This window comes from Kiloniellales bacterium, from assembly GCA_030066685.1.
GTDB lineage: Bacteria > Pseudomonadota > Alphaproteobacteria > Kiloniellales > JAKSBE01 > JAKSBE01.
Genome location: JASJBF010000019.1, coordinates 1 through 108,593 on the forward strand (window position 1 = coordinate 1; position 108,593 = coordinate 108,593).

Annotated in this window: 116 protein-coding genes, 1 tRNA gene and 1 riboswitch (1 of these 118 running past the window's edge); of the genes, 47 read left to right on the forward strand and 70 right to left on the reverse strand. The window is 68.8% G+C overall.

The genetic code is table 11. The features are described from left to right. Positions 1-254, forward strand: a 254-nt coding sequence (locus QNJ30_12140) for an ATP-grasp fold amidoligase family protein (GenBank protein ID MDJ0944212.1), incomplete at its 5' end; no start/stop codon positions are given. An 80-nt stretch (positions 255-334) separates the two neighbouring features. Here QNJ30_12140 and QNJ30_12145 read toward each other — a convergent pair. The 6 genes from QNJ30_12145 to QNJ30_12170 all read right to left on the reverse strand — a co-directional run bounded on the left by QNJ30_12145 (position 335) and on the right by QNJ30_12170 (position 2,835). Then, positions 335-544, reverse strand: coding sequence for a hypothetical protein (locus QNJ30_12145; protein MDJ0944213.1), 210 nt, complete (start codon positions 542-544; stop codon positions 335-337). Then, the gene (locus QNJ30_12150; protein MDJ0944214.1) at positions 544-918 is read right to left on the reverse strand and encodes a hypothetical protein; all 375 of its coding nucleotides are present in this window, start codon (positions 916-918) and stop codon (positions 544-546) included. Before QNJ30_12150 ends, QNJ30_12145 begins: the two co-directional genes overlap by 1 nt. Further along, complete coding sequence (locus QNJ30_12155; GenBank protein ID MDJ0944215.1) at positions 915-1,121, reverse strand: hypothetical protein; 207 nt, start codon at positions 1,119-1,121, stop codon at positions 915-917. The genes QNJ30_12150 and QNJ30_12155 overlap by 4 nt, the downstream gene beginning before the upstream one ends. A 133-nt stretch (positions 1,122-1,254) precedes the next feature. Next, a complete protein-coding gene (locus QNJ30_12160) occupies positions 1,255-1,434 on the reverse strand; it encodes a hypothetical protein (GenBank protein ID MDJ0944216.1) in 180 nt (59 codons plus the stop codon). A 31-nt stretch (positions 1,435-1,465) separates the two neighbouring features. Beyond that, complete coding sequence (locus QNJ30_12165) at positions 1,466-1,864, reverse strand: hypothetical protein (GenBank protein ID MDJ0944217.1); 399 nt, start codon at positions 1,862-1,864, stop codon at positions 1,466-1,468. 275 nt (positions 1,865-2,139) lie between these two features. After that, positions 2,140-2,835: a sulfotransferase gene (locus QNJ30_12170; GenBank protein ID MDJ0944218.1), complete on the reverse strand. Its 696-nt coding sequence runs from the start codon at positions 2,833-2,835 to the stop codon at positions 2,140-2,142. A gap of 202 nt (positions 2,836-3,037) precedes the next feature. Here QNJ30_12170 and QNJ30_12175 point away from each other — a divergent pair, with 202 nt between their 5' ends. Then, on the forward strand, positions 3,038-4,009 hold the full coding sequence (locus tag QNJ30_12175; GenBank protein ID MDJ0944219.1) for a glycosyltransferase family 2 protein: 972 nt from the start codon (positions 3,038-3,040) through the stop codon (positions 4,007-4,009). 139 nt (positions 4,010-4,148) lie between these two features. Here QNJ30_12175 and QNJ30_12180 read toward each other — a convergent pair whose 3' ends face one another. Next, positions 4,149-4,589: a DCC1-like thiol-disulfide oxidoreductase family protein gene (locus tag QNJ30_12180; GenBank protein MDJ0944220.1), complete on the reverse strand. Its 441-nt coding sequence runs from the start codon at positions 4,587-4,589 to the stop codon at positions 4,149-4,151. Between the two features lie 484 nt (positions 4,590-5,073). On the opposite strand from QNJ30_12180, the gene QNJ30_12185 reads away from it, so the two are divergent. From QNJ30_12185 to QNJ30_12205, 5 genes are all read left to right on the forward strand, one after another. Further along, positions 5,074-6,222: a glycosyltransferase gene (locus QNJ30_12185; protein ID MDJ0944221.1), complete on the forward strand. Its 1,149-nt coding sequence runs from the start codon at positions 5,074-5,076 to the stop codon at positions 6,220-6,222. Positions 6,223-6,458: 236 nt separating this feature from the next. Next, a complete protein-coding gene (locus QNJ30_12190; protein ID MDJ0944222.1) occupies positions 6,459-7,898 on the forward strand; it encodes an exopolysaccharide biosynthesis polyprenyl glycosylphosphotransferase in 1,440 nt (479 codons plus the stop codon). A gap of 158 nt (positions 7,899-8,056) precedes the next feature. Then, positions 8,057-9,253, forward strand: a complete 1,197-nt coding sequence (locus tag QNJ30_12195) for a glycosyltransferase (GenBank protein ID MDJ0944223.1) — start codon at positions 8,057-8,059, stop codon at positions 9,251-9,253. A 339-nt stretch (positions 9,254-9,592) separates the two neighbouring features. Further along, positions 9,593-10,429, forward strand: coding sequence for a hypothetical protein (locus QNJ30_12200; GenBank protein ID MDJ0944224.1), 837 nt, complete (start codon positions 9,593-9,595; stop codon positions 10,427-10,429). A gap of 139 nt (positions 10,430-10,568) precedes the next feature. Then, the gene (locus QNJ30_12205; GenBank protein ID MDJ0944225.1) at positions 10,569-11,531 is read left to right on the forward strand and encodes a sulfotransferase; all 963 of its coding nucleotides are present in this window, start codon (positions 10,569-10,571) and stop codon (positions 11,529-11,531) included. Positions 11,532-12,186: 655 nt separating this feature from the next. On the opposite strand, the gene QNJ30_12210 is transcribed toward QNJ30_12205, so the two are convergent. The 3 genes from QNJ30_12210 to QNJ30_12220 all read right to left on the reverse strand — a co-directional run bounded on the left by QNJ30_12210 (position 12,187) and on the right by QNJ30_12220 (position 16,253). After that, positions 12,187-15,192 carry a right-handed parallel beta-helix repeat-containing protein gene (locus QNJ30_12210; protein MDJ0944226.1) on the reverse strand — a complete coding sequence of 1,002 codons (3,006 nt, stop codon included), beginning with the start codon at positions 15,190-15,192 and terminating at the stop codon, positions 12,187-12,189. 84 nt (positions 15,193-15,276) lie between these two features. Further along, complete coding sequence (locus QNJ30_12215; protein ID MDJ0944227.1) at positions 15,277-15,717, reverse strand: hypothetical protein; 441 nt, start codon at positions 15,715-15,717, stop codon at positions 15,277-15,279. Further along, complete coding sequence (locus QNJ30_12220; protein ID MDJ0944228.1) at positions 15,714-16,253, reverse strand: hypothetical protein; 540 nt, start codon at positions 16,251-16,253, stop codon at positions 15,714-15,716. The genes QNJ30_12215 and QNJ30_12220 overlap by 4 nt, the downstream gene beginning before the upstream one ends. 274 nt (positions 16,254-16,527) lie before the next feature. On the opposite strand from QNJ30_12220, the gene QNJ30_12225 reads away from it, so the two are divergent. Then, positions 16,528-16,761 (forward strand): hypothetical protein, encoded by a 234-nt coding sequence (locus tag QNJ30_12225; protein MDJ0944229.1) that lies wholly within the window; start codon positions 16,528-16,530, stop codon positions 16,759-16,761. Between the two features lie 31 nt (positions 16,762-16,792). Here the strand turns inward: QNJ30_12225 and QNJ30_12230 are convergent, their stop codons facing one another. Continuing rightward, positions 16,793-17,845: a hypothetical protein gene (locus tag QNJ30_12230; protein MDJ0944230.1), complete on the reverse strand. Its 1,053-nt coding sequence runs from the start codon at positions 17,843-17,845 to the stop codon at positions 16,793-16,795. 211 nt (positions 17,846-18,056) lie between these two features. On the opposite strand from QNJ30_12230, the gene QNJ30_12235 reads away from it, so the two are divergent. Then, a complete protein-coding gene (locus tag QNJ30_12235; protein MDJ0944231.1) occupies positions 18,057-18,608 on the forward strand; it encodes a hypothetical protein in 552 nt (183 codons plus the stop codon). A gap of 24 nt (positions 18,609-18,632) precedes the next feature. Here QNJ30_12235 and QNJ30_12240 read toward each other — a convergent pair whose 3' ends face one another. The 3 genes from QNJ30_12240 to QNJ30_12250 are packed head-to-tail and all read right to left on the reverse strand — an operon-like array spanning position 18,633 to position 24,581. Next, the gene (locus tag QNJ30_12240) at positions 18,633-21,122 is read right to left on the reverse strand and encodes a hypothetical protein (protein ID MDJ0944232.1); all 2,490 of its coding nucleotides are present in this window, start codon (positions 21,120-21,122) and stop codon (positions 18,633-18,635) included. Between the two features lie 23 nt (positions 21,123-21,145). Then, entirely contained in the window at positions 21,146-21,586 is a 441-nt protein-coding gene (locus tag QNJ30_12245) for a hypothetical protein (GenBank protein ID MDJ0944233.1), read from the reverse strand. 16 nt (positions 21,587-21,602) lie between these two features. After that, a complete protein-coding gene (locus QNJ30_12250) occupies positions 21,603-24,581 on the reverse strand; it encodes a choice-of-anchor R domain-containing protein (protein MDJ0944234.1) in 2,979 nt (992 codons plus the stop codon). A 207-nt stretch (positions 24,582-24,788) separates the two neighbouring features. Between QNJ30_12250 and QNJ30_12255 the strand changes: the two genes are divergently transcribed. Together QNJ30_12255 and QNJ30_12260 are read left to right on the forward strand one after the other, a co-directional pair. Further along, complete coding sequence (locus tag QNJ30_12255; protein MDJ0944235.1) at positions 24,789-28,277, forward strand: pyruvate carboxylase; 3,489 nt, start codon at positions 24,789-24,791, stop codon at positions 28,275-28,277. Between the two features lie 182 nt (positions 28,278-28,459). Then, entirely contained in the window at positions 28,460-29,398 is a 939-nt protein-coding gene (locus tag QNJ30_12260; protein MDJ0944236.1) for a hypothetical protein, read from the forward strand. A gap of 149 nt (positions 29,399-29,547) precedes the next feature. Here QNJ30_12260 and QNJ30_12265 read toward each other — a convergent pair whose 3' ends face one another. Then, positions 29,548-30,120: a hypothetical protein gene (locus tag QNJ30_12265; protein MDJ0944237.1), complete on the reverse strand. Its 573-nt coding sequence runs from the start codon at positions 30,118-30,120 to the stop codon at positions 29,548-29,550. A 248-nt stretch (positions 30,121-30,368) separates the two neighbouring features. Continuing rightward, positions 30,369-30,797, reverse strand: coding sequence for a DM13 domain-containing protein (locus QNJ30_12270; GenBank protein ID MDJ0944238.1), 429 nt, complete (start codon positions 30,795-30,797; stop codon positions 30,369-30,371). Between the two features lie 248 nt (positions 30,798-31,045). Here QNJ30_12270 and QNJ30_12275 point away from each other — a divergent pair, with 248 nt between their 5' ends. Next, on the forward strand, positions 31,046-32,017 hold the full coding sequence (locus QNJ30_12275) for a DUF4892 domain-containing protein (protein ID MDJ0944239.1): 972 nt from the start codon (positions 31,046-31,048) through the stop codon (positions 32,015-32,017). Positions 32,018-32,034: 17 nt separating this feature from the next. Here QNJ30_12275 and QNJ30_12280 read toward each other — a convergent pair whose 3' ends face one another. The 13 genes from QNJ30_12280 to QNJ30_12340 form a co-directional block, all read right to left on the reverse strand. Then, positions 32,035-32,640 carry a hypothetical protein gene (locus tag QNJ30_12280; protein ID MDJ0944240.1) on the reverse strand — a complete coding sequence of 202 codons (606 nt, stop codon included), beginning with the start codon at positions 32,638-32,640 and terminating at the stop codon, positions 32,035-32,037. Between the two features lie 31 nt (positions 32,641-32,671). After that, on the reverse strand, positions 32,672-32,890 hold the full coding sequence (locus QNJ30_12285) for a hypothetical protein (GenBank protein MDJ0944241.1): 219 nt from the start codon (positions 32,888-32,890) through the stop codon (positions 32,672-32,674). A 96-nt stretch (positions 32,891-32,986) separates the two neighbouring features. Next, entirely contained in the window at positions 32,987-33,235 is a 249-nt protein-coding gene (locus QNJ30_12290) for a hypothetical protein (protein MDJ0944242.1), read from the reverse strand. 62 nt (positions 33,236-33,297) lie between these two features. Then, on the reverse strand, positions 33,298-36,237 hold the full coding sequence (locus tag QNJ30_12295) for a hypothetical protein (GenBank protein ID MDJ0944243.1): 2,940 nt from the start codon (positions 36,235-36,237) through the stop codon (positions 33,298-33,300). A 27-nt stretch (positions 36,238-36,264) separates the two neighbouring features. Continuing rightward, positions 36,265-36,714, reverse strand: a complete 450-nt coding sequence (locus QNJ30_12300; protein MDJ0944244.1) for a hypothetical protein — start codon at positions 36,712-36,714, stop codon at positions 36,265-36,267. Between the two features lie 95 nt (positions 36,715-36,809). Next, positions 36,810-37,028 (reverse strand): hypothetical protein, encoded by a 219-nt coding sequence (locus QNJ30_12305; GenBank protein MDJ0944245.1) that lies wholly within the window; start codon positions 37,026-37,028, stop codon positions 36,810-36,812. Between the two features lie 90 nt (positions 37,029-37,118). After that, positions 37,119-37,370, reverse strand: coding sequence for a hypothetical protein (locus tag QNJ30_12310; GenBank protein MDJ0944246.1), 252 nt, complete (start codon positions 37,368-37,370; stop codon positions 37,119-37,121). Between the two features lie 64 nt (positions 37,371-37,434). Beyond that, positions 37,435-39,489: a hypothetical protein gene (locus QNJ30_12315; GenBank protein MDJ0944247.1), complete on the reverse strand. Its 2,055-nt coding sequence runs from the start codon at positions 39,487-39,489 to the stop codon at positions 37,435-37,437. Positions 39,490-39,586: 97 nt separating this feature from the next. Beyond that, positions 39,587-39,832 carry a hypothetical protein gene (locus tag QNJ30_12320; GenBank protein ID MDJ0944248.1) on the reverse strand — a complete coding sequence of 82 codons (246 nt, stop codon included), beginning with the start codon at positions 39,830-39,832 and terminating at the stop codon, positions 39,587-39,589. Positions 39,833-39,851: 19 nt separating this feature from the next. After that, on the reverse strand, positions 39,852-40,688 hold the full coding sequence (locus tag QNJ30_12325; protein ID MDJ0944249.1) for a phage capsid protein: 837 nt from the start codon (positions 40,686-40,688) through the stop codon (positions 39,852-39,854). A 302-nt stretch (positions 40,689-40,990) separates the two neighbouring features. Then, positions 40,991-41,212 (reverse strand): hypothetical protein, encoded by a 222-nt coding sequence (locus QNJ30_12330; protein MDJ0944250.1) that lies wholly within the window; start codon positions 41,210-41,212, stop codon positions 40,991-40,993. A gap of 95 nt (positions 41,213-41,307) precedes the next feature. Then, positions 41,308-42,117 carry an iron export ABC transporter permease subunit FetB gene (gene fetB, locus QNJ30_12335; protein ID MDJ0944251.1) on the reverse strand — a complete coding sequence of 270 codons (810 nt, stop codon included), beginning with the start codon at positions 42,115-42,117 and terminating at the stop codon, positions 41,308-41,310. Further along, positions 42,114-42,710, reverse strand: coding sequence for an ATP-binding cassette domain-containing protein (locus QNJ30_12340; protein MDJ0944252.1), 597 nt, complete (start codon positions 42,708-42,710; stop codon positions 42,114-42,116). Before QNJ30_12340 ends, fetB begins: the two co-directional genes overlap by 4 nt. A gap of 455 nt (positions 42,711-43,165) precedes the next feature. Between QNJ30_12340 and QNJ30_12345 the strand changes: the two genes are divergently transcribed. Next, a complete protein-coding gene (locus tag QNJ30_12345) occupies positions 43,166-43,300 on the forward strand; it encodes a hypothetical protein (GenBank protein ID MDJ0944253.1) in 135 nt (44 codons plus the stop codon). A gap of 155 nt (positions 43,301-43,455) precedes the next feature. Here the strand turns inward: QNJ30_12345 and QNJ30_12350 are convergent, their stop codons facing one another. Beyond that, entirely contained in the window at positions 43,456-43,650 is a 195-nt protein-coding gene (locus QNJ30_12350) for a hypothetical protein (GenBank protein MDJ0944254.1), read from the reverse strand. Positions 43,651-43,967: 317 nt separating this feature from the next. Here QNJ30_12350 and QNJ30_12355 point away from each other — a divergent pair, with 317 nt between their 5' ends. From QNJ30_12355 to QNJ30_12365, 3 genes are all read left to right on the forward strand, one after another. Continuing rightward, complete coding sequence (locus QNJ30_12355) at positions 43,968-44,792, forward strand: HAMP domain-containing sensor histidine kinase (GenBank protein MDJ0944255.1); 825 nt, start codon at positions 43,968-43,970, stop codon at positions 44,790-44,792. 299 nt (positions 44,793-45,091) lie between these two features. Further along, positions 45,092-46,750: an adenylate/guanylate cyclase domain-containing protein gene (locus QNJ30_12360; protein MDJ0944256.1), complete on the forward strand. Its 1,659-nt coding sequence runs from the start codon at positions 45,092-45,094 to the stop codon at positions 46,748-46,750. Positions 46,751-46,896: 146 nt separating this feature from the next. Then, positions 46,897-48,603: a hypothetical protein gene (locus tag QNJ30_12365; GenBank protein ID MDJ0944257.1), complete on the forward strand. Its 1,707-nt coding sequence runs from the start codon at positions 46,897-46,899 to the stop codon at positions 48,601-48,603. A gap of 46 nt (positions 48,604-48,649) precedes the next feature. Here QNJ30_12365 and QNJ30_12370 read toward each other — a convergent pair whose 3' ends face one another. From QNJ30_12370 to QNJ30_12410, 9 genes are all read right to left on the reverse strand, one after another. After that, positions 48,650-49,483, reverse strand: a complete 834-nt coding sequence (locus QNJ30_12370) for a hypothetical protein (GenBank protein MDJ0944258.1) — start codon at positions 49,481-49,483, stop codon at positions 48,650-48,652. 2 nt (positions 49,484-49,485) lie between these two features. Next, complete coding sequence (locus QNJ30_12375; protein MDJ0944259.1) at positions 49,486-49,833, reverse strand: hypothetical protein; 348 nt, start codon at positions 49,831-49,833, stop codon at positions 49,486-49,488. Further along, positions 49,830-51,446, reverse strand: coding sequence for a portal protein (locus QNJ30_12380; protein ID MDJ0944260.1), 1,617 nt, complete (start codon positions 51,444-51,446; stop codon positions 49,830-49,832). The genes QNJ30_12375 and QNJ30_12380 overlap by 4 nt, the downstream gene beginning before the upstream one ends. A 31-nt stretch (positions 51,447-51,477) precedes the next feature. Beyond that, entirely contained in the window at positions 51,478-51,744 is a 267-nt protein-coding gene (locus tag QNJ30_12385; protein MDJ0944261.1) for a hypothetical protein, read from the reverse strand. 38 nt (positions 51,745-51,782) lie between these two features. After that, on the reverse strand, positions 51,783-52,658 hold the full coding sequence (locus QNJ30_12390; GenBank protein MDJ0944262.1) for a hypothetical protein: 876 nt from the start codon (positions 52,656-52,658) through the stop codon (positions 51,783-51,785). 85 nt (positions 52,659-52,743) lie between these two features. Continuing rightward, complete coding sequence (locus tag QNJ30_12395) at positions 52,744-53,106, reverse strand: hypothetical protein (GenBank protein MDJ0944263.1); 363 nt, start codon at positions 53,104-53,106, stop codon at positions 52,744-52,746. Positions 53,107-53,141: 35 nt separating this feature from the next. After that, entirely contained in the window at positions 53,142-54,008 is an 867-nt protein-coding gene (locus tag QNJ30_12400) for a phytanoyl-CoA dioxygenase family protein (GenBank protein ID MDJ0944264.1), read from the reverse strand. A gap of 187 nt (positions 54,009-54,195) precedes the next feature. Then, entirely contained in the window at positions 54,196-55,755 is a 1,560-nt protein-coding gene (locus tag QNJ30_12405) for a hypothetical protein (protein ID MDJ0944265.1), read from the reverse strand. Positions 55,756-55,772: 17 nt separating this feature from the next. Then, positions 55,773-56,003, reverse strand: coding sequence for a hypothetical protein (locus QNJ30_12410; GenBank protein MDJ0944266.1), 231 nt, complete (start codon positions 56,001-56,003; stop codon positions 55,773-55,775). Between the two features lie 688 nt (positions 56,004-56,691). Between QNJ30_12410 and QNJ30_12415 the strand changes: the two genes are divergently transcribed. Next, complete coding sequence (locus tag QNJ30_12415) at positions 56,692-57,828, forward strand: DUF2336 domain-containing protein (GenBank protein MDJ0944267.1); 1,137 nt, start codon at positions 56,692-56,694, stop codon at positions 57,826-57,828. A 31-nt stretch (positions 57,829-57,859) separates the two neighbouring features. Here QNJ30_12415 and QNJ30_12420 read toward each other — a convergent pair whose 3' ends face one another. The 7 genes from QNJ30_12420 to QNJ30_12450 all read right to left on the reverse strand — a co-directional run bounded on the left by QNJ30_12420 (position 57,860) and on the right by QNJ30_12450 (position 62,182). Continuing rightward, a complete protein-coding gene (locus QNJ30_12420; protein MDJ0944268.1) occupies positions 57,860-59,308 on the reverse strand; it encodes an ATP-binding protein in 1,449 nt (482 codons plus the stop codon). Between the two features lie 494 nt (positions 59,309-59,802). Continuing rightward, complete coding sequence (locus tag QNJ30_12425) at positions 59,803-60,042, reverse strand: hypothetical protein (GenBank protein MDJ0944269.1); 240 nt, start codon at positions 60,040-60,042, stop codon at positions 59,803-59,805. Between the two features lie 76 nt (positions 60,043-60,118). Beyond that, on the reverse strand, positions 60,119-60,694 hold the full coding sequence (locus tag QNJ30_12430; GenBank protein ID MDJ0944270.1) for a septation protein A: 576 nt from the start codon (positions 60,692-60,694) through the stop codon (positions 60,119-60,121). A 141-nt stretch (positions 60,695-60,835) separates the two neighbouring features. Beyond that, positions 60,836-61,099 (reverse strand): hypothetical protein, encoded by a 264-nt coding sequence (locus QNJ30_12435; protein MDJ0944271.1) that lies wholly within the window; start codon positions 61,097-61,099, stop codon positions 60,836-60,838. Positions 61,100-61,246: 147 nt separating this feature from the next. Then, positions 61,247-61,795, reverse strand: a complete 549-nt coding sequence (locus QNJ30_12440) for a DUF6362 family protein (GenBank protein ID MDJ0944272.1) — start codon at positions 61,793-61,795, stop codon at positions 61,247-61,249. Next, on the reverse strand, positions 61,792-61,977 hold the full coding sequence (locus QNJ30_12445) for a hypothetical protein (protein MDJ0944273.1): 186 nt from the start codon (positions 61,975-61,977) through the stop codon (positions 61,792-61,794). The genes QNJ30_12440 and QNJ30_12445 overlap by 4 nt, the downstream gene beginning before the upstream one ends. Then, positions 61,967-62,182 (reverse strand): hypothetical protein, encoded by a 216-nt coding sequence (locus QNJ30_12450; protein MDJ0944274.1) that lies wholly within the window; start codon positions 62,180-62,182, stop codon positions 61,967-61,969. The genes QNJ30_12445 and QNJ30_12450 overlap by 11 nt, the downstream gene beginning before the upstream one ends. Positions 62,183-62,267: 85 nt before the next feature. Between QNJ30_12450 and QNJ30_12455 the strand changes: the two genes are divergently transcribed. Together QNJ30_12455 and QNJ30_12460 are read left to right on the forward strand one after the other, a co-directional pair. Next, positions 62,268-63,035 carry a LexA family transcriptional regulator gene (locus QNJ30_12455; protein MDJ0944275.1) on the forward strand — a complete coding sequence of 256 codons (768 nt, stop codon included), beginning with the start codon at positions 62,268-62,270 and terminating at the stop codon, positions 63,033-63,035. 98 nt (positions 63,036-63,133) lie between these two features. Next, the gene (locus QNJ30_12460) at positions 63,134-63,508 is read left to right on the forward strand and encodes a hypothetical protein (GenBank protein ID MDJ0944276.1); all 375 of its coding nucleotides are present in this window, start codon (positions 63,134-63,136) and stop codon (positions 63,506-63,508) included. Positions 63,509-63,530: 22 nt separating this feature from the next. Here the strand turns inward: QNJ30_12460 and QNJ30_12465 are convergent, their stop codons facing one another. Then, on the reverse strand, positions 63,531-64,157 hold the full coding sequence (locus QNJ30_12465) for a GNAT family N-acetyltransferase (GenBank protein MDJ0944277.1): 627 nt from the start codon (positions 64,155-64,157) through the stop codon (positions 63,531-63,533). A 175-nt stretch (positions 64,158-64,332) separates the two neighbouring features. Between QNJ30_12465 and QNJ30_12470 the strand changes: the two genes are divergently transcribed. Together QNJ30_12470 and QNJ30_12475 are read left to right on the forward strand one after the other, a co-directional pair. Next, complete coding sequence (locus QNJ30_12470; protein ID MDJ0944278.1) at positions 64,333-64,995, forward strand: class I SAM-dependent methyltransferase; 663 nt, start codon at positions 64,333-64,335, stop codon at positions 64,993-64,995. Positions 64,996-65,182: 187 nt separating this feature from the next. Continuing rightward, a complete protein-coding gene (locus QNJ30_12475) occupies positions 65,183-65,479 on the forward strand; it encodes a hypothetical protein (protein ID MDJ0944279.1) in 297 nt (98 codons plus the stop codon). Positions 65,480-65,608: 129 nt separating this feature from the next. Here QNJ30_12475 and QNJ30_12480 read toward each other — a convergent pair whose 3' ends face one another. Genes QNJ30_12480 through QNJ30_12490 form a run of 3 tightly spaced genes read right to left on the reverse strand, consistent with a single transcriptional unit; the run spans position 65,609 to position 67,761 of the window. Beyond that, on the reverse strand, positions 65,609-66,091 hold the full coding sequence (locus tag QNJ30_12480; protein ID MDJ0944280.1) for a DUF192 domain-containing protein: 483 nt from the start codon (positions 66,089-66,091) through the stop codon (positions 65,609-65,611). Positions 66,092-66,131: 40 nt separating this feature from the next. Continuing rightward, positions 66,132-67,253 carry an acetoin utilization protein AcuC gene (locus QNJ30_12485; protein MDJ0944281.1) on the reverse strand — a complete coding sequence of 374 codons (1,122 nt, stop codon included), beginning with the start codon at positions 67,251-67,253 and terminating at the stop codon, positions 66,132-66,134. Positions 67,254-67,260: 7 nt separating this feature from the next. Further along, entirely contained in the window at positions 67,261-67,761 is a 501-nt protein-coding gene (locus QNJ30_12490; protein MDJ0944282.1) for a GNAT family N-acetyltransferase, read from the reverse strand. A gap of 59 nt (positions 67,762-67,820) precedes the next feature. Further along, positions 67,821-67,929, forward strand: a riboswitch (TPP riboswitch). Here QNJ30_12490 and QNJ30_12495 point away from each other — a divergent pair. After that, positions 67,921-68,727 (forward strand): ABC transporter ATP-binding protein, encoded by an 807-nt coding sequence (locus QNJ30_12495; GenBank protein ID MDJ0944283.1) that lies wholly within the window; start codon positions 67,921-67,923, stop codon positions 68,725-68,727. (Overlaps the previous riboswitch by 9 nt.) Continuing rightward, positions 68,724-69,473, forward strand: a complete 750-nt coding sequence (locus tag QNJ30_12500) for an ABC transporter permease (GenBank protein MDJ0944284.1) — start codon at positions 68,724-68,726, stop codon at positions 69,471-69,473. Before QNJ30_12495 ends, QNJ30_12500 begins: the two co-directional genes overlap by 4 nt. Positions 69,474-69,721: 248 nt before the next feature. Here the strand turns inward: QNJ30_12500 and QNJ30_12505 are convergent, their stop codons facing one another. The 5 genes from QNJ30_12505 to QNJ30_12525 form a co-directional block, all read right to left on the reverse strand. Then, positions 69,722-69,937, reverse strand: a complete 216-nt coding sequence (locus tag QNJ30_12505; protein ID MDJ0944285.1) for a hypothetical protein — start codon at positions 69,935-69,937, stop codon at positions 69,722-69,724. Further along, positions 69,934-70,275, reverse strand: a complete 342-nt coding sequence (locus QNJ30_12510; protein ID MDJ0944286.1) for a ribbon-helix-helix protein, CopG family — start codon at positions 70,273-70,275, stop codon at positions 69,934-69,936. Before QNJ30_12510 ends, QNJ30_12505 begins: the two co-directional genes overlap by 4 nt. A 98-nt stretch (positions 70,276-70,373) precedes the next feature. Then, a complete protein-coding gene (upp, locus tag QNJ30_12515) occupies positions 70,374-71,012 on the reverse strand; it encodes a uracil phosphoribosyltransferase (protein ID MDJ0944287.1) in 639 nt (212 codons plus the stop codon). Positions 71,013-71,245: 233 nt separating this feature from the next. Beyond that, entirely contained in the window at positions 71,246-71,854 is a 609-nt protein-coding gene (locus QNJ30_12520) for a cytochrome P460 family protein (protein ID MDJ0944288.1), read from the reverse strand. A 372-nt stretch (positions 71,855-72,226) separates the two neighbouring features. Further along, on the reverse strand, positions 72,227-72,853 hold the full coding sequence (locus tag QNJ30_12525; protein MDJ0944289.1) for a hypothetical protein: 627 nt from the start codon (positions 72,851-72,853) through the stop codon (positions 72,227-72,229). A gap of 331 nt (positions 72,854-73,184) precedes the next feature. Between QNJ30_12525 and QNJ30_12530 the strand changes: the two genes are divergently transcribed. The 19 genes from QNJ30_12530 (at position 73,185) to QNJ30_12620 (ending at position 91,185) form a co-directional block, all read left to right on the forward strand. Next, positions 73,185-73,637 (forward strand): SUF system Fe-S cluster assembly regulator, encoded by a 453-nt coding sequence (locus QNJ30_12530; protein MDJ0944290.1) that lies wholly within the window; start codon positions 73,185-73,187, stop codon positions 73,635-73,637. Between the two features lie 66 nt (positions 73,638-73,703). Next, a complete protein-coding gene (gene sufB, locus QNJ30_12535) occupies positions 73,704-75,158 on the forward strand; it encodes a Fe-S cluster assembly protein SufB (GenBank protein ID MDJ0944291.1) in 1,455 nt (484 codons plus the stop codon). Between the two features lie 35 nt (positions 75,159-75,193). Next, entirely contained in the window at positions 75,194-75,940 is a 747-nt protein-coding gene (gene sufC, locus QNJ30_12540; protein ID MDJ0944292.1) for a Fe-S cluster assembly ATPase SufC, read from the forward strand. A gap of 20 nt (positions 75,941-75,960) precedes the next feature. After that, entirely contained in the window at positions 75,961-77,313 is a 1,353-nt protein-coding gene (gene sufD, locus QNJ30_12545; protein ID MDJ0944293.1) for a Fe-S cluster assembly protein SufD, read from the forward strand. Further along, positions 77,310-78,575, forward strand: coding sequence for a cysteine desulfurase (locus tag QNJ30_12550; GenBank protein MDJ0944294.1), 1,266 nt, complete (start codon positions 77,310-77,312; stop codon positions 78,573-78,575). The genes sufD and QNJ30_12550 overlap by 4 nt, the downstream gene beginning before the upstream one ends. Positions 78,576-78,588: 13 nt before the next feature. Then, entirely contained in the window at positions 78,589-79,044 is a 456-nt protein-coding gene (locus QNJ30_12555; protein ID MDJ0944295.1) for a SufE family protein, read from the forward strand. A 13-nt stretch (positions 79,045-79,057) separates the two neighbouring features. After that, positions 79,058-79,450 (forward strand): SUF system Fe-S cluster assembly protein, encoded by a 393-nt coding sequence (locus QNJ30_12560; GenBank protein MDJ0944296.1) that lies wholly within the window; start codon positions 79,058-79,060, stop codon positions 79,448-79,450. Between the two features lie 40 nt (positions 79,451-79,490). Then, positions 79,491-79,826 carry an iron-sulfur cluster assembly accessory protein gene (locus tag QNJ30_12565; protein MDJ0944297.1) on the forward strand — a complete coding sequence of 112 codons (336 nt, stop codon included), beginning with the start codon at positions 79,491-79,493 and terminating at the stop codon, positions 79,824-79,826. A gap of 36 nt (positions 79,827-79,862) precedes the next feature. Next, a complete protein-coding gene (locus QNJ30_12570) occupies positions 79,863-80,615 on the forward strand; it encodes an FAD-binding oxidoreductase (protein MDJ0944298.1) in 753 nt (250 codons plus the stop codon). Positions 80,616-81,214: 599 nt separating this feature from the next. Continuing rightward, positions 81,215-81,742, forward strand: coding sequence for a prepilin peptidase (locus QNJ30_12575; GenBank protein ID MDJ0944299.1), 528 nt, complete (start codon positions 81,215-81,217; stop codon positions 81,740-81,742). 3 nt (positions 81,743-81,745) lie between these two features. Next, positions 81,746-82,708, forward strand: a complete 963-nt coding sequence (gene cpaB, locus QNJ30_12580) for a Flp pilus assembly protein CpaB (GenBank protein MDJ0944300.1) — start codon at positions 81,746-81,748, stop codon at positions 82,706-82,708. Further along, on the forward strand, positions 82,705-84,132 hold the full coding sequence (locus QNJ30_12585) for a type II and III secretion system protein family protein (protein ID MDJ0944301.1): 1,428 nt from the start codon (positions 82,705-82,707) through the stop codon (positions 84,130-84,132). The genes cpaB and QNJ30_12585 overlap by 4 nt, the downstream gene beginning before the upstream one ends. A gap of 3 nt (positions 84,133-84,135) precedes the next feature. Continuing rightward, the gene (locus tag QNJ30_12590; GenBank protein MDJ0944302.1) at positions 84,136-84,816 is read left to right on the forward strand and encodes a CpaD family pilus assembly lipoprotein; all 681 of its coding nucleotides are present in this window, start codon (positions 84,136-84,138) and stop codon (positions 84,814-84,816) included. Continuing rightward, entirely contained in the window at positions 84,813-86,090 is a 1,278-nt protein-coding gene (locus QNJ30_12595; GenBank protein ID MDJ0944303.1) for a P-loop NTPase, read from the forward strand. The genes QNJ30_12590 and QNJ30_12595 overlap by 4 nt, the downstream gene beginning before the upstream one ends. 50 nt (positions 86,091-86,140) lie before the next feature. Further along, positions 86,141-87,769: a CpaF family protein gene (locus QNJ30_12600; GenBank protein MDJ0944304.1), complete on the forward strand. Its 1,629-nt coding sequence runs from the start codon at positions 86,141-86,143 to the stop codon at positions 87,767-87,769. 12 nt (positions 87,770-87,781) lie between these two features. Continuing rightward, complete coding sequence (locus QNJ30_12605) at positions 87,782-88,774, forward strand: type II secretion system F family protein (GenBank protein MDJ0944305.1); 993 nt, start codon at positions 87,782-87,784, stop codon at positions 88,772-88,774. After that, a complete protein-coding gene (locus QNJ30_12610) occupies positions 88,771-89,736 on the forward strand; it encodes a type II secretion system F family protein (protein ID MDJ0944306.1) in 966 nt (321 codons plus the stop codon). The genes QNJ30_12605 and QNJ30_12610 overlap by 4 nt, the downstream gene beginning before the upstream one ends. A gap of 252 nt (positions 89,737-89,988) precedes the next feature. Next, entirely contained in the window at positions 89,989-90,543 is a 555-nt protein-coding gene (locus QNJ30_12615; protein ID MDJ0944307.1) for a pilus assembly protein, read from the forward strand. Between the two features lie 30 nt (positions 90,544-90,573). Further along, complete coding sequence (locus tag QNJ30_12620; GenBank protein ID MDJ0944308.1) at positions 90,574-91,185, forward strand: TadE/TadG family type IV pilus assembly protein; 612 nt, start codon at positions 90,574-90,576, stop codon at positions 91,183-91,185. Positions 91,186-91,520: 335 nt separating this feature from the next. On the opposite strand, the gene QNJ30_12625 is transcribed toward QNJ30_12620, so the two are convergent. The 4 genes from QNJ30_12625 to QNJ30_12640 all read right to left on the reverse strand — a co-directional run bounded on the left by QNJ30_12625 (position 91,521) and on the right by QNJ30_12640 (position 94,673). Beyond that, positions 91,521-92,261 carry a ribonuclease activity regulator RraA gene (locus QNJ30_12625; protein ID MDJ0944309.1) on the reverse strand — a complete coding sequence of 247 codons (741 nt, stop codon included), beginning with the start codon at positions 92,259-92,261 and terminating at the stop codon, positions 91,521-91,523. Positions 92,262-92,475: 214 nt separating this feature from the next. Next, positions 92,476-93,648, reverse strand: coding sequence for an isovaleryl-CoA dehydrogenase (locus QNJ30_12630; protein MDJ0944310.1), 1,173 nt, complete (start codon positions 93,646-93,648; stop codon positions 92,476-92,478). Positions 93,649-93,713: 65 nt separating this feature from the next. Continuing rightward, on the reverse strand, positions 93,714-94,178 hold the full coding sequence (locus tag QNJ30_12635) for a PaaI family thioesterase (GenBank protein MDJ0944311.1): 465 nt from the start codon (positions 94,176-94,178) through the stop codon (positions 93,714-93,716). 84 nt (positions 94,179-94,262) lie between these two features. Beyond that, a complete protein-coding gene (locus QNJ30_12640) occupies positions 94,263-94,673 on the reverse strand; it encodes a MerR family DNA-binding transcriptional regulator (GenBank protein MDJ0944312.1) in 411 nt (136 codons plus the stop codon). Between the two features lie 292 nt (positions 94,674-94,965). Here QNJ30_12640 and QNJ30_12645 point away from each other — a divergent pair, with 292 nt between their 5' ends. Further along, positions 94,966-96,105 (forward strand): SMP-30/gluconolactonase/LRE family protein, encoded by a 1,140-nt coding sequence (locus tag QNJ30_12645; GenBank protein ID MDJ0944313.1) that lies wholly within the window; start codon positions 94,966-94,968, stop codon positions 96,103-96,105. A 184-nt stretch (positions 96,106-96,289) separates the two neighbouring features. On the opposite strand, the gene QNJ30_12650 is transcribed toward QNJ30_12645, so the two are convergent. From QNJ30_12650 to QNJ30_12665, 4 genes are all read right to left on the reverse strand, one after another. Continuing rightward, on the reverse strand, positions 96,290-96,682 hold the full coding sequence (locus QNJ30_12650) for a DUF393 domain-containing protein (protein MDJ0944314.1): 393 nt from the start codon (positions 96,680-96,682) through the stop codon (positions 96,290-96,292). 32 nt (positions 96,683-96,714) lie between these two features. Further along, positions 96,715-98,109 carry a magnesium transporter gene (mgtE, locus tag QNJ30_12655; GenBank protein MDJ0944315.1) on the reverse strand — a complete coding sequence of 465 codons (1,395 nt, stop codon included), beginning with the start codon at positions 98,107-98,109 and terminating at the stop codon, positions 96,715-96,717. Positions 98,110-98,113: 4 nt separating this feature from the next. Further along, on the reverse strand, positions 98,114-100,414 hold the full coding sequence (locus QNJ30_12660; protein MDJ0944316.1) for an NADP-dependent malic enzyme: 2,301 nt from the start codon (positions 100,412-100,414) through the stop codon (positions 98,114-98,116). 129 nt (positions 100,415-100,543) lie between these two features. Then, positions 100,544-100,630: transfer RNA gene (locus QNJ30_12665), tRNA-Leu, on the reverse strand. 81 nt (positions 100,631-100,711) lie between these two features. Here QNJ30_12665 and lipB point away from each other — a divergent pair. The 3 genes from lipB (at position 100,712) to QNJ30_12680 (ending at position 102,648) form a co-directional block, all read left to right on the forward strand. Then, entirely contained in the window at positions 100,712-101,404 is a 693-nt protein-coding gene (gene lipB / locus QNJ30_12670) for a lipoyl(octanoyl) transferase LipB (protein MDJ0944317.1), read from the forward strand. A gap of 12 nt (positions 101,405-101,416) precedes the next feature. After that, a complete protein-coding gene (locus QNJ30_12675; GenBank protein ID MDJ0944318.1) occupies positions 101,417-102,058 on the forward strand; it encodes a glutathione S-transferase family protein in 642 nt (213 codons plus the stop codon). A 92-nt stretch (positions 102,059-102,150) separates the two neighbouring features. After that, positions 102,151-102,648 (forward strand): hypothetical protein, encoded by a 498-nt coding sequence (locus QNJ30_12680; GenBank protein MDJ0944319.1) that lies wholly within the window; start codon positions 102,151-102,153, stop codon positions 102,646-102,648. 9 nt (positions 102,649-102,657) lie between these two features. Here QNJ30_12680 and QNJ30_12685 read toward each other — a convergent pair whose 3' ends face one another. The 4 genes from QNJ30_12685 to QNJ30_12700 form a co-directional block, all read right to left on the reverse strand. After that, complete coding sequence (locus QNJ30_12685; protein ID MDJ0944320.1) at positions 102,658-103,692, reverse strand: permease; 1,035 nt, start codon at positions 103,690-103,692, stop codon at positions 102,658-102,660. A gap of 35 nt (positions 103,693-103,727) precedes the next feature. Beyond that, a complete protein-coding gene (locus tag QNJ30_12690) occupies positions 103,728-104,168 on the reverse strand; it encodes an ArsI/CadI family heavy metal resistance metalloenzyme (GenBank protein MDJ0944321.1) in 441 nt (146 codons plus the stop codon). 84 nt (positions 104,169-104,252) lie between these two features. Further along, entirely contained in the window at positions 104,253-104,570 is a 318-nt protein-coding gene (locus QNJ30_12695; GenBank protein ID MDJ0944322.1) for a metalloregulator ArsR/SmtB family transcription factor, read from the reverse strand. A 99-nt stretch (positions 104,571-104,669) separates the two neighbouring features. Then, entirely contained in the window at positions 104,670-106,259 is a 1,590-nt protein-coding gene (locus tag QNJ30_12700; protein ID MDJ0944323.1) for a Rieske 2Fe-2S domain-containing protein, read from the reverse strand. Between the two features lie 102 nt (positions 106,260-106,361). On the opposite strand from QNJ30_12700, the gene QNJ30_12705 reads away from it, so the two are divergent. After that, complete coding sequence (locus tag QNJ30_12705) at positions 106,362-107,027, forward strand: transcriptional regulator (GenBank protein ID MDJ0944324.1); 666 nt, start codon at positions 106,362-106,364, stop codon at positions 107,025-107,027. 20 nt (positions 107,028-107,047) lie between these two features. Here QNJ30_12705 and QNJ30_12710 read toward each other — a convergent pair whose 3' ends face one another. The 3 genes from QNJ30_12710 to QNJ30_12720 form a co-directional block, all read right to left on the reverse strand. Continuing rightward, positions 107,048-107,263, reverse strand: a complete 216-nt coding sequence (locus QNJ30_12710; protein MDJ0944325.1) for a hypothetical protein — start codon at positions 107,261-107,263, stop codon at positions 107,048-107,050. A gap of 215 nt (positions 107,264-107,478) precedes the next feature. Further along, positions 107,479-107,775 carry an acylphosphatase gene (locus tag QNJ30_12715; protein MDJ0944326.1) on the reverse strand — a complete coding sequence of 99 codons (297 nt, stop codon included), beginning with the start codon at positions 107,773-107,775 and terminating at the stop codon, positions 107,479-107,481. Positions 107,776-107,798: 23 nt separating this feature from the next. Continuing rightward, a protein-coding gene (locus QNJ30_12720) for an acetyl/propionyl/methylcrotonyl-CoA carboxylase subunit alpha (GenBank protein ID MDJ0944327.1) crosses the window boundary here: on the reverse strand, positions 107,799-108,593 show its 3' end. It continues 1,176 nt past the right edge of the window; 795 of the gene's 1,971 nt are visible here — the last part of the coding sequence; its start codon lies off the right edge, out of view — the gene reads right to left on this strand; it ends in the stop codon at positions 107,799-107,801.

Genomic DNA, 108,593 nt, shown 5'->3' on the forward strand with positions numbered 1-108,593 from the left:
ACTACCCGGCCGGGGGCCTGGACCCGCGGCCCGAGCGCCTGGGCGAGATGTTCCAGCTCGCCGAGCGCCTGGCGGCGCCCTTCTCCTTCATGCGCGTGGACTTCCTGGTGGCCGACGGCCGCCTGAAGATCGGCGAGCTGACCAGCCTGCCGGAGAACGCCGTCGGCGTCTTCGCGCCGAAGGTCTACGACCAGCGCCTGGGCCGCCTCTTCGCCGACCCGAAGCTCGAGATCGAGGCCGTACTGGAAGCCTGACGCGCGCGCCGCAAGGAAAATGGGCCGGCTCCCCCTGGTCGCACCCGGGAGAGCCGGCCGGTGGTTGCGTTCTGGTGCCGTCAGTCGCTGCGGAGCTGCCGGCGCAAGGCCTCGAGCTCGGCGTTCAGGTCGGACCATTCGGCGGCGGTGGGATTGCGGTCCTCGACGACCATCAGCGCAACCGCGTCGCGGCCGCTCTGCAGGGCTTCGACGGCGCCGCGGATGCCGCGGACCGCCAGGGGCACGACCTCGTCCAGCAGCAGCAGGGCGAACTTGAGAGCCTCGGACATCACAGGACTCCTTCGTCGATCAGGACCTGCCGGAGCACCGCGACCGCGGCCCCGGCGGATTCGAGCGCGAGCGCCACGGCGCCCTCGGAGGCGGCCGGCGAGCGCACCACCTGCTCGGCCCCGTCGAGGGCGAGCTCCGCTCGGCGGTCGGCCCGGCGCAGCAGCTCGACCACCTCTGGCTCGGAGCAGACCGGTGTGGTCTCGCTCGGGCAGCGCGGCAGGCTCTCGTAGTCGACCGCCAACGCCAGCACGGCCCGGTACTCGGACTTGAGGGCGAAGACCCGCTGCGCCGGGGTTTCCGCCTCCAGGCTGGCGCAGGCCGCGACGAGCGCGAGCAGACCGGATGCCAGCAAGGCGAGGACGGGCCGCGTCATGCCGCAGCCCCCAGCTTGGTCAGATTGCTCTTCAAGAGTGTCCGGCCGCCGCCGTAGCCGAAGGCCAGGCTGGCCAGGAGCGCGATGTGCTCGCCGGGGATCGCCACCTGGGGCGTCCCGTTGGCGACCACGATCGCGAAGAGCAGCAGGACCAGCCAGAACTCGCTGGTCTGCAGGCCCTTGCGGACCACCGTTTCGTGCATGCTTCCTCCATGAAAAAGGCCGCCCCGAAGTGGGCGGCGGATTGTCGCCCCGGAGACGGGGCGATCGATGCCGGCCGCGCGCAGCGGCCGATCGGGACGGGGGGCTGCGCCGCGCCCTTGCGGATCCGGGCGCTCAAACGCCGGTCCAGAGCCGAACCGCGATCGCGGCCAAGGTCGTCACCAGGCCGCCGTAGAGGATCTCCAGGCGCAGCAGGCGGCGGTTCAGGGTGCCATAGCGCTCCCGGCAGAGGGCGACATGGGCCGGCAGGCTCTCGGTCTCGACGTCGCCGTGGGCGCGGCAGACCGCGGTCATTGCCGGAGGGCCTCCGCGCAGGCGCCCGGCCTCAAGACTCGCGTCCCCTCTGCTCGCCCGGGACTTCGACCGGAGCGGCCGGCCGCCAGCCCTCGCCGGCGGCGACGAGGCAGCTGATCCGCCCCGGCGCCCCAGCGCTGGGCGGCCGGGTCATGAGGATCGAGAAGCTGCGGCCGCCGGGGCTAACCAACAGCTCCAGCAGGGCGCCGTTTCCGGTCAGGCCAAGGGCTCGCGGCGCCTCGCCGTAGCCGTCGGCGAGTCGCTGGACCAGGATTTCGCGGGGCGCGCAGGGCGCCGCCGCCGCGCCTTCGGAGGAAGGCCAGACCAAAAGCGACCCCAGTCCGAGGACCAGGCCGGCCAGGGCCCGGTGCCCCGCAGGTCGGCCGCCGCCGGCCGTGGCGCGGCGGAGGGGATTGATGGTTTGAGACATGCTTCGACTCCTTTTGCTGTGATGTCGGCAACGACGGGCCGCGGGGCGGCAGGCCCGGCGGCGGGAAGACCAACTCGGCTTATCGGTGGGATGGAGGTGCGTCTGGGGCGCTTGACACCGTGGGCGGTACGTTTAGCCGGCGCCGGTGCCGAGCGCACTTCCCAATCGGACGCCTTCGCGTCTGGCCGGGAGTGGTGCGCTAATAGGTTGAAGGTAGGTCAATGAATCCGGCCAGACGGATCGCGAAGCGAGTCCGTCTGGCCGGATCTAACGCCCTAGGCGTTAGGCGCGGGGCGGTGCTTGCGCAGGCGCCGCCGGATCGGGTCCTTGATCGCGCGCGGCAGGGCGCGCTTGATCGGGGCCGGCGTCATGCGCGAGATCAGGCGGCCGAAGTCCGTCAGGCTGTGGTTCTGGACCGTGTAGTGATCTGCAGCCGAGGGCTCCAGCCCGGCGAAGGCGCAGAGCCGCCGCGGCGAATCCCTCTCGATGTCGAAGACCAGCAGACGCTCGGCCGGGATCGAGTCCTGGACCGCTTCCAGGTGCCGGTCCCAGTCCCGGCTCCAAGCCTCGACAACCGCTTCCCGGTCGGGCAGCCCGTGGACGCTTCTGTAGAGCTCCGCGAAAGAGCGCGGTCCCAAGTGCGACAGGTGGTCGAGCCGGCTTGCGATCCATGTTTCCTTGGGCCGGACGTTGAGGATGAACATCGCACCCTCGACCTGTTCGGCGATCTCGCGGAAGTACTTGTAGGCCTCGATGTACTCCGCCTCGCCCATGCACTCCATGTCGGTGAAGGCGTCGTAGGCCTCGTAGCCGGCCAGGATGAAACGGCCGGCCTCGAGGTTCTGCTTCATGCGACGGGCGAGCCGGCCGTCGTCCCAATGAACGCAGGGCAAACCGTTCGCGGCGAAGAAGTGCGCCAGCGACGAGGTGCCGCACTTGTTGAAGCCGATCTGGAAGTACTTCTGTGCCATCTCTGCCAAAGTGCTCTGAACGCGGACCCGACCGAGGCCCGATCCTAGCACAGCCGGGGGCCGCAATGCCGGCCGGGCGCAGCCTCCGACCCCAATGCCGAACTCTTGCAGAGGCCTTGAATTCTTGCTTGCCTCTGCTCTATTATTTCAGGTCTTCAAATAAAACGGAAGACAAATCCGAACTCAGGGGGCGTTACGCGGGGTGGTTACCGTATCTGTTGTCATACCGGCCTACAACATGGAGCGCTACGTCGAGCGCGCGGTCACCTCCGCGCTTTCGCAGAGCCTTGCCGATCTCGAGGTTCTGGTCGTCGACGATGCCTCGCAGGACGGAACGGCGGCGATCGTGGAGCGCCTGGCGGCCGCCGACCCGCGGGTCAGGCTGATCCGGCTGGCGGTCAACGGCGGCCTCAGCGTCGCCCGCAACGCGGCCATCGCCAAGGCCCGGGGCGAGTGGATCGCGATCCTGGACGCCGACGACTGGTACGCGTCCGAGCGCCTGGCGAAGCTGGTCGCCGCCGGCCGTTCGGGCGCCGCCGATCTGGTCGCCGACAACCTCTTCTACGTGATGGAGGGATACCTGGCGCCCTGGCAGACGCTGGTGCCGCGGCGGGGCGCCAGCCCCTTCCTGCTTTCCGCCGAGGACATCCTGCGCGGCTCCCGGGCCGGCTATCCGAAGACCCTGGTGTCGATCAAGCCGATGTTCCGGCGCGCCTTTCTCGAACGCCACGGGATCCGCTACCGCGATTCCCTGCGCTCCGGCGAGGACGGCGACATCCTGCTGCGCTGCCTGGCCAGGACGCCGGGGGTGCTGATGCTGCGCGAGCCGCTCTACCATTACCTGGTCCGCCGGAGCTCGCTCAGCCACACCATGACGGCCGACCCCCTGCTCATGCTCAAGAGCCTGAACGGGGAACTCCTCGAGCTCTACCGGGAGGCGCCGGAGGTGTGCCGCTGGCTGCGGCGACGGCCGGAGAGGATCGACCGCTACCTGGTGATACGGGAATTCCAGGAGGCGCTCGGCCGGCATCGCCCGGGCCGGGCGCTGGCCGTCCTCGCTCGAAACCCCCGGATCCTGCCGCACCTGGCGATCTACGTCGGCTATGGCCTCGGCTACCGCCTGAAGCGCCGGGTTATCCTGGCTTTCCTGCCGAAGGCCCCGGCAGGCGCCTGACGGGGCCCGCAGGCGCCCGCCGAGGACCGGAGCATGATCGCCTCACAGCGCAGCGACCTGCCGCGTGAACCATGCTCCAACCTGTTGAAGTAGAGCGGGATTCAGATTTGAAGTCCGTTCGTCTTCAAATCATCCCGCTCTAGGTTTCCCGCTGAGCGCCCGGGCCGGACGCCGCGCCGATCTTGTCCCGGCCGAGCAGGCGGAGGACCGCGTTGCGACCGGCGCGCAGCACCGGATAGAGCCGGCGGGCGGTGCCGGGATTTCGGAAGACCGCGGCGCAGAGCCGGTTGACCGCGCCGCCGCCGCCGGACAGCAGGGCGAGCATGTGCATGCAGTCGCCGCCGTGATAGATCTGCCCGCCGTAGAGCAGAACCATGCCCTCGTCGAGGTCATAGCCCGCCGCGCTCAGCCGCGACACCAGCGGCCCGCCTTCGCGGGCGTCGAGCAGGGTGACCGGGCCGACGGCCTCGCGCAGCCTGACCAGCCCGGCGTAGCGGGTGCAAAAGGGACACTCGCCGTCATAGACGACGACGGCGCCGTCGCGAAGCTCCGCCGACCGGGCTGCGGTTTCCTGTTTCATAGGACGAATATAGCAAGCGCCGAGTGGCTTTAAAGCGCAGCCTGCCGGTCATCCGCAAATACTGCCGCGTGCACCGAGGCGTCCGGGCATCGGCCCTGCCAACTAAGACAAGACCAGCGCCCCTTGAAGCCGGGCTTTCATTTCAATATTACTTCGATTATTACTTATCCTGATAAATATTCCGTTGGGGGGCGGAAACCATGGACAGCCTTGCGACGATCGGTATCCCGGCCGGCCGGGGGCCCGAAAAACGGCGAGATCGGTGGTCTTGCCGGCCTCGCGCCGCCGCGCCCGGGCGGCTTCCCGCGCTGCCGCTCGCCAGGTAAAGGCATCTTTCGCGGCATGATCTCATCAAGAAATGGAAGCCGGTCGGACGCCCCTCTCCGCCTCCGGCGACCGTCGGGGGCAGGGTCGGCGCCGGGCGCCGGAACTGGGAATCGCGGGCCGGGCGGCCCGGTCATCGAAGCGGACCCGGGGCGAGGCCTTGCCTGAGCCCGCCGTAAAGGATCCGAAGCCGAAGATCGCTTTCCTGCTGCCGGATCTCGGGGGCGGCGGCGCGGAATCGATGATCGTCCGGCTCGCCAACGCCTTCGCGGCCCGCGGCTACCGGGTGGATCTGGTCGTCTTCCAGGCCGAAGGGCCGAACCACGCGGCGGTGTCTCCGGGGGTCCGGGAGATCAGCCTGGGCGTGACCTGGTGGCCGGCCTCGCCCCTCGCGATCCGCCGCTACCTCAGCCGCGAGCGGCCCGATCTCCTGATCTCGGCGCTGTTCCATGCCAACATCTTCGCCCTGACGGCGCGGCTGCTGCTGCCCTTCACCGCAACCCGCTTCGTGGTGACGGAACGCAACATGCTGTCGGTTCACGTGCGCTATTCGAAACGCAAGACGCGGCATTTCTTCTTCCTGGCGGCGCGCCTGCTCTACCGCTTCGCCGACAAGGTGGTCGGCGTTTCCAGAGGCGTGGCCGAGGACATCGGACGGATCGCCCGGCTGCCCGCGGACAAGGTGACCTGGATCTACAACCCCACGGCCTCGCCCGAATGCCTGGCCCGGGCGGAAGCGGCGGTCGACGACCCCTGGCTGGACAAGGCGAAGCCTCCGGTCATCCTCAACGTCGGCCGGCTGGAACCGCAGAAGGACCAGGCAAACCTCTTGCGGGCCTTCGCCAAGCTGCCGCCGGATCAGCGCGGCAGCCTGCTGATCCTGGGTGCCGGCAGCCTGCAAGACGAGCTGGAGGGGCTGTCGCGAGAGCTCGGGATCGACCACCAGGTCCGCTTCGCGGGCTATATCGACAACCCGCTGGCATACATGAGGCGGGCGGACCTCTACGTCCTGTCCTCGCTCTACGAGGGCTTTCCCAACGCTCTGGTCGAAGCCCTGCTCTGCGGCCTGCCGATCGTTTCGACCGACTGCCCTTCGGGCCCCGGCGAGATCCTCGGGGCGAACGAGTTCGGTCTGCTCGTCCCCGAGCGCGATCCGGAGGCCATGGCCCGGGCGATCACCCGCTCCCTTGCGCGCCGCTGGAACCCGGAAGGCCAGAGGTCGCGGGCGCTGGAGTTCTCGCTCGAGCGGAGCGCCGACCAATTCGAAGAGCTGGTCCGGCAACTCTGGCGGCCACGGGCGCAAAGTTAACGCCGGGCTCCGGCCGGAGCGCAGAGCCCCGCAGGGATCGGGATATTTCAATACGTTAGGCGCCAATACCCGTTGCCGCTTTGCAGTCGAGAGGCGGCAGACCCCGAAGAATTCGCCGGCCTTTTCTACAAGATCAAGATTCGATGGAGACAACGCGAAGCATTAGTGCTAATACTTCGTAAAAAAGGGCAAGGCTCTTTGGAGGGCGAGACTTTGCACAGGGGGGAACTCGGGCAATGGCCGAGTCACGGGGGACTCTGGCGGGCGTAGCTTCGGCAACCGGCCTCGGTAGAACGGAAAACGCAGGACGGCGCAACGGGCGCGCGCAGTCCGATTGGCAGATCCTTGCGGCAGACGCCCTGATCGTCGCCCTCGGCTACGGCCTCTTGCATCAAGCAGCGCCTCCGGCGCTGACCCTGATGCTGGCGGTGGCTGCAGCGCTGGTGGCGGTCGGGTGGTTCTGGCATCGCGGCCACTACTGCCGCCGAAGGTCGGCCTCGGACCGGCTTCGCGACATCGCCTCCGTTGTCGCCGTCCTGGCGGCGGTCGAGTTCTTCGCCGGGCGGCTCGGCCTGGCCGGCGTCCTGCCGGTCGCGGCGCTGCTCTTCGCCTGGGCCGCGATCGCCGGCGGCCTGCTGATCGGGCGCTCTGCGATGCGGCGCTACCTGCAGTGGCGCGGGCTCTGGCAGCGACCGACCGTGATCTTGGGCGGGGGCGCCCGGGCTCGCCAGGTTGCCGACGCCGTCGCGGGCAACGACGCACTGGGCCTTCAAGTGACCGAAATCTTGCCCTTTGGCGATCCGCAGCCCGGCGGCGCGGTCGGGTCGGCCGGGCGCGACAGCCTGGCCGAACTGCTGCTGCGCTTCCGCGAGCACGTGATCCTGATGGCGCCGGAGCCGAAGCAGATGGCGGCAATCGACAAGCTGGCCCCGTCCCTGACCGTGCTCTGGCCGATGGTTGGGATCGCGGTGCCGCTCTACAACACCCTGCCGGCCGGGGCGCGCGCCCAGATCCTTCTGGACAACGAGACGATCCTCCTTTGGGCCACGAACAGCCTTTCGCAGCGCCGCTCGAGGATCGCGAAGCGCGGCGTCGACATCCTGGGGAGCGGCTTCGGCCTCCTGCTGTTCAGCCCGCTGTTCCTGGCGCTCTGGCTCTGCGGGACCCTGACGCGGCAGCCGGTGTTCTACGGGCACCGGCGGATCGGGCGCTTCGGCCGGCCCTTCACCTGCCACAAGTTCCGCACCATGGTCCCCAACGCCGCCGAGGTCCTTGAGGAGCTGCTGGCCCGCGACCCGGCGGCCCGGTGCGAGTGGGACGCCACCTACAAGCTGAAGGACGACCCGCGGGTCACCCGGATGGGCGCCTTCCTGCGCCGGAGCAGCCTCGACGAGTTGCCCCAGCTCTGGAACGTGCTGAAGGGCGACATGAGCCTGGTCGGCCCGCGGCCGATCGTGAAGGACGAGCTCAAGTACTACGGCGACCATCGCCAGAACTACCTGAACGTCAAGCCGGGCCTGACGGGCGTCTGGCAGGTCAGCGGCCGAAACGACACCAGCTACGACTATCGGGTCTCCCTGGACCGCTGGTACGTCACCCATTGGTGCCTCTGGTACGACGTCGTCATCATGGCCAAGACGATCGGCGTGATGGTGAACCGCAACGGCGCCTACTGAGCCGCCGGCGAGGCGAGCGGAAGCGGCCGGGCTGGAGCCAGATGGTCGGTGTGTTTGCAGGCTGGTCGATCTGGGCTTGAGCGCCGCGAGGCCCGGGGCGCCCCAGCCCCGACGGCCCGGTTGGAGATCGACGGAGTGAAGATGACAGGAATCAGGCCATGACGGCGGCGCGCCCCGGAAAGCTCCTGCTGGTCACCCGCGACGTCGACGGCGGCATCGGCCAGCACATCGTCGACCTGGCCGAAGACATGGCGGCGCGCGGCTGGGAGGTGCACTGCGTCCGGGCCGCGCGCAGCGACGGCCACGTGACCGGCCACAGCGCGCGGCTCGACCGCCTGCCGGGGGTTATGGTGCACGCCATTCCCATGGCCCGCGCGATCGGCCCCGGCGACTGGCGCAGCTACCTGGCCTTCCGGCGGGTGGTGCGGCGGCACGGGCCCTTCGACATCGCCCACGGGCACGGCGCCAAGGCCGGGGTCTTCGTGCGCCTGCCCTGCCGGGGCATCGGGGCCAGGGTCTACACGCCGCACGGCCTGATCACGGTCGATCCCACGATCGGCCGGGGCCGCAGGGCCGTCTACGGCGCGATCGAGGCGGTCCTGGCCCGCTTCCGGACCGACGCCCTCCTGGCGGTCTCGACCAAGGAGCGCGAGGAGGCGCTGCGCCTGGGCACTCGGGAGGCGGTCTGCCACAAGATTCCCAACGGCCTGGCGGCGCCGGACCTCCTGCCGAGGGCGTGCGCGCGGGCCGAGCTCGGCCTCGGCCCCGAGCACCGGGTCGCGCTCTTCGTCGGCCGCTTCTGCCATGCAAAAGCGCCGGAGCGCTTCCTCGACCTGCTCGCGGCGCTGGCGCCCGAGCGGCCGGATCTGCGCGGGGTCGTGATCGGCGGCGGCGAGCGCCGGCCGGCGCTGGTCGCGCGCGCCGCGGCGCTGGGCCTGACCGATCGCCTGGTCTTCTTCGAGACGGCGAGGGCCGCGGCCTACATGCCGGCCGCCGACCTCCTGCTGGTCCCCAGCCGCTACGAAGGCTTCGCCTACACCATGATCGAGGCGCTGGCCGCCGGCCTGCCGATCGTGACCTACGAGGTCGGCGGCGCCGACGACCTAGTGCTGCGCGCCCACAACGGGCACATCGTCCCCCAAGGCGACGCCGCGGGCCTGGCCTTTCGCGCCGCCGAGATCCTGGACGAGCCGGCGGTGGGCGCCCGCATGTCGGCGGCGGCCAGGGAGCGCTATCGGCTGTTCCAGCCGGCCGAGATGCTCGACCGGATCGCGCGGGTCTACGAGCGCCTGCGCCCGCGCCCGGCCGGGCGGGCGGCCGGTCGGCCGGCGCACGCGGGGGGAGCCGGCTCGTGATGGCTCGCCCGGACCCAAGCGCGGGGCACGGGCTCGAGGCCGCGCGGCATCGCGATGACTTCGGCAGGGAAAGACGCCGTGCCTGAGCGAAACGACTACAGGATAACTTTGACGGGCGGGCTGCCCTTCGACCCGCGGATCCCGCTGATCCCGCTCGCGATTATGTTGTTCGGACTTGCTTGCTCCATCGACCTGACCTTTGTCAGCGCGTCCATCAGCAATGATTCCAATCGCATGTTGGATCAGCTTTGGTTTGCAACAGACGGGCAGAACGGCAGCGGTTCATATTACTATACGTCGTTGATATTTCATAGCATTCCAGGATCGCTACTGTTTTTTTTGGTCTTTCTCTTCGGGACCGTCCACATCCTGATCATCTTCGGGCGCAACGCGCACCCAGCAACACTGTTGCTCTGCCTGATCGTCGTCTTGCCGGTGATGTTCTTCCTGTCCCGCCCTGCCAAGGAAACGGTGCTCTCGCCTGTCACGTTCATTCTCCTCGGCTTGCTTTGTCTGCGGCTCAACGGCTTCGTACGAGTCCTGGCGGTCGCCGCCTGCTATCTCGTCTACGCCTACTTCATGCGCGAGTACTTCGTCATCATCGTCGCCGCCTTCCTGGCCCTGATGATCCTCGCGCACGTCAGTTGGAGTCTCAGGTCCATTTTTGTCGCGGCCGCCTTAGTCGGGCTGTCCTTCGCGCCAACGTGGCTCTTCGAGACGCTCCAGGGTACTAGGGATTTCATAAACACACTACGCTTCGCAACCCAGACCGTCGGGGCGCATAGCGCCTTCATGAACCCGCTGCCGCCCGACAGCCTGGGGAACTTCCTGATCAACTACGGCTACGCCTTTCTGCGGCTCAACCTGCCGGTCCTGTTTCAGCTCAGGATGAAGGAGGTCTTCCTGCTGACGGTCGCCCTGACGACGCTCTGGCTGGTCTGGTACGGGGCCCGTGCCGGCGGCCCGAAGGAGCGGGCCTGCGCCCTGCTGGCCCTTGCGCACATGATGACATTGAACCTCTTCGAGCCGGACTTGGGCTCCTACATGCGCCACCTGACCTCGGCGACGATCTATCTGGCCCCGGTCCTGGCCTTGCTCGACCGCCGCCTTCTCGATCGCGCCCCGTCGGCGCCGGCCAGCGCAGGGCTCGCCGCCCCCCAGGAAGCCCGACCATGACCGCAAGGCCGGCCCCGCGCCCACCCTGCCCCGCCGCAGCAGCCAAGGTAAGGGATCATGTGGTTGGGCGCCTTAGGAGCGCGCTCGAAAAAGCCGGGCTTTCTGTTGCTCGATCTCGCGAGTCGGTGAAGTACTATCAATGTCGATGATTCTCCCGAACTTTTTTCTTGTCGGCGCAATGAAGGCTGGCACGACTGCTATGGCGGCCGGGCTCGGGCAACATCCGGGTATCTACGCCTGCCCGATCAAAGAGCCGAACTTCTTTTGCAGAGACCTCTACGACAACGGCTACTTCTCGAGTGCGAGGCCGGTATCGCCGATAAACTGCAGCATCGAGACCTACCTCTCAAAGGTCCCGTTGCCGCCAAGCCATCTCGCGTTCGTCAGCCAGCGGGAGCACTACGAGATGCTGTTTCGGGAATGGTCCGGCCAGAAGGCAGTCGGCGAATTCTCCGTGAGTTATCTACTGTCCCGTGCCGCCGCATCTGAGATTGCGAAAGTGTTGCCTCGTGCACGAATAATCATCGTCCTGCGAGCGCCGCTCGAACGCGCGGTTTCCGAATTCAAGATGGGAATCACCACCGGCTCGGCATCCAGAACATTCGCCGATGCCTTGCGGCAGGAGCGACGCGAGATTGCGTCAAAGGAGTTTCCAAAGAGCGGGACCTATGTGACGGCTGGCCTCTATGCCGACCAAGTGAGACGGTATCTTGACCACTTTGGTGCCGACCAAGTGCTCATCCTTCGCCATGAGGACCTGCGCGCCGATTTTTCCGCCAGCCTTCAGTGTGCCTTCCGTTTTCTGAATGTCGACGATTCCATATCCCCAGCGCCCGTAGAGGCCAATGTCTCGATCGCGCCAAGGTCGCAGATCCTGAACAGATTCTTGCGAAGGAGTGGCCTAAAGGCGAAAATCAGACAGTACGCGCCCAGACCTATTATCGAGATGGGAAAGCGGCTCTATTATGGCACCCAGAGAGAGGATTTCGAGGAGCAGATTGCTCCGTTTCGCGGATGGCTCGCCGATACTTTCAACGAAGATCTGGAGCGCCTTCGGGCGCTGACCGGGCTCGACGTGGACGCCTGGCTTGTGGCCGAGTAGGCGCACTCGTTCTTGAAGTTGTTCGCTTCGGTCTTGGCGGCAAAGCTCGCCTTCTGCCGGCTCACTTTCACGGATCGGTTGATCCGCTCCATCTAGGCTGGTCCAGTGGGTCGAAATGGCCACCACAAGAGCGTCCCTTGTTATGAGGCATCCCAAGGTCCCTACGAAGTCATGGCGCCGGCGGCGACAGCTGGGAGAGTACTCCTATACAGCAAGGTCAATAGACCGATAGCACCACCTGGCGTGTATCCTTCCGAATTGCTCCAAACGCCTGAAGACCTGCGCCCGCTCTTGCGCTGCCCGGTGTCCGGAGAACCCTTGGGGGATGGAGCTGACAACAGTTTCGGAGTCAACGGAAAGCCTGTGCTGGTCGATTTCGATAATTCGATCTTGTGCAAGGAGAATGTATACGCCTCTGATGGCGCGAGCTTAATCACTCGTGCCGACAACAGCGGAATTAGAGGCTTCGATGGGAGCCCCGGCAGCTACTTCATCGGCGCCAAGCGCGACCGCGAGATGCGGCCAAGCGAGATCGTCGCTCTCTATCGGGGCGCCGACGCGCGATAGACGTTCTAGTCTTCCGGGCGGTCGGCCGATGCATTCGAGGCCTTGATGACCGAGCTGACCGACGGTGCGAGCCCGTAGAGATCGCGGCCTAGTTCTTGACGTTGTTGGTGTCGATCTTGGTGGCGCTGACAGCGAAGTTCCTGATGTATACGCCGCCCACGCCGGTCATCACGTTCCCGACCACCACGGTGTTGTCGCAGCCGAAGAGGTCCATGGCGTCGTCGACCGGGTTCTCGATCAGGTTGCCGGTGATGGTCAGGCCGCTGCTGTTGAAGGCGCGGACTGCGTCGAGACCGCCTTCGAAGAGGTTGTCGCTGATCACGCCCTTGACGCCCCCGGCCTCCAGCAAGCTCTGCGTCGCGCTCATCTTTATGAAGTGGTTGCCGCTGATCGACATCCGCGTGGTGTCGGTGATGATCAAGGCCTCGGCGGTCGCCGCGCCGACGAAGTGATTGTTGGCGATCAGCACGTCGTCGCCCCTGAAGACCTGCATGTGGCGGCCGTGCGCGCCCGACAGAAGGCGGATGCCGTTGCCGATCACGCGAACCCCTTGGGCGCGACCGCTGCTGAAGGCGGTGACCTCGACGGCGGCGTCGACCCAGCCCTCGACGACGATGGAGTTGCCTTCGACGGTGACGTTCTGCAGGCCGGTGGTCAGGTTGGCCGCGACGAAGATGCCGGCGTTGGAGACACTGCCGGAGTGACCGGATTGGTCGACCTCCGGCCGGTCGAAGTGGATGGTGTTGCCGACCACAGAAACGTGACCCACATCGGCCGAGGTAATGGCCGCGATGCCCCACCATGACCCGGCCTGCACGAAGTTGCCGGTGATCGACACGTTCTGCATCCCGCCCTCGGCGACGATGCTCCGGCGCCAGCGGCCGTTGCGCGCGGCGATGCCGTTGGTCAGCACGACATTGCCGGTGACCGAGACGCCCCGGTCCACGACCGGGCCGAGCTGCTCGGGGTCGGGCGCGTGGAAGTCGGGCAGGCCCTCGTTCTGGATGCCGACCCTGGCGTCGTAGCCGCGCTTCACGTGGACGATGTTGTTGGCGATCACCGCGCCGCTGCCGAAGTTCACGATCCCGTCGCCCCGGTTCTCACCCGGGCTGGAGGGTGAAGTGCCACCGCCGGCGCCCAGATTCTCCCAGACCAGGTTCCCGAGGATCCGGGTCCCGTAGATCTCCTGGCCGAGGCCGGCGCCGGCCACGTCGCCGGAGCTGACCTTGATGCCGTCGAGGAAGCGGCGGACGATGTTGGCCTCGATCCGGCAGCGGTTGGCGGTCACCAGGATGCCGCCTCTGACCGTGGTGTCGGGGTTGTCGTCGTCATGCTGCTCGGTCGGGTTGTCGAGGTAGAGCCCCTCGATACTGGCGAGGTCGGCGCCCTTCAGGACGTTGATCAGGGCGTTGTCGGTCGACCCGCCGAGGTCGAGGCCCGGCTTGGCGATCAGCCGGCCGCCCATGCCGATCACCTTCTGGCCCTCGGTCGCGACGGTCAGGCGGTCGGTGATGTAGTCGCCGTTTGGCACCACGACCGTCTTGCCGGTGTCGATCGCCGCCTGGACCGCCGCCGTGTCCTCGGTGCCGTAGAGGAACCGCGCGGTGCCGGCGATCGAGGCGCCGGCGTTCGCCGCCAGGGTCGCGTCGCCGGCCGAGACGCTGGCGATGGTCGAGACCAGCCAGCCGTGCGCCGTGCCGCCCGAGACGTAGGCGTTGGCGAAGTCGCTGCCCGCCAGGTCGAAGGCATCCAGGCCGGCGCGGACGATCTCGAAGCTGCCGTTGGCCTCGACCGTGCCGACGATCCCCTTGATCGTGATCACCTGGCCGGGATTGAAGCCGTGCGCCGTCGCCGAGATCCGGATCCGGCCGTTCTTGAGGATGCCCTGGTCGAGGACCGGATTGGTCGTGTAGACGGTCGTGAGCCGGGCCCGGACGTAGTACAGGCGCTCGCCGTTGACCGCCCGGTTGATCTGGTTCGTCGCCCAATCGCCGGGCAGGGTCCAGGTCACGTCGTGGCTGCCGGGCGCCGCGGTGAAGCCCGAGGTGCCGTCGGTCAGGCCGGGCAGCGCCGACCAGGCCGCGCCGTCCCAATACTCCCAGGACACGGCCCCGCCGACGCCCGCGGTGCCGATGTCGATCGCGAGGCCGGTGAAGGTCTCGGCGTGGCCGATGTAGAAGGCGTCGCCGACCGCCTCGCTCGCCGGGAAAGGCTCGACGTCGCCGGCCGCGCCGTCGTTGAAGGCCGCGGTCAGGTCGACGAAGGTCCCGGCCGATTGGTCCTCCTGCGAGGCCGCGTCGACCGGCGCCGCGGCGGCGCCGGCGACGGGCACGCCGGCGGTGCCGGCGCCCTCGACCGCGACCACCTTGCCGACGTCGGCGTCGGTGAAGGTGACGCTGCCAGAGCCCAGGACCGCCGAGCCGTCGGTCACCGTGCCGTCGCTCAGCTCCATCGCGTCGCCCTTGGCGCCGTGGAGCTTGACGTTCTCGGCGGTGAGCGCGCCCAGGCCGAAGAGGTCGGCGAGGCTGCGGGCCGCGCCGGCGCCGGTCGGCAGCACGGTCTTGTCGCTGACGTCGGCGGCCTCGGCGGTGCCGGCCAGCAGCGCCGGCCTGCCCTGGGCGTCGAAGCCGAGGTAGCGGCCGGCGCGCAGGCTGTCGATCGGCAGCTCGAGACCGCCGACCTGGGCGTCGGTCGCCGGCACGCTGAAGGCCCGGGCGTCGAAGGCGGCCAGCTGGGCGTCGCGCAGGGCCGCAAGGTCTAGGCCCTCCTCGACCTGCGTCGTCGGGAAGGCGCCGCCCAGGGGGAAGGCCTTGTCCTGGGTGAAGGGCAGGTCGAGCGCGATGACCAGGGTCTCCCCGGCCCGCGGCCGGTGGTCGACCGGCTCGGTGAGCACCGTCAGGGTGCCGCCGCCGTCGCCGCCCGCGCCGGAGAGCGCGTACTGGCTGCCCTCGCTCCAGGGCGTCTCAAGGCTGGCGGCGTCGCGCAGGGTCACCTTGACGTGGGCGTTGTCGACGAACTTGAAGGGAATTGGAAAGACGCTGGTCGCGCCGTCGCCCTCGTAGCGGACGCGCGAGCCGGTCGTGCTGACGGTCATCTCGGATCTCCGGATCGAAGTGGGTCTCTGTCGGGTCTTTGATCGGAACCGGGCTGCGCCGGCGCGGCGGCGCAGCGGCCGGGGTCAGGCCGGCAGGCGCTGCAGGCGGGGGCCCTCGGGGCCCCGATCGGCGACCACCAGGGTGACGTGGCAGGGCCGCCGGCCGCCGGCGCCGGCGGTCACCAGGATGCGGTCGAAGGGGGCGAGCCAGGCGGCGACCGGCGCGAAGTAGCCCGGGGCCAGGACCCGGCAGAGTGGATCGGGGGTGATGTAGCCCCAGAGGTTGAGGCCGTTGGCGCCCTCGCTGAGCCGGTGCAGCTCGGCACGGCGGACCTGCGCCGGTGCTGTAGCCGGGGCGCGGACCCGAACGGGGGCGTCGTCCGGGGCCGGGGCTTCGGCCGGCGGCGCGACCTCCGGCCGGCAGGGTCCGCGGCCGACCGGGCCGGTTTCGGGACCGGGGCCGCGCGGAGCCTCGCCCCGGCACCTCGCGCCGCGCCGGCGGCCGCCCGGGAAGCCGGGCCTCACGGCCGCCCCCCGCCGTAGCGCCGGGCGTAGAGCCGCGTCAGGGCGCGCTGGGTGCGCTCGCTGCGGTATTCCTGCGGCCGGGCGAACTGCAGCCCGTGCAGGCGGTCGATCTCGGCCTCCAGCGCCTCCAGGGCCGCGCCCTCGGGCTGCGGCGCCGGCGCGGCCGGGCCGTCCAGCAGCCGGCCGACCTCGGCCGCGACCCGGATCAGCGCCGGATGGTCGCCCAGGCCGCTGTCCTCCAGGGCCCGCAGCAGCTCGGGCGAGGCGAAGGACCTGACCGCCCGGCGGGCCAGGTCGAGCTGGGCCGGCAGATCCTCGCCCCAGTCGGCCTGGAGGGCCCGGGCCGCCTCCGGATCGGCCGCCGTCATGGCGGCCAGGACCGCGGCCTCCGCGGCCGGGGGCTCCGGCTCCGATTCGGCCGGGCGCTCCCGATCGCCGTCGTCCCGCGGCCGCGCCGCCCCGGACGCCGGTCCGGCCGGCCCGCTTTCGAGAAGAGCCTCCGGGCGCCCCTCGCCCGGATTCGCGCTGTCCTGCATGCTGCATTCCTTTCTCTCGCTGGTCCTGCTGCGCGGCCGCGGCCGGCGCCCGACGGCCTAGAACCGACGCGCGAGCCCTCCTCGCGGGGCCGGCACGGCGCAGGGCCCACGCCGGATCGTCGGGTCCGCCCGCGCGGTACCTCGGTCGAAGCAGGAAGTTGATGATATTTCTGCACTATTTCGCCGGGCGCAGCGCGGCCGGCGCCAAGACCGCGGCCCAGAGAACCGCTCCGGGCTCCCCTTTGCGGCCACTGGGCCGCCCAATTCCCCTTGCTTGGCGAAGGGGACGGCGGATGGTCTAGGCCGCGCCAAGAACCGCTTCGGGCGGACCCGGCGCCACCGCAGCGTCGCCGAGGGCTGCGACGACTGCGTTTTCTTCACCCGGACCTGGGGCGGCCAGCGCGGCCGCTACGCGATGGACGGCTACCACTGGATCCCGCAGGACGTCGGTCTCACCCCGGAGTTGATCCAGGCGGTGATCGACGGGGTCGGCGAGAAGAAGGGCTGAGCGCCGACCCCTGCACCGCCGGAGCCTACCCCTACATGTTCAGCATGGCGGCCAGCAGCGAGCCCTTCGCGGTGGTGTTGAGCGCGCCCTTGGCCTGACGGACGTCGGAGATCTCGAGCGGCAGGCGGGCCTCGCGGATCGCCGCCTCGAGCAGCGGCCCGAAGCCCTTGACCGAGGCGGTACCGCCGGCGAAGACCACCGGGACCGGCAGCACCAGCTTGGGCATGCGCTTGGTCTCCAGCAGCTCCCGCTGCAGGGCCTCGACCACGGTCTTGATGACGTCTTTGTAGTAGATCGAAAGCGCCCGATCCATGGCGGTCGCCGGGCGCCCGGTCAGGTCGAAGTCGTCGCTTTCCTTGTGCAGGCGCACCGTGGTCGGCGTCTCGCCGATCACCGAGGCGGCCTTGAGGTCGATGTAGTCACCGGCGTGGGTGGTGCAGAAGTTCAGCACCGGCATGCCCAAAAAGGCGACGCAGACGTTGCACAGGCCGCCACCGAAGCTCATGCCGATCCCGGTGAAGTCGGACTCCTTGAGCGCGGTGTAGACCACGGCCAGGCCCTCGTTGACGCTGTCCGCCCGGTAGCCCAGGTCTTCCAGGACCTCGCGCAGGGCCTCCTCGTGGTAGGTCAGCTCGCCCTCTCGGCCCTCGGGGGCGCTCGGAATGCTGTAGCTGATCCGCTCGTCGCCCACCGCCGGGCCGACCAGCGCCCGGACCGCCAAGTCGATGACCTGGAGGTTGCGCGGCTCCCGCGGGTTCAGGAGGCCGGTATCCATGGGCCGGCGCATGGTGCCGCCCATGATGTTGGCGAACTCGTCCGCCCGGTTGCCGAAGACCAGGATCTCGTCGTCCTCGACGTGGTGCAGGATGCCCTCCTGCTCGAGGGTCGAGAGGGTCATCTTGGCGTAGGGCAGCGCTACGAAGGCGTTGAGCTGCTCCTCGAAGACCGCGCGGTCTCCGGCCATGGTGGCGGCGACGATCCGGCTGGTGCCCAGGTCGAGCCCCTTGTAGGTGACCTTCTGCTTTGCCGGCCCGCCAGCGGACCCCTTCCTTTTCGCGAGTCCGGCCGTCTTGGTCTCTGCCATCTTCTGTGTCGCTCCTCTGCGCGTGTTTGCCAAGTCGCGCTCCGGCCCCCGCCGCCAGGCTCGCGACTCCGCGCAGGGGATTGGACCGCCGATCCCGGCCAGCATGGGCGCCCCGCTGTGAGGAAAATGTGGCTTCTGTACGAGAAGCGAGGGGCGGCCGCGGCGCGACGGCGATGACCGGAGGCCGCGCCTCGGGCATAGTCGCCCAACCATGCCTAGGCTCGTGATCCCGCTTCTCCTCGCCCTGCTCGCCGGCTGCAGCAGCGGCGCCGATCTGGGCGAGGAGTGGATCGCGGTCACCGAGGCGGACTTTCCCCTGGTCTTTGCGCCGGACGAGCTAGAGGGCGCCATCGCCCGCTATCTCAGGTCGACCCGCTACCGGAACGGCCGGGCGATCCTCACCCACCGGGCCAGCTGGAAACGCGCCGGCGCGCGGCTGCCCCGGGCTGCCCTGCGCCTCGAACAGTACGGACCCGGCTTTGTCCTCGCGCAGAACGCCGAGCAAACGCTGACGCGGGCCGTGGCCTCGGTCTTCGCGGGCCGGCGGCCGCTGATCCTGGCCCAGGATCAAGGTGTCAACTCGCTCGGAAGCTTTGACTACCTGCGGGTGCGCGACGGCGAAGCCGAATGCGCAGTCTTCGTCCAGAGCTGGCGCCGCCGGCGCATCCTCAACACCCTGGTCGGCCACTACTGCGTCGCCCCGGACCCCGGCCTGACGGCGGCCCGCATCGAGAGCGCTCTGCGCAGCCTCAGGGAGAAATGACGCCGGAAGGACTCGGCCAAGGATCTACGACTGGTTTCTCGGTTCCGCCGCTTCGGTCTGCGATTCTAAGACCTTTCGGGCCGCTCTTTCGCTGGCGGCTATGCCGAGGGCGATGAAGGCTTCGGCGACCGTCATGACCTCGCCCGCCGTGTCGTGGCGCAACTGACGGTGCCAGCCCACGAAGACCTGGACGAGCTCGTCGACTTCGGCGTGGGTCAGGCGCTTGGATCGCACCCCATTGGCGTGATTGCGCAGGAGCCGTTCCGCCTCCTTCTCGATCACGTCTTCGGGAACCTCGTCGAACCCGTAGCGCAAGACCTCGTAGTCCACGGCCGATATGCCGCCCTCCGTCACCAGGTTCTTCCCGCTTCTCTGGGCCTGTTCGACTTCGAGCTTGCCGTCCACTTGGTTCCAGGTCAGCCGTGCGTTCCCCAGCTTGAACTCGAAAATCGTCCCCTTGGCGCCAGCCGTCGGAAGGATGAAGCTGTTGGCGAAGATCCGGAAACCGTCGGAAAAGCCGTTCCTGGAGACGGCGTCGAGGACCGTCTTCTTTCCGGAAGCGAGCAGGAGCTTGTCCTGCCCGGTGGTCACGACATCCATACCGGCGTTCTCGAGCAGCCGCACGAAATCCAGCTCGACCGGCTTTCCTTTCAGGTGTGGCATCAGGCCCTTGAGCAGCTTCTTCTGGTCGGCCGTGAGTTGCGGCCAGACCTCAGCGAAGGCCTCGTCCGCTTTGATGTGGCGAACAAAGTCGGGCGTCCTGCCCCGGCGCCGGGCGACGGCAATCATGCCGTGGAGCTTCTTGAGCCGGTCGGAGGTGCGCATTGCCACCGCAACCTGCCGCGTCCGCAGTGCGCGCCGAGTCAGCGTCCGAAGGGTCTTGAACAGGGGTCCGACGGCCGGCAGGGCGCCCGCGGTCGCCAGGGCGCCCAGGAGCCCCTGCTTCGCCGCCTCGCCCAGGTCGCCGCGCGCCAGGGCCTCGGCCATGGCGTCGAAGCTCTCGACCGCGTCGCCGGCGCTGCGGATCTCGCCGATGATGGGCAGGACGTCGAGCAGAAGCTCGCCCCAGGCGACGGGATCCTCGGCGATCTCCGGAAAGAAGGTCGCGATCAACCCGGCCCGGACCGCCGCCGGATCGGCACCCTCGCGGATCGCGGCTCTTGCCGCGAAGACCGCGTCCCGGGCCTCTTGGGCGCTGAGCGGCTCGGAGTGCGCGGCTCCAGGATCCAGCACGAGCGCCGGTCCCGGATCCAGCCCGAGCGCCTGATCTATCCTGTCGCGCAAGACGAAATCGGATTCGAGACTCTCGATCAGCTCGTCGATCAGGTCGAAGCGCGCGCGCACCTCTTCCGGGTTGCGGGCGATGGCCCGCGCGACCGACCAGGTCACTGCCGCCAGCGGCGGCTGACCCGGCTCGCCGATCGCGATCTTGCCGTCGTCCTGGAGGCTTAGCGTAAGGCCGGTGGTCGCCTCCAGCGCCGCGAAAGCGGCCCGGTCCTCGCGGCGCTGGTCGTTGTAGTCGCGTCCCGAGCGCAGCCGGTCCCGCAAGGCGCGGAGCGAAGCTTCCGCGGCCTGCGCCCGGCTCTGGCCAATTGGGACCAGAAAGTCGCTCCCGTCGCCGAGCCGGGCCCGGGCGAGGTTGTTGAGGCGCTGCACCGTGAAGGGATCGTCCGCGAAGGCCGCCGCAATGCGCTCTTCGAGCCCAGGCAGGTCTTCGGGCGCGGCGGCGAGGATCTCTTCGACCAGGCCGGCCAGGAAGGCCGAACGCTCGGCGTCGAGGCCCGGGCCGGTCCAGTCGTCCGTCACGCCCGGTGCGACCGACGGGCCCGGCGATGCCGAGCCCGTGGCACCGGGATTCGACGACTGCGACGGCGGCTCCACCGCGTCGCTGCCCTCCGGGCCGGTCGCCCGCCCCGCCTCGCCGAAGTTCCCTGCCCTGGGATAGGCCGCAGCCGCCGCGTCGACGCTCAGAGCCCCCGACCAGTCGTCGATGCCAAGTCCGACCGCCGGGTCCACGGAGTGGAGGCGATGATGCTCGAAGCGCTCGAACAGGCGCCGGGCGCCGGGCCGTTCGTCGAGCGGCAAGGCCTCGACGAACTCCCCGAAGGCCTTCGGCCATTCCTCCAGGAAGGCGTCTTCCAGGCCCTTCATCATATCGACGCGGGTTGCCAGGTCGGCCTTCTGGAAGCTCTGGACCAGATCGGCGCGGCTCTGATTGCTCAGGAGCCTCGTGGGCGCGATCCCGGCTTCCTCCTGATAGAGGCGCGCCAAGCCATGCCCGACCCGGATCTCATGGTCGCGGCTCGCGAAGCGGCCCTGGCGTCGCAGGTGGTGCATCTTGGTCTGGAGCTGCTCTTCGACGTAACCGCGCGGATCGAGTTCGAAGCGCCGGCGTTCCTTCTCGGTCAGTTCCAGAATCTCGGACCGGTTGTCGCCGATGAACCTCCCCGCCTCGGAGGCCATGGGATCTCGGCCCTTGGTGGCCGGGGCTCGGGATATCGGGATCTGCGTCATGGGTTCCTTCCCAAACGGCAAGGTCAAAAGGAGAGCGGCGCCGTGAAGCGGCGCGCGTAGAGCCGGAAGTCCGGGTCGCCTGACGGTGGCGCCGGGCCCAGCAGTCGGAAGCCGAGGCGCTCGAGCCAGGCCCGGCCGGCCGGGTAGTCGGTGCGGACGGCGGCCTCGATGCGGTCGAGGCCGAGCTCGGCGGCGATCGCGGGCAGGCGGCTGAGGACCCGGCGGTGCAGGACCAGGGGCCGGCCCAGCAGCTCCTCGCCAAGGATCGCCCAGGCCCGCCCGACCCGGCCGCCCGGCGGGGCCAGGACGCCGGCGCAGCCCAGCGGCCGCCCCGCCTCCTCGGCCGTGTAGGCCCGCCCGGGCGGCAGTGGCAGGCCCTGCAGGCCGGCGAGCTGCCCGGCGGTCAGGGCCGGGGGATCCAGGCGCGCCAGGTCGGCGAGCCGGAAGGGTCTGACAGTGATCATGCGCGGCCTGGCCCGGTCAGATCACGTCGCGGGTCTGGAGCTCGGGCGCGATGGCCAGCAGGGTGAAGGGCAGTGGCGCCGCGCCCCGGATCACCAGGCGCGGGTCGCGGTCGTAGTCGCCCGGGAAGCTCACCCGGTACTCGCCGGAGAAGAGCGGAACGGCGCTGTCCATGGCGTCGCCGACGGTCCGGAAAACCAGGGGCTCGAGCGCGGTCTCGTCGGGGCCGACCCGGCCGTCGAGGGCGTGAAGCAGGACCAGGGTCACGCCGTGGACCCGCTTGACCTTGCCGACCGAGGTCCCCGCCGCGGCGCCGACCGCCAGCTTCAGGCTCCGGAAGCTGTGGGCGTAGGGCAAGCCGACCACGACCTCGCGCGCCGGGGTGCGCAGCTCGATCCGGCCGCCGGCGACGACCCGTTCGGGATGGACTGCACCGTCGGCCAGCACGGCGACGGTCTCGCCTTCCAGGTGGTCCAGGCCGGTGATCGTGGTGACCGGCGCGGGAAAGCTGCCGCTCAGGCCGCTGTCGACGAAGAAGGCACGCTTCTGGGCCTCCAGCACGGCGCTGCGCCAGGCGGCCTCGTCGGGGAAGTCGCTGCGCTCCGGCCCCTCGAAGCCGGCCTCCAGGACCTCGAGGCTGCGCCGGGTGGCGCCGTCGATGTGCCGCTTGACCAGGAACCAGACCTCGTCGCGGCTCTCCGAGCCCGTGGCCGCGCTGCCGGGGATCACCGCGATGCTCTCGACCATCGCCCCGCCGTCCTGACCCCCGTCCTGGTAGCGGCCGCCAAGGAACTGCCGGGACCAGCCGATCACGTCCTGCTCGCGCAGGTAGGTCAGGGTCGCGAGCTGGCCGTCGCCGCGCAGGCACCACAGCAGGCTGTCGGGCTCCTCCTGGTAGGCCAGCTCGACCAGGCCGCCCTGGGTCACGTGATCGGCCAGCAGGGTCAGGTCGGGGGCGCGATAGCCGTCGCTCTCGAAGCTGTAGGAGAACTCCCGCACCTTGCGCCTGGCCCTCTGGAGAAAGAGCGCGACGTTGCTGATCCGCGCCGGCGCCAGGTCCGCGCTGCCGTGGGAGGCGTGCTGCTTGACGTCGATGTCGCTGGGCGTCAGCACCGGACCGTCGGAGGAGATCACCCATTCGCCCCCGGCGGTGCCCATGAAGAGCTTCCGGCCCGGCGCCAGCCAGCGGATCGCGTTGACCCGGGTCGCAGCGATGGTGAAGTCGAGGGCGTCGTCGTCCTGGACCTCGACCGCGCCACCCTCCAGGCTGTCCGGCCGCATGTTCTCCAGGTCGGCGGACTGGGACAGCCAGAAGGTCTGCGACTGGCTCCGGGTGTTGGCAGCGGCGAAGCGCTGCTCGAAGAAGGTCACGGTCGAAGGCTGGCCGGTGGTCTCGGACCAGGCGCCCAGGGCCCAGTCGACCGCCGCCGTGGTCGCGGCGAAGGCGCGGCGGACGTCGACCCGGGCCTCGGTCTCGGACACCACCTCGGCGATCACGCCGTAGCCCCAGTCCTCGCCGTTCTTGATCCGCAGCAGGCGGCCGACGTCGGTCGCGACGAAGGGCGCGTGGCCGGCCGCGGTCACCGTGACGCCGAGACCGTCGGTCGCCCCCGGCTGCAGGGTCACGCCGGCCTCGGCGTTGGTGTCGCCGTAGGGGCCGTCCTGCCAGGCGACCTCGACCAGGGACCAGGAGCTGTGCCCGCTGCGGGTCAGCTTGTGCACGGCACGGTCGGGGTGGGCGAGGTACATGACGTCGGCAGACTGGGCCCACTTCAAGGCCGGGAGCGCCGCCTCGTCGTAGGGCGAGGCCAGCTCCAGCGGCTCATCATCGAGGATTGAAATATCATCAATTTCAATTATTTTTGCCTTTTCATTCAGAAACTGAACGAATATGGAAGTGACCTCCGGCGTAAAGGCAATGCAGTGCCGGCCCTTCAAGAACCCGCGCTCGGCGAGGACGTCCGCGCCGTCGGAGGCGGTGCCGATCCGCAGCCTGACCTCGTCGCCGGCCAGACCGCGCACCTGGAAGCAGAGCACGTGCTCGCGGCCGGTCTGGCCGAGCGTGACCGCCTGCTCGGCGACCGCGGTCTCGCCCGCGGCGCCGCGCAGTGCCAGGACGCCATCGGCCTGGCTGCCGACCCGCAGGCCGAAGCGCCCCGTGGTGGCGAAGCCGTCGGTGATGTCGGTGATCACGTCGTTGGCGCCGAAGTCGCCCTCCGGCTGGCCGTTGGCGACCGAGATGGACACGTCGCCGGCGCCGCCCGAGGTGTCGCTGAGGACGACCCAGTAGAGCGTGTCGGCCTGGAGCTGCGGGACGTTCGCCGACCAGGTGAAGCTCTTGATGCCGGTCGCGTTCAAGGCGAGGACGTCGCTGTCGCCGCCGACCTGGCTGCCCGGATTGCCGAGGTCGTTGGTGTAAATTCGCGCCACGGCATTGAAGGCGGTGCCCACCGCGCGCAGGTCGACCTTCACGTCCAGGACCTTACCGTCGATGGTGTTTCGGAGCAGCACGCCGCAGTGCCTGCGGTTGGCGACGCCGTCGCCGATGGCAAGGGTGTTCGCATGGGCCGCCGTCAGATAGCCGTCCTGCTGCGCGCCGACGAAGACGTGGGCGATGTCCGCGGCACCGCTGCTGAGATCGGTCCAGCCAGAGATGTCGCTGTCGAAGCCGCCGTTGACGATGGCCGCGCCGGTGGCCTCGGCCAGGATCGGGCCCTGGTTGCGGAAGAAGCGCAGCCGCCGGTCGCCGGCCTCGATGACGTAGGCCTGCAGGGTCGAGAACTCGAAGGGCAGCAGCCGGCCCTTGACCGCGCTGTCGGCGGCGGCCGCGACGAAGCGGGTGCCGGGCCGGCGGGTCGCCCCGCCCTGGGGCAGCGGGATCATGTTGCGCAGGACCTCGCAGCCGGCCGGGTACTTGCCGAAGTCGACCCGCGCCGCCATGCGGGGCGAGAACTCGCCAGCGTTGAGCGCGGCCTGCAGGGGATTGGCTTTGGGCATGTCTTACACGTCTCCTGGACTGTTCGGCGGATGGACTGTTCGGCGGACGTCTGGGCGGCGTTCCGACGGGCGCCGGCTGTCGCCTGCTTCACTGGCGGCAGGCGGCCCGGCTTGCTAGGTTCGCGCCGGGCGGCCGCAGCGGCGGAATGACCGCGGGCCGGCCCCGTTCTTGAGAGAGATCCCTTCCGTGCCGAAGGACCGCGAGCCATGACGTCAAGCCCGGGCGGTGCCGCCCGCCCGCCCTTCCGCAAGCTGCTGGTCGCGAACCGCAGCGAGATCGCCATCCGCGTGCTGCGCGCCGCCAGCGAGCTGGGCATCCGCACGGTCGCGATCTACTCGCACGAGGACCGCTTCGCCCTGCACCGCTTCAAGGCGGACCAGAGCTTCCTGGTCGGCAAGGGCAAAGAGCCGGTCGCCGCCTACCTGGACATCGAGGACATCCTGCGGGTCGCCCACGACGCCCGGGTCGACGCGATCCATCCCGGCTACGGCTTCCTCTCGGAGAACCCAGACTTCGCCGAGGCCTGCGCCGAGGCCGGGATCACCTTCGTCGGCCCCAAGCCCGAGGTGATGCGCCGCCTGGGCAGCAAGGTCGAGGCGCGCAACCTGGCCGAGGAGTCCGGGATCCCGGTGATGCCGGCGACCGGCCCCCTGCCCCGCGATCCGGCCGAAGCGGCGAAGCTGGCCGAGGAGATCGGCTATCCGGTCATGGCCAAGGCGAGCTGGGGCGGCGGCGGCCGCGGCATGCGCAAGATCGAGCGCGCAGAGGACCTGGTCGAGCAGATCGCCGCCGGGCGGCGCGAGGCCAAGGCCGCCTTCGGCAACGACGAGGTCTTCCTGGAGAAGCTGGTCCGGCGCGCCCGCCACGTCGAGGTCCAGATCCTCGGCGACCTGCACGGCAATGTCATCCACCTCTTCGAGCGCGACTGCTCGATGCAGCGGCGCAACCAGAAGATCGTCGAGCGCGCGCCGGCGCCCTACCTCAGCGAGGCCAAGCGCGGCGAGCTCTGCGACGCCGCGGTGCGCCTGGCCCGCGCCGCCGGCTACGAGAACGCCGGCACGGTCGAGTTCCTGATGGACGCCGAGACCGACGCGCTCTACTTCATCGAGGTCAACCCGCGGATCCAGGTCGAGCATACAGTGACCGAGGAGGTCACCGGCGTCGACCTGGTCAAGGCGCAGATCCGCATCGCCGCCGGGGCGCGCATCGGCGAACCGGAAAGCGGCGTGCCGGTCCAGCACCAGCTGCAGCTGCGCGGCCACGCCCTGCAGTGCCGGATCACCACCGAGGACCCGCTGAACAAGTTCATCCCGGACTACGGCCGGATCACCGCCTACCGGGGCGCGACCGGCTTCGGCATCCGGCTCGACGGCGGCACGGCCTACTCCGGCGCGCTGATCACGCCCTTCTACGATTCCCTGCTGGAGAAGGTCACCGCCTGGGCGCCGACCGCCGAAGAGGCCGTGGCCCGCATGGACCGGGCCCTGCGCGAGTTCCGGATCCGCGGCGTGGCCACCAACCTCTGGTTCCTGGAGGCGGTGATCGGCCATCGCAAGTTCCAGCGCGGCGAGGCGACGACGACCTTCATCGACTCAACGCAGGAGCTCTTCGAGTTCCACCTGCGCCGGGACCGGGCGACCCGGCTCCTGACCTTCATCGGCGAGGTCCTGGTCAACGGCAACCCGGAGGTCGAGGGCCGGCCCCGGCCCGCGCGCCTGGAGGCCGTGGTCCCGCCGGAGATACCGCCGGCCGAGGCGGTGTCCGAGCCGCCCGCCGGCAGCCGCCAGCGCCTGGACGCCCTGGGACCCGAGGGCTTCGCCCGGTGGATGCTGGACCAGGAGCGGCTCCTGATCACCGACACCACCCTGCGCGACGCCCATCAGTCGCTGATCGCGACCCGGATGCGCAGCTACGACCTGGTCGCCATCGCCCCCTTCTACGCCCAGCGCCTGCCGCAGCTGCTATCCCTGGAGTGCTGGGGCGGGGCGACCTTCGACGTCGCCCTGCGCTTTCTCAAGGAGGACCCCTGGGACCGCCTGGCCCGGCTGCGCGCGGCGGTGCCCAACATCCTGCTGCAGATGCTGACCCGCGGCTCCAACGGGGTCGGCTACAGCAACTACCCGGACAACGTGGTCCGCCACTTCCTGGCCCAGGCGGCCGAGGCCGGGGTCGACCTCTTCCGGGTCTTCGATTCCCTGAACTGGATCGAGAACATGCGGGTCTCGATCGACGCGATCCGCGAGGCCGGCAAGCTCTGCGAGGCGGCGATCTGCTACACCGGCGACCTATCCGACCCCGCCGAGAGCAAGTACGACCTCGCGTACTACGTGAGCCTGGCCAAGGAGCTGGAGGCGGCCGGCGCCCATATCCTCGGCATCAAGGACATGGGCGGCCTCTGCAAGCCGGAGGCGGCGCGGCTCCTGGTCACGGCCCTCAAGGGCGAGGTCGGCATCCCGATCCACTTCCACACCCACGACACCAGCGGCATCTCGGCCGCCAGCGTGCTGGCCGCGGCCGAGGCCGGGGTCGACGCCGCCGACGCCGCGCTCGATCCGATGAGCGGCCTGACCTCGCAGCCCAATCTGGGCGGCATCGCAGCCGCCTTGGCCGGGGGCCCGCGCGATCCGGGCCTGAACAAGCAGGCCCTGCGCGACGCTGCCGCCTACTGGGAGGCGGCTCGGCGCAACTACGGCGCCTTCGAGAGCGACCTCAGGGCCGGCGCCTCCTCGGTCTACGACCACGGCATGCCGGGCGGGCAGTACACCAACCTGCGCGAGCAGGCCCGCGCCCTGGGCCTGGAGCGGCACTGGCAGGATGTCGAGGTCGCCTACGCCCAGGTCAACCGGCTGTTCGGCGACATCATCAAGGTGACCCCGACCTCCAAGGTGGTCGGCGACCTGGCCCTCTTCATGGTCTCCAACGGCCTGACCCCTGAGGACGTCCTGGACCCCAAGCGCGAGGTCGCCTTCCCGGCCTCGGTCATCGCCCTGTTCCGCGGCGAGATCGGCCAGCCCTACGGCGGCTTCCCGGAGGCCCTGCAGAGGAAGGTCCTCAAGGGCGCCGAGCCGCTTACGGTGCGCGCCGGCTCGGTCCTGCCGCCGGCCGACCTGGACCGGGCCCGGGGCGAGGCCGAGAAGAAGACCCGGCGCCACGTCGGCGAGCGCGAGCTCTCCTCCTACCTGATGTACCCCGAGGTCTTCGTCGACTACGCCAAGCACCGGCGCGCCTACGGCGACGTCTCGGTGCTGCCGACCCCGGTGTTCTTCTACGGCCTGGAGCCGGGCCAGGAGGTCAACGTCGAGATCGAGGCGGGCAAGACCCTGATCATCTCCTTCCTGGCGCTGAGCGACCCCGACGAGGAGGGCCAGCGCACGGTCTTCTTCGAGCTCAACGGCCAGCCGCGCAACGTCAAGGTCCCGGACCGGGCGCTGGCGGCCTCGGGCAAGCTGCGGCGCAAGGCCGACGACTCCGATCCCGGTCAGGTTGGCGCGCCCATGCCGGGGATGATCGTCACGGTCTGCGACGCCGGCAAGACGGTCGCCGCCGGCGACCCGCTCTTCGTCATCGAGGCCATGAAGATGGAGACCGGGGTCTACGCCGAGGTCGCCGGCCGGGTCACCGAGGTGGTCGCCGGCACCGGCAGCCGGGTCGAGCCCCACGACCTGGTCCTGGTCATCGAGCCCGAGGCCGCCTGACGCAGGTCCCGGCAGAGCGGCCGAGTCCAAGACACCAACACGTGAATCCGGGGCAAATTCAAGAGAAACACTTACCTCCCGGCAAAAGAGCCCTGGCCCAATACCCTTGGACCGAGTACTAGGGCTTCCTTCCAAGCTCAAGCTTGGCTAGGGTCTCCCTGTACCGCAGCAGAAGGGCGGTTATGAGCTACGACCTCTACTTCGGGACCAAGAACGGCCGCGACCAGCCGAGCCGCGAGGAGCTGACCGCCTACTTCGACGGCCGGGCCTGCTACCGCGTCGAGGGCAACCAGGCGACCTACGACAACCGCGACACCGGGGTCTACTTCCACTTCGACCTGGCCGACGCCACGGAGCCCGAGGTCCTGGCCGAGCTCGGCGAGGACGCCTTCCGCCACTTCGCCTCCTTCAACCTCAACTACTACCGGCCGCACATCTTCGGCCTCGAGGCGGCGCCGGAGCTGGCCGCCTTCATCGCCCGCTTCGACCTGGCGACCAACGACCCCCAGGTCGACGGCCGGGGCCGCAGGCCCTTCAGCGAGGCGGGCTTCCTCGAGGGCTGGAACGACGGCAACCTCGAGGCCTACCAGAACTTCGCCAAGGACTACAGCGGCGAGGAGTTCCACGCCCTGCCCTCCGAGATCCTGGAGGCCGTGTGGCGCTGGAACCGCGACCGCGGCGCCCACCAGGAGCGCCTGGGCCAGAACGTCTTCGTGCCCAAGATCTCGATGGTCACGGTGCCCGAGGGCGGCCCGCCGCGGACCATGGTGGTCTGGCCCGACGCCCTGCCCTGCGTCCTGCCCCGGGTCGACATGATCTTCGTCCCGCGCCAGCAGCTCGCGCCGCGCCGCTTCTTCCTGCGCCAGGAGGACATCGCGGCGACCACCTGGGCCGACGCCGCGCCGCTGATCCTCGGCTTCCGCCAGGTTCCGGGCCCCCTGCCCTACTGGAAGCTGGACTACGAGACCGCGCCCAAGGAGGTCGCCGCCTTCGTCGCCGGCCTGGAGCCGGTCAAGAAGGACGACTGCCAGATGCTGGCCAACGACCAGGTCCTGACCCTGGAGCTGCTGCAGGCCGCCTGCGGCGAGGAAACCCCGAAGGACCGCACCAGCGCGACCTGAGGCGGGCGTCAGCCCCTGCCAACACTCGGCCCATCGTTTTCCCACAGCTGTCATGCCCGGACTTGATCCGGGCATCCACGGTGCCGCGTCTCGATGGATCCCCGGGTCAAGCCCGGGTATGACACCTCTGGGGTGGCAGATTTCGAGCCCTAACCCCTGACCGCGACCCAGCGGCCGGGGGGCAGGTCCTCGGGGAAGTCCTCGACCGCGTCGACGCTGCGGGCCCGGCGCAGGCGGCGGCGGAACTGCTCGTCCAGGACCTGCTGCAGGTTGACCGACTGGGCCAGCGGCACCGCGAGCTCACGGCCCAGGAGGGCGGCCAGGGCCTCGCGGAAGTCCGGCGGCATGGCGTTGGGGTCGGCGATGCTGGCGACGTAGCGCAGGTAGACCGCCTCGGCGTCGCTCAGCAGGCGCCGCCCTTCGATCCGGTAGCGCACCCCTTCGCGGGCCGCCGGGTCGTCGTGGACCGCGACCGTGCGCAGCCAGTCGGCCGGCAGCTGGTAGGCCCGGGCGAAGCCGAAGGCCGGCGCCTCGGCCAGGCGCGCCAGCTTGACCCGCCGGATCGCGAAGTTCCAGGCGTGGCCGCGCAGCAGGTCGTCGCGCAGCTTGTCGTACTGCTCGGCGCAGACGTTGGCGTTCTTGCTGCCCTCGGTGAGGGCGACGATGCGCGCCGCGCCGATCTTGGCGAGCGCGGAATTGCAGATCCCGACCACGTCGGCCATGGGCTGTTACTCCTGATCTCTGGAGATGGCGGGGCCGGACGCGGCCCCGGAAAAGACGAAGGGCCCCCGACCGGGGGCCCTTGCAAACAACAAGCGGATGCAGACGATCGGGTCTCGATCCTCAATCGATGCCGACCTCGCCCTTCGACAAGCTCAGGACGAGGTGAGAGGACACCCTCATGCTGAGCCTGTCGAAGCATGAGGATGCGAAAGCATCTTTGCGCCCAGAGACTCGTCTCTGGCACCGGTTACTTCAGCTTGGCGACGCCCAGGGGCACCGAGAACTTCTCGCACCAGACCCAGACCTCGTTGTACTGCGAGGCGTCGATCCCGGCCGGGAGCTTGTAGCTCTGCTTGCCGCTGTTCGACTGCAACTTACTGAAGCGGGTCGAGCCGTCGTAGCCGTCCTTGCCGAGGCCGAGCTGCGGGTCCGGCGCGCCGTCGAAGCTGAAGTCCTCCTCCAGCACCAGGACGTAGCCCTCGGCGGTCTTCTCGACCGTGACCCCGCCCGAGGTCACGTGGCCGCTGGCGCCCTGGAAGCTGCCCCGGGCGACGTGGTCCGCGGCCGGCGCGGCGGCGGCGAAGTAGATCAGGGCCGCCACCGCGACCAGGCTCGGCAGGAGGCTGCGCGCGATCACCGGTCGGATCTGCGCGCGGCGCGTGGCACTGTGTCTCAAGTCTCTCTCCTCCATCTGAAGCCGGGCCCGGCGGCGGGACTGCCCCCTGCCCTCGCGCAAGACTTGGGGACGGCGGCCGCTCACGGCCCGTCACGTTCGCTTGACCGCATCGCGCTTGCCACGAAGCCGCCGCCCTCCAGGACGCATCGCTCGACCGGCGATTCCATGTTATCCCTGGCGGCGGATCCGGCGCGTCCACGCCCCCCTTTGCGGCCCGGGTTCGGGTCGTCAACGAGGAGGCTTCGAAGATGCTCGTATTCCCAGCCGCGCCCCTGCGGGTGGCGCTCACGCTTCTCGCGCTCGCCGCCGCCGCGCCGGCCCGAGCGGCCGACGTCCAGGACAGCCAGGACCACCCCCTGGTCGGCAAGCGCTACGAGGGCTCGGAGATCACCCACTACCAGGAGACCGAGTTCGACGAGTACGGCCTGATGGTCGCGCCGGCCGAGAACTACGGCGGCGCCGCGAAGAACGAGGCCTCGATGCGGGTGGTCGAGGGCCGGGTCACTCGGATCCGCTACCTGGCCCCGGCCGAACAGAGCGTCGCCGCCGTCTTCCGCTCCTACGCGACGGCGCTCAAGGCGGCCGGCTTCGAAGAGGTCTTCACCTGCAAGTACAAGGCCTGCGGCGGGCGCAACTTCAACCACAGCATGAACGTCAGCCATCTGACCGAGTCCAAGGACTTTCGCTACCTCGCCGCCAGGCTGCCGCGGCCCGAGGACGGCGACGCCTACGTCTCGCTCTACGTCGGGCTCTCCGACACCGGCGGCGGCAAGACCTTCAAGCGGGTCATCACCCAGCTCGACGTGATCGAGGCCGAGGCCCTGGGCGAGAAGATGGTGGCGGTCGACGCCGGCGAGATGGCCAAGGCTATCGACGCCACCGGCCGCATCGCGCTCTACGGCATCTACTTCGACACGGACAAGACCGAGATCAAGCCGGAGTCCGAGGAGACCCTGGCGCAGATCGCCAAGCTGCTCCAGGACCAGGTCGGCCTCAAGCTGGTGGTCGTCGGCCACACCGACAACCGGGGCCAGCTCGACTACAACATGGAGCTTTCCAAGCGCCGGGCCGAGGCGGTCAAGCAGGCCCTGGTCGCGGACTACGGCATCGAGGCCGGCCGCCTGGCGGCCTGGGGCGTCGGCTACCTGGCCCCGGTCGCCAGCAACCGCGCCGAGGACGGCCGCGCCAAGAACCGCCGGGTCGAGCTGGTCGAGCAGTAGCGCGGGCCACGCGCCTCTCAGGCCAGGTCCGGCTCGACGATCCCCTCGATCCGGGGCAGGCCGCGCAGCTCGCGCAGCATGTTGATCCCCATGGCGCCCTGCTCGACGGCGTCGTCCAGGGCGACGTGGCTGTGCCGCAGGTCGTCGAACCAGCGCCGCGGGAATCGCCGCTTGGTCGCCTGGCGGAAGGGCAGCTTGAGCAGGGCCGCGCCCAGGGTCTTGAGGCAGAGGCCCGAGATCCCGAGCGGATTGCGGCCGGCGAAGCGGTGCAGGTACCAGTTGATCCAGGCGAAGTCGTAGGCGGCGGGAAAACCAATGAAGGTCGCACGGCCGTGCGCCCGGCCCAGCGCCTCGAGGTGCGCGGCGTAGCGCGGCAGGGCCGTGGCCGGGTCCTCGGGATCCTTGCGGGCCGCCGCCCAGGCCTCGGGGAACTTTTGCCACCAGGCCAGGGTCTCGGGATCGCCCTCGGCGCCCGGCAGGGTCTCCAGGTTGACGGCGAAGCGGGCGACCAGCTCCTTCTCCAGGGTGAAGGCGGCCGAGCCGAAGCTCAGCATGGAGTTCCGCCCCGGAATCCGCCCGTCGGCCTCGATGTCGACGGAAATGAAAAGCTCTCGTTCCGACATGGCGGCGATCCTAGCGGCGCCTCGCGCAGGCTCAAGCCCGAGCTCGGCCCGGCTCGGGCTCGGCCTCGCGGCAGGCCTCGACCCAGTCGGCGCGTTCCTGGTTGGTGAAGATCCGGGGCGCTTCGATCCCGGCCCCGCGCTGGAAGGCCGCGGCGAAGAAGCGCCGGGCCCGGGTTTCCTGGGACGGCGTGCGGAGCTGGCCCTGGACGCCCAGGGCCGCGATCCGGGCCTCGACCCGCCCGGCAGCCACGCCCCACGGGTCCAGCTCGACGCGCCGGGCCTCTGCCGGAAACAGAAACGGCGGCCGAAGCCGCCGCTACCAGGGACTCAAGCGATTGCGATGAGCCTAGTCGTCCTCGGGCCGCCAGAAGATCTTCTCGATGTCCTCTTCGTCGTAGCCTAACTTGCGCAGAAGCGCGGGCGTTGCTCCTTCTGCATCGCGAAAGGAGTAGAGGTTGCCGCCTGGAACCCACATTTTCTTCTGTGGCACATAGCTCTGAACTTCGCCCGAACCGTCATCAAAAACGACCGCCCGACGAACGCCTCCCATCTCCGGAATTGATGGCTCCGCAATTATCTCGACAATCCGCCTCATCAACCTGCCTCCTTCAACTTCCGCCGGTGCCTCCTCATTCATTACGTAAGCAACCAATAAGGCTAACGCATCGGCTCTCTCGAATCCCTATTCCCAGTAGCCAGCCACGCCTCCCAGGCTCGTTCAAAAATCTCCCGAGATCGAGCCATGTCAGCTCTCCATTGCGGTTGCAGTTCCTCAGGAATCTTTCTTCCGACGTTGCGATACTTCTCGAATAGCTGCCGCTGCTCGTCGGCCGCCTTCTTGAAGGGCGCGCCCTGAACCTGCAGCTCTATGGTCACTCCGCTTTCGTGCTGGAGCTGCATATGGAGTCCCGTGTAGCCCGTGACAGGGTTCGGCCGTTTCATGTAGTTCTTTTCGTCGACCACCAGAAATTCCTTTCGAATTCGGGTCAGGGCCCGCTCCATGGCCTTGTCGTTCTCGGGGATGAGCCGGCCTGCCAGGTAGTCCCGGACCAAGTGGGCGCCGCTGTCCGGCGAGGCCGGCTCGACGCCAAGCTCCCGCATGTCATCCTGGAACTCTCTGATCTTGAAGGTCAGCCTGTCGCCGTCCTCCTTGACGCGGCTCAGGTCGAACTTGGTGCCCGGGACGGACTTGGCGATGTCTTCGAGCCGGCGGTCGAAGTCGGGCTTCGCTTGCGCCGCCATCTCAAGCAGCCTCCGCCGGTCCTCGACCGGCTGCACGATTGTCCTCTTGGTGAGCACCGGGTCGGGCTGGCCGACGGGTAGGCCGGCGCCGCCTGGGCTCGTGGGGCGCCCGCCTTTCGGGGCTCCGGGGTCCCCACCCTCGCCCGGCTTGGACCCCGGGCCTTTTCGGCCGCCGCCCCGTGTGATCCCGAGCTGGCGCATCGGACGGGGCGCTCCGGGTCTGAAGCCGCCGGCGGCGGCGTCGGCCGCGAGGTCGCGGTCGGCGCGGCCGAACTTGAGCTGGGGCTCGATGAGCCTCTGCCGGGTCTCCTCATCCTCGGTCATGAGGATCTGGTCGAGGACCGTGCGGATCTCGTTGCGCGGGGCGCCAAAGCCGAAGGGTAGGAGCGTCTGGATCCGCTGCTTGACCTCGGCCTCGGTCTCAGGCGTCACCCGGAGCATGTCCCGGAACAGCGCGGCCATCTCCGGGTCCAGGCCGAAGCCGACCGCGGCCTCGCGGAAGGCCTCCTCGCTCAGTCCGGCGGTTTCCGACAGGAACTCGTTGATCTCGCGCTCGCTCGGGCCCCGGGGGCCCTCTCCCTCCCCGGCCGCGCCGCCGGCGTCGTCGCTGCCGGCCTGGGCCAGTTGCGGGGCCGCGGCGAGGCGCGGGTCGCGCAGGCCGTAGAGGCTGCCCGGGTCGACGCTGGTCAGGTCGACGCTGGCCGGGTCGATGCCGGCGTCCTCCAGCTCGGCGATCGTCGCGGCCCGGGCCTCGGCCTCGGCGCGGAGCCCGGCCGGCAGGCCGGCGATCAGCTCGGCCAGCGCTGCCTCGTCGGGCGGGGCCGTCTCGTCGCCGGGGTTTGCGCCGTCGGCGCGCGCCGCCAGGAGCAGGGCCGGCCGGGCCTCGGGCTCGGCATCGAGATAGGCCTCGACCCAGTCGGCGCGTTCCTGGTTGGTGAAGATCCGGGGCGCCTCGATTCCGGCCTCGCGCTGGAAGGCCGCGGCAAAGAAGCGCCGGGCCCGGGCTTCCTGGGCCGGCGTGCGGAGCTGGCCCTGGGCGGTCAGCGCCGCGATCCGGGCCTCGACCCGCGCCGCCACCGCGCCCCGCGGGTCCAGCTCGATGCGCCGGCGCAGGGGCTCGGCCAGGCGCAGCACGGCCGCCCGCTCCGCCGGGCCGACGCCGGCTTCCTCGAGGACCCGGTCCCAGGCCACCTGCGGCCGGCCGCTCAAACGCCCGGCCAGGTCTCGGCGCCCGGCCGCAGTCTCGGCCTCGGCCTCCAGGCCCGCCAGGGCCTCGGGCCCCGCCAGCTCGGCGATCTGGGCCAGGGTCTCGGGGTCCGGGCTGCGGCCCGCCGCCAGCGCCGCCAGGGCCTCGGCCCGGGCGTGGCCGGCCAGCCTCCGGTTCTCCTCGGGCTGGCGCGCGCGCTCGGCCGCGATCCGCCGCGCCAGGCGGCTCCGCGCCGCCTCGGGCAGGGCCTCGGCCGCCGCAAGAGCCTCTGCCGCCGCGTCCGGATCGCTGTCCACCAGAAAGCCCTCGACCTCGGCCAGGTCCAGGCGGGCGCGGGTCTGCCCGGCGAAGGCCGCCAGGCGCGCCGGCTCGGCCCCGGCGGCGAAGTCGGCGAGTAGCTCGTCGAGGGCCGCCGCGGCCTCGGCCGCCCGCGCGGGATCGCTTTGCACGGCCTCGACCAGCTCGCCGGCCTCGGACTCGAGCTGCGCGGCGGTCTGGGCGCGCAGGCGCGCGCCCTGCTCGAGCGCACCCTGCTCCAGCAGCACGAGCTGGTGGCTGCCGAGCTCCGCCTCCAGGCGGGCCAGGTCGTCCTCGCCCAGGCCGGACTCGCGCGCCGCGGCCAGCCGCGACTCGAGGACGGCCTCGGCCTGCGCCTTGACCGCCGCCGGCAGGCCGGCCGCCGGCTGCTCGGCGCCGTCGAGGACCTCGCGGGCCGCCTCGGTCATCTCCCGCCGGCCAGCGGCCGCCTGGGCTCGGCGCGCCGCGATTGTCGCGCCACGACGCAGGCGCTCCGCGGCCGCTTCCGGCGGCTCGGGCTTGCGCGACGGCAAGGGCGGGGCCGCCCCTCCATCGACCGCTTCGCCCTCAGCCTTCTTCTTGTCGTCCTTCGCCTTCCCTTTCTCGGCTTCAGCCTTTTCCTTCTCGGCTTCAGCCTTCTCCTTCTCGGCCTCGGCTTTCTTTCGCTCGGCCTCGGCCTTCTTCTTCTCCTTTTCCCTCTTGATCCGCGCGGCCTCGCCCTTGAGGCCGCGCCCGAGGTCGGCCAGGACCTCGTCGATCTCGGTTTCGAAGAGCCCCTCGGGAATCCGCAGGCCCGGGTCCCGCCTCAGGCCGACGCGCGGCACCGCGCCGCGGCCCGGCACGCTCGCCATCTCTCGCTTGCCTTCGGTCCGAGAGCGTCAGCGGAAGGTCCGGAGGTCGGAGGCCGCGCCGCTCAGGAGTGTCGAGGTGCCGGACAACAGCGCCCGGTCGCGCTGGCTGCGCCCGGCCATGCGCTCGAGGCGGGCCTGCTGCTCCAGTCGGGTGGCGGAGACCAGACCGTTGTTGAGCAGGTCCAAGGCGCCCAGCTCGGTCTCGGCGGCGATGTCCTCCTCGACCAGGAGCGCGGAGCCCCGGCCGGCGACACCCGAGCCGGCGCGCCGGGCCCTGGAGCGGGCGCCGAGTCGGCTCTGCTCGCGGCGGAAGTCCTGGGCCTGGCGCGCGGCGATCCGGCGCTCGCGCTCGGCCTGCTGCTCGGCGATCTCGGCCATGAATTCCGATTGATTGGCTTGCGCCACGCCTTGGACGACGGTCCCGGCGGCGGCCGCCGCGGTCCCGGCCAGGGCGAGGAAGAGCTCAGGTCCTGCCATGGATTGCTTCCTATATTCTCGTGTGTCGGGGTCCGGAAAGGAACGGGGCGGCCCCTTTCGGAACCGCCCCGCTTCACTTCGGGGAGAGACAGGTCTCAGGTGACCTTGGCGACGGTCACCGTGGTCGGGCCCGCATCGTCGCTGCCGGCCTGGGCCAGTTGCGTGGCCTCGGCCAGGCGCGGGTCGCGCAGGCCGTAGAGGCTGTCGGAGTCGGCGCGGACGAGGTCGACGCTGGACGGGTCGATGCCGGCGTCCTCCAGCTCGGCGATCGTCGCGGCCCGGGCCTCGGCGCGGAGCCACGCCGGCGAGTCCAATTTGAAGTGCCGGCGCCGTAGTCTCCGCTGGAGTCAGAAACGGCGGCCGGAGCCGCCGTGCTATTCGGGAATCAAGAGTTTGATATAGACCTATTCGTCTCCCGGCTGCCAGAGGATGTTCTGGATGTCCTCTTCCTCGTAGCCCATCTCTTCCAGCATCTCGCGGTCCAAATCTTCCGCGGTCCAAAGGGATTGAAGGCTTGAGCCGCCCTTCACCCAGGTTTTCTTTCGCTGATGGTAGGTCTGAATCTGCCCCCACCCGTTCTCCAGGGTAACAGCACGAGCTATCCCACCTGTCTCAGGCAGGGACGGCCCAAGAACAATGTCGACAACCTTTTGCATCCAGAAGGTTCCTCTTTACGCTCTACCATACTCTAGATATGGAGGGCTTGATCCAGTTGCGTAGCTACTTTTCGACCCTGGGGTCCTTGTTTCCGGCACCGAGCCATTCCCTCCAGGCACGCTCGAAGACTTCCCGAGATCGCGCCTGGTCTCTTTTGTAGTCCGACCAAAGCGCGTCGGGAATATCATCTCCGAAGTCACGGTACTTCTCGAAGATCTCGCGCTGTGCATCAGCAGCCTTTTTGAAGGGCGCACCCTGCACCTGCAGTTCCACGGTCAGTCCGTTCTTATGCCTGAGCTGCAAGTGTATCGCGGAGTACCCTGTCAGGGGTTTCGGCTTCTTCATGAAATCCTTTTCGTCGACCACCACGAAATCCTTTCGGACCCGCGCCAGCACACCCTGCAGGGCTTCGTGGTTCTCCGGGATCAACCGGCCCGCCAGGTAATCGCGGATGAGGTGAGCGCCGCTATCCGGCGAGGCCGGCTCGACACCGGCTTTCCGCATTTCCTTCTGGAACTCTTCAATCTTGGAAGTCAGCCTATCGCCGTCCTCCTTGATCCGGCTCAGGCCGAGCTTGGTCCCCGGCACGGACCTGGCGATGTCTTCGAGCTGGCGGTCGAAGTCGGGCTTGGCCTCCGCCGCCATCTCCAGCAGCCTGCGCCGGCCCTCGACCGGCTGGACGACCGTCCTCTTGGTGAGCACCGGGTCGGGCTGGCCGACGGACAGACCGGCGCCGCCTGGGCTCCTGGGGCGGCCGCCTCGCGGGGCTTCGGGGTCGCCATCCTCGCCCGGCTTGGAGCCTCGGCCTTTCCGGCCGCCGCCCTGGGTGATCCCGAGCTGGCGCGTCGGACGGGTCGCTCCGGACCGGAAGCCGCCGGCGGCGGCGTCGGCCGCGAGGTCGCGGTCGGCGCGGCCGAACTTGAGCTGCGGCTCGATAAGCCTCTGCCGGGTCTCCGCGTCCTCGGTCATGAGGATCTGGTCGAGGACCGTGCGGATCTCGTTGCGCGGGGCGCCGAAGCCGAAGGGTAAGAGCGTTCGGATCCGCTGCCTGACCTCGGCCTCGGTCTCCGGCGTCACCCGGAGCATGTCGCGGAACAGCGCGGCCATCTCCGGATCCAGGCCGAAGCCGGCGGCGGCGTCGCGGAAGGCCGCGTCGCTGAGGTCGCCGGTCTCGGACAGGAAGTCGTTGATCTCGCGCTCGCTGGGGCCCCGGGGGTCCTCGAACCCGCCGGCGTCGTCGGCGCCGGCCTGGGCCAGTTGCCGGGCGCGCGGGTCGTGCGGGCGCAAGCCGGGCGCGGCCGCCTCCTGGAAGACGGCGAGGCCGGCCGGGCTGAGACCCTCGGCGCGGCCGCTCCGCACGATCCCGGCCTGCGCCGCCGTCCTGGCAAGCAGGCGCTCCTGCATCGGGCGGCGGGCGCGCTCGGCGGCGATCTCCAGCTCCAGGCGGGCGCGCTGCGGCGCGGGCAGCGTTTCGATCGCCTCAAGGGCCGCCGCCGCCGCCTTGGGATCGCCGGCGGCGATGTGGCCTTCGACCTCGGCGGCGGCCAGCGCGGCCCGGGTCTCTTCGCCAAAGGCCGAAAGCACCTCGGCGGCGACGCCCGGCGCGAAGTCGGCGAACAGCTCGTCGAGGGCCGCCACGGCGTCGAACGCCCGCGCGGGGTTCGCCAGCACGGCCGCGACCAGCGCGCCGGCCTCGGCCTCGAGCTGCCCGGCGGCCTGGGCGCGCAGGCGCGCGGCCTGCTCGGCCAGGCCCCGCTCCAGCAGCAGGAGCTGGTGGGCGCCGAGCTCGGCCTCGAGCCGGGCCAGGTCGTCCTCGCCGAGCCCGGCCCGGCGGGCCTCGCTCAGGCGTGCCGCCATGGCGGCGCCGGTCTCGGCCTTGACCGCCGCCGGCAGCCCAGCCGGCGCATCGTCCGGTGCCGCGAAGAGACCGAGCGCAGCCCGGGTCATCTCCGGCCGACCGGCGCCCGCCTGGGCCCGGCGTGCCGCCACCGCGGCGCCCCGGCGCAGGCGCGCCGCCACCGACTCCGGCGGCTCGGGCTTGCGCGACGGCAGCTGTGGAGTCGCAGCAAGGGCGGCCGCGGGCCCGGCCGCGGCGCGCGAGAGCTCCGGTCCTGCCATGGACTGCTTCCTTCTTTTCGTCTGCGTGGGGGAGTCCGAAAAAGAACGGGGCGGCCCCTTTCGGGACCGCCCCGCTTCAGGTCGGGGGAGGGAGAGGTCAGGTGCCGTTGGCGACGGTCACCGTGGTCGGGCTGGCGGCGGTCACGACCAGGAGGTCGACCGTCCGCGCGCCGCCGGTGTTGCCGACCGCCAGGACCACGTCGTTGGGATCGAGCTGGCCCTGGAAGGGCAGGAAGTAGTCGGCCGCCGCGATCGCCGCGATCGCGTCCGCCGTGCGGTAGAGGTAGAGCTTCTGCCCGTCGCCGTTGGACAACAGCACCATGCGTTTGGGATCGAAGGCCATGGCTTGTCGCGTCCTCCTGTCAGGCCGGGATCGCCAGGGTGTCGTTGACCCGGATCTCGACCACGCCCTCGGGGTCGATCAGGCAGGCGCCCTGGCTCATCATGTTGTTGACGAAGTGCGCCGCCCGGTCGCCGTGCCAGGTGATGTCGGTCATGACATCGGCGCCCACGGCGTGGCCGATGGCGGTGCGGTGGTAGAGCAGGCAGCGGGTCTGGTTGCTGCCGACCCCGGTCAGGCCGGTGTGCATGATCCAGTTGACCCCCAACCAGGTCCGCGAGCCCGCCGCCTTGACGTAGGGCAGGTCCTTGCCGACGAAGTCGGAGGAGGCGAACTCGTTGATGGTCATGGCGACCGACCACTGGCGCGGCGACAAAAGGCCGAAGCGGCCGCCGTCGTTGGGCACGTCGGCGCCGTTGAGGGCCTCGACCGACTCCAGGAAGAGGGTCCGGGTCATGGCGCCGGTGAAGTCGCCGACGAAGCTGCTGGTGCCGCCGGCGGCGGTCAGGACCAGCTCATCGGTCTTGCGGCCGAGGCCCCAGGCGCCGGCGTTGGCCACCACCTCGCGCTCGTCGTGGTTGGTCTTCAGCTCGTCCAGCTTGTCGACCCAGTCGCCGGCGTAGAAGTCGGCGAGCTGGCATTCGATGGGGTCGTGGCTGGCGTTCATCGGCGTGATCTGGCCGTGGCGGGCCTTGGTCGTGGCCGCCCCCTTGCCGACCTTCTGGAAGGTCGTCGAGGCGCCGCGGACGTTGTTCTTGGTCCGCACGGTGCCCCGCAGGAGGGAGCCGCGCCGCTGGTAGGCTTCGTGAACTTCGCGCTCGAACTGCTTGACGAAGCTCAGATCGATGGAGGTGCTCATCGCGTGAGGTCGCTCCTTGTCAGCTTGTCTTGGGGTTCGGGAAAGAGCACCCCGCCGGTTGTCCTGGACGGTCAGGCCGAGGCCCGCGGTTCCCCGCCTCCAGCCCGGATCGGGATGGGCGCACGGGCCGCCGGCCGCCGGCCCGCTTCAGGGCCACCGGGATTGCGTGAAGAAAGGCAGGCCGGGGCGGCCGCGGGCCCTGCCCTCTGGACAGGGTTGCCCGCGCCCGCGCCGGGTCGGGAAATCGAAAAAGGAATCAGGCGCGACGGCGGCCCGGGCTCGGGCGCCCGGTCGCGCGTCGGCTAAAAGGTCTTGCCGGCCTGGCCGGTCTGCAGCTCGCGGATCTGCTCGCGCATCAGTTCGATCTGGGTCTCCAGGTTGTCGATCTGGCGCTGCAGGTCGAAGACGGTGGGCGTCGAGGCCTCGGCCCCGGGCGACGGGGCGCGCCCGGCGCCGGAGTTCGCGGCGCAGCCCGCGAGCGCGAGCGGCAGGGTCAGGACGAGGATGGCGGCGAGGCGGGCCATGGTCTTGGTCTCCCGGTTGGGCGGACTTGCCCCCTTGTCCCTGTGTAGCACGAGGCCCGGTCGAGTCGGCAAGGCCCGGCGCCGCCGGACGCCCGTCACCCCTCCTCCGCGGCCGGCAGCAGGCGGTCGAGGCGCAGCCGGTGGCGGCCGTCGGTCAGGCGCCGCACGCCGCCCAGGACCGCGGCGACCGCGCCCAGGCCGGTGCCGCCGGCGATCAGGAACATGATCAGGAGCTGGTACTTCACCGCCTCGACCGGCTCCACCCCGGCCAGGATCTGCCCGGTCATCATGCCCGGCAGGGCGACCAGCCCGGTCGCCGCCATGGCGTTGACGATCGGCATCAGGGCGGCGCGCAGGGCCTCGCGGGCGATCGGCCGGGTCGCCTCGTCGCGGGTCGCACCCAGGGCGAGCTGCGCCTCGACCCCGGCCCGAGCGCGCCAGAGGCCCGTGCTCAGGCTCTGCAGGCCGAGGCTGACCCCGGTCATGGTGTTGCCCAGGACCATGCCGAGCAGCGGCAGGGCGTAGCGCGGGTGGTACCAGGGCTCGGGCTGGACCGCGGTTGTCAGGGCCAGGACCGTGACCGCCGCCGCGGCCAGGAGCATGCAGCCGGTGCCCAGGCCGTAGCGCCAGAGCCCGGCCAGCGGCCGCTCCTGGCGGGCGACGATCTCGCGCCCGGCGAAGAGCACCATGGCGAGCGCGGCCAGCCCGGTCCAGAGCGCCGAGACCTGGGCGAAGAGCCAGGTCAGGACCAAGCCGATCAGTAGCAGCTGGACGATCATCCGCGCCGCCGCGATCAGGTACTGGCGCTCGAGCCGCAGCCGGAAAGTCAGCGACAGGGCGCCGTTGAGCAGCACCAGCAGGGAGGCCAGCACCAGGTCCTGGAGGTCGAGGACGATGTAGCTCATGCCGCGGGTTCCACCAACCGGCCGCCCTCCAGGCGCAGGACGCCCTCGGTCGCCCTGGCCAGCTGGGCGGCGTCGTGGCTGATCCAGAGGGCGCAGCCGCCGCCGGCGCGGTGCTCGGCGATCAGGGCCTCGACCGCGGCCGTGCTCTCCGGGTCGAGGGCGGCGGTCGGCTCGTCGAGCAGCAGGACCTGGGGCCCCCGGACCAGGGCCCGGACCAGGGCGAGGCGCTGGCGCTCGCCGCTGGACAGGCGGGCGACCGGCCAGTCGTGGCAGTCCTCGGGCAAGCCCAGCGCCGCCAGCAGCGGGCGCGCCGGCTCCCGGTCCGGGAAATGGGCGCCGACCCGGTCGGCCCACCAGCCGGACTCGGCGGCCAGGTAGCAGACCCGGCGACGCCACAGGGGCGCCGGCAGGTCCTCGCGCCGGGTGCCGTCCAGGCTGACCTCGCCGGCGCTGGCGTCGAGGTCGGCGAGCGCGCGCAGCAGCAGGGACTTGCCGGCGCCCGAGGGGCCGCCGATCCCCAGGCAGCCGCCCGCCGCGACCTCGAAGGAGATCGGGCCCAGGCCGGGGCGGCTGAGTTTGCGGACCGAGAACATTGCAGGCTCAGGATGCGCCGGGCGCCGCCGGGGCTGTCAAGCGGCTCCTGCCGGGACGGTGGGGCGGGATCGCGAGGGCCCAAAATGGAAGAGCCCCGTTGGGGGGCAACGGGACTCTTCCGGTTTTGCGAGCCAAGATCGGGAGCTGGCATGACCAAGAGAAGAAGGCTAGAAGCTTCTCCGCGATGGCCGCGATGGAGAAAGAGGCAGCTCCCAAGACCCAAGGTACGACCGGTAAGGTTAACAAATCCTTAACGCCTCGGCCTTTGGTGAGCCCCCGCCCTAACCACAAAGCTCACAGATAACCCCCGCCGATGTTATCTCGGCCGCCCTAGGCTTGTGCCAGCTGCCGAATCCGCAGAAGGTCGCCCGCCAGACCGCGGATCTTTAACGGTTTTTTAAGGCTAAGGGTTAAATCATCGGTTAACCAAACCAGGCGCAGGGAGCCTGCTGCGATGATCGCAGACCTCGTTGACCTTTCGATCGTGCTCTTGATTGTGGTGCTGATCGGCTATCCCGCGACCCTGACGGTCCTGCAGGCCGTTCAGGCTCGCGCGCGTCGCTCGCAGGAGCGCGAGGACCGCTACTGAGGCGCCGACCAAAAGGCCCCGCGGCGGCGGAGCTGCGGGGCCGAGCCCGGCTGGTGGCGGCGGCGGAGATCTCCTTTTCGAGCTCCGCGTCCGCCGTGCTTCCCCCGAGTCCCGAGAGCCTCGAGCCTTCGCCTCGCCCGGCGGCAGCGCGCGGGCTACTCGAGCAGCCGAACCTGCTCGGCGACATCGGCAAGACTCAGGGCCACGAGATCCCAGATCGCCAAGGCGTCGTCCGCCAGGTAGGCGAAGACCAGAAGCACCGGCACCGACAAGGTCGCCGCCAACATCGCGTATTCGATCGCCGTCGCGCCCTGCTCGGCGGTCAAAAAGCCCCTGCGCAGCCGTTTCATGCACCCCTCCCGGCGTCTTGGTTGTTATTTACCTCTTGTTAAGGAAGTACGCCGAACTGCGGAGACCGTCAATAAAAAACCATGTATTCTACCAAAATTGTCACGATTTTTGGTCTCAATTTTAACTATAGAACGAGTATATGGTAAATTTCCATTATGAGAAGTGAATTGTTTGCCTTTATTAATAAGTTCTCAAAAAGATCCGGCTATCGTGCCGGCAGACGAGACAGGCACGGGCGGCGACGATCCGGGGACGGCTCCGGGGGCGGCGCGGGACAGGCCGGTGCCGGACGCCACCCAGCGGGATCTGAGACCAGGTGACCAGCGCAGCTCCGAAAGCCCAGAACGTCGGCCGCCAGGCCCCGACACGCGAGACCAAGCGCCCGCAGCGGCCGGCCGAGACGCCCCGCCCGGCCGGCAGCGAGGCCGAGCGGGTCCGGGTCGACCATGCCCTGCGCACCGCCCTGACCGCGATCCTCGGCTTTTCCGAGGTCATCGGCCAGGAGATGTTCGGGCCGGTCGGCAACCCGCAGTACCGCCAGTACGCCCAGGACATCTTCAAGACCGGGCAGCAGCTCATGGCCTTCCTCGGCGAGGTCGAGCAGCTGCCCTGCGCCACCGCCGACGGCGCCCGCCGGCCCTACCAGGTCTGCCACGTGCCCACCGCCCTGGGCGACGCCCGGCGGCTGGCCAGCAAGCTGGCGCGGGACGCCGGCGTGACCCTGGCGGTCGACGTGCCGGAGGGCCTGCCGCTGCTCAAGATGGACCAGCGGGCGCTGCAGCAGATCGTCCTGACCCTGATCCTCAACGCGATCCGGGCCTCCGACCCGGGCGACCTGGTCTCCGCGGTGCCCGACGTCAGCCTCGCCGGCGAGTTCCGCCTGACCGTGCAGTCCCAGCTCGGCAGCCTGCCGGGCGGCCAGCCCCTGCCGCCGACCCAGGCCGAGGAGGTCAAGACCAACGATCCGGCCCTGGCCAACCTGCCGACCCGGCTCGGGCTCGACATCCCGAGGTCCCTGGTCGAGCTCCACGGCGGCCGCCTCGAGGTGCACTGCATCCCCGAGTTCGGCCTGCGCGCCACGGCCCGCTTCCCCAAGGCCTGGGTGATCGAGCCCAACGGCAAGGCCCCGCTCGACGGCTGAGGCCACGCATCGGCCCGACACCGAGGGACCTGAGCAGGCCCTCGCGCGCTTCTGCCGACCCTTCGTTCTGTCCGCGGAAACCCGCGACCGCCGGCCGTTCGACTCCTGGCCGTCTTGTTAGACTGCAATAGGAAAGTCTGGACGCCGGCGATGTGGGTCGAATGGGGGAATCCCCACAGACCAATCCACCAGTGCCGTTATCCTGGACGCGGAGCGCCCCGGCAAAGGCAATTGGCCGTCTGCGGCGCCAAAGCGTATAGTTGTGTCGTCTTGAATGCTGGACGGGAGGTCGTTAACTCATGCCGGCTGATCGCCTCGAGCGCAGGCTGGCTGCTGTCCTTTGCCTTGACATGGTCGGCTACTCGCTGCTGATGGAGGCGGACGAGGAGGGGACGATTGCGCGGCAGAAGGCGCATCGCACCGAGGTTATCGACCCGAAAATCGCCGCGCATTCCGGTCGCATCGTCAAGTCGACCGGCGATGGTTTGCTGGTGGAGTTTGCCAGCGTCGTGGACGCCGTAGGCTGCGCGGTCGATATCCAGGCGAGCCTCGCAGAATTCGAGGCGAACTCCCTACACAAAGAACAGATCAAATACCGTGTCGGAATCAATCTGGGCGACGTCGTCGTCGAAGGCAGCGAGATCTATGGCGATGGTGTGAACATTGCGGTTCGATTGGAATCTTTCGCCGATCCCGGCGGTATCTGCATTTCCGAACTGGTCCATTCTCAGATCGTCGGCAAGATCGGCGTTAAGTTCTCCGGCGGCCAAGACTGCATTCTGAAAAACATCACCCGGCCGGTGCAAGTCTGGCGCTGGCCGGGAAGCCCTCAAAGCGGCCCGCCCATCAGGCGGCGCGCTGCGCGGCCGGCTATGCAGAGGCCCGGACACCGGATCAGAAACGTTGTCAACGTGCGCCCCTTGGACGTCAGCGCCGTCTTCAAGGGACGCCAGCGCGAAACGAAGGCCCTGCGGGACTATCTCGCCGATCCCTTGGTCCACATGGTCAGCATCTTGGGTCGGGGCGGGATGGGCAAGACGGCGCTCGCGACGCGGGTTCTGGCCGATCTCGAAAGCGGCCAACTCAATGGCTCAGCCGTCCAGGGCATCGTCTACCTCGCGGCGAAAAGCATGCGGATTACGCTGGAGCGCCTCTATGCGGACGTCGGGCGGATGTTCGACGACAAGACGGCCGAGGCCTTGAGACTGAGGTGGGGCAATCCGGTCATGTCTCTGAGGGCGAAAGCAGAGTATCTCATCGAGACGATGACGAACGGCCTCTACATCATCCTGCTGGACAATCTGGAAGACGAGCTCGAAGCGGATGGAACGATCGAAGACGAAGGCCTTCGGATATTCGTCGAACAGGCCCTGATCGAACCGAGCGGTGTCCGCCTCGTCGTCACCTCGCGCCAGAAGGTCAGGCTCCCGCCTGCGGCCTTGCGGTTCACTAGGGCGATTTCTCTCGAGGGCGGTCTTGCGCAGCAGGAAGCGATCGCCCTGCTGAAGGAATTGGACCCCCAGGGCACGCTCGGCATTCGGGATGCACCACGGCAGCTCTTGCGCCGGGCCAGCCAGCTGACACGCGGTATTCCCAGGGCCTTAGAGCTTCTGGCCGGTTTGCTGTATGAGGACCCGACCACCGATCTCGCCACGCTGATCTCCGATAAGAGCCTCTTCGGAACGGAGGTCATGAGCCCATTGGTCGCCGTCGGCTACAAGCACCTGAGGGAGTCCGAGCGGCGCCTCATGGAGGCGCTTGCCGTCTTCAACGAGCAAGTCGACGAGCACGCAATCGCGCATCTGATACAGCCCTGGGTGACGGGGCCGGATGTTCACGCCGGATTGCGGCGCCTGGTCAATGGTTACTTCGTGAAGTATCACACCGATACGCGTACCTACAGTCTGCATCAGCTGGACCGGGATTACGCCTACGAACAAATCCCTGAAGCGTCGTAGCAGGGCACGCGGGGGGCAGCACTGTGGAAGGATACACCAAAGATAGCCTCGAAAATAGAGTGGCTCAATACTACGAGGCCCTCTACCGGGAGACCTTTCCAGCGAAGGGTACGACCAAGCCTGCAAGCATCAAGGAAGTATATCCGATGCTCATGGCCTTCGAGCATCGTCTACGGGGCGACGGCTATGCGCAGGCCCTCAAAGACCTCAACGATGTCGATACCTACCTGCTGACCTGGGGGCATTTTGACCGCCTTGTGAAGATGAGAACGAGGCTGGAGCCCGACGAAGTTGGAGATCGTTTGACCGAGGTCGAACGGGGGCAAAATCTCGGACGACTGGGCGTTACCTATCTGTTCATGGCCCATCCCGAAAAGGCCGACTCATTCCTCGCCGCGGCCGAGACCATCGCCAAGGATTGCGGGGACTCCGAAAACGAGGGGCTGTGGCAGATCTACCGGGCCTGGAACAAGAACGATGCGGGCGCGCGGGACGAGGCCGAGACTCTCCTCAAAAGTGCCAAGCGCAAGGTCGCCACGAAGGCGGACAAAGCCTTCTGCGCGGCGCACTTCGGTTGGCTTCACCAAGGCCTGCTGGGCTACCACGATGTGATGCAGGCCACGGAAATGCTGCAAAGCTTCGATGAAGCGGTGCGCCTGTACGATTCCATACCGGCCGGCGAGCGCGACCCCATGCTGCGCGCCTACCGAGCCACCTTGGCCTATATGGGTCGAGCACGCAGCTATGCGGTCTTGGGACAGCATGATGCAGCCAATCACGATTTCAAGGCGGCCTACGACGAGCTGAGAGCCATCGATCACCAGCGCATGCTCGCCGTCTGGGGGACGAACAAGGGAAGCGCCGAGCGAGAAATGGGCAAGTTGGCCCAAGCGAAAAGCACGCTCGAGCACGCTCTTCGTTTGAGCATCGCCATCGGCGACCGCCGTGGCGAGCAGGTGGCCAACAGCTTGCTCGGAAAGGTCCATCGTGATGGAGCCTGGGCGATCCGGATCAAGAACGACGCGTTCACCGAAGAGTCGGTCGAGCTTCTACAAGCCTCCGCACATCATTTCGAACGGGCGATAAAGGGAGAGCGAAAACTTGGAAACAAGCTTCGCTTGGTCATCGCATTGCGGCGGCTGGCGAACGTCAACCGGGAGCTGAGCCGCGCGCTAACCGATCTGAAGCAAGACGAGGCGGCCATCCGGGTTTCGAGGCAGGCCGAAGAGGGCTACCTGGAAGCCGGGAAAGTCGCACCAGCGGACGATGCCAGGACGACGATCTACGATTGGCTCGAGCGGACCAGGTCTGCCTCGGCGATGCCGAACTCCGCGCGCGGGTCCTTTCCAGGGGCGCAAGTTCCATCGAACGCAGAAAAACAGCTTGAGAATGAAAACAAACCATTGGTTGTCCCACCCGTCGAGACCGAGATAGGGATCGTACTTCTTCGGCAAAAGGACGCCTACAAGTTCGAGGGCCATCAGCTTGACAGTCCGGCGACCGCGTTCCGTGCGGCGATCGGCAAGTTGGAGAAGGAGCTGAACAAGCTCAAGCAAAAGGAAAAGAAGCTCGACGAGACGGCCAGAGACCTGAAACGAGCGGCGGAGTTGAACTACGCTCTCGGGACGGCTCTGGTCGGATTGGCGGTCTCGGATGGCAAGGGAAAGACCGATGAAAACAGCAAGAAAGCAAGAAAAATCCTTGAACGTACGCTGAATGACTTTCCGTCCCCGGGTTTCATTCGGGACACTTACGAGGATCTGGCAGCCATGCAGGGGGCCATCGAGAAACCTAAACTCATTGACGAGTTCCTGTCGCTTTTCCGGAAAAAATGGCCCCCGGAAATGCTGTAGCACGTCTGGCTGAAGAACAGGGCGCTAAGGTCGCGCTTCTGCGCCCCTACCCCGCCCCGCCGTGGAGGCGGCGGTAGAGGCTCCGCAGCTCGCTCTGGACCTCTTCCGCCTTGTAGCGCTCGGCGGGCAGGCCGTGCAGGGCGTCGATGCGCCGGGCCAGGCCGTCATCCTCGGGGCCGCCGGGGCCGATCAAGGGCTGGTCCTCCAACAGCGCGCCGCCGACGGCGGCGAGCAGGCGCAGAAAGCCGGCCTGGCTGCCCAGGCGGCTGCCGTCGGCCAGGGTGAGCTCGGCCAGGGCCCCGCCCTCCTCCGCCCCGAAGCGCTGCACCGCGCGCCGGGCCAAAGCCAGGTTGCGCACGTAGTCCGGCCCCCAGGCCCGGCGCAGCTCGCCTTCGGACGCCGTCTCGGCCCGGTCGCGCCGCGCCGTCCCGGCGGCGTCGAGGCCCTCGACCTCGCCGCCGAACCAGTCCAGCGCCGCCTGCACGACGCCGGGGGTCGCCCCCGCCGCCTGCATCGCCGCCAGGAAGCGGCCGCGGCGCTCGGCCAGGACGCCGGACTCCTCGCTGGCGTCCAGGCGCGCCGGGAAGCTGACCGGGTAGTCCTCGGGCCGCTCGGGGACCCCGAGGCGGCGGTGGAACTGCCGCCACTCGGCGGCGTCGGCGGCCTCGCCAGGCAGGACCACGGCGCGGCCGAGCCGGCGCTCAAGCTCCACGTAGGACCTGAGCGCCTCGGTCGGGCCGGCGAACTTCTGCGCGGCCTTGGCCAGCTCCTCCGGCAGGTCGTCTGGCCAGGCCGGCGCCGTCTCCGCCGGGTCTGGCGCCGCCTCGATCGGCTCCGCGGAACCGCCGCTCTCCGCCTGCTGCACTTCGTCTCGATCCATCGCTAGCCCTGCCCTTCCTCTTGTGCGGCGGTCGGGGCGTCCTCGCCGCTCGGCGCCGCGGCCTCCAAGGTCCGGATGATGCGCAGCCGGATGTCGCGGCGGCCGTCCCGATGATAGGTCTCGTAGGGATCGCCCTTGACCGCGACCGGGCGGAAGAGGCCGCACCAGTCGAGCAGGCTCCAGAGCACCCGGCGGCCGGCCGGGGTCGCGAAGACCGTACGGAAGTCGCGGCGGCGCTCGGCCGCGCCATAGCCCGGGCCGAGCTGGTCGCGGGCGAGGCGGCCGAAGAAGCGCTCCAGGTCGGCGCCCCGGTCACCGGCGGCGCGGCGGCGAAAGGGATGCCAGGTCATCGGGTCTCGATCCCCGGCACTTCGCCGCCTCCGGCACCCCCGAGGGCCGCGGCCAGGGCCGCCGCCTGCCGGGCCTCCGCCCGGCCCTCGCGCAGGCCCTCCACGGTCTCGCGCGGGCGCAGCCAGCGCTGCGGCAGGCCGAAGATCTCCGGCGTGTCGCGGGCGATGGCGTCGCCGTCGAAGTGGTCCATGATCTCCGGCTGGGCCGAGACGAAGGGTGCCAGCAGCTCCACGGCCCGGGCGGCGCCCGCGGCCTCGACCTGGCGGCGGGCCTGCTCGACCGGCGAGGCGAAGGTGAAGCGCAGGCGCCGGCCCTGCAGTCGCTCGGGCCGTTCCGGGAAGGCGCCGGCGCGCTCGAGCAGCCCGAAGGCGCGCTCGACGATCACCGCCGGGTAGTCCGCCTCCAAACGGCCGAAGACCGGGCCGACCGTGCGCAAGAACTCGTCCTTGCGCTCCAGCACCTCGGTCGCGGTCATGCTCGGCGCGCCGACCGGAAGCTGCAGGACGTTGCGGAAGAAGGCCTGCCAGATCTGGTCCCGAGTGTCGTTCTGCATCTCGCGGCCGAGGGGCACGTTGGCACCGCTCTGCAGCGGCGTGACCGGCAGGCGGCCGAGGTCGCGCACGGTCTCGGCATCGAAGTAGGTGATGCCGCCGGGGAAGGTCTTGATCGCGCCCAGCACGCTGTCGTCGGCCGCCAGCAGCGGCGGGTCGGTCGCCTTGTGGCCGGCGACCAGCAGCGTCTTGCCCATCTCCTGCAGGCTGTTGGCGTCGGGCAGGGCCAACATGGCCGGCGAACGGCCGTAGACCTCGCCCGCCGCGGTGTCCCAGCGCGGCAGGGCGAAGGGGAAGTCGTGAAAGCCGCCCTCCCCGACCAGATGCTGGGACTCGACGTCGATCACCAGCGAGGCGAAGGGCAGGTCGGCGGCGCCGGCGCGGCGGGGATCCCGTTCCCGGCGCGGGAAGAGCGCCTGGAGGAAGGCGAAGCGCTTGTCCGGCTTGGCCTCCAGTCCCTCCAGCGCCTCCAGGGTCTTGGCACCCAGGCGCGCGCGCCCGAAACGCTCGGCGGCCTGGCGGGCGCTGAGCTCCATCCGCAGGAAGAGGCTGTCGACGTCGCCCTCGGCGCCCTCGACCAGCAGGGCGTTCTTCAGCGGCACCGAGCGGAACAGCAGGCGGTCCAGGTCTCCGCCCTCGCCGATGAAGAGCACCCCGGTGCCGAAGGTCACGAGGTCGTCGTCGACCTCGGCCGTGCGCTGGACGAACTTGGCGCGGGGATCGTAGAGCGCCGACCAGAGGCGCTCCTCGGCCAGCTCGATCCAACGCTTGACCGCGTCGTCGGCCTCCAGCGCCGGATCCCGGGGCCGGAGCCGGAACCAGCGGCTGGTCTTGGGCTTGAGCAGGCCGTCGACCGCCGCCGCCAGGCCGCGCCGGGCCAGCATGGGGGTGCCGTCGAAGATCCGCTCCGTGCGCTTGCCGCCGGCAGCCTGCGTAGTGGTGAAATCGGCACGCCGCGGCAGGAAGACCTCCGCCAGGTCCTGCCAGTGGCTCTCCCAGACCCGGCGCTCCGCCTTCAAGCTCTTGTAGCGGCTCAGCAGGTCCTGAACGTCCTTGGACAAAGTCCTCTCCTCGTCTGTGGGTGTCGCCCGGCTACTGCCCGAGCAGGGTCTTGCGCCGGTCCGGAACGGGCGCGGTGTCGCCCAGGCTGCTGGTCAGGATCGTGCCGGGCAGGCCGCGGCGCCGCCGGCGCTCCAGGCGCTCGCGCCGGCGCGTCTCCTCCACTGCCGGATCGTCCGGCTCCGGCGGCGGCGGTGGCGGCGGCGGCGGGGGCGGTGGCTTGGGCGGATCGAAGACCGACTTGAAGCGGCGGCGGTCGAACCACGGGCTTTCCAGCCCGGCGATGTGGCGTCGGAACATGCGGGGTCTCCGGTTGAGGATGGAGGAAGTTCGGGCGGTCAGCCGCTGCAGCCCTCGGCCGGCGGCAGGGGCTTCAGGCCGTTCAAGGCGGCGACCGCCGGCCAGTAGAGGCTGAAGCGGAGCTGGCAGTCGAAGAAGGCGCGGCGAAAGTCCTCGCGGCCCGGCCGACTCTCAGGCCAGGCGAGCTCGAGGAAGCGCTCGGCCTGGGTCAGGTTACCGCCGTAGACCAGCTCGAGCATGACCGTCCAGAGGCCGCTGTCGAGCGGGTAGCGGGGGTCCCGGTCCCAGCCCTCGCCCCGGCGCAGCGCCTGGGCGCGGCGCTGCAGGCGGGCCTCGCCGAGCGCCGGCTGGCGCATCAGCTCCGGCGCCGCCTGGTAGCGGCCGTCCCGGAAGTCGAGGACCACCCGCGGCGCCGGAGACCTGGCGAAGGGCGCCCGCCAGTAGGCGAAGATGTTGTCGCGCAGCTCGATCTCCAGCGCCGGGTCGCCGTCGGCCTGACGGAACAGCGGCAGGTGCTTGCCGGCGTCAAGACGGTTCAGCACCGCGAAATCGGGCCCGAGCCGCAGGACATAGACCTGGATGCAACAGTGCGCCCCGCCGGAATCGCCGTAGACCACGGCGTCGGGCTGGCCGTCGCCGGTGACGTCCCAGCCCGGCGGCAGCGGATCACGCCCGCCGCCGGCGGCCAGCAGGGCCGGCGCGACCTCGATCCTCCGGTCCTCGGTGGCGAAGACCTCGGTGCCGTCGCGAAGGAGCCTTAGGCGCTGGCCCGGCCCCTCGGCCGCGGCGCAAAGCTCGAAGCGATAGGCGCCGACCTGCGACACCGGGCGGCACGCCGCGGCCGCCGCCGGGCCCGGTGCCGCCGCGCAGGCCGCCGCCAGGACAAGGCTGATCAGACCGAAACGTCGCCGCATGCTGCGCGCCTCGCATCGCCGGCTAAGAGACCAGGATCATAGCAGGCTGCGGCCGGACGCGGCCCGCTTCTGCAGCCCTTCTGGCTCAAGCCGCCGTGAGGAGGCGATAGAGTTGCCAGGGGGTCCAGATCCACCAGCGCTGGACCCCGAGGAGCCGCTTCGCGGTCTCGACGCAGGAGAACCAGACCGGCGCCAGGTCGCGCCGCGGCGGCCGGCGGACCTCGGTCTCGACCACGGTCAGGCCGGCGCCGCGGTAGAAGCCGGCGAGGTCATAGGCCGGCGGCGCCACCAGCTCGACCACGGTGCGGTGCGCCTGGGCGTCGATCCGCAGCCAGCCGGCCTCGGTCTCCAGGACCGCGAAGCAGTGGCGGAAGCCGGGCCGGTGGCCGCAGAAGAGGCTCACGGCCAAGCCCCGCCCGGCGCCGTGAAAGACCGCGAGCGCGCGCAAGGGTTCTGCTCCTCTTTGATATCGGGCGAGCCCAGTCAGAAGCCGCGCAGGGGCAGCTCGGGCGGGCGCTGCAGCCAGTTGTCCTCGAGGTAGCGGGCGCCGCCGTCGATCACGTGCAGGGTGTAGGCGTGGCGCGAGCGCGGTGAGCGGTTGGGCGCGCTCCAGTGGGGCAGCCGGCCGTGGAGGACCACCATCGTTCCCTTGCGGACCTCCAGCGGCCGCCCGGCCGCGAGGTCGAAGGGGCTGTCGTCCAGGACCTCCATCACCAGGCCAGCTTCGGCATCGCGGCGGTAGAGGCTCTTGAGGCCGCCCCTCTGGCCGCCGGGCAGCGCCCAGAGGCAGCCGTTGTCCCGGTCGGCGTCCTCCAGGGCGAACCACAGGCCCAGGACCGAGCTGGGCTCGGTGCGCAGGAAGGTGGCGTCCTGGTGCGGCACCACCTCGCCGCCGATGCCCGGCTGCTTGAAGATGTACATGGACTGCAGCAGCCGCGGCTCCGCCAGGCCAAGGTCGGCGACCGCGGCGGCGACCTTCGGGTCGCGCGAGAAGCGATCAAAGACCGGGTCCAGGTCGTGCAGGGCGTGGCCCAGCTTGTTGAGCGCCCGTGCCTTCGGCACGGTCAGCTTTCCGGCGGCATCGAAGGCCTCCTCTTCGAAGAAGAAGCCGATCCCACCGCCCGAGCCGAGAAAGTAGGCGTCCCGGTCCTGGACCCGGGAGGTCGTCGAGAAGACCGAGCGCAGGGCCTCGTCGTCGAAGTTCGCCACCAAAGCCTCGGCCCGGGCCCGCAGCTCGTCGCAGGCCTCGGGCGCGACAAAGCGCTCCAGGACAAGGAATCCGTCCTCGCGATAATCCTCGATCTGTTGGGCGGTCAGCACGCGCACCTGATGGTGGTTCGACTCCGACACTTGGCTCCCACTCGCTGTCATGGCCGGGCTCGACCCGGCCATCCATGGTGCCGCTTGCGCGATGGATGTCCGGATCGAGTCCGGGCATGGCAGTCCAGGGAAGGCTGCCCCAGACGAGAATGCAAGCGACCTGGTCGCACCCTCGGATCGATACCCAATCAGACCCGTTTGAACACGGCCCGCCACCCTACCAGCCGTGGACCCGGTAGTCGCCTTCGGCGCGGGGCGGCCGGGTCCGGGCGGCGTCGCGGCGGCGCAGGGGTTCGGCGTGGGTCAGGGCGGCGGCGTCGCCGGCGTCGGGTGAGAAGCCCAGGCGCTTCCGGATCTCTTCCTTGCGCTCCAGGAGCAGGCGGCCGCTGGAATCGAAGCTGTAGCCCGGGGCGCAGAGGTGCCGGTGCAGCTCCTCGTCGTCGACCAGGTCGCAGCCGCCCGCCTCGCGCAGGTGGTCCCGCAGGGCGGCCCAGATCTCGGCCCGGCGGTTGGCGAAGGCTTCGGGATCGCGGGCCCGGCCGCCGAATTCCACGGCCGAGACCAGGCGCCGGTAGCCCAGCTCCTTGAGCCGGTCGTAGACCGCCGCGCCGTAGCCGCCGGTGGCGTCGATAAAGACCCGGTCGGGGCGCAGGCGCTCGATCTCCCCGGCCAGGATCCCGGCGACCTCCATCAGGTCGGGGCTGTCGATCGTCCGGTTCGCCCGGTGGCCGTAGTGCCGGCCCCGGCGGTCGAGGATCCGGGTCTTGTCGCCGCCGCCCCGGGCGACGTCGACGCCCAGGACCAGTGGCGTGGCCGGGCCGGGCGCCGGCAGCGACTGCTGCCGGGCCCGCAGCACCAGGTCCGAGGCTATCAGGCTGTCGCCGCCGCCGGACTGGAAGGCGTCCTGGGCGGTCGCCGGATACTCCTGGTGGAACTTCCAGCAGATCGCCTCGGGATCGGCGGCCAGGGCCACGGCGAGCTCGCGGTTCTTGGCGTAGGCCCAGTAGGTCTGTTCCAGGGACAGGCCGTGCAGATCCCGGTAGGCGCCGAAGGCCGGCGGCGGGGTCCAGCCCGCGGGGGCGGGCCTCGCGTAGTCGGCGTGCCAGAACCAGGGGATGAAGACCAGCTCGAAGTCGCCCACGCCCCGCTCGGCCGCCCGGCAGAGGTCGTAGAAGACCCCGCCCAGGCCGTTGGCGGTCGATTCCAGGATCACCTCGGTGCCCTCGGCGTCGGGCACCGCCTGGAGGATGCCGGCGGCGTGCTCCTCGGCCCGGGGCCAGAAGGCGACCTCGGAGCCGTGGAAGCACTGGATGGTCTCGGAACGCCCCACCCCGGCGGCCGAGGCCGTGCCGACCCGGTAGCCGGAGTCCAGCTCGGAGAAATGCAGCTCCTTGGCGTTGCTGGTGCCCAGGACAGGCCGGACCGGCGCCGGGCAGTGCTCCTGGAAGCGCTTGGCGATGGCGAAGAGGGTGTCGGTCGCCTGGTTGCGATGGGTCAGGATGAAGGCCTGCAGCCCGTGGCCGTGGGTCACGCGCCAGAAGAAGCGCCCGGCGACGTAGGTGGACACGCCGGGCTGCCGGGCCTTGAGGACCAGGACCCGGACCCGCCCGCGGGCGCGCCTCTGGGCCTCGATCCGGGCGTGCAGGCGCCGCTGCACGCCGTTCAGCGCGAAGGGCCGCAGGCCGCCGGACTTGGGCCGGATCTTGAGACAGCGCGCGGCGTAGTGGGAAAAGTCGTCCTTGAGGCGCTGCCGGATCGCCCGCTCGCGCGGCTCCATGGCTCCGGGGTCCCGTCCTAGGCCAGCGCGTCCAGGGCCTCTTCCTGGCGGATGCCCGGATCGTCCTGGGTCGCCACCGTCGCCCGGGCATGGCAGTAGGGCGCGGCGCGCTCGGCCGCCCACTTGCGATCGGCCAGGTTGGCGGTCTCGTCGCGCAGCAGCGCCAGCATGAAGTCCAGGGGCAGCATGGCGGCCCCGGTCTCCGGCGCCGACGGGCGCAGGGGCCCCGGGATGGGATCCTTTGGCATTCACGACCCTCGAAAAGCCGAAACCAAAAAGAAAAGGCCCGCCGGCTGGGGAGCGCGGCGGGCGCACGAATTCATCGTACGTACGAAATTGTCATAAAACGGCGTCCCTGTCAAGCCGGGACGACGGAGTCTCTTCGCGCGCCCGGCCGCCGGGACCTGCCGCCGCCGTCGGGCGGAGCGGGAGCGGGCCGCCGCGCTCCGTCGTCCAAATCCCGTTTTTGTCACAGCGGCGGCCCGGATCTCGCCGAAGCCTGTGAAACAGACCACTTGGAAACCATGGGAAGCCGCGGTTCGCCTGGGCTTGGGGAAACGTCGCCGCGTTAAGGCTTTGTTAAGACCCTGGGGCCAAATTGTGTCACGGAGCCGTTAGCGCTCCCCTCTCCTACCTCTGCTATTGTGCGAAACCCCGCTCTGCCCGAGCGGGGTTTCTTTTTTCGGCCGCCGCCAGTGCCCTCGGCCAGCAGCCGCCCGCGGTGCCCGGCCGCCCCCGGCCGACCTCCGGGAGGGATAAGGGGCCGGGCCGCAGCGGCGTCACCGCCCGCGGGAAACCCCGCGCCGTGGCCACGGCATTAAGCCATGCTTAATGCCTCAAGCCGCATGATGCCGTTAGCCATAAATGCGTAATTCTATTTATCTAGACCAGCCCGTGCCGCCGGTTGGTTCCCCTGCGCAGATCAGCGGATAGCAGATGAACAGCTCCGTCGCGCTTTCCAAGGATTCCGTCAAGCGGCTCCTGTCCGACCCTTCGCCGAAGGGCCGGGCCGAGACCGCGGCCAGCGTCGCCAAGGCGCTGTCCTTCGGCAGCCTCGGCCGGGCCGAGCGTCAGCTGGCCGGCGAGATCCTCGAGCTCCTGGCCCGCGACCTGGAGGTCGCGGTCCGGCAGGCGGTCGCGGAGCACGCCAAGTCCTGCCCCTTCCTGCCGCGCAACGTCGCCTGCCGCCTGGCGGCCGACGTCGAGGCGGTCGCCCTGCCGCTGATCCGCTATTCCAGCGTCCTGACCGACGACGATCTGATCGCCGTGATCGAGGCCGGCACCGCCACCAAGCTGGCCGCCGTTGCCGCGCGCGACGACGTGACCTCCCGGGTCTCCGATGCGCTGATCGCCACCCGGGACGAGAGCGCGGTCAGGGTCTTGCTCGGCAACGACGGTGCCCGGATCTCGGAGACGGGCTACGGCCGGGTGATCGCCGATTTCGGCGCGCTGCGCGACATCCAGGAACTGCTCGTCGCCAGGCCGATGCTGCCGCTCTCGGTGACCGAGCGGCTGATCGCGGTGATCGCCGAGGACCTCTACGAGGAGCTGATCAGCCGGCAGGAGCTGCCGCCGGAGATCGCCGCGGAGCTGATCCGGCAGGGCAGCGAGAAGACCCTGGCCCAGGCGGCCAAGGCCGAAGGCTCGGAGGGCCAGGCGCGCGAACTGGCGAAGCGGCTGAAGGCCCAGAACCGCTTGACCCCGACCCTGCTGCTGCGCGCGCTCTGCCTCGGCGACCTGCGCTTCTTCGAGGCCGCGATGGCCCTGCAGGCCGGAATTCCGTTCGCCAGCGCCCACACCGTCCTCCAGGACGGCGGCCCGGAGGGCTTCCGCAAGCTTTACCGCAAGACCGGCCTGCCCGAGCCGCTGCTCAGGCCCTTCCTGATCGCGATCGAGCTGATCCAGGAAGTCGGCTGGGAAAAGGCCCAGACCTGGCGCCTGCAGTACACCCACGTCATGCTCGAGCGCCTGTCGTCGGAGATCGAGACCAGCGTCGGGTCCGAGCTGGAGGCGGTCATGGCCTCCGTGAGCCGGCTCCTGACCCGCGACCAGAGCCGGACCGCGCTCAATTAGCCGCCCGCCCGGTCAGGCGGCGGCGCGGCCGTCAGGCGACGGCCTCCTTCTTGGCGCTCACGTCGCCCGGAACCTCTTCGAGGAGCTGCGGATCGCGGGCCACGGTCCGCTCGGGGGGGAAGCGCACGGTCACCGTCGTGCCCTCGCCCAGCTCGCTCTCGATGCTCATGCCGCCGCCGTGCAGCTCCATGATCTTCTGGACGAAGGGCAGGCCGAGGCCGGTCCCCTCGTGGCCGCGGCTGAAGGCGCTCTCGACCTGGACGAAGGGCTCGACGACCTTTGCGATGTTCTCCCTGGCGATGCCGACCCCGGTGTCGCGGACCCGTATGAAGCAGCCGCCCCCGATCTCCTGGCCCAGGCTCACCGCCACCGTTCCCTGGTTAGTGAACTTGATCGCGTTGGAAATCAGGTTGATGACGACCTGGCTCACCAGGCGCGCGTCGGCCCGGATCGCCAGCAGGGTCTCGGGCAGGTCGAAGATCAGCTTGATGCCCTGCTCGGCGGCCTTGGTGCGGAACATGCGCCCGCTCTGGCGCAGGACCTCGGCCAGGTCGACGTCGGTCTCGTCGAGGGTCAGCTTGCCCGCCTCGGCCTTCGAGAGGTCGAGGATGCCGTTGATGATGCCCAGCAGATGGTTGCCGCTCTGGTGGATGTCGTCGACGTAGGCGCGGTAGCGCTCCGAGCCGAGGGGACCGAAGATCTGCATGGCCAGGATCTCGGAGAACCCGATGATGGCGTTCAGAGGGGTGCGCAGCTCGTGGCTCATGTTTGCCAGGAACTCGCTCTTGGCGTGGTTGGCCGCCTCGGCCTGCTCCTTGGCCTGGCGCAGTTCCCGCTCGGCCTGCTTGCGGTCAGTGATGTCTCGGGCGAAGAGGCAAGCGTAGGCCTGGTCGTCGAACTCCAGGTAGTTGGTCGTCACGTCCATGGGCAGGAGAAGGCCCGTCTTGGTCCGGTACTGCGTCTCGAAGCTCAGCGAGCCGGCCTCCTTCAGGGCCTGCCAGCTCTGCAGCCAGCGCCAGCGGGGCAGATCCGGGCTGACGTCCGAGATCTTGCGGCTCAGTAGCTCCTCGCGGCTGTAGCCGAGGCACTGGCAGGCCCACTGGTTGGCGTAGAGCAAGGCGCCGTCGGGGGCGACCCAGAAGGCCGCGATTGCGGCCCGGTCGACGGTGAACTGCGGCAGGCGCAGCGCCCTCTGGCGGGCGGTGTGCTGGCCGATGATGCGTTCCATGAAGAAGACCGCGACCATGGCCAGGGCGCTCATGGCCAGGCCCGAGATCTGGCCGGCCGAGCCGGCCATGGCCCAGCCCGGCGGGGCCATGAAGAGCTCGGCGGTGAAGTAGACCGCCATCAGGGTCGCCATGAAGGCGGTCAGCGCGGCGAAGAAGCCGACCCGCCAGTCCCCGTAGCGGCGCAGCAGGACGATGGACCCGCCGACCGCGAAGACGCTGATCACGACGGACGCGAAGAGGCTCAGGTTCATGCCACGCCTGCCCCGTCAAAGGCTGCGGCCCGGGTCGACTGCCTGGACACCATGCTCTCCCGCTACCGGGTTCCCCCCGGCCTTGGTCCTGCGTCAGAAATTAGGTAATAATCCTGAAATTTCAGTTACTCATTTACGGTAACGGCATTTAACGCTACAATAGATTTCATGGATTACTTATGTGTTATAAATCCTCAAGCAATCAACCAGAGGGTCAAATCTGTGTGACCGGCCCGGCAATCCGCCGGACCCGGGCCCCTCTGGCGCCTCGGCCAAAGGTCCAGGACTGCTATGGCAAAGGATTGAAATTACTGAACCCCGACCTTTTCCTGACACAGCCATTGCCGCCTTTTGCCACAACCCGAACGGGCGTTATTGCTTTACCTCTTGCGACTGGGAGAGAGGTAACCGTCATATGAATAGGACCGGATTCCGTGTATATGCCGAGTTCGTGGTTGACGCGTAGTTTAGAAAAGTTCCGCTCTCTTCAGATCTCACTGCCCCAGGTCGCATTGCCGAGCAAGACCGAGTCCCCGCGTCCGGACGACGTCGTCGCCGGCGCGTCCTTCGCGCGCCTGCGTTCCGGCGACCTGATGGAGATCGCCCAGGTCCTGCGGATCGAGGAGAACGACAACGGCATTCCCCACGTCCGCTTCGTGGTGACGATGCGCGACCGGAATGGCGAATACTCCGACGGACCCCGGACCCTTGGCCTGGAGGCCTTCAAGCGCCATTTCAACATCGATCCGCGTAAGGTGGCTCAGCCGGTGCGCTGGAAGCCGCCGACCCCGCGCCGGAAGGCCAACGGCTCTAGCTCTGATCCGGCTCCGAGACTTCGCTGGCCAGTGCGTGGCGGCGCAGCAGAGGCAGCTGGCAAAGCACGAAGGTCAGGGTCAGACCGCTGAGCCCGAGGGCCTTGAAGACCACCCAGAAATCGGTCGTCTGAGTCCGCCAGACCAGCTCGTTTAGGGCGCCCATCGCCACGAAGAAGGCTGCAAAGCGCCAGGTCAGGCGCCGCCAGCCGAGGTCGTCCATCGGCCAGGAACTTCCGAGCAGCGGCTTCAGGAGCGGACGCTTGAGCAACAGCCCACCGGCGAGGATTGCCGCGAAGAAGAGCTGCACGAAGGTCGGCTTCATCTTGATGAAGGTCTCGTCGTTGAGCGCCAGCGTAATCCCGCCGAAGACCGCGATCACCACCGCCGTGAACAGCGGCATGCGCGGGATTTGGCGCTCGACCACCGCCGCCGCCGCCACCGCGACAGCCGCCGCCAGGATGATGGCGGCGGTCGCGGCCATCAGGCCGGCGAAGAAGTAGACCGCCAAAAAGATCAATAGCGGCCCATACTCGATCGCGGGCTTGAACCAGACTGGAGGGCTCTTGGACATCGCGGCGGCGCTTGCTGGCTGCGGAAGGACCTTGTCTTGCCCCAGCGATATGGCGCCTCGCGCCCGATCAGGCAAGGCTCGTGGCGACGCCGGGCCCCCCGCCCCGGCTGCGGCGCCCGTCCCCCGGGGCCCGCCCCGACTTCAGACGCTGCCGATCCGGGGCTTGCCCTTGACCGGCGGTCCGATCTCCTTGTCGAGCGTCTTGGTGCTGTTCTCGGCGATGGCGATGCACTCGCTCAGCAGGCCGAGGATGCGGATGTTGTTCTCCAGCACCTGCTTGGCCTGCGGCTTGGGATCGTCGACGATCTTGGTCGCCCGCAGGATCATGTCCCGGCGGATCAGCGTCAGGATGTCTTCCAGCTTGTAGCCTTCGGGCTTGTCATCGGTGATCAGGAAATGGGTCATCGGCCGCAGTCCGTGGTCTGGTCTCTTATGCCCAAAAGCCTAGTCCTAATTGGTTGACTTGCCCTAAATGCCCGGCGGGCGACCGGCCGGCCCCGGAGGCCCGGGGGCGGCGGCCGCCCGCCCGCCGGATTCATGCCGCGGTTCCGGTCACGGTGCCGCCGCGCGCCGCCGCTCCCGGTTCAGGCGCCGGGCGATGGCCTCGACCGCCGCCCGCTCGCGCTGTCGGCACCACTCGTGGCTGCGGCCGACGAGGCGGCCGGCGGCCCTGAGGTTGAGGCCCAGGGCGATGCCGGTGACGACCACCACGTCCCGCCGCGCCTCCAGCCACAACAGCCAGTCGAGGACTCGATCCAGACGGTCGATCTCACGGGCCGACACCGGTTCCCGCGACCGGCCCCGGTCGTAGCCGTAGGCCTCGACGAACTCGCGCAGGACCTCGGGCATGTGGCTGCTGGGCCGGCGCGGCAGACCGTCCTTCGGCAGGGGCAGGCGCCGCAGGGTGTCCATGGCCTCGCGGATCCAGGCCCGGACGTGGCCCGCTTCCCAGACCCGGGGCTCGCCCGTCGCCTCGTCGATCGGATCCTCCGGCGGAGGCTCCCAGCCGCGGACCTCGACCCGGCGGCGCAGCTGGCCGCCCCGTCTCGAGACGACCGGCCAGGAGACCCAGGTCCGCGCGCCGCGTGGCGCCGTCCTCATCGGCGGCGCCTCCGCTCCGGGGCGGGGTCCTGACCACCGGACCGGGCTGCGCCGGGCTTCGGACCGAAGAGCTCGGCCTCGGCGGCCTCCCGGCGCGACAGGCCCAGGGCCCGCCGGATCGCCTGCTCCGACATCCCGCGGGACCGCTGCTGGGCCAGGAAGGCCTGGAGCCTAGTCGGCATGGGCCGCCGCCCTCGAGCCGGGCCCGGAGGGTTTCTTCCGGAGGTCGCGGCTGGCCTCGACCGCGACGACTCCGCGGGGATCGAAGGCCAGCCAGGGATAGTGCGGATGACGGACCAGGTTGCTGGCGATGCCCTTGAGCAGCTTGTGCGGGCGCCGCGACCTTCGGCGGCGGCGCTCCCGGCGGCGATGGGATGAGGAGATCATGGCGATTTTGTACGATTTTTTCGCTAATCTTGTCAACGAAATTTTCGTGTTGCATCGTACGTCTACATCGTACAATATGGCCGGCATGGCAGAGACCTCGGCAGCGGCTCGGAACCTCAAGCGCCTGCGCGAACGCAGCGGCCTTTCGGTGCGCGAGGTGGCTGCGGCCATCGAGCGGCCGGCCTCGACCTATGCCTCCTACGAAGACAAGTACCGCAAACCCTACCTGCCGCTGGAGCTGGCCAAGCAGCTGGAGGCGGTCCTGGTCGGCCGGGGCGCGCCGGCGATCACCAGCAACGACGTTCTGGCCCTTGCGGGTGTCACCCGAGCGCTCTTCGCGGGCGAGACCGCGGCGGCCGACGGCGAGCGGCCGGCCCTCGAGCGGGGCCCGCAGCGGCGCCGGCCCAGGGCCGCGGACACCGCCGCGGCCCTGGCCCCGATTCCCGAGCTCGATGTCCGGGCCCTGGCAGGCGGCGGCGCCATTCCAGACCTCGCCGATCCCCAGGCCATGGTCGCGGAGTGGCAGATCCCCTTCGATTTCCTGCGCAGCCACACCCCCGCGGCGCCGGCCTCGCTGCGCATCATCCGGGTCCACGGCGACAGCATGGTGCCGGACTTCCGGCCCGGCGAAAGGGTCCTGGTGAACACCGACGACCGCCTGCCCTCGCCGCCCGGCGTCTTCATCGTCTGGGACGGCTTCGGCCTGGTGATCAAGCGGCTGGAGGTGATCCCCTACTCCGAGCCGGCGACCGTCCGCCTGATTTCCGCCAATGCCGACTACGCGGTCTACGAGCGTCCCCTGGAGGACGTGACCGTCAACGGCCGGGTCATCGGCCGCTGGCAATGGACCTGAGCGCCGGCCCGGCGCGGGGCCGGGCTTCGGCCGAGCACGCGGGAAATTCGCACAGTCCAAGCTTTGACTTTTTGGCGATAATATCGTACGTCTCGGCAATGGTGTACGAAAAAATCTCAGACCAGGGTCCGACGGGCCGATATCCGGCCCGGGACCTCGCCGCGGAGCTGCGCTACGACGCTCTCCCGCCGGCGCTGTGGGACCGGCTTCGGCACCGGGATCCCCTCAAGCAACGCCTGAACCAGCTTGAAGGCCTGATGGCGGTGGCCCGCTGCGAGGCCCGTACGAGCTGCGCCGAAACACGCCGCGCCCGGGCGGCCGCGGACGGCACCGGCGAAGGCCTCGCGCTGCTCGAGCTCGGCTACCACCGGCGGCGCCACCGCCTGGCCCGGCGGGCCGCGGCCCGGATTCGCCTGCGCCTCGCCCTGCGGCGCCTGGAGGGCGCGCTTCAGGCGGCGGGCGGCGGCGGGTAGCGCCGCCCCGAGCGCCGCGGCCTCACCCGCCGTCGAGACGCTTGCGCAGGATCGGCCGGGTTTCCGAGCGGCGCAGGACTTCCTCGAAGCCGGCCGCGCGGAAGGCCGAAGCGAGCCCGGTCCAGGCGTAGACCGCCGGATAGGGGGTGGTCTTGGGATCGATGGGATAGCCCTCCAGGATCCGCCCGCCGCGCGCCCTGACGAAGTCGCCGGCGGCCTGCAGCAGCGCGCGGGAGACCCCGCGGTTGCGATGCGACTTGCGGACCAGGAAGCACGACAGCGACCAGACCTCCCGGTCGTCCACCGGCTTCAGAACCCGGGAGCGCTCGAGGCGCGGAAAGGCGGTGCGCGACGCGACCGAGCACCATCCGACCGGCAGGGCGCCGTCGTAGGCGATCAGGCCGGGCTCGGCCCCGGCTTCGAAGAGCGCCTTCATCGCCGCGCGGTTGCCGGCCCCGCCCTGGGCCTCGAACTCCCGCCGCTGCAAGCGCCAGAGCATGCACCAGCAGCCGCCGCAGCCGCCCCGCTCGCCGAGCAGCGCCTCGAAGTCGGGCCAGCGTTCAGCCGTGGCCGGCCGGATGTCCAGCGCCCCCGCCCCGAAGGGCGGCCGGGCACCGTCTCGCGGCTCGGCTCGCTTCTCGTCGACCATGGTCCCGCCTCGCCTCCCCTCGGTCGTCGCAGGTCCCCGCCCTTCGCCGGCAGTCTATGTTCACTTTATGTTCTTGTCCAGAAAAGCCCTTGCGCCGCCGCCGGCGGCTGGCGATCAATGGGCCGGGCCGCGGTCCGCCCGCGCCGCCCCGCAGGCCTGGAGGCAAAGAGCCGCGATGTCCTACCGACCGACCGTTCTGACCGAAGACCTGCACCGCTATCTGCAGGAGGTCTCCCTGCGGGAGCCCGCCCTGCTGGCGCGGCTGCGCGAGGAGACCGCCCGGCGCGACGACGCCGGCATGCAGATCTCGCCCGAGCAAGGCCAGTTCATGGCGCTCCTGATCGAGCTCACCGGGGCCGAGCGGGTCCTCGAGATCGGCACCTTCACCGGCTATTCCGCCCTGGCCATGGCCCTGGCCCTGCCGCCCGAGGGCCGGATCGTCGCCTGCGACGTCGAGCCCGAGACCACCGCCGTCGCCCGGCGCTACTGGGCGGAGGCCGGGGTCGCCGAGAAGATCGACCTGCGGCTGGCGCCCGCGCTGAAGACGCTCGACGCGCTCCTGTCGGAGGGCGCCGCCGAGAGCTTCGATTTCGCCTTCATCGACGCCGACAAGAGCAACTACGGCGCCTACTACGAGCGCTGTCTCTCGCTGCTGCGCCGCGGCGGCCTGCTGGCGATCGACAACGTGCTTTGGAACGGCAAGGTCGCCGACCCGGCGGCTCGGGATCCGGACACCGAAGCGATCCGCGCTCTCAATCTCCGGCTGCGCGAGGACCCCAGGATTTCCCTCTCGCTGGTGCCCATCAGCGACGGCCTCAGCCTGGCCCGAAAGCGCTAGCACCGCTGCGGTAACCGTCTGAAAAATCGATAAATCCAGCCATTAATCATGGTTAATACTTTCTTTAGGGAAAATTAATCCGATTTTCAGTCTTCCCTGTGAAACTCGATCCATGAGCCGGCCGGAAAGCCAGCCAATTTTGGCCCGACAGCCGCGGAAAAACCCTTGCCCAAGAAGGGGACGTCCCATGTGGAAGACGGTTATCACCACCGGTGCCATCCTCGCCCTCTCGGCCTCCGCGGCGTCTGCGGAGCCCCAGTGCAACACGCGCGACAGCGTGATCAAGCAGCTTTCCGACAAGTACCGCGAGGCTCCGGTCGCCCTTGGCGTCACGCACAACGGCGGTCTGATCGAGGTGCTGAGCACCGGCGAAGGCAAGACCTGGTCGATCATCATCACTTCCCCGCAGGGCATGAGCTGCCTGGTCGCCGCCGGCGAAGGCTGGCGCATGATGGACAAGATCGCCCTCGAGCCCGAGGCCTGACCCCGGCCGCGGCCCGGCGCGGCCGCAAGACCGACCTCCGCTCAATTGACCTCGATTGAGCGGAGACCGCTTGACCGATCCCGTAGCGACAGAGTTACGCCGCCGTCTTCAACCGGACCCAATCCGCCATCAAGGCCGCGACCCGAAAGCCGGGTGCAGGATCCGATCGCCGAGTCGGAGGCCGAGCCTGGCAGCCGTCCCGCCCGGCACCTCCAGAACGCCCTTGGCCGGCGCCCCGGAGCTGATCGAGGCCAGCGAAAGCGGCTCGGTCCGCTCGGCGATCCGCAGGATCGCGCCCTCCGCCGAAATGAACAGCATGTCGAGGGAGATGAGGGTGTTCTTCATCCACATCGAGACCTCCCGCGGCCGGGCGTAGACGAAGAGCATGCCCGCATCGGGCGCCAGCGCCTTGCGGTGCATCAGGCCCTGCGCGCGCTGCTCCGGAGTGACCGCCAGCTCGATGCGGAAGTCATGGCGGGCCCCGCCTGCGGTTACGATCGCCAGATCCCCTTCCGGAAAATCGACATCGGCGGCCGCCGGCGCGCTCACCGCCGGCGCCAGGACCACGGCCAGGAGCAGAAGACGGCACAGGGCGCGGCGGGCTGAGGACATGCCCCGGCTTATCGCCGAGCGCCCCGCCATGCAAGGGCAATCACAGGCCGGGCAAGGCCGCCGCGAGGCGCCGGACCTCGTCGCGGAGCGGACCGGGCCGGGGCGGATCCCGCAAGGTCGTGAACCAGCCCTCCGGCGGGTTGCGGCCGCGGCTGTGGCGCCAGGACAGGGCGCGCAGCACCGCCTCAGCCTCCGGCGGCAGCCGTCCGGGCACCTCGAAGCCGTTCAGCCGGGCCCAGATCCCGCTCCAGCAACGCGCCACCGACCAGGGATTGTAGCCGCCCCCGCCCAGGACCAGCCGCCGCGGCGCCAGCCCGGCCAGGGCCTCGACCGCGTCCCACAGCGCCCGGTTCGACAGGCCCAGGCGGCTCTGCGGGTCCTCCGCCAGGGCGTCGGCACCGCCCTGCAGGACCACCGCCTGCGGCGCGAAGCCTTCGGCCAGCGGCAGCACCGCGGTCTCGATCAGGAAGCCGAACTCGCTGTCGTTGGTCTCCGGCGGCAGCGGGAGGTTGCGCGCCCAGCCGCCGCCGAGGTCGGCGACCGAGCCGTAGGGCCCGCCGCCGCGCAGCGGCCAGCGCCCGGCCTCGTGCAGCGAGACCACCAGGACCCGGCCGTCGCCGCCGAGGGCGTCCTGGACCCCGTCGCCGTGGTGGGCGTCGAGGTCCAGGTAGAGAATCCGCTCCAGGCCGGCATCGAGCAGGGTCAGGATCGCCAGGACCGGGTCGTTGAAGTAGCAGAAGCCGCTGGCCCGGTCCGGCCGGCCGTGGTGCGTGCCGCCGGCCGGGCTGTAGACCGTCCCGCCGTCGAGAACCAGCTTCGCCCCAAGGATCGAGCCGCCGCAGGCCGTGGCCGGGCGCCGGAAAACCTCGGGGAAGACCGGATTGCCGTTGCAGCCCAGGTTGTAGCGCCGGCGCTCGTCCTCGCTGGCGGCCTGGCGGGCCTCCACCGCCTGCACCGCAGCGACGTAGTCCGGGTCGTGAAAGCGGGCGAGCTGCGCCGGGGTCGCGCGCGGGCTGTCGATGTAGGCCGCCTCCGGCAGCCAGCCCAGGCTGCGGCAAAGGTCGATGACGGTCGAGACCCGGGGAATCGACAGCGGATGGCGGCCGCCATAGGAGGAGCTGCGATAGATCTCGCTGCCGATCAGCTTGGGGCGGTCGAGCATGGCGGCTTCAGGCGACCGTCTTGCGCATGACCGAGGCCGCGATCACCAGCCCGCCGCGGGTCTCCCAGTCATGGCTATCGACCACGGCGTAGCCTTGGCTTTCGTAGAAGGAACGAGCGACGAGAGTGGCGATGATCTTGATCTCTCCATGCCCGGCTGCTGCGATGGCCGCTTCGGCGAGCCGCAGCAGCCGTCGCGCTATTCCCCGCCGGGCCCAGTCCGGGTGAACGTAGAGACCCACGACTTCGGCATCCTTGTAGGAGCAAAATCCAACGACGCCTTCGTTGGGGTCGGCGGCAATGAAGAAGCGCTCGCCGCCCTCGGTCATCGCACTCGCATAGCCCTCGGCGGTCAGCTTCGCCGCCCAGCTCTCGGTCTCCGCCGGGCTATAGGCCTGGGCTCCGAGCCGAAGGATCGCCGCCCGATCAACGGCAAGCAGCCCAGCGCCGTCGTCGGGCTGGCCCGGCCTGTAGATCAGGCGGTTCCCGTGTTCCGTTTCGGCGGTCATCATCCCTGCATTCGTCTAACCCCGGCTTGTCCGCGCGGCGCCGCGGCGCCTATAGTCTTGCCTGCCACCGGGGGAGCCGGTCAATCGGCTGAGAGGTCCCGCTTCCGGGACGACCCCTAAAACCTGATCCAGGTCATGCTGGCGCAGGGAGCGTGAAAGATGACCCCGTCCGGCGACCAGACCGCCCCCTCCATCGCCCTGCGCGACGCCCATCTGGCCTTCGAGGGCGAGGCGCTTTTCGAGAATCTGGCGCTCGACCTGCCGGCCGGGGAGATCACCTGCCTTCTGGGCCCTTCCGGCGTCGGCAAGTCGTCCCTGCTGCGCCTGCTCGCCGGCCTCGCCGAGGGCGCCGAGGGCCGAGTCGAGGACGGCGCCGGCCGCCCCCTGACCGGGCGGGTCGCCTATATGGCCCAGCAGGACCTGCTGCTGCCCTGGCTCAAGGTCCGCGACAACCTGCTGCTCGGGCCGCGCCTGCGCGGGGAGGCGGTGACGCCGACGCTGCGGCAGCGGGCGAGCGAGCTGCTGGGGCGGGTCGGCCTGGACGGCGCGGGCGAGGCCCTGCCCGAGGCGCTGTCCGGCGGCATGCGCCAGCGCTGCGCCCTGGCCCGGACGCTGATGGAGGACCGGCCGGTGGTCCTGATGGACGAGCCCTTCTCCGCCGTCGACGCCATCACCCGCCACGAGCTGCAGGACCTGGCCGCCGGCCTGCTGGCCGGCCGGACCGTCTTCCTGGTGACCCACGACCCGGCCGAGGCGCTGCGGCTCGGCCATCGGATCCACGTCATGGCCGGCCGGCCAGCCCGGCTCGACGAGGCCCTGCTGCCGCCGGGCGCCCCGCCCCGCCCGCTCGGCGATCCGGCCGGCGCCGGCCTGCTGGCCGAGCTGATGGCGCGGCTGTCCTCTGCCAAACAGGCAGGGGCCAAGCGGGCCGCTAAGCCCTCCGGGGGCCTGGAGGCCGCCGAATGAGAGCCCTGCGGCCCCTGGTCATCCTCTTCGTGCTGGTCTTGGTCTGGCAGGCCGTGGTCTGGCTGACCGCGGCACCCCACTTCATCCTGCCCGGCCCGCTCAGGGTCGGGGCGGCGCTGGTCGAGCGCTGGCCCTTCCTCTGGGGCCACGCCCTGGTGACCGCGTCGGAGATCGTCCTGGGCTTGCTGCTCGGCACCTTGCTCGGCTGTGTGACGGCGCTGACCCTGATCGCCATCCCGCCGGCGCGGCGCTGGCTGATGCCGGTGCTGGTGGTCAGCCAGGCGATCCCGGTCTTCGCCCTGGCCCCGGTGCTGGTGCTCTGGCTGGGCTACGGCCTGGCCTCCAAGGTCGCCATGGCGACCCTGATCATCTACTTCCCGGTGACCGCGGCCTTCTTCGACGGCCTCAGGCGCACCGAGCCCGGCTGGCTCGACCTCGCCCGCGCCCTGGGCGGCCGCCCGGCGCTGGTCCTCTGGCGCCTGCGGGTGCCGGCCGCCCTGCCGGCCCTCGGCTCGGGGGTGCGGATCGCGGCCGCGGTGGCGCCGATCGGCGCGGTGGTCGGGGAATGGGTCGGCTCCAGCGCCGGCCTCGGCTACCTGATGCTGCAGTCGGTCGGCCGCGGGAAGACCGACCTGATGTTCGCCGCCCTGCTGCTGCTCGCGGTCTTCGCGGTGTTGCTCTACGAGCTGGTCGACTGGTCCCTGAAGCGGGCGATCTACTGGCAGCGCGAGACCGCCGCAGCCTGAGGGTCACGGACCAGGCCCACAGCTTGGCACGACCCCTCACCCAGCTCCGGCTGGGGCTCGGCTGGTCGCCTCGCCAAGCCTCCGCATCCCTCTCCCGGTGGGCGAGGGATTCTCAAGGCGGCAACCGAAATTCCCTCTCCCTCGGGGAGAGGGTGGGGCCCGCCGCCGTCAGGCGGTGGGAGGGTGAGGGGTAGCGGCCCCGTCTGGGTTTGCTTGATCGCCCGTCAGGCGCGCGTCGCGCCTTGGTATCAGTCCTCCGGCGGCGGCAGGAGCTTGGGCTTGCGGCGGCTCTTGCCATTGCCGCCGCCCGATCCCAGGGCGCCTTCCAGGCGGGCGACGCGGCGGTCGAGGGCGCGCATCTCGGCGGCCAGGTCGCTCACCGAGTCGCCCAGCCGCTCGACCCGCTCGCCGATCACCGCCGCGGTCTGGACCGCGTCGAGGACCCGGTCGAACCAGCCGCTCATGCAGAGGCAGCCCGCTTCTTGGCCCGCTGCTCGGCGAGCTGGGCCTTGGTCTCCTCGACCGCATCGAAGGCCTTGTCGAGGGCGGCGTTGGCCCGCTGCATGGTCGACAGCGCGGTCTCGGCTAGGCGCTTTAGCGCGGCCTTCTGCTCGGCCGAGAGCTCGGCGTCCTCGGCCGGCGCCACGCCGTTCGGCTTGGCCCCGCCCTCCTGGGCCGCCTCGAAGTCGGAGAGCGCATTGCGCACTAGTTCGGCGACGCTCTTGCGCTGCCGCTTGGCCAGCCGTTCGACCCGAGCCTTTTCCTCGGGCGACACCAGTACGATCAGACGTTCCGTCTTCATCTCGGCCTCACATGTTCATGTATATGTACATATAGGCGGCGGTGGCAGCGATTGCAAGGGCGCTTTCGCGCCACCGCCCCGCCCCCGGGGACGAACGGCTACTTGGTGCCGTAGAGCCGGTCGCCGGCGTCGCCCAGGCCCGGCACGATGTAGCCGTGGTCGTTGAGATGCCGGTCGACCGCCGCGGTATAGATCGGCACGTCGGGATGGGCGCCGGCCAGGGCCTCGATGCCCTCGGGCGCAGCAAGCAGGCAGACGTACTTGAGGTTGGTCGCCCCGGCCCGCTTGATCCGCGCCAGGGCCGCCGCCGCCGAGTTGCCGGTTGCCAGCATGGGATCGACCACGATCACCTGACGGTCGCTCAGGTCCTCCGGCACCTTGAAGTAGTACTCCACCGGCTCGAGGGTCTCGGGGTCGCGGTAGAGGCCGATGTGGCCGACCCGGGCCGAGGGGATCAGGTCGAGCATGCCCTCGAGCAGCCCGTTGCCGGCCCGCAGGATCGAGATCAGCACCAGCTTCTTGCCTTCGAGGCGCGGCGCCTGCATGACCGCCAACGGGGTCTCGATCTCGACCTCGGTGAGCTTGAGGTCGCGCGTCACCTCGTAGGCGAGCAACAGGGAGATCTCCTTAAGGAGCTCGCGAAACTCCGCCGTGCTGGTGTCCTTGCGCCGCATCAGGGTCAGCTTGTGCTGGACCAGCGGGTGGTCGACGACCGTGGCCGCGCCCTGGTTCCCCATGCCCCTCTCCCGTTGACGTGCTGCCTGCGGCGCACTCTAGAAGAAGCATCGGCCCCTGGCGAGCCGCTTGCCGGGAGATCCGGTTGGAAAGCTGGTTATCAAGTGCACGGTGCGGAGAGCCACCCCCTCCCAACCCTCCCCCTCGATGGGGGAGGGTTGGGAGGGGGTGAGACCGCGACTTGCGAAACCGAGTCCCACCAACCTGTCCGAGCCGACAAAACACCGGCTGCGCGCTACTTGGCGATGCGCGCCTCTTCGACGGGATAGCCCAGGCCGTCCCGGTCGCCGAAGTTGTCGTTGTGGCACTGGTGACAGGCCTTGACGACGGGCACGCCCATGGGCGCGCCGTTGGGCGCGACGGCGTAGTAGTACCAGTCGTTGGTCTCGGGCGACTTGCCGGCCGCGGCCTTCTGCATGAAGAACAGCGGCCCGCGCTTGACCTTGCCCTTGTCGGTGACGGCGAAGGACTCCTTCGCGATCAGGGTGCCGGCGGGCATCTTGACGTTCTCCTCGGCATACTTGAGGTACTCCGCCGCGCCGACCTCGTTGACGTAGGTGAAAAGGAAGCGCCCGCCGTGGAAGCCGGGCGCGGCCGGCACCGTGCTGACCGGGGTCCAGTCCCGGTAGTTCTTGACGTGCTCGACCGGGATCCAGCGCTTCTTGCCCTTCTGGTAGCCGGCGTAGAGATCCGCCTTCAGGCAGTCGTAGACCTTCTGCGCCTCCTCGAAGCTCAGGTCTTCGCCGGGCTTGCCGGGATCGCAGGACGCCGCCTGCGCGCCCGCGGAGGCGAAGAGGAAGAGAGCGGAGGCGGAGGCCGCGACCGCGCCGAGAATCCTGTTCATTTTTTTGATCTCTCCATCTGAAGGTGAACTGATACGAGGCCTAACTGGCCAAAGCTGTTCAAAAGGCTCGCGCAGATGGTTGCAAAACCTCAAATAAAGCCCGATCACGGAGCTGTGAGTCCCGCCCTGCCCGACGCCGGCGCGGCCATGTCCAGCGACCTCGGCTGCCTTGTCTGGCATCCCCTCCAAGAGGCGAGAGGGTTCAGGGACCCGAAACCGATCCGGCGGCAAGAAAGCGGGCGCTGCGAGAGCCCTGGGCTGCTCCCGCCGGCCGAACGAGCCCGAGACACCGCCTCGAAAAACATAGCAAGGCGGCCGCCACGGTGCCGATCAAGGCGGCGCAACTTGCCGTGAAGCCGACTTGACTTCGGCCTACTCGGCGGCGCTCTGGTTAAGAAAGCGGACCCGGTTGCCTTCCGGCACGAAGAAGAGGTTGTCCGCGCCGCCGACCTCGGCATGACAGCCGTGGCAGAACGCGACCCGTGCCGAACCGGGCCCGCCGGTCTCGCCGAAGAGCGAGCCGTCCGGCATGATCATGCTGTAGCGCCAGTCGTTGTTGGCTGGGCTGAAGCCCGGTGCCATCTTCTCCATCAGGAACAGCGGACCGCTGAAGACGTCGCCGCGGGCCGTGACCGCGAAGCTGTCCTTGGCCAGCAGCGCGCCCTGGGGCATCCGGCCGGCGTCCTCGAAGCTCCCATAGGCCTTTGCCAAGGCGTTGGCGTAGTTGTTCACGAAGCGCTCCCCGTGAGTCGCAGAGCGGTAGGGCACGCGGTTGTAGCGGCGCCAGCCGCGATAAGTCTTGGAGGTCGCGTCGCCGGAGAGCCCGTAGGCCGCGATCATGGTGTTCAGGATCCGGGCATAGATGGTCATGGCATCCTGCCCGGTCAGGTCGGCCGGCCGCTCGACCCGGAAGTGCCGGGTCGGCTGCACGGACTCCACCGCGCTCGGCCGGTCTTGGGCCGAGGCCGTCGCGGTCGGGCCGATCAGGAGAAACGCCACCAAGAAGCCGCCGAGCGCGCCGCTTTGAACAGGGAACCTCTTGCCTCGCGAAGCTCGTGCGTCCCGCATGGATCAGTCCGCCTGTTCGACTGTCTGCGGCACCGCAGCGGCTCGTGGTCTGCGGACGCCGGGTCACCCCCTAACTTAGGATCGGCGGCGGACCGCGCCGCATCACATGACATCACGAGGCCTTGAAAGCCGGGCGCCGACATAGGGCCGGGCCGGGAGCCCTTGAGACGTCGCAGAAAGATGTGGCGAAAAGGCTTGATCTGCCGGGATCTTCAGCCGATATTCCAAACCGTACCAAATTGGTAGGAATTGGAGTATCCGGATGTTCCGGCTCAACCGCCTGACCGATTATGCGGTCGTGGTTATGGCCCAGATGGCCCTGCGCGACAAGGCCACGATGACCGCCAGCGAGATCGCCCGCGACACCGGCGTCCCCTTGCCCACCGTGGCCAAGGTTCTGAACGCCCTGGCCCGGGACGGGCTGATCGTCTCGCAGCGCGGCGCCGCCGGTGGCTATGGGCTCAGCCGCCCGGCCGCCGAGATCGGCGTGGCCGACATCATCCAGGCCATCGAGGGGCCGATCGCGCTCACCGCCTGCGTCGACGGCAGCACGAACCACTGCGACGTTGAGGACCTCTGCCCGATGCGCGGCGGCTGGGACAAGGTGAACCGGGCGATCCGCGGCGCCCTGGACAGCGTGACCCTGGCCGACATGGCGGGCCCGGTCCTGGGCTTCGAGGAGCGCCAGGCAGCCGAGGATCGCCTGCAGGCATGATCCACAAGGCCGCAGCGCCGTAGGCAAGAAGAGATCGAAGACTGCAAGGTTACGGAGAGCAACGAGATGGTCGCCAGCGTCGAGACTGTGACCCAGGTCCAGGAGATTTCGGGCGAGAAGTACAAGTACGGCTTCGTCACCGAGATCGAGCAGGACCGGGCGCCCAAGGGCCTGGACGAGGATACCGTCCGCTTCATTTCGGCCAAGAAGCAGGAGCCGGAGTGGCTCCTGGCCTGGCGGCTCAAGGCCTACCGGCACTGGCTGGAAATGCCCGAGCCCAAGTGGGCCAAGGTCGACTTCCCGCCGATCGACTACCAGGACGCCTACTACTTCGCCGCGCCGAAGAACACCGAAAAGCCGAAGAGCCTGGACGAGGTCGACCCGGAGCTGCTGCGCACCTACGAGAAGCTCGGCATTCCGCTGCGCGAGCAGGAGCGCCTGGCCGGCGTCGCCGTCGACGCGGTCTTCGACAGCGTCTCGGTCGCGACCACTTTCAAGGCCAAGCTGGAAGAGGTCGGGGTGATCTTCTGCTCGATCTCCGAGGCGATCCAGACCCACCCCGAGCTGGTCCGCAAGTACCTCGGCAGCGTCGTGCCCTACGGCGACAACAAGCACGCCTGCCTGAACTCGGCCGTCTTCACCGACGGTTCCTTCGTCTATATCCCCAAGGGCGTGCGCTGCCCGATGGAGCTCTCGACCTACTTCCGGATCAACGCCGAGAACACCGGCCAGTTCGAGCGCACCCTGATCATCGCCGACGAGGGCTCCTACGTGAGCTACCTGGAAGGCTGCACCGCGCCCATGCGCGACGAGAACCAGCTCCACGCCGCGGTGGTCGAGCTGATCGCGCTGGACGACGCCGAGATCAAATACTCGACGGTGCAGAACTGGTATCCCGGCGACGAGAACGGCAAGGGCGGCATCTACAACTTCGTCACCAAGCGCGGCGCCTGCCGGGGCCGCAACTCGAAGATCTCCTGGACCCAGGTCGAGACCGGCTCGGCCATCACCTGGAAGTACCCGAGCTGCATCCTCCAGGGCGACAACTCGGTCGGCGAGTTCTACTCGGTCGCGATCACCAACAATCTGCAGCAGGCCGACACCGGAACCAAGATGATCCACCTGGGCAAGAACACCTCCTCGCGGATCATCGCCAAGGGCATCTCGGCCGGCCGCTCCCAGAGCACCTACCGCGGCCTGGTCAAGATCTCGGCCAAGGCCGAGGGCGCGCGCAACTACACCCAGTGCGATTCGCTGCTGGTCGGCGACCGCTGCGGCGCCCACACCGTGCCCTACATCGAGAGCAAGAACCGCCGCGCCAAGGTCGAGCACGAGGCGACGACCTCCAAAATCAGCGAGGACCAGCTCTTCTATTGCCGCCAGCGCGGGATCTCCGAGGAGGACGCCGTCGCCCTGGTGGTCAACGGCTTCTGCCGCGAGGTCCTGCAGCAGCTGCCCATGGAGTTCGCGGTCGAGGCCCAGAAGCTGGTCGGCATCAGCCTGGAAGGCAGCGTCGGCTGACGCCGGGGCGCAAGCGCAGGAGAAGACGGAACACAATGCTGGACATCAAGAACCTTCACGCCACGGTCGACGGCAAGCCGATTCTTAAGGGCATCGACCTCTCGATTGCGCCGGGCGAGGTCCACGCCATCATGGGGCCCAACGGCTCCGGCAAGAGCACCCTGGCCTACATCCTCACCGGGCGCGAAGGCTACGAGGTGACCGAAGGACAGGTCCTCTTCGAGGGCCAGGACCTGCTGGAGCTGGAGCCCGAGGCGCGGGCAGCCGCCGGCGTCTTTCTGGCCTTCCAGTACCCGGTGGAGATCCCCGGCGTGCCCAACACCACCTTCCTCAAGGAGGCCGCCAACTCGGTGCGCAAGGCGCGCGGCGAAAAGGAGCTCGACGCCCTAGGTTTCCTGAAGTTCGTCCGCGAGAAGACCAAGGCCCTGGGGATCAGCGACGAGATGCTGAAGCGGGCCGTCAACGCCGGCTTCTCCGGCGGGGAGAAGAAGCGCAACGAGATCCTGCAGATGGCGGTCCTGGAGCCCAAGCTGGCGGTGCTCGACGAGACCGACAGCGGCCTCGACATCGACGCCCTCAAGACCGTGGCCGACGGGGTCAACGCCCTGCGCGGCCCGGCGCGCTCCATGCTGGTCATCACCCATTACCAGCGCCTGCTGGAGTACATCGTGCCCGACCGTGTCCATGTCCTGGCCCAGGGCCGCATCGCCAAGTCGGGCGGCAAGGAGCTGGCGCTGGAGCTGGAGGAGAAGGGCTACGCCGAGTTCACGGCGGCGGCCTGAGGGCGACGGGCGAGAGACCGATGGCAAAGACCATGACCGACACGACCGCGCTCCAGCCCTACCTGGCGCACCATGAGGCCCTGCAGGCGCGAGCACAGTCTGCGGGCTGGCTCGGCGGCCTCCGCGACCGGGGGATGCGGCAGCTGGCCGAGGCCGGCCTGCCGACTCCGCGGCTCGAGGCCTGGAAATACACCAACCTCCGCCCGCTGCAGAAGCACGACTTCGCAGCGGCACCGGCCGAGAGCGACGACGTGCAGATCGACCGCATCCCCTCGCTGCAGCCGGCGGCGGAGACGACCCATCGCCTGGTCTTCGTGAACGGCCGCTTCCGCGACGATCTCTCGCATTTGGGGTCGCTGCCCGCGGGCGTGACCGTCGGCAGTCTGGCCGACCTGCTCCGCGACCAGCCGCAGCGGCTCGAACCGCACCTCGGCCAGCTCGGCCGCCTCGAGCAGCTGCCGATGTTGGCGCTCAACACGGCCCTGATGGAGGACGGCTTCGTCCTGCTGCTCGATGACGGTGTGGTCCTGGCCGAGCCGATCGACGTCGTCTTCATCGCTGCTGCCGACGCCCGGGCGTTGGCCTTCCACCCCCGCAACCTCCTGGTCCTGGGGCGCGACAGCGAGGCCACGGTGCTGGAGCACCACGCCGGACAGGGCACGCAGGCGACGCTCTCCAACCTGGCCACCGAAGGCTGGATCGGCCCCGGCGCTCGTCTGCGGCACTACCGCAAGCAGGAGGAGACCCGCGCCGCCTTCCATCTCGCCTCGGCCCAGCTCCGGCTGGCGCGGGACGCCAGCTACGATTCCTTCGTGCTCTCGACCGGCGCCCGCCTGTCGCGCAACGAGGTCAAGGTCGAGCTGGCCGGTGAAGGCGCGGAGTGCCATCTCAACGGCGCCTACCTGATGCGCGGCGAGCAGCACTGCGACACCACCACGGTGGTCGAGCACAAAGTGCCGCACACCACCTGCCGAGAGATGTTCCGCGGCGTGCTCGACGACTCGGCCCGGGCGGTCTTCCAGGGCCGGATCGTGGTCGAGCCGGACGCCCAGAAGTCCGACGGCCATCAGCTCTGCCAGACCCTGATCCTCTCCGACCGGGCCGAGATCGACGCCAAGCCCGAGCTCGAGATCTACGCCGACGACGTCAAGTGCAGCCACGGCGCGACCGCGGGCGAGCTCGACGACGCCGCGCTCTTCTACCTGCGCTCGCGCGGCATCCCGGAGGCTCGGGCCCGGCACATCCTGATCGAGTCCTTCCTGGGCGAAGCGGTTCAGCGGATCGCGGCCGAAGGGCTCTGCCCGGCCCTGCTCAGCAGCGTCGCCAACTGGCTTGCCCAGACCCACGACGAGACCCACGGAGAGGCAGCATGACCGGCATCGCCATGAAGGTCGGACCGGGCCACAATTCCGGCACCGGCTTCGACGTTGAGCGGATCCGGGAGGACTTCCCGATCCTGGGGCGGCAGATCTACGGCAAGCCCCTGGTCTACCTGGACAACGGCGCCAGCGCCCAGAAGCCGCGGGCGGTGATCGATCGCCTGCGCCAGGTCTACGAGGAGGAATACTCCAACGTCCACCGGGGCGCCCACTTCCTCAGCAGTCTGGCGACTGACGCTTTCGAGCAGGCGCGCAGCACCACCGCGGCCTTCATCAACGCGGCCAGCGACGAGGAAATCGTCTTCACCCGCAACGCCACCGAGGCGATCAACCTGGTCGCCCACAGCTACGCCGGGGCCTTCCTCGAGGAAGGCGACGAGATCGTGATCTCGGCCATGGAGCACCACGCCAACATCGTGCCCTGGCAGCTGCTTCGCGACCGCCTGGGCCTCGTCCTCAAGGTCGCACCGATCAGCGACCGGGGCGAGCTCCTGATGGAGGACTTCGAGCGGCTGCTCGGGGCCCGGACCCGGCTGGTCGCGATCACCCACTGCTCCAACGTGCTCGGCACCGTCAACCCGGCCAAGGAGATCATCCGCCTGGCCCATGACCGGGGCGTCCCGGTGCTGCTGGACGGCGCCCAGGCGGCGGTCCACGGCAAGGTCGACGTGCGCGACCTCGACGTCGACTTCTACGCCTTTACCGGCCACAAGCTCTACGGACCGAGTGGAATCGGGGTGCTCTACGGCAAGGCCGAGCTGCTCGACAAAATGCCGCCCTACCAGGGCGGCGGCGAAATGATCGAGACCGTCAGCTTCGAGAAGGCGACCTTCAAGGCCGCACCGCACCGCTTCGAGGCCGGCACCCCGCCGATCGCCCAGGCCATCGGGCTGGGCGCTGCCATCGACTACGTGACGGGGCTGGGCATGGAAAACATCGCCCGGCACGAGGCCGAGCTCCTCGCTTACGCCAACGAGCGGCTGGCCGAGATCGCCGGCCTGCGGATCCTCGGCCAGGTGCCCGGCAAGGCGGCTATCGTCTCCTTCGTGGTTGACGGCATCCACTCCTACGACGTGGCGACGATTCTGGACCGGGCCGGGGTGGCGGTGCGGGTCGGCCATCACTGCGCCGAGCCGCTGATGGCGCGCTTCGGCGTCGACGCGACCTTGCGGGCCTCCTTCGGTCTTTACAACACCCGCGCCGATGTCGATACGATGGTTGCGGCGCTCCACAAGGCCAAAGCGGTTTTCGGCTGATCCCGGGGGTTTCATGACACTGGAGAAGTATCAGGAGTTCGCGGAAACGCTGGAGGCCATCGACGACGAGGAGATGCGCTTCGAGTACATTCTCGACCTGGCCAAGCGGCATCGGGACGATCCCTTCCCCGAGGCCTGGATGACCGAGACGAACCTGATGCACGGCTGCATGTCGAAGGTCTGGATCGTCGACCGTCCGAAGGACGGCCGGCACTACTTTCGCGGCCATTCGGATGCCGCCATCGTCAAGGGCCTGGTGTCGATGATGGCCGAGGCCTTCAGCGGTCTGACCGGCGAGGAGCTCCAGGCCCTGACCCTGGACCATATCCGGCGGCTGAACCTGGGCGCCCTGACCATGCAGCGCCAGGTCGGCATGATGGCCATGCTCAAGCACCTGCAGAAGCTCGGCCGGTCGGAGGACGGCCTGGTCGAGGCGCCGGGCGCGGTCGAGAGCTCCCTTCGGGCATGAGGAGGCTGTGACGATGTTCCCCGGCTATTTCGGCGCCAGCCCGAGCGAGACCGAGGGCCTGACCGCCAGGGCCGGCACGCCGCTCGACCCGGCGGCCAGCCCGGTCGCGACCCGGGAGGCCGTGATCGATGCGGTCCGCGAGGTCTACGACCCCGAGATCCCGGTTAACATCTACGAGCTGGGCCTGATCTACGATCTCCAGGTCGAGGCCGACGGCAGCGTCCTGGTGACCATGACCCTGACCGCCCCGGCCTGCCCGGTGGCTGGCGAGATGCCCCAGCAGGTCGCCGACGCCATCGCCGCGGTCGCGGGCGTCGGCGAGGTCCAGGTGACCCTGACCTGGGAGCCGGCCTGGACCAAGGAGCGGATGTCGGAGGACGCCCGCCTGGCCCTGGGCTTCTTCTGACCCCATATGAGCATCAGCGAGTAAGAGATTGATGGAACCCATGTCCAAATCGATGATCACGCTGACCGAGGCGGCCGCCGAGCGGGTCCGTTCGCTGATTGCGCGGTCGGAGAATCCGGTCCTCGGGCTGCGGGTCGGGGTCAAGACCCGCGGCTGCTCCGGCCTCAGCTATTTCGTCGAATACGCCGAAGAGCAGAAGAAGTTCGAGGACGTGGTCGAAGACAAGGGCGTCAAGATCTTCATCGACCCGACGGCCGTGATGTTTCTGATCGGTACGGAAATGGACTATGTCGAAGACAAGATCCAATCGGGCTTCGTCTTCAATAACCCCAATGAAAAGAACCGCTGCGGCTGTGGTGAGAGCTTCAGCGTCTGAGCCTTCGCGCCGATCCGCCGGCGAAGGGTTCGGGACGTGACCGGGGGCGACGACCTGCCTCGCCGGTGCCTCGTGGCGCGGGTCGCCGAGCTGACCCGACTCGCCCGAGACATCACCCTGCTGCGGCTGGATCCCGGCGCCGCCGGCGCCTTCCGCTTCCGCGCCGGTCAGTACGCCCGGCTGTCCTTCGGCGACCTGCCGCCGCGTGATTACTCGATCGGCAGCCGCCCCGACGAGGCGCTGCTGGAATTCCACATCCGCGATACCGGCGACGGGGGCTCCAGCTCCTATGTCGCCGAGATCCTGCGCGAAGGCGACTCGGTCGGCCTCGAAGGTCCTTATGGCGAGGGCTTCCTGCGCGAAGCCGATCCTCGCCCGATCCTGGCCATCGCCGGCGGCGCCGGACTGGCCCCGATGAAGTCCATCGTCGAGACCCTGCTCGCCGGCGGTGCGACCCAGGAGATCCTGCTGTATTTCGGGGTACGGCGGGACGCCGACGTCTACCTCGAGGGCGCGCTCGAGGCGCTGGCCCGGCGGTACCGCAACTTCGGCTTCCACATCGTCCTCTCCGAGGCCCCGCCGGGCAGCGGCTTTCGTCGCGGCCTGGTCTCCGATGCGGTCGCCGAGGACCTGGACGACCTGGGCCGCTATACGGCCTATGTCGCCGGACCCCCGCGGATGGTCGAGGCCACCCGCAGCCTCCTGACCCGGCGCGGCCTGCCCCTCGACCGAATCTACGCCGATCCCTTCCTTGCCAAGGCCGATCTTCTGCCCCAGGGCGGCTCCTGAAGGCGGCCATACCGGCAACCTTGCGCGCCGCAGGGCCCGCGACCGGGGCTGAGCGCAACGACGACTGAGATCGGCACCCCAGCATCTCGACCGAGACGTGTCCGGCCTTGGAGCGGTGCCCAAGGCCCGTTCCGATCCAGCATTGCCGTGCAATACTTGATTAACCTTAATAGAAAATAACTAACTAATAAATGATCCTTAAAACTAAACATGCTTAATATTCTTTATCGTTTGTGCCTAATCCTATCGTCTAGAGACATCCTTAAGTGGTTTTTAACTTTTCTAATTAAGTATTCCCCTTCGATTACGTTCGTCGGAGGGAAGAGGCAAGATGTTGAAGAACCTTCGAGCTATCGCCAAGTGCGCGTTCGCCGCGGCCGCCGAGGCGACGGCGGCCGAAGGTTCGCTTCCGAGGCCCGAGGGGCCGGAGGCATCCGAACCCGGTGCGCGCGCCAGCGCGTGAGTGCCGGGGGGATCGAGCCGATTCCAGACGTACTGACTCAACCCGTTGGCCCGGGAGGTTAGCTCCCCGGCCTTCTACGAAGGAGATGGGAGCCGCTCGTCGCCATCGAGGTGATGGAGCCCCGGAGCCAAGCTAGATGTCTGTCGCAATCAACATCTCACAGTTTGCGATCCTCGTGTTCGCCGGTCTGGTCGTCTGGGCGGCGGTCACCGACGTCCGCAGCTTCCTGATCCCGAACCGGATCAGCGCAGCCATCGCTTTGCTCTATCCGGCCTATGTCATCGCCGCGCCCCAGCCCATTGACTGGACCGGCGCGCTGATCGTTGCCGGCGCCACCCTGGCGGTCGGCTTCGTGATGTTCGTGATCACCTTTCGCGGCAGCTCGCTCATGGGCGCCGGCGATACCAAGCTCCTCGCCGCCTGCGCATTGTGGGCCGGACCCGGCTTGATGCTCGAGCTGGTCGTCATCATGGCCCTGGCCGGCGGCGTCATCGCGATCTTCACCTGGCTGCGTCATCGGCCCGCCGCTGCGACCTCGAACCTCGCGGCGACGGCCAACGGAGTCATGACGTTTCTGCGCATTCCCTTTGTGAGGCTGCCCTACGGCCTGGCGATCTGCTCAGGCGCACTTTACGTGGCGGTCGGCTTACTTCTTGGAGTCTAAGCAATGTCGATGAGGGTCATCGTCCTGGTCGGAGTCGCCGTCCTCCTCGCTGGCGGCTCGATGCTCATGATGAAGAACATGATGAACCGGCCCGATCCACAGATCGCCGTGCCGGCGCCGAAGCCGACGCACGAAACCTTCGTGCTGGTCGCGGCACGCAATCTGCCGACCGGGACGCTCGTCAACGAACGGGACCTGCGCTGGCAGGCCTGGCCCGACGAGTCGCTCGCCAACAGTTATCTGGTCAAAGGCGAGTTCGACAGCGCCGAACTGCACGGCGGCGTCGTCCGCGACGGGATCCTCGAGGGCCAGCCGATCGCCCAGGCCCGGGTGATCAAGAGCGGCGAGCGCGGTTTCCTTGCCGCCGTCCTGCAGCCCGGGTTTCGCGCCAAGTCGATCAAGATCGGCGCGGCCACCGGCGTTGCCGGCTTCATTCATCCGGGTGACCGGGTCGACATCATCCTGTCGCACACCATCCGCACCCAGGACAACAAGCGGCGCCGGGCCAGCGAGACGATCCTGGAGAACGTCAGGATCCTGGCGATCGACCAGCGCACCGACGATCAGGACGGCCAGCCCAAGATCGGCAAGACCATCACCTTGGAGCTGACAGCCAAGCAGGTCGAGGTGACCACGGTGGCGCAGTCCCTGGGCAGCCTCTCGCTCAGCCTGCGCAGCTTGGCCGAGGACCAGGAACAGCTCCGGCAGATGGCGGCGGGCGAACTCGACCCGGACGAGCTGCAGGAGGGCCCGGCACGTCCGGCGCGCACCTACACCTGGGAGAACGAGGTCAGCCTGCTCGTTCCCTGGGCCAACTCCGAGGGCCTGACGGTCGCCCGCGGTTCCGAAGTCATGCGTATCTCAAGCAACGGCAAACAAGAAATGCTCAGCACCGGCGGTAGTTCGTCGGACAGCGACGGGGAAGGCGCTCCCGGTGAAACCCAGTCGGCGGAGGCGCCCGAATGATCACTACAACCAACACCAAAGCCAGAGCCCTGCTCGCCGGCCTAGCGGTCCTGGCGGCAGCCCTCTGGTCCGAACCGACGGCCGCGCAGAGCGATCGGATGGAGCTGGAAGTCGACGAAGGCCAGGTCATCCGCCTTCCCCGGCCCGCCCAGAACGTGTTCATCGGTAATCCGAAGGTCGCTGATGTCACGGTCATGTCGCCGCGCATCATCTACGTCTTCGGCAAGCGGCCGGGCGGAACCACGTTCTACGCGATCGACGCCAACGAGCGGATCATGACCAAGCGAGAGGTCGTGGTCGGCCACAACCTTGCCCGCCTCCGCGAAGAGCTCAATCGGATCATGCCCGACGGCCAGATCCAGGTCGCCTCGGTCAACGGCGGCATCGTGCTCCGGGGCGAGGTCGAGACCGAGCGCCAGTCCGAGGACGCCAAGCTGCTGGCCCAGCGGTTCCTCACAGACGACGAAGAGCAGGTCGTCAACAGGCTTCGCGTGACCATGCCCAACCAGGTCTCGATCCGGGTGCGGGTCGCCGAGGTGACCAAGAACCTCCTGGAGCAGCTGAGCATGAGCTGGGAGAACTTCTACGACGGTCAGTTCCTACTGGGCGTGGCGACGGGCAACCCGGTGCTGCTGAGCACCGCGGCCGGCTCCGCCGCACTGAGCCCGCCCCTGTCCAATGACTCCACCTACATCACCCGGACCGGCACCGAGGTCGATTCCATCTACGGCGGCGAAGACTTCGGCGACTTCGACATCAACGGCGTCATCGATATCCTCTCCGAGGACGGCCTGGTCACCATCCTGGCCGAGCCGAACCTGACCGCCGTCTCGGGCGAGACCGCCAGCTTCCTGGCCGGCGGTGAGTTCCCGATCGCCATCGCCACCGACGACACGATCACCATCGAGTTCAAGGAGTTCGGCGTCAGCCTGGCCTTCACCCCGACGGTCCTGGACGACCGCAGGATCAGCCTCCTGGTCCGTCCGGAGGTCAGCGAGCTGGCGACCGAGAACGAGGTCACGGTCGGCAACTTCGTGGTCCGCGCCCTCTTCGTGCGACGGGCGGAGACCACGGTCGAGCTGGGGTCGGGCCAGAGCTTCGCGATCGCCGGCATGCAATTCGAGAACTCCAGCTACACCCTGGACAAGACACCGGGTCTGGCCGACATCCCGATCCTGGGTGCGCTGTTCAGCAGCAAGCGCTTCCAGCGAGACGAGACCGAGCTGGCGATCATCGTCACCCCCTACCTGGTGACGCCGAGCAACGTGCGCCTGGCGACACCGATGGATCGCTACACCCGTCTGCGCCAGCCGCCGCGGGGCAGCTCGGACGCCGTGCCGGTGGCCCGCAAGACGGTGCCCCTGCGGCCCTCGGTCGGAGTCGCCGGCCGTCCGGCCAACGCTGCCGGCTTTATCGTGGAGTAAGTCATGACCATCAAGCAACGCTTCCTCACTCGTACACTGCTGCCGGTCCTGGCCTTGCTCCCGATGACCGCCTGCGCCGGCTTCGACGGCAGCATCAACGAAGGGCTCCTCCCTCTGGCGTCCTGGAGTCCCACGGAATGGGATGCCCCCGCCCAGGCGGAGTGGGTCCGGCTTCGACATCGCGTCGCCTTCGGCAGCGATTCCATGGAGCTTGACCGGGTCGAGCGGGAGCGCCTCGCGGCCTTCCTGCAGGAATCCAAGGTGACCGCACGAGACGACGTCTTCGTTTCGGCGCCGCGCGCGAGCGACGGGACGATCGATCCCACCGATCTCGCCCGGCTGGATGCGATCCGCGGCGAGCTCAGGATCCTCGGCCTCAACGTGCAGGAGGGCGCCGACGATCCCCTGATCGCCCCTGACAGCATCGGCATCGTGATCCGCCGGGCCGTCGTCATGATGCCGGATTGCGAAGCCGAGGAAGCGATCATTCCCGGTGTCCGGCCCGAGCTCCGCGTCGGCTGCGCGACCGCCTACAACCTGGGCGCCATGGTGGCCTTTCCGGAAGACCTGATCGAGGGCCGCGGCCTCAGCCCGGCAGACGGCACCAAGGGTGCGACCTCGGTCGAGCGCTACCGGACGGACAAGGTCAAGAAGATCGAGAGAGAGAGGACGAGCGACCTATGAGCATCGCGGAACAAACCAGCCTGCCTGAAACGGCAAGCAGCGTGAATGCGGACTGCGTCGCCTTCGTCAATGACGGACAGACGCACAACGTGGTCGCGGGCGTGCTCGGGGACATGTTCACCACCCCCCTGGTGCTCGACGGCGGCACGAAGGAGTCCCTGCAGTATCTGATGGAGGTGATGACGCCTCCGCGGATCATGATCGTCGACCTGGGGGAATCCAATGCCCCCCTGGCGGCAATGCTGTCGCTGACCACCGCCTTCACCGACGAGACCAAGCTGATCGGCATCGGCACGGTCAACGACGTCAGCCTCTATCGCGAGCTGATCGGCGCCGGCGTCTCCGACTACCTGGTGAAGCCGGTCACCGAGAAGGCCCTGACCGCCGCCATCACGCGGGCGCAGCAATCCGCGCAGCCGGTCCAGGAAGCGACCCAGGCCGACGCGCAGGAGACCAAGCGCATCGCCGTGATCGGGTCGCGCGGCGGCGTGGGCGCCAGCACGGTCGCCGTGAGCCTGGCCTGGATCTTCGGTGAGGAGCGGAAGAAGAAGACGGTGCTGCTCGATCTCGACCTCGAGTTCGGGACCGTCGCGCTGGCTCTCGACCTGGAGCCGACGCGCGGCCTGCGGGAGGCGCTGGAGACCCCGGCGCGGATCGATAGCCTGTTCATCTCCAGCGCCATGGCCAAGGTCAGCGAGCACCTCAGCGTGCTCGCGACCGAGGAGACCCTGCGCCTGGAGACCAACTTCGACCCCTCCGCCATCGATGTCCTCTTCGAGGCCCTCAGCCGGGGCAATGAATGCGTCGTCATCGACCTGCCAAGGCCGGCCTTCGCCGTGCGCGAGCGGGTGCTGCAGCAGGCCACCGACGTGATCCTGGTGACGGAGCTCACCCTGGCCGGTCTGCGGGATTCCATCCGGATCCTCAGCTCGGTGGACGAGGCGGCGCCAAACGTGCCAGTCACCGTGATCGCCAACCGCTCCGGCGGCTCGCACGAGGCGGTCAAGAAGGCCGAGTTCCAGAAGGCCCTGGGCCGCAAGGTCGACTTCCTGATGCCCGAGGACTCCAAGGCCTTCACCAAGGCCGCCAACAGCGGCAAGCCGCTGGTGGTCTCGGCCAAAAGTAGCAAGGCGGTGAAGCTGATCCGCCAGGTTGCCGACAAGCTCGGCGCCGAGGAGGAGCCCAAGGCCCCGACCAAAGGCAAGGGCAAGGCCAAGGCGCCGGCGGCCGGCAAGAAGATGTCGTTCAGTCTGTTCAAGAAGAAGCCAAAGTAAGGCCGGGTCGACGTCGAGCCGGTTCAACGAGAGCTAGGTAAGGCTGCAATATGACTGCAATTCCACGGACCAACGGCGCTGGACAGCCTCAACGTCCCCAGGGACCGGGCGGCGGAGATCAGGGAACGGACCTGTCGCCGCACCTCGAGCGGCTCAAGCCCGTCGTTCTCGAAGCCTTCGCCGACGACGACGTCAGCAAGCTGCCCCGGCCGCAGCTGGCGATTCGCATGGGCGAGATCGTCACCGCGGCCCTGGACCAGGGCGAAGAGCACGTCGACCTCCTGACCCGCCGGCTGGTGGTCACAGAGCTGATCAGCTGGCTGCTCCAGGCGGGGCCCTCGGCCGCCGGGCCGATGTCCCCCAGCGGCGGCGGTGAGGAGAAGCAAGAGGTCTATACGGCCAAGAAGAAGACCACGACGCCGCTGCCCACGGTCGAGAAGGCGCGCGAGAAGATCCAGCCGATCGTGCTGGAGCGGATCGACGTCACCGCAGCCACCAAGCTGCCCCGCGACGAGCTGGGCATGCAGATCGGCGACATCCTCAAAGAAGTGCTCGACGAAGAGCGGATGCGCCTCAACGCGGTCGAGCAGGAGCAGCTCGTCGAGCTGCTGCTCGACGACATGCTGGGCCTGGGGCCCCTCGAGCCCCTGCTCGCCGACGAGCTCGTGACCGACATCATGGTCAACGGCCCCAAGCAGACCTACGTGGAGCGCGGCGGCAAGCTCGAGCTGACCGACGTCGTGTTCCGCAACAACGAGCACCTTCTGAACGTCTCGCGCCGCATCGTCTCCCAGATCGGCCGGCGCGTCGACGAATCGACGCCGATGGTCGACGCCCGCCTGCTGGACGGCAGTCGTGTCAACATCATCATCCCGCCGCTGGCGATCGACGGCGCCTCGATCTCAATTCGTAAGTTCGCCAAGAAGGGCATCACACTCGACATCATGGCGCAGCAGGGCAACATCTCCGACAAGATGTGCGCGGTCCTCAAGGTCGCCGCCCGCAGCCGCCTCAACATCCTGATCTCCGGCGGTACCGGCTCCGGTAAGACCACGCTCCTGAACGCCCTGTCGCAGATGATCGACCAGGGCGAGCGCATCGTCACCATCGAGGACGCAGCCGAGCTCCAGCTGCAGCAGCCTCACGTGGTCCGGCTGGAGACGCGGCCGGCCAACCTCGAGGGCGAAGGCGAGGTCACGATGCGAGACCTGGTCAAGAACTCCCTGCGTATGCGTCCAGACCGGATCATACTCGGTGAGGTGCGTAGCGCCGAGGCCGTCGACATGCTTCAGGCCATGAACACCGGCCATGACGGCTCGCTCGGCACGGTCCACGCCAACCGACCGCGCGAGGCGCTGACCCGTCTGGAAAACATGGTCGGCATGGCCGGTATCAACCTGCCGAGTAAGGCCGTGCGTACCCAGATCGCCGCGGCGCTCGACCTGATCGTCCAGATCAGCCGGATGCGCGACGGCGTGCGTCGCGTCACCAGCATCGCCGAGGTCGTCGGCATGGAAGGCGACGTGATCACCACGCAGGAGCTCTTCAACTTCAAGTTCGAGGGCCAGGATACCCAAGGCCAGATCACGGGTGTCTTCAAGTCGACCGGTCTCCGTCCGCACTTCACCAGCAAGGCCGCCTACTTCGGGCTCGACAAGGTCCTGCTGGAATCCATCTAGGGGCAAGGGTTCATGTTCGAATCATTCGGCCAACAAGAGCTCATACTCACCCTGATGATCGCCGCCGCTGTGGGTTTGCTCCTGCTCGCGGCCTTCTCCGGGGTGGACAAGAACTACCTGCGCCGCATCGAGCGCGCGAAGGGCAACGTCGAGGCCTCCACCGACAAGGGTAAGGACGGCGCGGTCAACGTCCGGCTGTCGACCTCTTACAGCGACATCGCCGCCCTCGACCGGATCATCCGGAACCTGCTGCCAAACCCCGAGATGCTGCGGCAGCGCCTGAAGCGCGCCGCCGTCAAGTTCTCGCTGGGAACTTACCTGGCGATTTCCGGAATCCTCGGCTGCGCGGTCTTCGGGATCGCGTCGATAGTCGGCCTGACGCCGCTCCCCGCCAACATCCTGATCGGCCTCGGCTTCGGCATCGGCGTGCCGCACATGGTCATCGGCTACCTCATCAAACGGCGGCAATCGAAGTTCCTCAACTTCTTCCCGGATGCCATCGAGCTCATGGTCCGCGGCATCAAGTCCGGACTGCCGGTTTCCGAATCCATCACCAACGTCGGCACCGAGATCCAGGATCCCGTCGGCGAGGAGTTCCGGATCATCACCGACGCGGTCAAGTTCGGCCGGACCCTGGAAGAAGCCATGTGGGAAGCGGCCAACAGGCTGGACCTCCAGGAGTTCAAGTTTTTCACGATCAGCCTGGCGGTCCAGGCCGAAACCGGCGGCAACCTTGCCGAAACCTTGAACAATCTGGCTGACGTTCTGCGCGGCCGGCGCCAGCTGAAGCTCAAGATCAAGGCGCTGTCCTCCGAGGCCAAGGCGAGCGCGATGATCATCGGCGTCCTCCCCTTCGTGATGGGCGGCATGATCTACCTCGTCAACCCCAACTACATCATGAAGCTCTTCATCGATCCCCGGGGCCACATGCTCTTGGGAATCGGCCTCTGCTCCTTCGTGGTCGGCATCGGCGTCATGATCAAGATGGTGAAGTTCGAGATATGAACCCCTTCGACTCCATAGGACAGGAAGAGATCGTCATTGCCATGGCGGGCCTTTCGGCCCTGGTCATGACGATTGCAGTCTGGTCGGCCCTGGTCGTTCGGGATCCCTCGCAGCGGCGCATGAAAGAGATGTCCGACCGACGCCTCCAGCTCAAGGAAGGCATCATGGTGACGCCGCGGCGGCGCCAGAAGCTGCAGGCGACGACCGTGATGCGTCAGGTCGTCGACCGGCTGAAGCTGCTCCGATCCGCGCAGGGCGACAAGCTTGCCCGCCGGCTCTCGCAGGCCGGCTGGCGATCGAAGGACGCCGTGGTCCGCTTTCTCTTTGCGAAGCTCGCCCTGCCTTTCGTCTTCGGCGGCATCTCCCTCTTCGTCCTCTATGTCCTGGAGCTCTACAACCTCGACAACCTCCAGAAGATGGTCGCGGTCCTGGGCCTGACCGTTTTCGGGACCTATGCGCCGGAGATCTACGTCAAGAACACCATTCAGAAGCGCTGGGAACTGATCCGCAAGGCGCTGCCCGACGCGCTCGACCTGATGGTGATCTGCGCCGAGGCGGGCCTCAGCCTGGATGCCACCATGCAGCGCGTCTCCGAAGAAATGTCGGAGGCTGCTCCCGAGCTCTCCGAGGAGTTCGGCCTGACCGCGGCGGAGCTCAGCTTCCTGCCGGACCGCACGACCGCCCTCGGCAACACCAAGGAACGGGTCGATCTGCCCGCCATGCGCGGTCTGGTCAACTCGCTCATTCAGTCCGAACGCTACGGCACCCCGCTCGCCCAGTCGCTCCGCGTCCTCGCGGCCGAATCGCGAAACGAACGCGTGATGAAAGCCGAGGAGAAGGCAGCAAGGCTGCCGGCGATGCTCACGGTGCCGATGATCGTCTTCATCCTGCCGCCGCTCTTCATCGTGCTGATCGGGCCGGCGGGACTGGATATCGCCGACGCGCTTGGCAACTTCGGATGACCGTGGGCCGAGCGCGCAGGCAGAGATTACGGCCGGCGTAAGCCGGAACGATAAGACGGGCCGGACGACGGTGGCCCGAATCCTACGGCATAAGACGAAGACGGACGATTGGAGTTTTCTTTAGAACACCTCCCGGTCCGGGAGGACGGGTAGTCCCGGAGGGAGTCCTTCTTGGAGGGGAAGAAGATGCAGAAGAACGCTAGGAAAGCCACTCCTATCAAACGATTCTTTAGGGATCGGCAAGGTGCCAGCATGGTCGAGATGGCGATCGCCTTTCCGGTCTTCATCCTGATGCTCGTCGGCGTCGTCGAGCTGTCCATGCTGATGTTCGTTCAGATTGCGGTCGAAGGCGGTCTGCGCGAGGCCTCCCGCTTCGGGATCACCGGCCAGACCCCGGGCGGCGAAGTGACCCGGGAGCAGAAGATTGCCGAGATCGTCGTGGACCACGCCCAGAGCCTCGTGGAGATCGAGCCGAGCGACATCGAGCTCCTGGTCTACAACGACTTCTCGTCGGTCGGCCAGCCGGAACCCTACATCGATGCCGACCCCAAGGACGGCGCCGACTTCAAGGAAGGCAAGGACGAGTTCGTGCCGGAGATGCACGACAAGAACGGCAACGGTACCTGGGACGAAGATCAGGGCGACTCCGGCCAGGGCGCCGGCGCCTCCGGCGCCATCGTTCTCTACCGGGTCAACTTCGACTGGCCTTGGATGACGCCCTTCTTCGCCGCCGCCGCGAGCAGCGAAAAGGTCACCCTCGAAGCTGCGATCACGGTCCGCAACGAACCCTGGCCGGACGAGGGCTGAGCCGCGGGCCAAGCAGATGGGAGAAAGCAAATGACCGCAAAGATCTCGAGCACGACCTACCTGAGCCGACGCGGCAGCGAGTTCGGACGCCAAGAGCGCGGCGGCATCCTGATCGAGTTCGCCTTCGCCCTGCCGGTCCTGGTCACCCTGATTCTGGGCACGGTGAACACCGCGATGTACATCCTGCTGCACCAGAGGATGGACCGCGCCGCATCCTCCATTTCCGACCTCGTGGCGCAGCCGGAGAACATCACCCACGCCGAAGTGAAACTGGCCTACGACGCGGCGGAGCATCTCTTCGGCAAGGTCTTCGACCTCAAGACCAACGGGCACGCCATCGTCACCTCGGTGCGCGGCGGCACCACGGACGATCCGCCGTCGCGGATCAACTTCCAGATCCACAAGGAGTGCGACAGCAGCACCTACAGCAGCACGGTCGGCTCCAAGGAAGACGAAGAGGCGACGCTGCCGGACGGCCTGGACCTCCAGCCGGGCGAATCGGTGATCGTCGCCGAGGTCTATTACGAATGGGAACCGATGTTCTTCGGTGACCTGATCGAGGCCGGCACTCAGTACCACGTCGCCTTCCGGCGACCGCGTCTGGGTGCGGGCGTCCTGGCCGGCGGCATGACCTGCAGCTGACCGGCCACGGCTGACGGCTTTCCTGGGCAAGGGGGCCGGGGCGGCATCGCCGACCCTGGCCCGTTTGCCTGCCCGCCGCTTGGCCCCGAGGCGCCTGCCTTCAACCCGAGGCAATGCAACCCGCTCTATCCATCCCGAGCAAAGAAACTGCCTGCGCTGATCCCAATCCAACCGGGCGAAGACGGTTTGATCTATTTCATATAGATAGAGCAGCGTGTCTGCGTTCGAATGAACGCAGGCTGCTCCAACCATTTCTCACCGTGGCCATGGTCTGCAACAGCGCCGCCCACTGGGTCGGATCCCGGCGCAGAGCGTGACCACGGTGGAAACACAGGCTAGTCCTCCTGAGTCTCGCGCCAGGCCTCGTAGGCGCGCAAGGTCTCGTCGTCGGGGGGATAGAGGCCCTTGACCGGCGCGCCCTCCTCGATCCGCTTCTGCACGTAGCGTTCGAAGCGCTCCTGCTCGACCCCGGCGGTCGCGACCTCGTTGGCCAGGGCCCGCGGCACCACGACCACGCCGTCCTCGTCGGCCAGCATGATGTCACCGGGCATGATCGCCACGCCGCCGCAGCCGATCGGCTCCTGCCAGCCGGCGAAGACCAGGCCGGCGATCGAGGGCGGCGCCGAGGCGCCGGTGCAGTAGACCGGGAAGGACAGGGCCTTGACCGCAGAGATGTCGCGCAGCGGGCCGTCGCAGACCACCCCCAAGCCGCCGCGGGCCTGGATCCTGGCCACCATGATGTCGCCCAGGGTCGCGCAGTCGGCGCTCTCCCGGGCATCGACGACCACGATGTGACCGGGCGGCAGGGCTTCGATCGCGTCCCGCAAGGAGCCTTCCTGGGTGTAGCTCTCGGGCGTACCCAGATCCTCGCGCAGCGGCAGAAAACGGATGGTGAAGGCCTCGCCCACCAGGCGCCGGTTCGCGGCATGCCCGGGCGGATGCAGCGATGCCGGACCCTTGAGCCAGCAGCGGCGGATCCCGCGCTTCAGGAGCTGCATCGAGACCGTCGCCGTGGTGACCGACGACAGCGCAGCCAGGGTTTCCGGCGTCACTTCCGGCAGGTCAGAATCGACCATTCTCGGTTGCTCCCCACGCAGATCCGCCAGCGATCCTAGAGCACGATGATGTGAGGTCAAATCGACCCCTTGTCTGGATCGTGCTCCGACCATTGCAATAGAGCGGGTTTCAGGCTTGAAGTCCAATCGACTTCAAATCGTCCCGCTCCAGGACCGAGCACCGCCAAGACCTATGGAACGATGCCCTTGGGGCAGGATTGTGGCGCAAGCGTCCTCAGCGGGTCTCCTCGAAGAGCTCGCGCCCGATCAGCATCCGGCGGACCTCGCTGGTGCCGGCGCCGATTTCGTAGAGCTTGGCGTCGCGCAACAGGCGGCCCGTCGGGTAGTCGTTGATATAGCCGTTGCCGCCCAGGCACTGGATCGCCTCGAGGGCCATCCAGGTCGCCTTCTCGGCCGCATAGAGGATTGCCCCGGCGGCGTCCTTGCGGGTGGTCTCGCCGCGGTCGCAGGCCTTGGCGACCGCGTAGACGTAGGCCTTGCTGGCGTTCATGGTGGTGTACATGTCGGCCAGCTTGCCCTGCATCAGCTGGAAGGCGCCGATCGGCTTGCCGAACTGCTCGCGCTCGTGGACATAGGGCACGACGATGTCCATGCAGGCCTGCATGATGCCCAGCGGTCCGGCGGCCAGCACGGCGCGCTCGTAGTCGAGGCCGCTCATCAGCACGCCGACCCCTTCTCCGACCTGGCCCAGGACGTTTTCCTCCGGCACCTCGCAGTCCTCGAAGACCAGTTCGCAGGTGTCGGAGCCCCGCATCCCGAGCTTGTCGAGCTTCTGGGCCGTGCCGAAGCCCTTGAAGCCCTGCTCGATCAGGAAGGCGGTGATGCCGCGCGACCCGGCCGCCGGATCGGTCTTGGCATAGACCACCAGCACCTCGGCGACCGGGCCGTTGGTGATCCACATCTTGCTGCCGTTCAGGACGTAGCGGTCGCCCTGCTTCTCCGCCCGGGTCCGCATGCCGACCACGTCCGAGCCGGCGCCGGGCTCGCTCATCGCCAGGGCGCCGACGTGCTCGCCGGAGACCAGCTTCGGCAGGTAGCGCCGCTTCTGGTCCTCGCTGCCGTTGCGCCGGATCTGGTTGACGCAGAGGTTGGAGTGGGCGCCGTAGCTGAGCCCGACCGAGGCCGAGGCCCGGCTGATCTCCTCCATCGCCACGCAGTGTTCCAGGTAGCCCATGCCGGAGCCGCCGTAGTCCTCCTCCACCGTGATGCCGAGCAGGCCCAGCTCGCCCAGCTTCGGCCAGAGCTGGCGCGGGAAGAGGTTGTCGCGGTCGGTCGCTTCGGCCAGGGGCGCGATCTCGTCGGCCGAGAAGCTCATCACCGTGTCGCGGAGCAGGTCCGCCGTCTCGCCCAGGTCGAAGTTCAGGGAGGGCAGCTGGTTCGGTATCATCGCATCCAATCCAAGAAAGAATTTCCAAGCCCCGAAAGCAGCGCCGCCAGCGGCGGCCGCTCCGGTCAGCCCGGAAGGGGCATGTCCGAGCGCCCGTCCAGGCGCATGATGGTCTGCAGGCCTTTCGCGCAGAGCTTAGCCCCCCCGGGCGCCACCGCGAAGACCTCCAGGTCGCAGAGGGTCAAAGTCCGGCCCGGGCGCAGGACCCGGCCGACCGCCCGCAGCAGCTCGCCCTCGGCCGGCGCGACCAGATTGATCTTGTATTCCACGGTCAGCACCGAAGCCTCTCGCGGGAAGAGGCTGAAGGCGGCATAGCCGCCCGCCGAGTCCGCGACAGTGCTGGTCGCGCCGGCGTGGAAGAAGCCGTGCTGCTGCGTCAGGTCGTCGCGGAATGGCAGCTCGATCTCGACGTGGCCGGGCGCGACTAGGCTGAGCCGAGCACCAATAAGCCCCATGATTCCCTGACGTTGGAAGCTGTCCCTGACCCGCCGTTCGAAGTCCGGATCGGGCGGCTCAAAGCTGGGCGCCATTGCCGCCTCCCTCCTGCGCCGACCGCGAGACCAGGGCTTGTCCGCGCCCGCGGTCGGCCACCTGCCAGGGCCCCTGCGCCGGCGTCATCCGGCACTCCTCCGCCGTCGCGTCCGGGCCTCGCCCTTCAGGCTGCGCAGCCGCCTGCGGCAGTCCCGGGCCACGCCGTCCAGGTCCCGGAGGCTGGCCTCGATGTCCCGCTGCTTGGCCAAGAGATCGGCGCGCCGGGCCGCTATCTTGTCCAGCAGGAAATCGAGCTGCCTGGCCTCGCCGCGCGGCTCGTCGTAGAGCGCCAGGATCTCGGCGATCTCGGCCAGGCTGAATCCCAGGCGCTTGCCGCGCAGGATCAGCTTCAGCCGGGTCCGGTCGCGCTCCCGGTAGATCCGCCGCTGCCCCTCTCTCAGCGGCCGCAGAAGGCCGTGGTCCTCGTAGAAGCGGATCGCCCGCAGGGTTGCCCCGGACTCCCGCGCCAGCTCGCCGATGCCGTAAGGCTCCATGACGGCGAAAGTACCTTACGTTTACGTAAAGGTAAAGTACGAAATACTTGTCGGACCGCTGGCACCCTCGCCGCAGGACGGCGGCTTTCTTGCGGACCGCAATCTCCTGGGGCATGCTACTGGCGCGATAAGAGCGCGGCAGGGGCTAAACCAGAATCAAGAGGGTCGGGCTCCCGGGCTCCCGGATCTCGGGACTCCGCGGTCCCCAGCCAAGCCCCGGCGCCGGAGGCGGAGCGCCACGGACCTGCGCTCCCGTCCGGGTTCCACCGCTCGAAAACTGGGAGGAAAGTCCATGCACCGTGTGCAAGAACACGAATTCGTCGACCTGTCCACGCCCAAGCAAAACGGCGACGAGGAGCGGCCCGCACTCGACCGGCGCGGCTTCCTCGCCGCTGCGACGGCGCTTGCGGCCGCCACCTCTATGGCGCCCTCGGCCTTTGCCCGCAACTTCGGGCCCGATGCCGAGCCGGTCCGCTACCCGGATCCGGACATCGTCGTCCTCGACAAGCGCTTCAAGGCAAAGCTGGGCAACACGCCGATCCAGCGCCTCCACCAGGGCACGCTCTGGGCCGAGGGGCCGGCCTGGAGCGGGGTCGGCCGCTACCTGCTGTGGAGCGACATCCCCAACAACGAACAGCTTCGCTTCATTGAGGAGGACGGCCACGTCGCTCGTCGCTTCCGCTATCCCTCGCACAACAGCAACGGCAACACCTTCGACTTCCAGGGCCGGCAGATTTCCTGCCAGCACGACACCGGCCACGTCGTGCGCTACGAGCCCAGCGGCGAGGTCACAGTGCTGGCCAGCAACTTCGAAGGCGAGCGCTTCAACGCGCCCAACGACGCGGTGGTGCACCCGGACGACGGGTCGATCTGGTTTACCGATCCGGGCTACGGCGGCCTGATGAACTACGAGGGCACCCGGCACAACACCGGCTCGGTGCAGCCCTTCCGCAAGGAAGCGGTCTACCGCATCGACGCCAAGACCGCGAAGATCACCAAGGTCGCGGACCAGCCCTTCAAGCCCAACGGCCTCTGCTTCTCGCACGACTACAAGCGGCTCTTCGTCGCCGACACCGGCGCCAGCCACTACTCGGAGGCCAAGAACATCATCTGGGGCTTCGACGTCAATGGCGACAAGCTGGACAAGGCCCAGACCTTCGCGGACATGGAGCTCGACGGCAAGGCTGGCTTCGCCGACGGCATCCGAGCGGACGAGGACGGCAACATCTGGTCCAGCGCCGGCTGGGTCGGCGACGGCTACGACGGCGTGCACGTCTTCGCGCCCAACGGCGAGCGCATCGGCCAGATCCGCCTGCCGGAAATCTGTTCCAACGTCTGCTTCGGCGGGACCAAGCGAAACCGGCTGTTCATGACCGCCAGCCAGTCGCTCTATTCGGTCTTCGTCGAGACCAAGGGCGCTCACATCACCTGAGCCAACGCGGCGAGGCTCACTGGCGCACTCCGGCGTGTCACCCCCTCCCGCGCGAAGCGCCGTGCTACGTATCCCTCCCCCATCAAGGGGGAGGGAGAACACTCCGACCGCCACCTGAACTAGCCCTCCCCCTTGATGGGGGAGGGTTGGGAGGGGGTGAGATCGCGACCGATCAGACTGGCGCTTAGCCGGCCCCGCGCCGTGCTCGCCAGAGGTTCCAGCGGTAGAGGCAGAAGGCCAGGGCCTCATAGCCCAGATAGGCGAGTTGCCGGACGACGGGCAGGCGCAGCAGGCAGGCCCGCCGGCGATAGGCCGGCAGCTCGTCCCAGATGGCGATGAAGGCGTCGATCCCGACCAGGATCCGGCCGTCCTCGTCGACCGTGTGCAGACGGTACCAGACGTCATCGCGCGTCACCCCCTGGGCGGCGAGCGCCGTCTCGTCCTGGTTGATGTCCTGCCAGTCGAGCCCGCAGACGTCGCCCGACTGGCTCGCCCGATAGGCGTGGATGCCGGCGCTGCAGACCGGGCAGCGTTCGTTGTAGTAGGTCTTCAGCTTGTGGCCCGACTCCTGCGCCATAGTCGGGAGATGGGCTCCCACCGTCGGCTTTTCTACAGCAGGAAGGCCGCCGCCAGGCCGAGGAAGGCGAGGAAGCCGATGACGTCGGTGACCGTCGTCAGGAAGACGCTGGAGGCGACCGCCGGATCGACCCCGAGCTTCTCCAGCCCGATCGGGATCAGGGTGCCGAAGAGCCCGGCGACGACCATGTTGATGACCATCGCTGCGGCGATCACCGCGCCGATCTGCGGCGACTGGAACCAGAGCCAGGCGACCCCGCCAGCCAGGACCGCGAAGAGCACCCCGTTGACCAGGCCGACCAGCAGCTCCTTGCCGACGAAGCGCTGCGCGTTGGCCGCGGTCAGGTCCTTCATGGCCAGGGCCCGGACCGCAACGGTCAGGGTCTGGGTCCCGGCGTTGCCGCCCATCGAGGCGACGATCGGCATGAGCACCGCCAGGGCCACCACCTGCTGGATGGTGGCCTCGAAGAAGCCGATCACCACCGAGGCGAGAATGGCGGTGATCAGGTTCACCACCAGCCAGCTCGAGCGGTGCTTGGTGGTCTCCCAGAAGGCGCTGTAGAGGTCGGTCTCCGATACGCCGCCCAGCTTCATCAAGTCCTCTTCGGCCTCCTCGTCGATCACGTGCACCACGTCGTCCACGGTAATCGTGCCGACCAGGCGCCCGGCGTCGTCGATCACGGGGGCCGAGACCAGGCCGTACTGGCGGAAGAGGTAGGCGACCTCCTCCTGGTCCATGGTCAGGGGCACCGGGCGCATCTCCGGTTCCATGATCTCGGTGATCCGGACCGGCCGGCGGGTGCGCAGGACCCGGCTCAGGGGGATCGAGCCCAGCGGCTTGTGCTTGGGGTTGACGACGAAGAGGTCGTAGAAGTCGGTCGGCAGGTCCTCGGAGGCGCGCATGAAGTCGATGGTCTCGCCGACCGTCCAGGCCGCCGGCACCGCCACGACCTCCCGCTGCATCAGGCGCCCGGCGGAGTCCTCCGGATAGCTCAGGCCTTCTTCGAAGAGGTGGCGGTAAGCCAATGGAAGTGCTGCAAGAATCCGACGCTGAAAATCCTCCTCCAGGTCCTCGAAGACCTCGAAGGCGTCGTCGCTGTCGAGCTGCATCAGGCCGCGGGCCAGGTTGCGCGGCCCCAGCTGCTCGATCACCTCCTCCCGGATCCAAGGATCCAGGTAGGCGAGGGCTTCGGCGTCCAGCCCGGCGCCGAGGATGTCGACCGCCAGCCGGCGCTCCTCCTTGGTCAGGGCCTCGAGCAGGTCGGCGAGGTCGGCCGCATGCAGCGGCTCCAGGCGGCGCTCGACCGCCTCGACCCGGCCCTCGGCCAGGGCCTCCTCGACACCGAGGATCAGCTCGTCCGGAAGGCCGTAGTCCTCCGGCGGACCGTCTTCGTGCGGCGCCTCGAACTCGGGCGGCGTGGCGCTCATTGCGTCAGGCGCCCGTCTCGGCGGCCGAGGTTCGGGCGGCGAAGTCCTGGGCGTCAACGGTGGCGACCGCAGTCATATTGACGACCCCGCGCGCCGTCACCGAGGTGGTCAGGATGTGCGCCGGCTGCGCGGTGCCGATCAGCATCGGCCCGACCGGCAGGCCCTCGCCCAGGGACTTCATGAGGTTGTAGGCGATGTTGGCGGCATCCAGGTTGGGCAGGATGAAGAGGTTGGCCGCGCCCTCCAGCCGGGAGTTCGGGAAGATATGGGCCCGCGCCTCGGGATCGAGCGCGATGTCGGCATGCATTTCGCCTTCGATCTGAAGCGCCGGCGCCTTCTCGTGAATCAACCGCAAGGCCGCACGCATCTTCTTGGCCGAGGGGGTGTTGCGGGTCCCGAAGTTGGAGTGGGACAGCAGCGCCACCTTGGGCTCGAAGCCGAAGGTCCCGACCTTGGCCGCCGCCATCAGGGCCATCTCGGCGATCTCCTCGGCGGTCGGGTCGTGGCTCACGTGGGTATCGGCCAGGAAGAAGGTGCCGCTCGGCAGGATCATCAGGGTGAGGGCGGAGACGTCCCTCACCCCCTCGGCCTTGCCGAGAACGCTCAGGATGTAGTCGAGGTGGCGGACGTAGCGGCCCTGCACGCCGCAGATCATGGCATCGGCGTAGCCGAGCTTGACCGCCAGGGCGGCGATCACCGTGCCCCGGGTCCGCACCACGGTCTGGGCATAGGCCGGCGACACGCCCTTGCGGCCCATCAGGTCGTGGTAAGCGGACCAGAACTCCCGGAAGCGCGGATCGCTCTCCGGATTGATCAGCTCGAAATCGCGGCCCTCGACCAGGCGCAGGCCGAGCCGCTCGATCCGGTCCTTCACGACCTTGGGCCGGCCGACGACGATCGGCGCGGCCAGGCCTTCGTCCACCACCACCTGCAGGGCGCGCAGCACCCGCTCGTCTTCGCCCTCGGCATAGGCGATGCGCTTCGGCGCCTCCTTGGCCTGGGTGAAGACCGGCTTCATCACCAGGCCCGAGCGGAAGGCGAACTGCACGAGCCTCTGCCGGTAGGCGCCGAAGTCCTCGATCGGCCGGGTCGCCACGCCGCTGTCCATGGCTGCCCTGGCCACGGCCGGGGCCAGCTCGAGAATCAGCCGCGGATCGAAGGGCCGTGGGATCAGGTAGTCCCGGCCGAAGCCCGTCTGGCTGTCCCCGTAGGCCTTGGCCACCACCTCCGAGGTCTCGGCCATGGCCAGGTCGGCCAGGGCCCGCACGCAGGCCAGCTTCATCTCCTCGTTGATCTCGGTCGCGCCGACGTCCAGCGCGCCCCGGAAGATGAAGGGAAAGCAGAGCACGTTGTTGACCTGGTTCGGATAGTCGCTGCGGCCGGTGGCGATGATCGCGTCCGGCCGCGCTGCCTTGGCCTCGTCGGGCATGATCTCCGGCACCGGGTTGGCCAGCGCCATGATGATCGGCTCCTCGGCCATGCGCTCGACCATCTCGGGCTTGAGGACCCCCGGCGCCGAGAGGCCAAGGAAGACGTCGGCGCCCTCGATCACCTCGTCGAGGCGCCGGGCCTCGGTCCTCTGGGCGAAGGGCGCCTTCCAGCGGTCCATCAGCGCGCTGCGCCCCTCGTAGACCACGCCCTCGATGTCGGTGACCCAGATGTTCTCCCGCTTCATGCCCATCGACAGCAGCAGGTTGAGGCAGGCCAGGGCCGCCGCCCCCGCCCCCGAGGTCACCAGCTTGACCTTGTCGATCTCCTTGCCGACCAGCCGCAGGCCGTTGTAGATCGCCGCGCCGACGATGATCGCCGTGCCGTGCTGGTCGTCGTGCAGCACCGGGATCTTCATCCGCGCCTTGAGCTTGTCCTCGACCTCGAAGCATTCCGGCGCCTTGATGTCCTCGAGGTTGATCCCGCCGAAGGTCGGCTCCAGGGCGGCGACCACCTCGACCAGCTTGTCGGGATCCAGCTCGGCGACCTCGATGTCGAAGACGTCGATGCCGGCGAACTTCTTGAAGAGGACCGCCTTGCCCTCCATCACCGGCTTGGCCGCCAGGGGGCCGATCGCGCCCAGGCCTAGGACGGCGGTGCCGTTGGTCACCACCGCCACTAGGTTGCCGCGGCCGGTGAAGGCCGCCGCCTCGGCCGGCTCGGCGGCGATGGCCTCGCAGGCGGCCGCGACGCCCGGCGAATAGGCCAGGGCCAGGTCGCGCTGGTTGGACAGCGGTTTGGTCGCGGTGATCTCGAGCTTTCCGGGTCTGGGCAGGCGGTGATAGGTCAGCGCTGCGGTCTTCAGATCCTCGGCCATGGCGCCGTCCCCCTTCTCGCCCTGCGAATCCCCGGCTGGCGCTACCCTAGAAGATCAGCGGGGCTTTGCCGCCAAAAAACGCCCGAAAAAGCGAAAGCCCGCCGGATTTTTCCGCGGGCTTAGGTGCCTTGGTGCGGTCGAGAAGACTCGAACTTCCACGGGGTCACCCCCACAGCGCCCTCAACGCTGCGCGTCTACCAATTCCGCCACGACCGCAAAGACTTGGCACTGGCGTCGAACTCGCCTATGTGACGGGGGGAGATAGCAAATCAAGGGGTTGCGCGCAAGCGATCAACCATGCCGGAAACAGGGATTTGCACGGTCGAATGGCGTATCTCGGAGCGGCCGCAGGCCTATCCGGAGGCGGTCGCCGCCATGGAGGCGCGGGTCGCCGAGATCCGCGCCGGGCGGGCGCCCGAGCTGGTCTGGCTGCTCGAGCATCCGCCACTCTACACGGCGGGCACCAGCGCCGACGACGCCGACCTGATCGATCCGGGCCGCTTCCCGGTCTATCGCACGGGCCGGGGCGGCCAGTACACCTACCACGGTCCGGGGCAGCGGGTGGCCTACGTGATGCTCGACCTGCAGCGCCGCGGCGGCGACCTGCGCCGCTACGTCTGCGACCTCGAGGACTGGCTGATCCGCGCCCTGGGCCGCTTCAACGTCAAGGGCGAGCGCCGGGCGGGCCGGGTCGGCATTTGGATCGATCGAGAGTCAGGGCGCGAGGACAAGATCGCCGCCGTCGGCGTGCGGGTCCGTCGCTGGGTCACCTATCACGGCGTCGCCCTCAACGTCGAGCCGGACCTGAGCCACTTCGCGGGCATCGTGCCCTGCGGGGTTCGGGAGCACGGCGTCACCTCCCTGGTCGACCTTGGCCTGCCGGTCACCCTGGCCGACGTCGACGTGGCGCTGCGGGCCGCCTTCGAAGAGATCTTCGGCCTGGAGACCGCCATCGGCGGCCAGCCCTCCGACGAACCTGAAAAAGCGTAAGGAAAAGCTGCAATGCCGGACGAGCTGGTCTTCTACACCCATCCCATGTCCCGCGGCCGGATCGTGCGCTGGCTGCTGGAGGAGATTGGACAGCCCTACCGGACCGAGGTCCTCGGCTATGGCACCAGCATGAAGTCGCCGGCTTACCTGGCGATCAACCCCATGGGCAAGGTCCCGGCGATCCGTCACGGCGAGACGGTGGTGACCGAATGCGGCGCGATCTGCGCCTACCTGGCCGACGCCTTCCCCGAGGCCGGCCTCGCGCCGCCGCCCGGCGACCGCCTGCGCGGTCCCTACTATCGCTGGATGTTCTTCGCCGCCGGCCCGCTCGAGGCGGCGACAACCAACAAATCGCTCGGTGTCGAAGTGCCCGAGGACCGCCGGGGACAGGTCGGTTACGGCTCCCTCGCCGACGTGATGACGGCGCTGGAGTCCGCCGTCTCGGGTCGGGACTACGTCGTGGGTGAGCGCTTCACCGCCGCCGACGTCTACTTCGGCTCCCACATCGGCTGGGGCATGAAGTTCGGCACCCTCGAGCCGCGCCCGGCCTTCGAGGCCTACTGGGAGCGGATCAGCAGCCGGCCGGCTGCCCGACGCACGGAGGAAATCGACGATGCGTTGCTGGCAGCCCAGAAGGACCCGGCGTCGGACTAAGGACAGGGGCGTGACGTAGAGGACCTTCGCGCGTGATTCCAGTACCAGTCAAGCAGGCCTGCCAAGGATTCATCCAAGAGGAGTACCTGGAGTTGCTGGCGATCGTCGGCAACTTCGACGATCGCTTCCTGATCGTCAAAGGATGGTCGGTCACCTTCAGCCTCGCCACGCTCGCACTGGCATTTCAAAAGAGATCGAACGGCCTTCTCTTTGTCGCCGCGTTGAGCGCTTTGAGCTTCTGGGTCTTGGAAGCCTCGATGAAGGCCCATCAACTCGGATACTACCCGCGAATGCGTCAGATCGAGGTTCTGTGCAACGAAGATGGGAAGGCGGCACCGGGCGTGGACTGGGCCTGGGCGCAGGCCGAAGAGTTGCTGGAGGGACGCCAGTCGGAGATCGAAGGCCCAATGTCTCAGAGGCGCGAGGAGAACCTCCCGTTCAGCTTTCTCGGGCTGCATCTTTCGGTGTTGTGGTTTCCGCACGTCTTCCTGCCGCATCTGGTCACGCTCGCGGCCGCGGTCTTCTGCTTCTTCTGGTACCGAAAAGGGCGCCCGGTAACACCGCTCCCGACGAAAGGGAATGATCCCTGAACGACCGGTCTAGATCATCGCGACCGCCTGGTAGGCGAAGCCGACGAGCAGCGAGCCGATCAGGGCGACGGCCAGGTACCAGAGGAAGACGGGCCGCCGGACCAGGGCGAAGACCGCCATGGCCGCCGGAAGGCTGGTCACGCCGCCGGCCACCAGGAAGGCCAGGGCGGCGCCCGGGGCCATGCCCATGGCGATCAGCTCGCCGACCAGGGGGATGGCGGCGAAGCCGTTCAAGTAGGCGGGCACGCCGACGACCACCGCCAGCGGGATCGCCGTCCAGCCCTCGCCGCCAAGGTTGCGGGCGATGACCTCGGCCGGCAGCCAGGCGACCATCAGGCTCTCGATCGTGAAGGCCAGCAGCAGCCACTTGCTGAGGAAGATCCCGACCGACCAGGCCTCCGCCCTGAAGGCCCGGCGCCGCGGCGCCTCCCGCCAGAAGGCCCAGCGCAGCTCTTCGCCGCTCAGCTCGGGCGCGCAGCCGCTGCAGCCGGACCGCGGCCGCAACGGGTCCTCGAGAAGCGCGAGGCGCTGCAGGCCCAGGGTCGCGAAGCCGGCCAGCAGGCCGATCGAGACCGCCGCCAGGGTCTTGGCCAGGGTCAGGCCCAGGCCGACCGTCGCCGCCATGAGCACGAAGGTCTCGGGATCCATCAACGGCGAGGCGACCCAGAAGGCCATGACCGCCGGCAAGGGCATGCCGGCCGCCAGCAGCGCCGCGATCAGCGGCACCACCCCACAGGAGCAGAAGGGCGAGAGCGCGCCGAAGACCGCCGCGATGACGACCGCCTGGACCGGTGTCCGCGCCACCGAGCGGCCGATCAGCCGATCAGCACCGGCAGCCTTGAGCCAGGCGGCCAGGACCACCGAGAGCAGCAGGAAGGGCGCGATCCAGGTAAAGGCCTCGGCGGTGAAGGCCAGGCTCTCCCAGGCCTGCCCCGGCACCAGGGCCAGGAGCGCCAGGAACAGCAGGCCCAACGCCAGCCAGACCTGGTCCAAGCGCTGCCAGCGGCCGGCCAGGGAGTCCAGAGAGATCGAGAGGTCGGTCACAAGCGCGCCCGTCCTTCACATAGCGCTGCCGGACCTTAGCCGCAGCAGCCTTTCGTCTCTTCAGTCTTCGCGGACTTCAGCAGGTCCCGGGTCCGGGTATCGCTGCCGTAGTCCTCGATGATCTCGTGGGTCTTGAAGGTCTCCCAGGGAACGCCCTGGGGATCGCTGATCCAGAACTTGTCCTGGCGGGCATAGCAACACTGGTTGTTCTCGAGGAGGTCGACGCTCTGCCCGGCGTTCTTCAGGCGATCCGAGACCTCGGCGAGTTCCGCCTCGTCCTCGACCTGGATGCCCAGATGATCAACCCCGCGATCGGCCCCTTTCTGATCCAGCACGAAGTTGACCCGCGGGTCCTCCAGCATCCACTTCGCGTAGCCCTCGCGGCGGAGGCTCGGCTCGGCGCCGAAGAGCGTGGCGTAGAAGCGGATCGAGGTTTCCAGATCCTCGACCCCCAGGGAGATGTGCAAGCGCTTCATGACGTTGCTCCTGTGCTTTAAATCGATAGTTCCGGGATCATCGAAATGATTGCGCATGGCTGTGGCGGCGTCATCACGGATCCCCTAGCCGGCCTTCTTGCGCGCCGTCGGCACGCCGACCCCCGCGCAGCACTGCTCGGTCAGGAAGCCGACGAGCTCTTCCATCAGGGCGAAGTTCGGGGTGCAGCGCAGGACCCGGCTCTCCCGCTCCTGCCGGATCAAGCCGGCGTTGACCAGGTGCGAGAGGTGGTGCGACAGGGTCGAGGCCGGGATCTCCAGGTGCTCCTGGATCTCCCCGACCGCCAAGCCGTCCCGCCCTGCCCTGACGAGGAGTTGGAAGACCTCCAGGCGAACCGGGTTGCCCAGCTTGTCCAAACAGCGTGCGGCCTGTGTCAGTTCCATCCCCGAAAGATAGGCCACGACCGGACCGAAGTCAACGATATTTCCAGAAATATCGAAATTACAGGTCCTGCCATGACTGCGAATGTCCCGTGGCCGGCCTCAGTCCTCGATGGCGGTGAAGGCTGCGGCCTGGTAAGCGGTCCTGAGGCTGTGTTTGCGCTTAAGCGGCGAGTCCAGAAAACGCCGCGTGGCCGCCAGCAGGGTCGGCGCCCAGGCGGCGTCCGGGGCCGCGGCGACCTCCTCGCGGACGGCGGTCAGCAGCTTCACCAGGTGGCAGGACACGATGTACTCCGGCGCGCCGTGGTCGAGCAGCCGCGCGAAGGCGGCATCGAAGAAGGCCGTGCGATCGGACACCGCCCAGGCCTCGACCTCCAGCTCGGGATCGACGAAGCCGGTGTTGCGGCCCAGGAAGCAGGCCATCTGCAGGAGCCCTTGCGGCCAGAGCTCCGGATAGCGGCTGCAGAGGACGCGCACGGCGTTGCCGAAGGTGATGGCGTGGGTGAAGTCGAGCCAGCCGACGTTCTGCGAGATCGGCTGCTGGCAGCGGTCCTGGCGCGCCAGGTCGAAATGCAGCTGTTGCCAGGCGGCCGCGCCCAGCAGCGCATCGAAGAGCGCGTGCGGGTCGGCCGAGGCCTCCGAGGTCCGGGCCAGCGCCTGCGGCACCCCGAGGCCGGTTAGCTCGCGCGCCTCGATCGGGCGGTCGCCTTGGCCGTCCCAGTCCGCCAGCGCCCTGCCGTAGGCCCGAAACTCCGGGATCAGGTCCTCGCGCTGCGCATAGACCAGAGAGCGAAGGAGCGCCAGCAGCAAGGGCTCGGCCACGGACGGTCCCAGGCGCTCTATCAATTGACCGGTCTTATAGACATAGATCAGGGCGTGGCCGAAGTCCTGGTAGTGGGCCAGCGCGGCGGTGGCCAGCGGCCGCTCGAGGTCGCGGAAGGCCAGGCCCTCGGCCAGGGCGCCACGTAGCTGAGCGACCGCCGCCGCCTCGTCCTCGCGCTCGACCGCCTCGACCAGCGCCTCCGGGCTGTAGGCCTGCCGCCCCTCGGCATAGGGATAGGCGGGCTCGCGCAAGGTATCCCAGGCTAGGTTGCCGACCACCTCGACCAGGGGCACCAGGGCCGCGGGATCCTCCGGCTCGAGGCCGTCGCGCAGGGCCAGCCAGTCGGGCGCGGCGGCGTGGGCGTGGGTGGTGCCGAACTCGAGGCGGTCATGGGTCCAGTCGATGGCGCCGCGCAGGGCGTCGAGGGGATCGGCCCCGCTGCGCTGCAGGCGGGAGAGCTCGCGCGCCATCTGGTCGTATTCGTGGCGGCGGAAGGCGCCGCGCAGACCCGCCAGCGCTTTGGCGGCGCGCGCCGCGGGCGGCGGGTCGGCGACGTCGAGCCAGATCTCGTCGCCGCGGAGCACGACGGGATAACGCCGCAGGCTGTCGCCGCCGACCAGGGTCTCGCCGCTCTCCAGGTCGAACTTCCAGTTGTGCCAGTTGCAAGTCAGGACACAGCCCGCGGCCAGGCTGCCCTCCATCAGGGGATAGCCTTCGTGGGGGCAGCGGTTGTTGCAGGCGAAAACGCCCTTGTCGCCGTGGAACAGGGCGATCTGCTTGCGCCCGACCTTGATCAGGCGGCGACCCCGCGCCTTCAGAGCCTCCAGCGATCCGACGTGAACCAGCTGCGCCTCACCCTGGTCGGGCATGACTTTCCCCTTGTCGTGACGAGTTTCTAAAGATATCTCCTTATAAATTCACACTCTAGTATCCGGCCGCCGATTTAATCAAGAGAATTCTTTAGAAAGTCGATGCCAGCCGCCCCCAAGCCCCGACGTGCCGCCGAGACCCGGTCCCGCGAAGCCATCCTGGATATGTTGAAGCGCCGGGGTCCGCTGACCGCGACCGAGATTGCCGAAACCCTGGCCGTGACCGCGATGGCGGTACGCCAGCACCTTTACGCGCTGCAGGATGAGGCCCTGGTCGCCTACAGCGAGCAGCCGCGGCCGATCGGACGGCCGGCCAAGCTGTGGCGCCTGACCGAGGCGAGCGACCGCTTCTTCCCGGACGCCCACGCCGAACTGACCGTCGACTTGATCAAGGGGATCAGGGAAGCCTTCGGCGCCGAAGGGATGGACCGGCTGCTGGCGATCCGGACCCGGGACCAGATCGTCGCCTATCGACGCCGGATCGGGGGGCAGCGCTCCCTGGCCAAGCGGCTCGAGGCCCTGGCCGAGATTCGCAGCGAGGAAGGCTACATGGCCGAGGTCCGCAAGGCCGAGGACGGGACCTTCCTGCTGATCGAGAACCACTGCCCGGTCTGCCACGCGGCGGCCGCCTGCACCGGTCTCTGCGCCGCCGAGTTGAGCGTCTTCCAGGCGGTGCTGGGCCTGGAGGTCGAGGTCAGCCGCGGCGACCACATCCTGGCCGGCGCCCGCCGCTGCGCCTACCGCGTGGCGCCCACGGCGCGACGCTAGACTCCCGACCCGGCGCGCAGTCAGCCGGCCTTGCGTGGTTGCTCGCGCCTCGAATGGCCGCGCAGCCCGTCCAGCGCCACGACGTTGTCGAGCGCCTCGATCTGGCGCTCCGGAATGTCCGCGTAGCGGCTGCCGTCGTCGAGCCTGATCGCGTAGAGGCGCGCGTCGCCGTAGGTCTTGCCGATGATCGTCGCCGGGTAGCCGTGCCAGGTGACGCTCTGGTTCAGATGGAACATCTCTTGGGCTCCTTCGCGGGACCGAGCGGGACGCCGCAGGCGGTTTCCTCTGCCTCGACCCGTTCGAACTGGACATCTTCTGCGAAGGTGGACGCTCTCGGCCGTTCCTAAAGTGACAACTGTCACATTCGGCTCAAGGAATCGCGGCCGCGATCGAAAAACCCGATTGGTTCCCGTCGCGCGGCTGCGCCTGCATGACCTTCGGGAGAGGCCGCTCAGCGGTCGTAGCGCACCTCGAAGCCGGGATCGATCGGCCCGCCCCAGGCATCCAGCTCCAGGTTCGCGACCCGCGCCAGGCTTGGCCCCTGCCGGCAGGCGGCAAGCATGGCCTCGACCTGCTCTGCGGGACCGGCGAAGACCGCCTCGACAGTGCCATCGCGGCGGTTGCGGACCCAGCCCTGCAGGCCGCGCTCCTGCGCCTCCCAGACGACCCAGGCGCGAAAGCCGACGCCCTGGACCCGGCCGGTGACGGTCACGTGGACCGCTCTCTGCTCTGCATCTGGGGAGGTCATGCCCCGAGTATAAACCAAGCAGCCTAGCGGAACTCGACGATCTTCTGGTCAACCGCCAGGCTGTCGCCCGGCGCGGCGTGGAGCTTGGCGACGGTGCCGTCCTGCTCGGCGCGCAGCAGGTTCTCCATCTTCATGGCCTCGACCACGGCCAGCTCCTGGCCGGCCTTGACCTCCTGGCCCTCGGCCACCGCCAGGGAGACCAGCAGCCCCGGCATGGGCGACAGCAGGTACTTGGAGAGGTCGGGCGGTTGCTTCTTCGGCATGCGCCGTGCCAGCTCCGCCGTGTGCGGCCGCAGGACCAGGGCCTCGACGGCGAAGCCGCCGTGGGTCAAGTGCAGGCGCGGGCCCTTGCGGTCGACCTGGACCGTCACCGCCTCGCCGGCGATCCGACCCTGGAAGAGCGGCGCGCCGGGGTGCCAGTCGCCTTCGATGTCGATCTCCTCGCCGTCGGCGGTGACCAGGTGATGGCCCTCCCGTTCCTCGATGGTGACCGGGTGATGCTCGTCGTTGACCACGACGATCCACTCGCCGTAGTGCTCCAGCCCGCCGCGCCCGCCGGCATCGCGCAGCGCCAGGGTGCGGCGCACCAGGGCGGCCACGGCGAGCAAGCGATGCAGCAGGTCCTCGGCGACCTCGCTGCCAAGGTAGCCCTCCGGGAACTCCTCGGCGATGAAGTTGGTGGTCATGTCGCCGGCCCGGAAGCGCGGGTGCGCCAGCAGGGCCGAAAGGAAGGCCATGTTGTGGCCGATCCCGCGGACGTAGTAGGCGTCCAGCGCCCGGCGCATCTCCGCGATCGCCGCGTCGCGGGTCGGCCCGGT

What these genes read in the sequence shown, in the direction of transcription:
- QNJ30_12430 (MDJ0944270.1), bottom strand. Translation starts at nt 60,694, where the DNA reads ATGTCCAAGAGCCCTCCAGTCTGGTTCAAGCCCGCGATCGAGTATGGG.
- QNJ30_12505 (MDJ0944285.1), bottom strand. Translation starts at nt 69,937, where the DNA reads ATGAGCGGCTGGTTCGACCGGGTCCTCGACGCGGTCCAGACCGCGGCG.
- QNJ30_12160 (MDJ0944216.1), bottom strand. Translation starts at nt 1,434, where the DNA reads ATGACCGCGGTCTGCCGCGCCCACGGCGACGTCGAGACCGAGAGCCTG.
- lipB (MDJ0944317.1), top strand. Translation starts at nt 100,712, where the DNA reads ATGCCGGAAACAGGGATTTGCACGGTCGAATGGCGTATCTCGGAGCGG.
- QNJ30_12445 (MDJ0944273.1), bottom strand. Translation starts at nt 61,977, where the DNA reads ATGCCGACTAGGCTCCAGGCCTTCCTGGCCCAGCAGCGGTCCCGCGGG.
- QNJ30_12565 (MDJ0944297.1), top strand. Translation starts at nt 79,491, where the DNA reads ATGTCCAAATCGATGATCACGCTGACCGAGGCGGCCGCCGAGCGGGTC.
- QNJ30_12315 (MDJ0944247.1), bottom strand. Translation starts at nt 39,489, where the DNA reads ATGGCAGGACCGGAGCTCTCGCGCGCCGCGGCCGGGCCCGCGGCCGCC.
- QNJ30_12700 (MDJ0944323.1), bottom strand. Translation starts at nt 106,259, where the DNA reads ATGCCCGACCAGGGTGAGGCGCAGCTGGTTCACGTCGGATCGCTGGAG.
- QNJ30_12345 (MDJ0944253.1), top strand. Translation starts at nt 43,166, where the DNA reads ATGATCGCAGACCTCGTTGACCTTTCGATCGTGCTCTTGATTGTGGTG.
- QNJ30_12450 (MDJ0944274.1), bottom strand. Translation starts at nt 62,182, where the DNA reads ATGATCTCCTCATCCCATCGCCGCCGGGAGCGCCGCCGCCGAAGGTCG.
- QNJ30_12625 (MDJ0944309.1), bottom strand. Translation starts at nt 92,261, where the DNA reads ATGGTCGATTCTGACCTGCCGGAAGTGACGCCGGAAACCCTGGCTGCG.
- QNJ30_12370 (MDJ0944258.1), bottom strand. Translation starts at nt 49,483, where the DNA reads ATGGATCGAGACGAAGTGCAGCAGGCGGAGAGCGGCGGTTCCGCGGAG.
- sufD (MDJ0944293.1), top strand. Translation starts at nt 75,961, where the DNA reads ATGGCAAAGACCATGACCGACACGACCGCGCTCCAGCCCTACCTGGCG.
- QNJ30_12690 (MDJ0944321.1), bottom strand. Translation starts at nt 104,168, where the DNA reads ATGAAGCGCTTGCACATCTCCCTGGGGGTCGAGGATCTGGAAACCTCG.
- QNJ30_12590 (MDJ0944302.1), top strand. Translation starts at nt 84,136, where the DNA reads ATGACCATCAAGCAACGCTTCCTCACTCGTACACTGCTGCCGGTCCTG.
- sufB (MDJ0944291.1), top strand. Translation starts at nt 73,704, where the DNA reads ATGGTCGCCAGCGTCGAGACTGTGACCCAGGTCCAGGAGATTTCGGGC.
- QNJ30_12415 (MDJ0944267.1), top strand. Translation starts at nt 56,692, where the DNA reads ATGAACAGCTCCGTCGCGCTTTCCAAGGATTCCGTCAAGCGGCTCCTG.
- QNJ30_12480 (MDJ0944280.1), bottom strand. Translation starts at nt 66,091, where the DNA reads ATGTCCTCAGCCCGCCGCGCCCTGTGCCGTCTTCTGCTCCTGGCCGTG.
- QNJ30_12350 (MDJ0944254.1), bottom strand. Translation starts at nt 43,650, where the DNA reads ATGAAACGGCTGCGCAGGGGCTTTTTGACCGCCGAGCAGGGCGCGACG.
- QNJ30_12390 (MDJ0944262.1), bottom strand. Translation starts at nt 52,658, where the DNA reads ATGCGGCGACGTTTCGGTCTGATCAGCCTTGTCCTGGCGGCGGCCTGC.
- QNJ30_12600 (MDJ0944304.1), top strand. Translation starts at nt 86,141, where the DNA reads ATGACTGCAATTCCACGGACCAACGGCGCTGGACAGCCTCAACGTCCC.
- QNJ30_12235 (MDJ0944231.1), top strand. Translation starts at nt 18,057, where the DNA reads ATGCCTAGGCTCGTGATCCCGCTTCTCCTCGCCCTGCTCGCCGGCTGC.
- QNJ30_12325 (MDJ0944249.1), bottom strand. Translation starts at nt 40,688, where the DNA reads ATGAGCACCTCCATCGATCTGAGCTTCGTCAAGCAGTTCGAGCGCGAA.
- QNJ30_12265 (MDJ0944237.1), bottom strand. Translation starts at nt 30,120, where the DNA reads ATGGCCGACGTGGTCGGGATCTGCAATTCCGCGCTCGCCAAGATCGGC.
- QNJ30_12610 (MDJ0944306.1), top strand. Translation starts at nt 88,771, where the DNA reads ATGAACCCCTTCGACTCCATAGGACAGGAAGAGATCGTCATTGCCATG.
- QNJ30_12365 (MDJ0944257.1), top strand. Translation starts at nt 46,897, where the DNA reads ATGCTCATGGCCTTCGAGCATCGTCTACGGGGCGACGGCTATGCGCAG.
- QNJ30_12710 (MDJ0944325.1), bottom strand. Translation starts at nt 107,263, where the DNA reads ATGTTCCATCTGAACCAGAGCGTCACCTGGCACGGCTACCCGGCGACG.
- QNJ30_12520 (MDJ0944288.1), bottom strand. Translation starts at nt 71,854, where the DNA reads ATGAACAGGATTCTCGGCGCGGTCGCGGCCTCCGCCTCCGCTCTCTTC.
- QNJ30_12255 (MDJ0944235.1), top strand. Translation starts at nt 24,789, where the DNA reads ATGACGTCAAGCCCGGGCGGTGCCGCCCGCCCGCCCTTCCGCAAGCTG.
- QNJ30_12530 (MDJ0944290.1), top strand. Translation starts at nt 73,185, where the DNA reads ATGTTCCGGCTCAACCGCCTGACCGATTATGCGGTCGTGGTTATGGCC.
- QNJ30_12605 (MDJ0944305.1), top strand. Translation starts at nt 87,782, where the DNA reads ATGTTCGAATCATTCGGCCAACAAGAGCTCATACTCACCCTGATGATC.
- QNJ30_12460 (MDJ0944276.1), top strand. Translation starts at nt 63,134, where the DNA reads ATGGTGTACGAAAAAATCTCAGACCAGGGTCCGACGGGCCGATATCCG.
- QNJ30_12675 (MDJ0944318.1), top strand. Translation starts at nt 101,417, where the DNA reads ATGCCGGACGAGCTGGTCTTCTACACCCATCCCATGTCCCGCGGCCGG.
- QNJ30_12595 (MDJ0944303.1), top strand. Translation starts at nt 84,813, where the DNA reads ATGAGCATCGCGGAACAAACCAGCCTGCCTGAAACGGCAAGCAGCGTG.
- QNJ30_12170 (MDJ0944218.1), bottom strand. Translation starts at nt 2,835, where the DNA reads ATGGCACAGAAGTACTTCCAGATCGGCTTCAACAAGTGCGGCACCTCG.
- QNJ30_12485 (MDJ0944281.1), bottom strand. Translation starts at nt 67,253, where the DNA reads ATGCTCGACCGCCCCAAGCTGATCGGCAGCGAGATCTATCGCAGCTCC.
- QNJ30_12330 (MDJ0944250.1), bottom strand. Translation starts at nt 41,212, where the DNA reads ATGGCCCGCCTCGCCGCCATCCTCGTCCTGACCCTGCCGCTCGCGCTC.
- QNJ30_12620 (MDJ0944308.1), top strand. Translation starts at nt 90,574, where the DNA reads ATGACCGCAAAGATCTCGAGCACGACCTACCTGAGCCGACGCGGCAGC.
- cpaB (MDJ0944300.1), top strand. Translation starts at nt 81,746, where the DNA reads ATGTCGATGAGGGTCATCGTCCTGGTCGGAGTCGCCGTCCTCCTCGCT.
- QNJ30_12635 (MDJ0944311.1), bottom strand. Translation starts at nt 94,178, where the DNA reads ATGGCGCCCAGCTTTGAGCCGCCCGATCCGGACTTCGAACGGCGGGTC.
- QNJ30_12405 (MDJ0944265.1), bottom strand. Translation starts at nt 55,755, where the DNA reads ATGGAGCCGCGCGAGCGGGCGATCCGGCAGCGCCTCAAGGACGACTTT.
- QNJ30_12575 (MDJ0944299.1), top strand. Translation starts at nt 81,215, where the DNA reads ATGTCTGTCGCAATCAACATCTCACAGTTTGCGATCCTCGTGTTCGCC.
- QNJ30_12475 (MDJ0944279.1), top strand. Translation starts at nt 65,183, where the DNA reads ATGTGGAAGACGGTTATCACCACCGGTGCCATCCTCGCCCTCTCGGCC.
- QNJ30_12500 (MDJ0944284.1), top strand. Translation starts at nt 68,724, where the DNA reads ATGAGAGCCCTGCGGCCCCTGGTCATCCTCTTCGTGCTGGTCTTGGTC.
- QNJ30_12275 (MDJ0944239.1), top strand. Translation starts at nt 31,046, where the DNA reads ATGCTCGTATTCCCAGCCGCGCCCCTGCGGGTGGCGCTCACGCTTCTC.
- QNJ30_12650 (MDJ0944314.1), bottom strand. Translation starts at nt 96,682, where the DNA reads ATGGCGCAGGAGTCGGGCCACAAGCTGAAGACCTACTACAACGAACGC.
- QNJ30_12715 (MDJ0944326.1), bottom strand. Translation starts at nt 107,775, where the DNA reads ATGACCTCCCCAGATGCAGAGCAGAGAGCGGTCCACGTGACCGTCACC.
- QNJ30_12150 (MDJ0944214.1), bottom strand. Translation starts at nt 918, where the DNA reads ATGACGCGGCCCGTCCTCGCCTTGCTGGCATCCGGTCTGCTCGCGCTC.
- QNJ30_12705 (MDJ0944324.1), top strand. Translation starts at nt 106,362, where the DNA reads ATGCCAGCCGCCCCCAAGCCCCGACGTGCCGCCGAGACCCGGTCCCGC.
- QNJ30_12320 (MDJ0944248.1), bottom strand. Translation starts at nt 39,832, where the DNA reads ATGGCCTTCGATCCCAAACGCATGGTGCTGTTGTCCAACGGCGACGGG.
- QNJ30_12660 (MDJ0944316.1), bottom strand. Translation starts at nt 100,414, where the DNA reads ATGGCCGAGGATCTGAAGACCGCAGCGCTGACCTATCACCGCCTGCCC.
- QNJ30_12260 (MDJ0944236.1), top strand. Translation starts at nt 28,460, where the DNA reads ATGAGCTACGACCTCTACTTCGGGACCAAGAACGGCCGCGACCAGCCG.
- QNJ30_12555 (MDJ0944295.1), top strand. Translation starts at nt 78,589, where the DNA reads ATGACACTGGAGAAGTATCAGGAGTTCGCGGAAACGCTGGAGGCCATC.
- QNJ30_12455 (MDJ0944275.1), top strand. Translation starts at nt 62,268, where the DNA reads ATGGCAGAGACCTCGGCAGCGGCTCGGAACCTCAAGCGCCTGCGCGAA.
- QNJ30_12195 (MDJ0944223.1), top strand. Translation starts at nt 8,057, where the DNA reads ATGACGGCGGCGCGCCCCGGAAAGCTCCTGCTGGTCACCCGCGACGTC.
- QNJ30_12645 (MDJ0944313.1), top strand. Translation starts at nt 94,966, where the DNA reads ATGCACCGTGTGCAAGAACACGAATTCGTCGACCTGTCCACGCCCAAG.
- QNJ30_12300 (MDJ0944244.1), bottom strand. Translation starts at nt 36,714, where the DNA reads ATGGCAGGACCTGAGCTCTTCCTCGCCCTGGCCGGGACCGCGGCGGCC.
- QNJ30_12420 (MDJ0944268.1), bottom strand. Translation starts at nt 59,308, where the DNA reads ATGAACCTGAGCCTCTTCGCGTCCGTCGTGATCAGCGTCTTCGCGGTC.
- upp (MDJ0944287.1), bottom strand. Translation starts at nt 71,012, where the DNA reads ATGGGGAACCAGGGCGCGGCCACGGTCGTCGACCACCCGCTGGTCCAG.
- QNJ30_12630 (MDJ0944310.1), bottom strand. Translation starts at nt 93,648, where the DNA reads ATGATACCGAACCAGCTGCCCTCCCTGAACTTCGACCTGGGCGAGACG.
- QNJ30_12295 (MDJ0944243.1), bottom strand. Translation starts at nt 36,237, where the DNA reads ATGGCGAGCGTGCCGGGCCGCGGCGCGGTGCCGCGCGTCGGCCTGAGG.
- QNJ30_12585 (MDJ0944301.1), top strand. Translation starts at nt 82,705, where the DNA reads ATGATCACTACAACCAACACCAAAGCCAGAGCCCTGCTCGCCGGCCTA.
- QNJ30_12615 (MDJ0944307.1), top strand. Translation starts at nt 89,989, where the DNA reads ATGGTCGAGATGGCGATCGCCTTTCCGGTCTTCATCCTGATGCTCGTC.
- QNJ30_12410 (MDJ0944266.1), bottom strand. Translation starts at nt 56,003, where the DNA reads ATGCCAAAGGATCCCATCCCGGGGCCCCTGCGCCCGTCGGCGCCGGAG.
- QNJ30_12205 (MDJ0944225.1), top strand. Translation starts at nt 10,569, where the DNA reads ATGTCGATGATTCTCCCGAACTTTTTTCTTGTCGGCGCAATGAAGGCT.
- mgtE (MDJ0944315.1), bottom strand. Translation starts at nt 98,109, where the DNA reads ATGAGCGCCACGCCGCCCGAGTTCGAGGCGCCGCACGAAGACGGTCCG.
- QNJ30_12210 (MDJ0944226.1), bottom strand. Translation starts at nt 15,192, where the DNA reads ATGACCGTCAGCACGACCGGCTCGCGCGTCCGCTACGAGGGCGACGGC.
- QNJ30_12250 (MDJ0944234.1), bottom strand. Translation starts at nt 24,581, where the DNA reads ATGCCCAAAGCCAATCCCCTGCAGGCCGCGCTCAACGCTGGCGAGTTC.
- QNJ30_12490 (MDJ0944282.1), bottom strand. Translation starts at nt 67,761, where the DNA reads ATGACCGCCGAAACGGAACACGGGAACCGCCTGATCTACAGGCCGGGC.
- QNJ30_12340 (MDJ0944252.1), bottom strand. Translation starts at nt 42,710, where the DNA reads ATGTTCTCGGTCCGCAAACTCAGCCGCCCCGGCCTGGGCCCGATCTCC.
- QNJ30_12230 (MDJ0944230.1), bottom strand. Translation starts at nt 17,845, where the DNA reads ATGGCAGAGACCAAGACGGCCGGACTCGCGAAAAGGAAGGGGTCCGCT.
- QNJ30_12695 (MDJ0944322.1), bottom strand. Translation starts at nt 104,570, where the DNA reads ATGGAACTGACACAGGCCGCACGCTGTTTGGACAAGCTGGGCAACCCG.
- fetB (MDJ0944251.1), bottom strand. Translation starts at nt 42,117, where the DNA reads ATGAGCTACATCGTCCTCGACCTCCAGGACCTGGTGCTGGCCTCCCTG.
- QNJ30_12550 (MDJ0944294.1), top strand. Translation starts at nt 77,310, where the DNA reads ATGACCGGCATCGCCATGAAGGTCGGACCGGGCCACAATTCCGGCACC.
- QNJ30_12360 (MDJ0944256.1), top strand. Translation starts at nt 45,092, where the DNA reads ATGCCGGCTGATCGCCTCGAGCGCAGGCTGGCTGCTGTCCTTTGCCTT.
- QNJ30_12510 (MDJ0944286.1), bottom strand. Translation starts at nt 70,275, where the DNA reads ATGAAGACGGAACGTCTGATCGTACTGGTGTCGCCCGAGGAAAAGGCT.
- QNJ30_12165 (MDJ0944217.1), bottom strand. Translation starts at nt 1,864, where the DNA reads ATGTCTCAAACCATCAATCCCCTCCGCCGCGCCACGGCCGGCGGCGGC.
- sufC (MDJ0944292.1), top strand. Translation starts at nt 75,194, where the DNA reads ATGCTGGACATCAAGAACCTTCACGCCACGGTCGACGGCAAGCCGATT.
- QNJ30_12560 (MDJ0944296.1), top strand. Translation starts at nt 79,058, where the DNA reads ATGTTCCCCGGCTATTTCGGCGCCAGCCCGAGCGAGACCGAGGGCCTG.
- QNJ30_12385 (MDJ0944261.1), bottom strand. Translation starts at nt 51,744, where the DNA reads ATGTTCCGACGCCACATCGCCGGGCTGGAAAGCCCGTGGTTCGACCGC.
- QNJ30_12240 (MDJ0944232.1), bottom strand. Translation starts at nt 21,122, where the DNA reads ATGACGCAGATCCCGATATCCCGAGCCCCGGCCACCAAGGGCCGAGAT.
- QNJ30_12280 (MDJ0944240.1), bottom strand. Translation starts at nt 32,640, where the DNA reads ATGTCGGAACGAGAGCTTTTCATTTCCGTCGACATCGAGGCCGACGGG.
- QNJ30_12310 (MDJ0944246.1), bottom strand. Translation starts at nt 37,370, where the DNA reads ATGCAAAAGGTTGTCGACATTGTTCTTGGGCCGTCCCTGCCTGAGACA.
- QNJ30_12220 (MDJ0944228.1), bottom strand. Translation starts at nt 16,253, where the DNA reads ATGCAGGACAGCGCGAATCCGGGCGAGGGGCGCCCGGAGGCTCTTCTC.
- QNJ30_12640 (MDJ0944312.1), bottom strand. Translation starts at nt 94,673, where the DNA reads ATGGAGCCTTACGGCATCGGCGAGCTGGCGCGGGAGTCCGGGGCAACC.
- QNJ30_12470 (MDJ0944278.1), top strand. Translation starts at nt 64,333, where the DNA reads ATGTCCTACCGACCGACCGTTCTGACCGAAGACCTGCACCGCTATCTG.
- QNJ30_12495 (MDJ0944283.1), top strand. Translation starts at nt 67,921, where the DNA reads ATGACCCCGTCCGGCGACCAGACCGCCCCCTCCATCGCCCTGCGCGAC.
- QNJ30_12465 (MDJ0944277.1), bottom strand. Translation starts at nt 64,157, where the DNA reads ATGGTCGACGAGAAGCGAGCCGAGCCGCGAGACGGTGCCCGGCCGCCC.
- QNJ30_12190 (MDJ0944222.1), top strand. Translation starts at nt 6,459, where the DNA reads ATGGCCGAGTCACGGGGGACTCTGGCGGGCGTAGCTTCGGCAACCGGC.
- QNJ30_12290 (MDJ0944242.1), bottom strand. Translation starts at nt 33,235, where the DNA reads ATGAGGCGGATTGTCGAGATAATTGCGGAGCCATCAATTCCGGAGATG.
- QNJ30_12435 (MDJ0944271.1), bottom strand. Translation starts at nt 61,099, where the DNA reads ATGACCCATTTCCTGATCACCGATGACAAGCCCGAAGGCTACAAGCTG.
- QNJ30_12145 (MDJ0944213.1), bottom strand. Translation starts at nt 544, where the DNA reads ATGTCCGAGGCTCTCAAGTTCGCCCTGCTGCTGCTGGACGAGGTCGTG.
- QNJ30_12375 (MDJ0944259.1), bottom strand. Translation starts at nt 49,833, where the DNA reads ATGACCTGGCATCCCTTTCGCCGCCGCGCCGCCGGTGACCGGGGCGCC.
- QNJ30_12155 (MDJ0944215.1), bottom strand. Translation starts at nt 1,121, where the DNA reads ATGCACGAAACGGTGGTCCGCAAGGGCCTGCAGACCAGCGAGTTCTGG.
- QNJ30_12245 (MDJ0944233.1), bottom strand. Translation starts at nt 21,586, where the DNA reads ATGATCACTGTCAGACCCTTCCGGCTCGCCGACCTGGCGCGCCTGGAT.
- QNJ30_12180 (MDJ0944220.1), bottom strand. Translation starts at nt 4,589, where the DNA reads ATGAAACAGGAAACCGCAGCCCGGTCGGCGGAGCTTCGCGACGGCGCC.
- QNJ30_12425 (MDJ0944269.1), bottom strand. Translation starts at nt 60,042, where the DNA reads ATGGCGCTTGAAGGCCTCCAGGCCAAGGGTCCGGGGTCCGTCGGAGTA.
- QNJ30_12440 (MDJ0944272.1), bottom strand. Translation starts at nt 61,795, where the DNA reads ATGAGGACGGCGCCACGCGGCGCGCGGACCTGGGTCTCCTGGCCGGTC.